At 69.1% G+C, this 111785-nt stretch carries 112 protein-coding genes and 1 pseudogene (2 of these 113 only partly in view); 54 read left to right on the top strand and 59 right to left on the bottom strand.

The window, feature by feature from the left end; translation table 11 throughout:
- From LUX31_RS18010 to LUX31_RS18000, 3 genes are all read left to right on the top strand, one after another.
- Positions 1-1383: the 3' portion of a glycoside hydrolase family 3 N-terminal domain-containing protein gene (locus tag LUX31_RS18010; protein WP_235479966.1), read on the top strand. It extends 834 nt beyond the left edge of the window; only the last 1383 of its 2217 coding nucleotides appear in the window; the start codon falls outside the window, past its left edge; its stop codon occupies positions 1381-1383.
- Between the two features lie 153 nt (positions 1384-1536).
- Positions 1537-2139, top strand: a complete 603-nt coding sequence (locus tag LUX31_RS18005; protein WP_235475800.1) for a hypothetical protein — start codon at positions 1537-1539, stop codon at positions 2137-2139.
- A 140-nt stretch (positions 2140-2279) separates the two neighbouring features.
- On the top strand, positions 2280-2993 hold the full coding sequence (locus LUX31_RS18000) for an SCO4225 family membrane protein (protein WP_235475799.1): 714 nt from the start codon (positions 2280-2282) through the stop codon (positions 2991-2993).
- Here LUX31_RS18000 and cpt read toward each other — a convergent pair.
- Positions 2926-3519, bottom strand: a complete 594-nt coding sequence (gene cpt / locus LUX31_RS17995) for a chloramphenicol phosphotransferase CPT (protein ID WP_235479965.1) — start codon at positions 3517-3519, stop codon at positions 2926-2928. The genes LUX31_RS18000 and cpt overlap by 68 nt on opposite strands.
- Before the next feature lie 51 nt (positions 3520-3570).
- Here cpt and LUX31_RS17990 point away from each other — a divergent pair, with 51 nt between their 5' ends.
- Positions 3571-3720, top strand: a complete 150-nt coding sequence (locus LUX31_RS17990; RefSeq protein WP_235475798.1) for a hypothetical protein — start codon at positions 3571-3573, stop codon at positions 3718-3720.
- A 57-nt stretch (positions 3721-3777) separates the two neighbouring features.
- On the opposite strand, the gene LUX31_RS17985 is transcribed toward LUX31_RS17990, so the two are convergent.
- The 11 genes from LUX31_RS17985 to LUX31_RS17935 all read right to left on the bottom strand — a co-directional run bounded on the left by LUX31_RS17985 (position 3778) and on the right by LUX31_RS17935 (position 15762).
- The gene (locus LUX31_RS17985) at positions 3778-4458 is read right to left on the bottom strand and encodes a class I SAM-dependent methyltransferase (RefSeq protein WP_235475797.1); all 681 of its coding nucleotides are present in this window, start codon (positions 4456-4458) and stop codon (positions 3778-3780) included.
- Positions 4455-4718, bottom strand: a complete 264-nt coding sequence (locus LUX31_RS17980; protein WP_235475796.1) for a hypothetical protein — start codon at positions 4716-4718, stop codon at positions 4455-4457. Before LUX31_RS17980 ends, LUX31_RS17985 begins: the two co-directional genes overlap by 4 nt.
- On the bottom strand, positions 4715-4879 hold the full coding sequence (locus LUX31_RS17975) for a hypothetical protein (RefSeq protein WP_235475795.1): 165 nt from the start codon (positions 4877-4879) through the stop codon (positions 4715-4717). Before LUX31_RS17975 ends, LUX31_RS17980 begins: the two co-directional genes overlap by 4 nt.
- Positions 4880-5041: 162 nt before the next feature.
- Entirely contained in the window at positions 5042-5566 is a 525-nt protein-coding gene (locus tag LUX31_RS17970; protein ID WP_235475794.1) for an AAA family ATPase, read from the bottom strand.
- Between the two features lie 116 nt (positions 5567-5682).
- Positions 5683-6066, bottom strand: a complete 384-nt coding sequence (locus LUX31_RS17965; protein WP_235475793.1) for a DUF6281 family protein — start codon at positions 6064-6066, stop codon at positions 5683-5685.
- A 234-nt stretch (positions 6067-6300) separates the two neighbouring features.
- The gene (locus LUX31_RS17960; RefSeq protein WP_443046059.1) at positions 6301-7146 is read right to left on the bottom strand and encodes a carbohydrate ABC transporter permease; all 846 of its coding nucleotides are present in this window, start codon (positions 7144-7146) and stop codon (positions 6301-6303) included.
- 32 nt (positions 7147-7178) lie between these two features.
- A complete protein-coding gene (locus LUX31_RS17955) occupies positions 7179-8222 on the bottom strand; it encodes a carbohydrate ABC transporter permease (protein ID WP_235475791.1) in 1044 nt (347 codons plus the stop codon).
- Between the two features lie 2 nt (positions 8223-8224).
- On the bottom strand, positions 8225-9598 hold the full coding sequence (locus LUX31_RS17950) for an extracellular solute-binding protein (protein WP_235475790.1): 1374 nt from the start codon (positions 9596-9598) through the stop codon (positions 8225-8227).
- A 151-nt stretch (positions 9599-9749) separates the two neighbouring features.
- On the bottom strand, positions 9750-10442 hold the full coding sequence (locus tag LUX31_RS17945; protein WP_235475789.1) for a peptidyl-prolyl cis-trans isomerase: 693 nt from the start codon (positions 10440-10442) through the stop codon (positions 9750-9752).
- A complete protein-coding gene (locus LUX31_RS17940) occupies positions 10439-14707 on the bottom strand; it encodes an NEW3 domain-containing protein (protein ID WP_235475788.1) in 4269 nt (1422 codons plus the stop codon). The genes LUX31_RS17945 and LUX31_RS17940 overlap by 4 nt, the downstream gene beginning before the upstream one ends.
- A 170-nt stretch (positions 14708-14877) precedes the next feature.
- Positions 14878-15762 (bottom strand): MurR/RpiR family transcriptional regulator, encoded by an 885-nt coding sequence (locus tag LUX31_RS17935; RefSeq protein WP_235479964.1) that lies wholly within the window; start codon positions 15760-15762, stop codon positions 14878-14880.
- A 234-nt stretch (positions 15763-15996) separates the two neighbouring features.
- On the opposite strand from LUX31_RS17935, the gene LUX31_RS17930 reads away from it, so the two are divergent.
- The 3 genes and pseudogenes from LUX31_RS17930 to LUX31_RS17920 all read left to right on the top strand — a co-directional run.
- The gene (locus tag LUX31_RS17930) at positions 15997-16767 is read left to right on the top strand and encodes a sugar isomerase domain-containing protein (protein ID WP_235475787.1); all 771 of its coding nucleotides are present in this window, start codon (positions 15997-15999) and stop codon (positions 16765-16767) included.
- A 129-nt stretch (positions 16768-16896) separates the two neighbouring features.
- A complete protein-coding gene (locus LUX31_RS17925) occupies positions 16897-17688 on the top strand; it encodes an SDR family oxidoreductase (RefSeq protein ID WP_235475786.1) in 792 nt (263 codons plus the stop codon).
- 33 nt (positions 17689-17721) lie between these two features.
- Positions 17722-18012 (top strand): annotated as a pseudogene (locus tag LUX31_RS17920) (nitroreductase family protein); the annotation flags it as partial.
- 35 nt (positions 18013-18047) lie between these two features.
- Here LUX31_RS17920 and LUX31_RS17915 read toward each other — a convergent pair.
- Positions 18048-19364, bottom strand: coding sequence for an MFS transporter (locus LUX31_RS17915; RefSeq protein ID WP_443045975.1), 1317 nt, complete (start codon positions 19362-19364; stop codon positions 18048-18050).
- Positions 19365-19677: 313 nt separating this feature from the next.
- Between LUX31_RS17915 and LUX31_RS17910 the strand changes: the two genes are divergently transcribed.
- Complete coding sequence (locus LUX31_RS17910; RefSeq protein ID WP_235475785.1) at positions 19678-20316, top strand: nucleotidyltransferase domain-containing protein; 639 nt, start codon at positions 19678-19680, stop codon at positions 20314-20316.
- Between the two features lie 24 nt (positions 20317-20340).
- Here LUX31_RS17910 and LUX31_RS17905 read toward each other — a convergent pair whose 3' ends face one another.
- Positions 20341-20736 carry a GNAT family N-acetyltransferase gene (locus LUX31_RS17905; protein ID WP_235475784.1) on the bottom strand — a complete coding sequence of 132 codons (396 nt, stop codon included), beginning with the start codon at positions 20734-20736 and terminating at the stop codon, positions 20341-20343.
- Between the two features lie 99 nt (positions 20737-20835).
- Here LUX31_RS17905 and LUX31_RS17900 point away from each other — a divergent pair, with 99 nt between their 5' ends.
- From LUX31_RS17900 to LUX31_RS17880, 5 genes are all read left to right on the top strand, one after another.
- Positions 20836-22050: a helix-turn-helix domain-containing protein gene (locus LUX31_RS17900; RefSeq protein ID WP_235479962.1), complete on the top strand. Its 1215-nt coding sequence runs from the start codon at positions 20836-20838 to the stop codon at positions 22048-22050.
- Positions 22051-23033: 983 nt separating this feature from the next.
- The gene (locus LUX31_RS17895; RefSeq protein ID WP_328285669.1) at positions 23034-23390 is read left to right on the top strand and encodes a hypothetical protein; all 357 of its coding nucleotides are present in this window, start codon (positions 23034-23036) and stop codon (positions 23388-23390) included.
- Positions 23391-23478: 88 nt separating this feature from the next.
- The gene (locus tag LUX31_RS17890; protein ID WP_235475783.1) at positions 23479-24141 is read left to right on the top strand and encodes a class I SAM-dependent DNA methyltransferase; all 663 of its coding nucleotides are present in this window, start codon (positions 23479-23481) and stop codon (positions 24139-24141) included.
- A 203-nt stretch (positions 24142-24344) separates the two neighbouring features.
- The gene (locus tag LUX31_RS17885) at positions 24345-25442 is read left to right on the top strand and encodes a hypothetical protein (RefSeq protein ID WP_235475782.1); all 1098 of its coding nucleotides are present in this window, start codon (positions 24345-24347) and stop codon (positions 25440-25442) included.
- Positions 25443-25521: 79 nt separating this feature from the next.
- Positions 25522-26112, top strand: a complete 591-nt coding sequence (locus LUX31_RS17880) for a 3'-5' exonuclease (RefSeq protein WP_235475781.1) — start codon at positions 25522-25524, stop codon at positions 26110-26112.
- Between the two features lie 198 nt (positions 26113-26310).
- Here the strand turns inward: LUX31_RS17880 and LUX31_RS17875 are convergent, their stop codons facing one another.
- From LUX31_RS17875 to LUX31_RS17860, 3 genes are all read right to left on the bottom strand, one after another.
- Entirely contained in the window at positions 26311-26541 is a 231-nt protein-coding gene (locus LUX31_RS17875; RefSeq protein ID WP_235475780.1) for a hypothetical protein, read from the bottom strand.
- Between the two features lie 946 nt (positions 26542-27487).
- Positions 27488-27988 carry an NUDIX domain-containing protein gene (locus LUX31_RS17865; protein ID WP_235475779.1) on the bottom strand — a complete coding sequence of 167 codons (501 nt, stop codon included), beginning with the start codon at positions 27986-27988 and terminating at the stop codon, positions 27488-27490.
- Positions 27989-28048: 60 nt separating this feature from the next.
- Positions 28049-29266, bottom strand: a complete 1218-nt coding sequence (locus tag LUX31_RS17860) for an acyltransferase family protein (protein WP_235475778.1) — start codon at positions 29264-29266, stop codon at positions 28049-28051.
- A 242-nt stretch (positions 29267-29508) separates the two neighbouring features.
- On the opposite strand from LUX31_RS17860, the gene LUX31_RS17855 reads away from it, so the two are divergent.
- The 4 genes from LUX31_RS17855 (at position 29509) to LUX31_RS17840 (ending at position 33399) form a co-directional block, all read left to right on the top strand.
- Positions 29509-30741: an AI-2E family transporter gene (locus LUX31_RS17855; protein ID WP_235475777.1), complete on the top strand. Its 1233-nt coding sequence runs from the start codon at positions 29509-29511 to the stop codon at positions 30739-30741.
- A gap of 31 nt (positions 30742-30772) precedes the next feature.
- Entirely contained in the window at positions 30773-31348 is a 576-nt protein-coding gene (locus tag LUX31_RS17850) for a GNAT family N-acetyltransferase (protein WP_235475776.1), read from the top strand.
- A 59-nt stretch (positions 31349-31407) separates the two neighbouring features.
- A complete protein-coding gene (locus LUX31_RS17845; protein WP_235479961.1) occupies positions 31408-32166 on the top strand; it encodes a cobalt-precorrin-6A reductase in 759 nt (252 codons plus the stop codon).
- 114 nt (positions 32167-32280) lie between these two features.
- The gene (locus LUX31_RS17840; protein ID WP_235475775.1) at positions 32281-33399 is read left to right on the top strand and encodes a HoxN/HupN/NixA family nickel/cobalt transporter; all 1119 of its coding nucleotides are present in this window, start codon (positions 32281-32283) and stop codon (positions 33397-33399) included.
- Positions 33400-33412: 13 nt separating this feature from the next.
- Here LUX31_RS17840 and LUX31_RS17835 read toward each other — a convergent pair whose 3' ends face one another.
- The gene (locus LUX31_RS17835; protein ID WP_235475774.1) at positions 33413-34045 is read right to left on the bottom strand and encodes a precorrin-8X methylmutase; all 633 of its coding nucleotides are present in this window, start codon (positions 34043-34045) and stop codon (positions 33413-33415) included.
- A gap of 83 nt (positions 34046-34128) precedes the next feature.
- Positions 34129-34560, bottom strand: coding sequence for an arsenate reductase ArsC (locus LUX31_RS17830; protein ID WP_235475773.1), 432 nt, complete (start codon positions 34558-34560; stop codon positions 34129-34131).
- A gap of 81 nt (positions 34561-34641) precedes the next feature.
- Between LUX31_RS17830 and LUX31_RS17825 the strand changes: the two genes are divergently transcribed.
- From LUX31_RS17825 to LUX31_RS17810, 4 genes are all read left to right on the top strand, one after another.
- Entirely contained in the window at positions 34642-34956 is a 315-nt protein-coding gene (locus tag LUX31_RS17825) for an ArsR/SmtB family transcription factor (protein ID WP_235475772.1), read from the top strand.
- Positions 34953-35693: an aquaporin gene (locus LUX31_RS17820; RefSeq protein WP_235475771.1), complete on the top strand. Its 741-nt coding sequence runs from the start codon at positions 34953-34955 to the stop codon at positions 35691-35693. The genes LUX31_RS17825 and LUX31_RS17820 overlap by 4 nt, the downstream gene beginning before the upstream one ends.
- Before the next feature lie 126 nt (positions 35694-35819).
- Positions 35820-36227 carry an ArsI/CadI family heavy metal resistance metalloenzyme gene (locus tag LUX31_RS17815; protein ID WP_235475770.1) on the top strand — a complete coding sequence of 136 codons (408 nt, stop codon included), beginning with the start codon at positions 35820-35822 and terminating at the stop codon, positions 36225-36227.
- 23 nt (positions 36228-36250) lie between these two features.
- Positions 36251-37117 carry an MOSC N-terminal beta barrel domain-containing protein gene (locus LUX31_RS17810; RefSeq protein ID WP_235475769.1) on the top strand — a complete coding sequence of 289 codons (867 nt, stop codon included), beginning with the start codon at positions 36251-36253 and terminating at the stop codon, positions 37115-37117.
- A gap of 28 nt (positions 37118-37145) precedes the next feature.
- Here LUX31_RS17810 and LUX31_RS17805 read toward each other — a convergent pair whose 3' ends face one another.
- From LUX31_RS17805 to LUX31_RS17795, 3 genes are read right to left on the bottom strand one after another with little or no spacing between them, the layout of a single operon-like run.
- Positions 37146-38453 (bottom strand): hypothetical protein, encoded by a 1308-nt coding sequence (locus LUX31_RS17805; protein ID WP_235475768.1) that lies wholly within the window; start codon positions 38451-38453, stop codon positions 37146-37148.
- A 51-nt stretch (positions 38454-38504) separates the two neighbouring features.
- Entirely contained in the window at positions 38505-39425 is a 921-nt protein-coding gene (locus LUX31_RS17800) for an IS3 family transposase (protein ID WP_235475767.1), read from the bottom strand.
- Complete coding sequence (locus LUX31_RS17795; RefSeq protein WP_235475766.1) at positions 39422-39730, bottom strand: transposase; 309 nt, start codon at positions 39728-39730, stop codon at positions 39422-39424. Before LUX31_RS17795 ends, LUX31_RS17800 begins: the two co-directional genes overlap by 4 nt.
- A 106-nt stretch (positions 39731-39836) precedes the next feature.
- Between LUX31_RS17795 and LUX31_RS17790 the strand changes: the two genes are divergently transcribed.
- Positions 39837-40040, top strand: coding sequence for a hypothetical protein (locus LUX31_RS17790; protein WP_235475765.1), 204 nt, complete (start codon positions 39837-39839; stop codon positions 40038-40040).
- A 526-nt stretch (positions 40041-40566) separates the two neighbouring features.
- On the opposite strand, the gene LUX31_RS17785 is transcribed toward LUX31_RS17790, so the two are convergent.
- Together LUX31_RS17785 and LUX31_RS17780 are read right to left on the bottom strand one after the other, a co-directional pair.
- Positions 40567-41097, bottom strand: coding sequence for a GNAT family N-acetyltransferase (locus LUX31_RS17785; RefSeq protein WP_235475764.1), 531 nt, complete (start codon positions 41095-41097; stop codon positions 40567-40569).
- Positions 41082-42341, bottom strand: a complete 1260-nt coding sequence (locus LUX31_RS17780; RefSeq protein ID WP_235475763.1) for a helix-turn-helix domain-containing protein — start codon at positions 42339-42341, stop codon at positions 41082-41084. The genes LUX31_RS17785 and LUX31_RS17780 overlap by 16 nt, the downstream gene beginning before the upstream one ends.
- Before the next feature lie 179 nt (positions 42342-42520).
- On the opposite strand from LUX31_RS17780, the gene LUX31_RS17775 reads away from it, so the two are divergent.
- The 5 genes from LUX31_RS17775 to LUX31_RS17755 are packed head-to-tail and all read left to right on the top strand — an operon-like array spanning position 42521 to position 45799.
- On the top strand, positions 42521-42958 hold the full coding sequence (locus tag LUX31_RS17775) for an ATP-binding protein (protein ID WP_328285668.1): 438 nt from the start codon (positions 42521-42523) through the stop codon (positions 42956-42958).
- 28 nt (positions 42959-42986) lie between these two features.
- A complete protein-coding gene (gene tgmA / locus LUX31_RS17770) occupies positions 42987-43292 on the top strand; it encodes a putative ATP-grasp-modified RiPP (RefSeq protein ID WP_235475762.1) in 306 nt (101 codons plus the stop codon).
- Entirely contained in the window at positions 43289-44254 is a 966-nt protein-coding gene (tgmB, locus tag LUX31_RS17765) for an ATP-grasp ribosomal peptide maturase (protein WP_235475761.1), read from the top strand. The genes tgmA and tgmB overlap by 4 nt, the downstream gene beginning before the upstream one ends.
- Positions 44244-45431, top strand: a complete 1188-nt coding sequence (gene tgmC / locus LUX31_RS17760; RefSeq protein ID WP_235475760.1) for an ATP-grasp peptide maturase system methyltransferase — start codon at positions 44244-44246, stop codon at positions 45429-45431. The genes tgmB and tgmC overlap by 11 nt, the downstream gene beginning before the upstream one ends.
- A gap of 38 nt (positions 45432-45469) precedes the next feature.
- A complete protein-coding gene (locus LUX31_RS17755) occupies positions 45470-45799 on the top strand; it encodes a DUF6087 family protein (protein WP_235475759.1) in 330 nt (109 codons plus the stop codon).
- A gap of 103 nt (positions 45800-45902) precedes the next feature.
- Here the strand turns inward: LUX31_RS17755 and LUX31_RS17750 are convergent, their stop codons facing one another.
- The 4 genes from LUX31_RS17750 to LUX31_RS17735 all read right to left on the bottom strand — a co-directional run bounded on the left by LUX31_RS17750 (position 45903) and on the right by LUX31_RS17735 (position 50086).
- Complete coding sequence (locus LUX31_RS17750; RefSeq protein ID WP_235475758.1) at positions 45903-46925, bottom strand: LacI family DNA-binding transcriptional regulator; 1023 nt, start codon at positions 46923-46925, stop codon at positions 45903-45905.
- Between the two features lie 73 nt (positions 46926-46998).
- Complete coding sequence (locus LUX31_RS17745; RefSeq protein ID WP_235475757.1) at positions 46999-47835, bottom strand: ATP-binding cassette domain-containing protein; 837 nt, start codon at positions 47833-47835, stop codon at positions 46999-47001.
- Positions 47832-48845 carry an ABC transporter permease gene (locus LUX31_RS17740; protein ID WP_235475756.1) on the bottom strand — a complete coding sequence of 338 codons (1014 nt, stop codon included), beginning with the start codon at positions 48843-48845 and terminating at the stop codon, positions 47832-47834. Before LUX31_RS17740 ends, LUX31_RS17745 begins: the two co-directional genes overlap by 4 nt.
- Before the next feature lie 224 nt (positions 48846-49069).
- Positions 49070-50086: a sugar ABC transporter substrate-binding protein gene (locus tag LUX31_RS17735; RefSeq protein WP_235475755.1), complete on the bottom strand. Its 1017-nt coding sequence runs from the start codon at positions 50084-50086 to the stop codon at positions 49070-49072.
- A gap of 503 nt (positions 50087-50589) precedes the next feature.
- Here LUX31_RS17735 and LUX31_RS17730 point away from each other — a divergent pair.
- From LUX31_RS17730 to LUX31_RS17705, 6 genes are all read left to right on the top strand, one after another.
- Positions 50590-53118, top strand: a complete 2529-nt coding sequence (locus LUX31_RS17730; protein WP_328285667.1) for a GH32 C-terminal domain-containing protein — start codon at positions 50590-50592, stop codon at positions 53116-53118.
- A gap of 41 nt (positions 53119-53159) precedes the next feature.
- Entirely contained in the window at positions 53160-53453 is a 294-nt protein-coding gene (locus LUX31_RS17725) for a putative quinol monooxygenase (RefSeq protein WP_235475754.1), read from the top strand.
- A gap of 71 nt (positions 53454-53524) precedes the next feature.
- Entirely contained in the window at positions 53525-54001 is a 477-nt protein-coding gene (locus LUX31_RS17720; RefSeq protein WP_235475753.1) for a DUF3459 domain-containing protein, read from the top strand.
- A gap of 256 nt (positions 54002-54257) precedes the next feature.
- Positions 54258-54908, top strand: a complete 651-nt coding sequence (locus LUX31_RS17715; RefSeq protein WP_235475752.1) for a LysE family translocator — start codon at positions 54258-54260, stop codon at positions 54906-54908.
- A gap of 533 nt (positions 54909-55441) precedes the next feature.
- Positions 55442-57346: a P-loop ATPase, Sll1717 family gene (locus LUX31_RS17710; protein WP_235475751.1), complete on the top strand. Its 1905-nt coding sequence runs from the start codon at positions 55442-55444 to the stop codon at positions 57344-57346.
- Positions 57347-57434: 88 nt separating this feature from the next.
- Positions 57435-59201: a serine/threonine-protein kinase gene (locus LUX31_RS17705; protein ID WP_235475750.1), complete on the top strand. Its 1767-nt coding sequence runs from the start codon at positions 57435-57437 to the stop codon at positions 59199-59201.
- Between the two features lie 171 nt (positions 59202-59372).
- Here the strand turns inward: LUX31_RS17705 and LUX31_RS17700 are convergent, their stop codons facing one another.
- The 7 genes from LUX31_RS17700 to LUX31_RS17670 form a co-directional block, all read right to left on the bottom strand.
- Positions 59373-60158 carry a phosphotransferase gene (locus LUX31_RS17700; protein WP_235475749.1) on the bottom strand — a complete coding sequence of 262 codons (786 nt, stop codon included), beginning with the start codon at positions 60156-60158 and terminating at the stop codon, positions 59373-59375.
- 19 nt (positions 60159-60177) lie between these two features.
- Positions 60178-61086 (bottom strand): aldo/keto reductase, encoded by a 909-nt coding sequence (locus LUX31_RS17695; RefSeq protein WP_235475748.1) that lies wholly within the window; start codon positions 61084-61086, stop codon positions 60178-60180.
- Positions 61083-62276: a cupin domain-containing protein gene (locus LUX31_RS17690; RefSeq protein WP_235475747.1), complete on the bottom strand. Its 1194-nt coding sequence runs from the start codon at positions 62274-62276 to the stop codon at positions 61083-61085. Before LUX31_RS17690 ends, LUX31_RS17695 begins: the two co-directional genes overlap by 4 nt.
- Positions 62277-62292: 16 nt before the next feature.
- The gene (locus LUX31_RS17685) at positions 62293-62436 is read right to left on the bottom strand and encodes a hypothetical protein (protein WP_235475746.1); all 144 of its coding nucleotides are present in this window, start codon (positions 62434-62436) and stop codon (positions 62293-62295) included.
- A 293-nt stretch (positions 62437-62729) separates the two neighbouring features.
- On the bottom strand, positions 62730-62966 hold the full coding sequence (locus tag LUX31_RS17680) for a DUF7848 domain-containing protein (RefSeq protein ID WP_443045974.1): 237 nt from the start codon (positions 62964-62966) through the stop codon (positions 62730-62732).
- Positions 62963-63418 (bottom strand): hypothetical protein, encoded by a 456-nt coding sequence (locus tag LUX31_RS17675; RefSeq protein ID WP_235475745.1) that lies wholly within the window; start codon positions 63416-63418, stop codon positions 62963-62965. The genes LUX31_RS17680 and LUX31_RS17675 overlap by 4 nt, the downstream gene beginning before the upstream one ends.
- Positions 63418-63834, bottom strand: a complete 417-nt coding sequence (locus tag LUX31_RS17670) for a hypothetical protein (protein ID WP_235475744.1) — start codon at positions 63832-63834, stop codon at positions 63418-63420. The genes LUX31_RS17675 and LUX31_RS17670 overlap by 1 nt, the downstream gene beginning before the upstream one ends.
- A 120-nt stretch (positions 63835-63954) precedes the next feature.
- Between LUX31_RS17670 and LUX31_RS17665 the strand changes: the two genes are divergently transcribed.
- From LUX31_RS17665 to LUX31_RS17655, 3 genes are read left to right on the top strand one after another with little or no spacing between them, the layout of a single operon-like run.
- Complete coding sequence (locus LUX31_RS17665) at positions 63955-64998, top strand: helix-turn-helix domain-containing protein (RefSeq protein ID WP_235475743.1); 1044 nt, start codon at positions 63955-63957, stop codon at positions 64996-64998.
- Complete coding sequence (locus tag LUX31_RS17660; RefSeq protein ID WP_235475742.1) at positions 64995-65684, top strand: YdcF family protein; 690 nt, start codon at positions 64995-64997, stop codon at positions 65682-65684. The genes LUX31_RS17665 and LUX31_RS17660 overlap by 4 nt, the downstream gene beginning before the upstream one ends.
- A gap of 28 nt (positions 65685-65712) precedes the next feature.
- Positions 65713-66438: a WbqC family protein gene (locus tag LUX31_RS17655; protein ID WP_235475741.1), complete on the top strand. Its 726-nt coding sequence runs from the start codon at positions 65713-65715 to the stop codon at positions 66436-66438.
- Between the two features lie 155 nt (positions 66439-66593).
- Here LUX31_RS17655 and LUX31_RS17650 read toward each other — a convergent pair whose 3' ends face one another.
- The 7 genes from LUX31_RS17650 to LUX31_RS17620 form a co-directional block, all read right to left on the bottom strand.
- Entirely contained in the window at positions 66594-67763 is a 1170-nt protein-coding gene (locus LUX31_RS17650; RefSeq protein ID WP_235475740.1) for a helix-turn-helix domain-containing protein, read from the bottom strand.
- Positions 67750-68559, bottom strand: coding sequence for a hypothetical protein (locus tag LUX31_RS17645; protein WP_235475739.1), 810 nt, complete (start codon positions 68557-68559; stop codon positions 67750-67752). The genes LUX31_RS17650 and LUX31_RS17645 overlap by 14 nt, the downstream gene beginning before the upstream one ends.
- A 200-nt stretch (positions 68560-68759) precedes the next feature.
- Positions 68760-70451 (bottom strand): relaxase/mobilization nuclease domain-containing protein, encoded by a 1692-nt coding sequence (locus tag LUX31_RS17640; protein ID WP_235475738.1) that lies wholly within the window; start codon positions 70449-70451, stop codon positions 68760-68762.
- Positions 70448-71092, bottom strand: a complete 645-nt coding sequence (gene mobC, locus LUX31_RS17635; protein WP_235475737.1) for a plasmid mobilization relaxosome protein MobC — start codon at positions 71090-71092, stop codon at positions 70448-70450. The genes LUX31_RS17640 and mobC overlap by 4 nt, the downstream gene beginning before the upstream one ends.
- 174 nt (positions 71093-71266) lie before the next feature.
- Positions 71267-72082 (bottom strand): DUF2637 domain-containing protein, encoded by an 816-nt coding sequence (locus LUX31_RS17630; RefSeq protein ID WP_235475736.1) that lies wholly within the window; start codon positions 72080-72082, stop codon positions 71267-71269.
- A 204-nt stretch (positions 72083-72286) separates the two neighbouring features.
- The gene (locus LUX31_RS17625; RefSeq protein ID WP_235475735.1) at positions 72287-73564 is read right to left on the bottom strand and encodes a DUF3631 domain-containing protein; all 1278 of its coding nucleotides are present in this window, start codon (positions 73562-73564) and stop codon (positions 72287-72289) included.
- 135 nt (positions 73565-73699) lie between these two features.
- Positions 73700-73942, bottom strand: a complete 243-nt coding sequence (locus tag LUX31_RS17620; RefSeq protein ID WP_006381078.1) for a helix-turn-helix transcriptional regulator — start codon at positions 73940-73942, stop codon at positions 73700-73702.
- 465 nt (positions 73943-74407) lie between these two features.
- Between LUX31_RS17620 and LUX31_RS17615 the strand changes: the two genes are divergently transcribed.
- Positions 74408-74722: a helix-turn-helix domain-containing protein gene (locus tag LUX31_RS17615; RefSeq protein ID WP_235475734.1), complete on the top strand. Its 315-nt coding sequence runs from the start codon at positions 74408-74410 to the stop codon at positions 74720-74722.
- 1 nt (position 74723) lies between these two features.
- The gene (locus tag LUX31_RS17610) at positions 74724-76061 is read left to right on the top strand and encodes a tyrosine-type recombinase/integrase (RefSeq protein ID WP_235479958.1); all 1338 of its coding nucleotides are present in this window, start codon (positions 74724-74726) and stop codon (positions 76059-76061) included.
- Positions 76062-76128: 67 nt separating this feature from the next.
- Here LUX31_RS17610 and LUX31_RS17605 read toward each other — a convergent pair whose 3' ends face one another.
- Positions 76129-76566 (bottom strand): hypothetical protein, encoded by a 438-nt coding sequence (locus tag LUX31_RS17605; RefSeq protein ID WP_019061278.1) that lies wholly within the window; start codon positions 76564-76566, stop codon positions 76129-76131.
- A 564-nt stretch (positions 76567-77130) separates the two neighbouring features.
- On the opposite strand from LUX31_RS17605, the gene hemL reads away from it, so the two are divergent.
- The 9 genes from hemL (at position 77131) to LUX31_RS17560 (ending at position 86593) form a co-directional block, all read left to right on the top strand.
- Positions 77131-78477, top strand: coding sequence for a glutamate-1-semialdehyde 2,1-aminomutase (gene hemL, locus LUX31_RS17600; RefSeq protein WP_443045973.1), 1347 nt, complete (start codon positions 77131-77133; stop codon positions 78475-78477).
- Positions 78474-79172 (top strand): histidine phosphatase family protein, encoded by a 699-nt coding sequence (locus LUX31_RS17595; RefSeq protein WP_235475732.1) that lies wholly within the window; start codon positions 78474-78476, stop codon positions 79170-79172. The genes hemL and LUX31_RS17595 overlap by 4 nt, the downstream gene beginning before the upstream one ends.
- 110 nt (positions 79173-79282) lie before the next feature.
- Positions 79283-80599, top strand: coding sequence for a hypothetical protein (locus LUX31_RS17590; protein ID WP_235475731.1), 1317 nt, complete (start codon positions 79283-79285; stop codon positions 80597-80599).
- Positions 80600-80677: 78 nt separating this feature from the next.
- On the top strand, positions 80678-81316 hold the full coding sequence (locus tag LUX31_RS17585; protein ID WP_235475730.1) for a TlpA family protein disulfide reductase: 639 nt from the start codon (positions 80678-80680) through the stop codon (positions 81314-81316).
- A gap of 10 nt (positions 81317-81326) precedes the next feature.
- Positions 81327-82103, top strand: coding sequence for a cytochrome c biogenesis CcdA family protein (locus LUX31_RS17580; protein WP_235479957.1), 777 nt, complete (start codon positions 81327-81329; stop codon positions 82101-82103).
- Between the two features lie 3 nt (positions 82104-82106).
- The gene (gene resB, locus LUX31_RS17575) at positions 82107-83813 is read left to right on the top strand and encodes a cytochrome c biogenesis protein ResB (protein ID WP_235475729.1); all 1707 of its coding nucleotides are present in this window, start codon (positions 82107-82109) and stop codon (positions 83811-83813) included.
- Complete coding sequence (gene ccsB / locus LUX31_RS17570; RefSeq protein ID WP_235475728.1) at positions 83814-84932, top strand: c-type cytochrome biogenesis protein CcsB; 1119 nt, start codon at positions 83814-83816, stop codon at positions 84930-84932. It begins immediately after the preceding gene.
- A gap of 84 nt (positions 84933-85016) precedes the next feature.
- Positions 85017-85631 carry an RNA polymerase sigma factor gene (locus tag LUX31_RS17565; protein WP_235475727.1) on the top strand — a complete coding sequence of 205 codons (615 nt, stop codon included), beginning with the start codon at positions 85017-85019 and terminating at the stop codon, positions 85629-85631.
- A complete protein-coding gene (locus LUX31_RS17560; protein ID WP_328285666.1) occupies positions 85628-86593 on the top strand; it encodes a CU044_5270 family protein in 966 nt (321 codons plus the stop codon). Before LUX31_RS17565 ends, LUX31_RS17560 begins: the two co-directional genes overlap by 4 nt.
- A gap of 3 nt (positions 86594-86596) precedes the next feature.
- Here LUX31_RS17560 and LUX31_RS17555 read toward each other — a convergent pair whose 3' ends face one another.
- The 4 genes from LUX31_RS17555 to LUX31_RS17540 all read right to left on the bottom strand — a co-directional run bounded on the left by LUX31_RS17555 (position 86597) and on the right by LUX31_RS17540 (position 91988).
- Positions 86597-88213: a hypothetical protein gene (locus LUX31_RS17555; protein ID WP_235475725.1), complete on the bottom strand. Its 1617-nt coding sequence runs from the start codon at positions 88211-88213 to the stop codon at positions 86597-86599.
- Positions 88213-90336: a hypothetical protein gene (locus tag LUX31_RS17550; RefSeq protein WP_235475724.1), complete on the bottom strand. Its 2124-nt coding sequence runs from the start codon at positions 90334-90336 to the stop codon at positions 88213-88215. The genes LUX31_RS17555 and LUX31_RS17550 overlap by 1 nt, the downstream gene beginning before the upstream one ends.
- Before the next feature lie 181 nt (positions 90337-90517).
- On the bottom strand, positions 90518-91510 hold the full coding sequence (locus tag LUX31_RS17545) for an isopenicillin N synthase family dioxygenase (protein ID WP_235475723.1): 993 nt from the start codon (positions 91508-91510) through the stop codon (positions 90518-90520).
- Positions 91503-91988 (bottom strand): nucleoside deaminase, encoded by a 486-nt coding sequence (locus LUX31_RS17540; protein WP_235475722.1) that lies wholly within the window; start codon positions 91986-91988, stop codon positions 91503-91505. Before LUX31_RS17540 ends, LUX31_RS17545 begins: the two co-directional genes overlap by 8 nt.
- 100 nt (positions 91989-92088) lie before the next feature.
- On the opposite strand from LUX31_RS17540, the gene LUX31_RS17535 reads away from it, so the two are divergent.
- Positions 92089-93366 (top strand): PucR family transcriptional regulator, encoded by a 1278-nt coding sequence (locus tag LUX31_RS17535; RefSeq protein ID WP_235475721.1) that lies wholly within the window; start codon positions 92089-92091, stop codon positions 93364-93366.
- A 6-nt stretch (positions 93367-93372) separates the two neighbouring features.
- On the opposite strand, the gene LUX31_RS17530 is transcribed toward LUX31_RS17535, so the two are convergent.
- The 3 genes from LUX31_RS17530 to LUX31_RS17520 all read right to left on the bottom strand — a co-directional run bounded on the left by LUX31_RS17530 (position 93373) and on the right by LUX31_RS17520 (position 95609).
- Positions 93373-94326 (bottom strand): transglutaminase-like domain-containing protein, encoded by a 954-nt coding sequence (locus LUX31_RS17530; protein WP_235475720.1) that lies wholly within the window; start codon positions 94324-94326, stop codon positions 93373-93375.
- Positions 94327-94544: 218 nt separating this feature from the next.
- Positions 94545-94868: a hypothetical protein gene (locus LUX31_RS17525; protein WP_235475719.1), complete on the bottom strand. Its 324-nt coding sequence runs from the start codon at positions 94866-94868 to the stop codon at positions 94545-94547.
- 24 nt (positions 94869-94892) lie between these two features.
- Complete coding sequence (locus tag LUX31_RS17520) at positions 94893-95609, bottom strand: TioE family transcriptional regulator (protein ID WP_235475718.1); 717 nt, start codon at positions 95607-95609, stop codon at positions 94893-94895.
- Between the two features lie 117 nt (positions 95610-95726).
- On the opposite strand from LUX31_RS17520, the gene uvrA reads away from it, so the two are divergent.
- A complete protein-coding gene (gene uvrA, locus LUX31_RS17515) occupies positions 95727-98183 on the top strand; it encodes an excinuclease ABC subunit UvrA (protein ID WP_235475717.1) in 2457 nt (818 codons plus the stop codon).
- 20 nt (positions 98184-98203) lie between these two features.
- Positions 98204-98584 carry a hypothetical protein gene (locus LUX31_RS17510; protein WP_235475716.1) on the top strand — a complete coding sequence of 127 codons (381 nt, stop codon included), beginning with the start codon at positions 98204-98206 and terminating at the stop codon, positions 98582-98584.
- 9 nt (positions 98585-98593) lie between these two features.
- Here the strand turns inward: LUX31_RS17510 and LUX31_RS17505 are convergent, their stop codons facing one another.
- Together LUX31_RS17505 and LUX31_RS17500 are read right to left on the bottom strand one after the other, a co-directional pair.
- Positions 98594-99385: a DUF899 domain-containing protein gene (locus LUX31_RS17505; protein WP_235475715.1), complete on the bottom strand. Its 792-nt coding sequence runs from the start codon at positions 99383-99385 to the stop codon at positions 98594-98596.
- Between the two features lie 83 nt (positions 99386-99468).
- Entirely contained in the window at positions 99469-99969 is a 501-nt protein-coding gene (locus LUX31_RS17500; protein ID WP_235475714.1) for a DUF7848 domain-containing protein, read from the bottom strand.
- A 134-nt stretch (positions 99970-100103) separates the two neighbouring features.
- Here LUX31_RS17500 and LUX31_RS17495 point away from each other — a divergent pair, with 134 nt between their 5' ends.
- The 3 genes from LUX31_RS17495 (at position 100104) to LUX31_RS17485 (ending at position 101867) form a co-directional block, all read left to right on the top strand.
- Positions 100104-101057 (top strand): helix-turn-helix domain-containing protein, encoded by a 954-nt coding sequence (locus tag LUX31_RS17495; RefSeq protein WP_235475713.1) that lies wholly within the window; start codon positions 100104-100106, stop codon positions 101055-101057.
- Positions 101020-101139, top strand: a complete 120-nt coding sequence (locus LUX31_RS17490) for a DUF397 domain-containing protein (protein ID WP_235475712.1) — start codon at positions 101020-101022, stop codon at positions 101137-101139. The genes LUX31_RS17495 and LUX31_RS17490 overlap by 38 nt, the downstream gene beginning before the upstream one ends.
- Before the next feature lie 173 nt (positions 101140-101312).
- Positions 101313-101867, top strand: coding sequence for a Uma2 family endonuclease (locus LUX31_RS17485; RefSeq protein WP_235475711.1), 555 nt, complete (start codon positions 101313-101315; stop codon positions 101865-101867).
- Between the two features lie 3 nt (positions 101868-101870).
- On the opposite strand, the gene LUX31_RS17480 is transcribed toward LUX31_RS17485, so the two are convergent.
- The 6 genes from LUX31_RS17480 to LUX31_RS17455 form a co-directional block, all read right to left on the bottom strand.
- Entirely contained in the window at positions 101871-103010 is a 1140-nt protein-coding gene (locus LUX31_RS17480) for an RNA polymerase sigma factor (RefSeq protein ID WP_235475710.1), read from the bottom strand.
- A 35-nt stretch (positions 103011-103045) separates the two neighbouring features.
- Positions 103046-103462, bottom strand: coding sequence for a YciI family protein (locus LUX31_RS17475; RefSeq protein WP_235475709.1), 417 nt, complete (start codon positions 103460-103462; stop codon positions 103046-103048).
- A 158-nt stretch (positions 103463-103620) separates the two neighbouring features.
- Positions 103621-104415: an ABC transporter permease gene (locus LUX31_RS17470; RefSeq protein WP_235475708.1), complete on the bottom strand. Its 795-nt coding sequence runs from the start codon at positions 104413-104415 to the stop codon at positions 103621-103623.
- Positions 104412-105395 (bottom strand): ATP-binding cassette domain-containing protein, encoded by a 984-nt coding sequence (locus tag LUX31_RS17465; RefSeq protein WP_235479956.1) that lies wholly within the window; start codon positions 105393-105395, stop codon positions 104412-104414. Before LUX31_RS17465 ends, LUX31_RS17470 begins: the two co-directional genes overlap by 4 nt.
- Before the next feature lie 89 nt (positions 105396-105484).
- Entirely contained in the window at positions 105485-106333 is an 849-nt protein-coding gene (locus LUX31_RS17460) for a DUF4097 family beta strand repeat-containing protein (protein WP_235475707.1), read from the bottom strand.
- A gap of 127 nt (positions 106334-106460) precedes the next feature.
- Positions 106461-106973, bottom strand: a complete 513-nt coding sequence (locus tag LUX31_RS17455) for a toxin-antitoxin system HicB family antitoxin (protein WP_235475706.1) — start codon at positions 106971-106973, stop codon at positions 106461-106463.
- A 287-nt stretch (positions 106974-107260) separates the two neighbouring features.
- Between LUX31_RS17455 and LUX31_RS17450 the strand changes: the two genes are divergently transcribed.
- Entirely contained in the window at positions 107261-111535 is a 4275-nt protein-coding gene (locus LUX31_RS17450; protein WP_235475705.1) for an nSTAND1 domain-containing NTPase, read from the top strand.
- A gap of 5 nt (positions 111536-111540) precedes the next feature.
- On the opposite strand, the gene LUX31_RS17445 is transcribed toward LUX31_RS17450, so the two are convergent.
- A protein-coding gene (locus LUX31_RS17445; protein ID WP_235475704.1) for a class I SAM-dependent methyltransferase crosses the window boundary here: on the bottom strand, positions 111541-111785 show its 3' portion. The gene runs 406 nt beyond the window's last position; only the last 245 of its 651 coding nucleotides appear in the window; its start codon lies beyond the right edge, outside the window — the gene reads right to left on this strand; the stop codon is at positions 111541-111543.

Here is a 111785-nt window from a genome sequence, read left to right as displayed (position 1 = left end):
ATGGCGGACGGGCTGGCGGTGGACCGGCTCGCACGCATCACCGGGGACCGGGTCTCGGCGGGCGCCCTGGCCCTCAACTCCGGTGTCGATCTGAGTCTTTGGGACGAGGGCTTCACGCATCTGGAGGAGGCCGTGGAACGCGGCCTGGTGAAGGAGCCGGTGGTCGACGCGGCCGTGTCCCGGGTCCTGGCCCTGAAGTTCCGCCTGGGTCTTTTCGAGCGCCCGTATGCGGCAAGGGAGTTGGCTCCCCCTTCACCGGAGGCCGGCCGGTCGCTGAGCACAGCCCTGGCGCGCTCGGCCGTCACCCTCCTCCACAACAAGGCGGGCACGCTGCCCATCGACCCGGCGCGAGTCTCCCGCATCGCCGTCATCGGCCCGCACTCCGCCACCACGGCCCACCAGCTCGGCGACTACACGGCCCCCCAACGCCCCGGCACAGGAACCAGCGTCCTCGCCGCCCTCCGCCAACTGGCCATCCCGGGCACGGAGATACGCCACGCCCAGGGCTGCTCCCTCACCGGCGACGCCCTGTCCCGCATCCCCGAGGCGGTGGCGACGGCAGCCGCCTCCGACCTGGCCGTACTGGTCCTGGGCGGCAGCAGCGCCCGTACGCCGGACACGGAGTTCGACGCCAACGGCGCCGCCCGGACGATCGTCTCGGAGATGACCTGCGGCGAGGGCGTCGACCTGGCCGACCTGCGCCTGGGTCGAGCCCAGCACGCCCTGCTGGACGCGGTGACGGCGACGGGCACACCCACGGTCGTCGTCCTGATCCAGGGCCGCCCGCACGCGGTCCCGGAGGCGGCGGACCACGCGGCCGCCCTGCTGACGGCCTGGTATCCAGGCCCGTGGGGCGGCGAGGCGATCGCGGAAGTCCTCCTGGGCCACACGGCCCCGACCGGCCGCCTCCCCGTCTCGGTCCCGCGCTCGGCGGCCCAACTCCCCGTCTACTACAACCACAAGGACACGGAGTACGGGTCGTACGTGGACGAGGACTCCGAGCCGCTGTACTCCTTCGGCCACGGACTGACGTACACGACCTTCGAGTACGGCGTCCCGAACATCGCGGGGGATGGCGCCAGTTGTGCGGTCGAGGTGACCAACACCGGGGAACGGGCGGGGCGTTCGGTCGTCCAGCTGTACGTCCGGCGGCTGCGGACGAGCGTGTGGCCGCGCACTCTCGAACTCCGCGCCTTCGAGGCCGTGGACCTGGCCCCCGGGGAGAGCCGTACGGTCGTGTTCGCGCTCGGCGAGGACCAACTCGCGCAGGTCGGGGCCGACTTGGAGACGGCGGTGCTGGAGGGGAGCGTGGAGATCCGGGTGGCGGGGTCGGCGCGCGGGGCGCTGGACGCCGTACCAGTCGTCCTGGACAGCGAGGGCTGATCGTCATGTCACAGAGGGACGGTCTCCTGTAACAGAAACCGCCGGTTCATCCTGGCTGTGCAACAGGGTGGACGATCAGTGAACCGGCTTGTCCCGTACGGCATTTGACAGGTTGAGAACGACGGGGAAACAACGCCGAGAGGGCAACCTGACATGTCTTTCAGCCACACCAGCACCAGCACCAGCACTCGCACCAGCATCCGCGTCCGTACGCTCGCCGCTGCCGGTCTTCTGGCCGCCACCGCTCTCTTCCTCACCGCATGCAGCCCCGACAGCCCCAGCAAGACCCCCAGCGCCGCGTCCGGTTCGAGCACCGCGACCGACGCCGGTACCGGCGCCACCGGGGAGGCCACCACCGACCCCAGCGGCGACGCCGGTGCGGCCACTCCCGGCTCTTCCGGCACGTCCACCGAAGACTCCGCCGCCACTCCGGAGGCCAGCACCGGCACCATCGGTACGGACACCGGCACCGGTACGGGCGGCACGAAGGCCACCGTCGACAACCGGGTGGACGGTACGGTCTCCGGCACGCTGACCTACCTGGCGCCGGGCAAACTGGAGGTCGGCGGCCGTCCCTTCTACGTCGCCGTCGACACGGCGATCCAGGGCGGCGACATCTGTGGCGACCCCGAGAACCAGGTGGCGGAGAAGTGCACCGCCGACGAGCTGGACGCGGCGGCGAAGGGCGGCAACCTGACCGTCGAGGTGACGATCAAGAAGGGTGTGGCCGAGCGGGTCGCGCAGGCGTCGGTCTAGGAGCGGTGGGCGGCACGGCAGGGTACGTACACCTGCCCGCAGTTGAGTACTCGTACTCATGTCCGAAGGCGCCCTTCGGTCCACCGTGGAGAACACCGAACACCACCACCCACGGACCGAACGAACCGAAGGGACCCGAGATGGCGAACGCCTCCCGCCCGCGCCGACTGCCACGCCTGCGCCGGATTCTCGCGCTCGCCACGGACAACTGGCCCGCCCGTGGCTATCTGACCGTCTTCGCGGCCTCGGTCGCGGTCATGTTCCTCTTCCCGGACAGCGGAATCGCCTCGAGCCCAATGCTGCTCACGGCACCGCTCTCCCTCCTGAGCATCGCCCTCCCCTTCGGCCCCGGTACGCAGGGCAGCTCGGCGCTCGAGGTACTGGCCGTCGGCTACTGGGTCGTCTGGCTGCTGGTGTGCGCCCTGGTGAACGCCGCGGTGATCGGCGCCCTCGCGACGAGGACGGCGCCCGGTGCGGCGGGGCCCGGCCCGCGTTCGCTGCCGCTGTCGCGTCCGCAGGGGATTCGGGGCCTGCTGACGCCCGCGTTCGACAACTGGCTCGCACGTGGGTACCTCGCGGTGGTCGCGGCGGCGGTGGGGTCCTTCCTGTACGCCTCCTACCTGGGGCCGGACCCTGGGTTCGCCGCGATCTGGCCCGTCATCGTCACGGCACCGCTCGGCATCCTCGCCCTGCTCGGCTCGCTGGCGGTGACACCCGACTGGGACTCCTCGTACGCCTGGGTGAGCCCCCTGGTCTTCTCCATCGGCGCCACCCTGTCCGGCCTGGTCAACGCGGCACTGCTCGGCCACCTCGCCAAGATGCTGAGGACGCCCGAGCCGCGTCCGGCGGCGTGAGGATCCGGGCGGCGATGGCCCGTGCACACTCCAGGGACTCGGTGCGCGTCGTATCGACCTCGAAGTCATAGACCACGCCCTCGTGAACCGAGTCCGCCTGCGCAGCGGCCATTCCCGGAGCCCGGTCGCCCCGGGCGACCTCGCGACCCGCGGCGACCGCGCTCTCGCACCGGACGCCGACCCAAAGAACGTCAGGCTCCCTCAGGTTCCCGAGGGCCTTCCGCCACCGCTGCTGGGAAGCGGCTCCGCCGAGGAAGACATCGTCGATGACGACCCGGGCACCTGCCCGGACCATCGCGACAACCCCTTCCCGCCAAGCGGCCTCCAACGCGAGGAAGTCCGCCCCGACGCTCACCCCACCGTCCGCCGCGAACACGATCCCGCCGTCCGACTCCCGCATCCTCGCGGGCAGCGCATCGACGAACGAGTCACACCCGAACGCCAGCCACGGCTCCGGCAACACGGCTTGCAGACACCGTACGATCCCGGACTTCCCCGAGCTGGAACCACCATTGAGGATGATCATCTGGGTTGTCGCGGCGCCAAGATAGGGCGCTTGACGCATACGCCGGCCATCATGGACGAAAGCGCCGTGAACGCAGGCGAAGCCCACGCTCACCTCGCCGACTTCAACGCACTGGAAGACGCGGCCGACGAACTGCTCGCCGACCTGTTCATCGAGCGGGATGCGGGTCGGGATGCGGGCCGGGACGCGGGCGCGACGTGAAGTGCGCGTTCCGATTCACGGCGGTGGCGGTCGGCGACCGTCGGGACGGCGGTCGCATCATCCGACGAGCGGCTTCCGGGCCAGCAAGGTGGCGAACGTTCTGTTCGCCGTCGCTCCTTCGGTGCGCTCCTGCACCAGCTGTGCCGTGACCGCGAATCCCGCCCGTCGCAGCAGCTCGGCGATCCGCTCGGTCGGGATCAGGTGGGACTCGTAGGACACCGGATGGTCGCCGTACGCCTGCGTGGGGAACAGGTGCACCTGCTCGTCGACTGTCGCGTGACCGGCCAGCATCAGGAGGCCGCCTGGGGTGAGGGTGCGGTGGAACTCGGCGTACAGGGTGGGGAGTTGGGCCGGTGGGGTGTGGTGGGTGGAGTAGTAGGCGAGGACGCCGCCGAGTGCGTTGTCCCGGATCGGGAGGGCTGTCATCGAGCCCACGGTGAAGTCGAGGTCCGGATAGGCGTCGCGGGCCAGCTCGGTCATCTTCGGGGACAGGTCGATGCCGAATATGGGCACTCCCAGGGCTGCCAGGTGCGCGGTGACTCTGCCGGGTCCGCATCCCAGGTCCGCGACCGGGCCGAGGCCGGCCGTCCGTACGGACTCGGCGAACGCCGTCAGCATCGCGCGTGACAGTGGGTCCAACTCCGCCGGGGTCTTGACCAGTTGGACGTAGTCGGCGGCGACCGTGTCGTACGAGGTGCGGATCGCGGTGAGGTAGGTGGGGGAGGGGTTGTCGGTCATGCGGCGACTGTAGAGGGGGCGGGGTAGCTGCGGAGGGGAGTGTTCGCGTCGGTCCGGCTGTGCCACCTTGACCGTATGCCCGTAAAGATCGCGCCGCCGGTGAGCGCCCGAGAGCGGACCCAGCGCATGGTCGCCTTGCGGAGGGCGGCCAGTTCGTGTCCTCGTTCGGCGTCGATCATCTCCGCCTTGATGGCGTCGATGCGTTCGCGCTTCTCGGGGGTGATGTCAGCCGTCAGGTCGGCCATGGTGCCGAGGTTCATCTGGCCTGCCCTTCCTTCTTCTCCTGCTGAAGTGCCTCAAGGTAGGCCGTGTATTTGTCGTCCGCTTCCTTGATCGCCCGGGGACACCAGGCTGCCCACCGTCGCCCGGCCGCTTTGTTGCCCGCCACCAGGAAGATGGCTCGACGCTCGGGGTCGAACACGAACAGCAATGTTGCGGTAGCGGCTTCTTTCGATCGCACCGACTGTCGGGCGGCGCAGTGCTGGACCCACCATTTGGAGCCGGTTCGACCACAGCAGGAAATCAGCGCGTCCTAATTTTCGGGCAAGCGGGATGCGCTTCGAGTCGCCAGTTGGGCCGGCAGTCACGTGAGCGACGGCCACCGATCGGCGGCCCACTCCGGCCAACCCGACCAGCCAGGAGGCGGACCGTCCACCTCGTGCCCATCAACTTCCCTGGCGTCGGGTTCCTCGAACAGCGTCCTCCCGTGCGAGAGGTCCGCCTCGCTCATCTGGAAGGTCTGCTCCGGGGCGGTCGACTGGCGATGGGCGATCCGAGCACTTTGGGTCTCAGGGTCCACCGGCATGTACACGAGGCGACAGGAAGCGCCCGCGGCCTCCACCAACCAGCGGATCGCGGACCTCTCGTCACGAGACCAGCATCCGTAATCCAGGATCACGTCGGTGTCAACTCCCAGCGCCTCCAGGCCGAGCCAGAGCAGCCGTCCTTCCAGCACATCGCGCTTCCCGGCCGGCTGCGGATCGCCGAACAGCGGGAGCATCCACTCATCCGGCGTCAGCCGCAGCGCGTTGTGCTCCTTGGCCAGTTGCCGAGCCCTCGTGGTCTTTCCGGCCCCTGGCAGGCCGACAATCAGGAACAACGTCGTCACACCCGGATCGTTCAAGGAAACGAGACGGAGGGCAACTGCTTTCTTCTCGGAGACCGTCGGGACCTTTTCGCGTCTCGGCGGCATGGCGACGAGCGTGACCTCGCCTCACTTCGCTGTCACTGTCGTGAGCCGTCGATCAGCTTCTGCACGGCGGGCGGAAGCTCGGTGCCGGAGCGGACAGCGACAGCGACGAGTACGGCTTCGTCCGGTGTCTCTCCGACCGCGACGGCCGCCTTCGGGGAGATTCCGTGCACCGCATACACGGTCAGCTTTGTGCCTGACCCGCCGGCTTCGTCCTGGCCACCGGTGTCGTCGCACGGTGGCAGGGTGGCGTCGCCGAGCTGCTGGCCGATGGTGAACTCCGCGTTGGCGACGTCCTGGTAGGTGCGGCCTTCGTACAGGATCTGGTACGCGCAGGAAGCAGACCCCTCGTCGGTACTACTTCCCTGCGATGTACACGCGGTTGACGCCATGGCGGCGATTGCCAGTACAGCGCTCATGGATCGTCCGACCCAGCTCATCGACAGCCTCCGGATGAACGCGGCGAGACGCGAGGACGCGTCTCTTGCCGACTGCCCCCACCGGCCTGGACGCGATCGACGTGAAGATCAAGTGCCGGGTGACCGAGGTGACGCGGTACGCGTCGTAGTCCGCCCGCGTGTTGTTCTCTTTGTTCCCTGTACTGCTTTGGGCGCGAGCGCGTCACGCGCCCGCGCCCCCAAGGGAAACCGTTCTCAGATCTTCACCGCCCCCGAAGCCACCCCCCGATAGAACCACCGCTGCGTGATGACGAACAGCACCAGCACAGGCACCACAGAGATCACCGACCCCGCCATGACCATCCGCTGGTCGTAGCCGAACGACGACGACTGGAGTCGTGAAAGGCCCAGCGTCAGCGTCATGTTGGCCTCGGAGCGCAGCACGATCAGCGGCCACAGGAAGTCGTCCCAGGCGCTGATGAACGTGTTGATGACGACCACCATGATCGCGCCCCACGCGGACGGCAGATACAGGTACTTGAAGCGCTGCCACTCGTTCGCGCCGTCCAGCATCGCCGAGTCCTCGATCTCGCGCGGGACCGCGAGGAACGCGCCGCGCATGAGGAGGACGTTGATCGCGCCTACGAAGCCGGGCAGCCACACGCCGGCCAGGCTGTCGACCAGGCCCAGGTCGCGGATGCTGATGAACAGCGAGACCATGATCGACTCGAAGGGGAACATCATCGAGGCGATCAGCACCACCCAGACCGCCTTGCGGCCCTTCCAGGAGGGCTTGGAGAGCATGTAGCCGGCCGTCGTGGAGAAGACCAGCTGGCTGGTGATCGACAGGGTGACCACGATCAGGCTGTTCTTGATGTACGACCACACCGGCACCTGGTCGAAGACCGTCCGGTACGCGCGCAGGGTCGGGTCGTGCGGCAGCAGGGTGGCGTTCGCGCCGAAGACGTCCTCGCTCGTGCCCTTCAGGGAGGCCAGCAGCTGCCAGAGGAGTGGGCCCACTGTGAGGCCGAGGACCAGGAGCAACAGCAGGTAGCGGACGAGCAGTTCGCGCGGGCGGCCGTAGTCCCGCCAGCGCGGCATCAGTCGTCGGCGCTTGTCGACAGCGGCCGTGCTCACGACTCGTCCTCCTTCGTCAGACGCTGTGCCAGCAGGGTCAGCCCCAGCGTCAGCGCGAACAGGGCCACGCTGACGGCCGAGCCGTATCCCGCGTTGCCGGTGATCGGGTCCAGGCCGACGTCCCGGATGTAGAACGGCAGGGTGCGGTCGGCGCCGCCGGGGCCGCCGGTGGAGCTGCCGAGCATGTAGATCTCGGTGAACACCCGGAGTGATCCGATGCCCGTCAGGGTGCCTACGAGCATCATGGCCGTCCGGACGCCGGGGATCGTGATGTTCCAGAAGCGGCGGATCGCGCCGGCGCCGTCCATCTGCGCGGCCTCGTGCAGTTCCTTGGGCACGTTCCCGAGGGCGGCCAGGTAGAAGACCATGTACCAGCCGAGGCCCTTCCACAGGGTCAGGCCCATCGCGGAGAGCAGGATCAGCCACGAGTCGGAGAGGAAGGGGATCGCCGACCTGATCAAGTGGGCTTTCTCCAGCCAGGTGTTGACCAGGCCGTCGTCCGCGAGCAGCCACTGCCAGCTCAGGCCCACGACCACGCTGGAGGCCAACACCGGTGTGTAGAACGCCGATCGGAAGAAGCCGATGCCGGGCAGGTTCTTCTCCACCAGGACGGCCAGCATCAGCGGCAGCAGCACCATCAGCGGCACGACGATCACCGCGTACAGGATGCTGTTGCGGGTCGCGAGCCAGAAGTCGTCGTCCTGGAACATCCGTGTGTAGTTGTCGAGTCCGACGAAACTCGCGGCACCGCCCAGCGGCTTGGCGTTGGTGAACGACAGCAGGACCGTGTTGAGGAACGGGAACACCCCGAAGACCACCGCGCACACGATCGCGGGGGCGGTCCACAGCCACGGCAGCCACCAACGGCGGTACATGGCCGCCCCGTTGGCCCCGGGAGCGGGACCGGGCAGCGCGGCCCTGGCGAGTCGGCGGAGGCGGGAAGGAGGAGGGGACGGGGCCGGGGCCGGGGCCGGGGCCGGGGCCGGCGTGGAGGCCAGGGCCTCCACGCCGGACGCCGGGTTCGTGATCTGTGCCGTCACCGTCAACTGCCCTGCTTCAGCAGCTCGTTCGACTTCTCCTGGGCGTCCTTCACGGCGTCCGCCGCGCTCTTCTTGCCCTGCATGGCCAGCTGCACCTGGGACACGATGGCGTTCTGCACGGCCGGGGAGAGGCTGGTCTGGTTGGTGGAGGCCGTCTTGAGCTGGTCGGCGACGAGCTTGCGGGCCTGGGAGAACGGGTCGGTGCCGGTGACGTTCTGGAAGAACGGGTCGTTCAGCGACTCGGTGGTGGTCGGGAAGATCACCACGGCCGGGTCCTTGCACCAGGCCGTCTGGTTCTCGGCGTTGGTGAGGAACTCCGCGAACGCGAGCGCCACCGGGGCGTGCTTGCTGGTCGCGGCGACCGAGATGAACTGCGGGGCGCCGGCGGAGGCGACGCCGAGGGCGTCGTAGGGCTGCTGGCCGACGGCCGTCTTGGCGTAGACCGACGGGCTGTTCTGCTTCACGAACCGCACGAAGCTCGGGTTCGTCGAACCGTAGGCCACCTTGCCCTGGCTGTAGAGCGTGGACGGGTCGTTGCTGGAGGACAGCGAGTCCTTCGGCATCGCGCCCTCCTTGTACAGCTTCGCCATCCACTCCACCCACTGGGTGGTGCGCGGGTCGTCGCCGAAGACGGCGGACTTGCCGTCGGTGGAGAGGGTCTTGATGCCCATCTGGTCGAAGTCGGAGGGGATGCGCCAGATCGGGTTGGCCATCGTCGCGAAGTACTTGCCGTCGGCGGCCTTGGCGACCTTCTCGTAGTCGGCGAAGAGCCCGAAGATGCTCGTCGGAGGCTTGGCCGGGTCGATGCCGGCCTTCGCCAGCAGGTCCTTGTTGTACGTCAGCAGGACGCCGCCGGTGTACCAGGGCAGCGTGGTGTGGATCGACTTGCCCGAGGCGTCCGCGAAGGTGGCGGTCTTCCAGAACGACGGGACGAAGGGCTTGGAGGCGGCCGGGTCCTTGGTGCCGATGTCGAGCAGGTAGCCGGCCTTGGTGAGGGCGGTCGCCGTCGGCGCGTTGACGTTGATGACGTCGGCCATCGTGCAGGCCTGGGCGTCGGCGACGGTCCGGCTGGTGAAGGTGTTGTCGCCGGGGTCGTCGATCCACTTGACCTTGGTGCCGGGGTTGGCCTTCTCGAAGTCGGCGATCACGCCGTTGAAGAAGTCGCTGAAGTCTTTCTTCAGGTTGGTGGTCTGGAAGGTGATCGTGCCCTTGACGTCCCCGGTCAGCTTCCCCGACCCGACGTTGCCCTTGTCGACCTTGCAGGCACCGGCGGTGGCGCCGCCGTCGTCGGAGCCTCCGGAGAGGCCGCATCCGGCGGCCGTCAACGTCAGTACGACGAGACAGGACAGGGATCCGGTCAGTCTTCTTGCGCGCATTGCTGCTGCCCTCCTGGAGCATCCTGGATGTCCTGGATGCTGGTTCAATTCACCAACTTTGACTCCGATTGATGAAAAGGTGGACCAGAATTCATCGGAGGTCAATGGGGTGCCGTGTTGCTTTTGTGTTCCGGAACGGGTGCGCGCCGCTTCAGTGGCGGTGTTCGTGGTCCGGGTGGGACGGGTCTCCGGGGTGCTCGTGGCCGGGTGCGTACACCACGTCCGCGCGCGCCAGATCGAGCCACGAGAAGAAGGCACGCCGGCCTGCGGCCTGCCTCAACTCGGCCTCGATGCCTGCCTTTACGTGCTCGTACGGGAGGAAGTCCGCGTCTGTCGCGGCGCCGAAGGGGTCTGTGCCGGCGCGTAGCGCGTCGGCTGTGAGGAAACGGTCCCTGTTGCGGTCGTAGTACTCGCGTACGGCTGCCTCGGGGATGTGCTGGCGGGATTCGAGGTGGGTGAGGAGGGTTCGGGCTGCGGGGGAGTAGGCGAGGGTCACGGCGACGATGCTTCCTAGGCCGGCTACGTCGGCCTGCGGTACGGCGGGCAGCTGACGGGTGAGCGCTTCCGGAGGTTTGAGGCCTCGGTCCTCGCATGCCCGTCTTGCCAGTACGTCCGCCACGACCACCTGTGTTGCCCAGCGGCGGCGTTGTCGCTCCGCGGAGGGGGTTGTGTTTCGGCTGCCGGGTGGTGGGGGCTGGTCGCGCAGTTCCCCGCGCCCCTTCAGGGGCGCGTCACCGCGGCCCCCGCCATCCCGCACCGGCACTGCTGCCAGGACCGCCTCCACCTCCTCCCGGGGTATCGGCTCGCCGCCTACGACGGCGCAGGCGTCCTCGTGTTGGTTCACGGGGTCACCTCCAGGACCACTGCCTCCGTGTACGCGACGCAGCCGTGCCAGCCGACCTTCGCCATCAGCCAGTACGAACCCGGTTGCAGGGCCCCGCCGTTCACCTCGATCCCGTACTCCACCGACTCCCCGGCCGGTACGGCGAACCCCTGGACCCCGGGACCGACCCCCGCCCAGGTCCCCCACGAGGACACGGCCCACAAGGTGCCGTTGATCTCCCCGAGGGTGGTGTTGTGCAGGCTCACCGGGACTCGTACGCGCTCTCCGCGCCGCACGACGACCCGGTCAACCCCCAGCGCTGTCACCAGAGTTGGGCCGACGAGCCCGCCGCCCGGCACATCCAGGGCCACGGCGTCCTCGTAGACCTGGCCGCCGTACGGCAGGCGTGCGGTGAGCCAGTGGCGGCCCGGTCGCGCGTCCGGGGGTGGGGTCACCGTGACCTCGGTGAGGGTGAAGCCGGCGGGGCCGAGGGCGTACGGCAGTTCGGCCGGTTCGGCGGACCAGCCGGGTGGGACGCCGAGGGACAGCGTGCCGGAGACCGGGGAGTCCGTCAGCTCGGAGCTGATCCGGACCGTCGCCGTGACCGGCCCCGAGGCGGTGAGGGTGGTCGGGGAGAGGTACACGGCCACGGGCAGGTTGCCGCGTGGCGCCGGGCCGGAGTTGTGCAGCCAGTAGCGGGTGTGGACGGGCTGCGCGGGCTCGTACGCGTCGACACCGGCACCCGGGTCAACGGCCGCCTCCCCAGCGGGAGTTGCGAGTACCGTCGCTACCTCGAAGCCGGTCAGGTGGGTGCTGAGACCGCCGTCCGGGGCAAGGGGTAGCGGCTCTCCGGGCCGCTCCAGTACGTCCGTACGGGCGCCGTCCGTCCACGGCAGCGGGCCGCGTATCCGCGCCGCCGTCGACCGGCCGTTGACCTCGTGCATCCGTACGACGACACCGCGCCCGGGGTCGGCGGGCGCCACGCTCCCGCGTGCCAGCGGCGAACCGGCCGGCTTGAGCGCGTCGAGCAGCACCTCGCCGGCGGGTTCGAGGCTCAGCAGGGTGGTGGTGCGCGGCAGGCCGCTGCCGTCCTCCGGTGGTTGCTCCCGCAGCCGTGCCCGTAGCGGGTGGTTGTACGCGTGTCCCGCCCGCGGCAGGCGCAGCTCGCGCCAGTCGCCCGTGCCGCCCAGCACCGCGTACTCGAAGGTGTGCGACCAGCGTTGGAGCTGGAAGCCCGAACCGTCGGGGGTCGTACGGCGCGGCGGGTCGACCCAGATGCCCGACGGCCAGCCGGTGCAGGAGCGCATCAGGGACATGTAGAGGTCGCCGGACGGGGTGACCACGCAGCCGGGCGTGCCCCGGTTGAGGACGGCGAAGCCGGTGCCGTCCCAGGTGTCGCCCGGCGGCAGTGCCTCGCCGCCACCCGCCGCCGTGGCCTGCACGACGGCGTCGCCGAGGTCGGCGATCAGCGCGTCCACCGCCTTGGCGTCGTCCTCCGGGCCAGTGCCCGCCACCACGAGCAGCGGCAGCCGTTCCAGGTCGCGGAGGTCGGCCCCCGGTATCCATTCCTCGCGCAGCCCCGCACGCGGTGCGACCCACACCGACGCGATGCCCGACTCGGCCAGCTGGCGCCGGAGTTCGCGTCCGGCGGCCGGGTCCATGGCGAGGGCCTCGGCGACCACGGAGTTGCGTTCGGGAGCGCCGACGGCGATCCGGATGTCGGGGAGGTTGGAGTCGACTTCGAGGTCGCCGTAGCGCTGGCCGCCCGCGATCGTCGAGGTGGCCGTGACGCCCACGCGTACGAGCGCGGCGGCGAGTTCGGCACCGAGTTCGCCCGCCTCGGTCCAGGACGGATAGATCAACTCGGCGACACCGATGGCCCGTTGGCCGAGCAGCGCGCCGGAGTCACTGTGCACCGCCACCCGGGCGGTGCTTCCCAGCCCGAACCAGTTGTTGGCCGGGTTGTCGAGCGTCCAGGGGAACTCCTTGCTGTCCACCTCGACGAACCCGAACCCGCGCCCGATGACCGCGTCGGCCACCTCGTGCACGGGCAGCCCGCCCTGGACGTTCGACGGCCAGCGGATCCGGATGAGGCGGTCGGAGCCGTCGTACCCGTCGATGGTTGTCGTGAGGTCCAGCCGGTCGACCTCCTTCCACAGGGTCAACTGCTGGGTGTAGGTGAGGAGTTCGCCGAGGGGTGCGGTGACCGTGATGCGTGACCCCGCCGCCGAGTGCTCCACCTTCACCGAAGCCGTCACGTCTCCGCTGCGGGCGGCCGTCGTGCCGGTCGGCGTGAGGTGCCAGGGCCCCTCGCCGAAGCGCGGGTGTCTCGAATACTCCTCCTGCACGACCAACTCGTTGCCGATGTCACCGGCGCGGAGCAACTCCCGTCCGCTGTCCGTGAGTTGGCGCAGGCTGCTGACCCCACCGCCGCGCTCGGGATCGACCGTCACCTCGTAGAACTCGTTGCGGATGACCAGACCCTCCCCGGGGGTCCAGTCGGCGACCGTTCCCTCGGCGAGGGGGAGTGCCTTGAGGCCCAGCCCCGGCACCTCCGGTACCACCACCCGCAGTTGACCGTCCGCCTCCCGAACTGCCGGAAGCGGCAGGCCTGTTGTCTCGTCGACCGGTATGAGTCCGTTGGGGAGGTCGGTGGTGAGGGTGTCCCGGCGTTGCCAGGTCGCGGAGTTGAGGACGACGAGGTCGGGGCCGCCGCCGGGCAGCGGGGTGACGCGGTCGGCGAGGGCCTGGGTGGCGTCTGCGTGCACGGACTCGGCGAGGTCGTACAGCTCGCGCCAGCCCGTCAGCAGGTCGATGTAGACCTGGTCGGACTCGGAGCCGGTGATCGCGTCGTGGTGGGCGCCGTAGACGAGCTGCCGCCAGGCCTTGTCCAACGCCGCGTCCGGATAGGGGTGTTGGGCGACGAGGGAGGCGAGTGTCGCCCAGGCCTCGGCGTCGGCGAGGAGTGTCTCGCCGTACCGCTGGGCCTGCTTGGTGTCGATGTACGAGACGTCCTTGCCGGTGTAGATCGGGTTCATGTCCCGGGTCTGCGGCGACGCCTTGCGTCCCTCGGCGTCGAGTTCGGCGCGTACGGCGGCGAAGAAGTCGCGGGGGATCGCGGAGACGAAGCGCGGCCAGACGTACCGCTCGTTCCAGTCGCGGTGGATGCCCATGACCCAGCGGCAGGGCGGCGCGTAGTCGCCGCCGACGGGGAGCAGCACATTGCGCGTGAGGGCGACCTTCTTCAGCCCGGTGAAGAGCTTGAGGGCGGCGGCTTCCGCCTCCGGGAGCGTGGGCGCGTTGTCGATGGCCCAGCCGGCGCCGTAGTGATTGACCATGTACGCGGTCAGCAGCCCGCGTCCGGAGGGGGCGATCCAGTCGAACTCGGCCTGGAACTGCATCCGTTGGGGGTCGCGGGGCGGCTCGCCGAAGACGTTCAGGGTGGGCCCCCACTGGTGGAAGGGCCCACGAGCCCAGGAGCTGGACGACAGCCCCGCGTCGGCCATCAGGCCCGGGAACTGAGGATCGTGGCCGAAGGCGTCGAGCTGCCAGGCGGTGTGCGGGTCGGCGCCGAGGATTCCGCGCTGGAAGCCGTCGCCGTAGAGGGCGTTGCGTACGGTCGCCTCGGCGCCGGTGAGGTTCGTGTTCGGCTCGTTGTACGTGCCGCCCATGATCTCGACGCGCCCGGTGCGCAGCAACTGCCGCAGAAAGGCGCGCTCTTCGGGGAACGCGTCCCAGTAGGGCTTCAGGTAGTCGACCTCGGCGAGCACGAAGGTGTACGCCGGGTCGCGCCGCGCGAGATCGATGTGCGCGCGGACGAGGCTCATCCCGGACTGGCCGCGGGAGTCGAAGGTACGGGCGGGGAGACCGGAGGTGGCCGGGTCGTCGGCGACGTCCCAGGTCTCGGTGTAGGCGGCCTGGGTGTTCCACCAGACCGGGTCGTAGTGGAAGTGGCTGACCATGAACATCGTCCAGCCGGGCTCGGCGACGAGGAGGGCGCCGGTGAGGGATGCCTGCTGCTCGGGGTCCTCGGTGTCCTCGGCGGTGACCGTGACGTGGGTGCGCTCGCCGGGAGGCAGGTCGCAGAGCACGGGTATCTCGACGCGGAGGGTGCCGTCGTCACCGACGGTCGAGCGGATGTCCCCGTCGGAGCGGACGCCGGGGCCGTCGGCGGTGAGGCGGACCGTACGGCCGGCGGTGTGGCCGATCTCGGCGGTCACCACCTGACGCGGGTGCTCGGCGCTGCCGACGAACAGCTCGGTCGACTCGACTGAGGTGACGCGCATGGGTCTCCTACGAGGCCTACGAGGGAAACAGATCGATATGGCGGGGCCCCATCGTGGCACCGTTCGGATGGTTCAAACAACCATCTTCAAGTTTCCTTGGTGGTTCATCCATGCAAAAGCCGCCTCCGGATGAGTCATCCCGAGGCGGCTGCGGTCGGCTGTAGTGGTGCTCAGCGAGTGCGGCGGGACTTCACCGCGTGCTCCCTGGCGATGTGGTCGGTGAGGGCGAGGGAGGCGCTGGCGCGCTGGTAGGAGAGCTGGGCGACCCGGACGTACAGGCAGTCGATGAGGACGAGTACCGAGTGCCGGGCGCCGATGCTCTCGGTGCGGAAGCTGGTCTCGGAGGAGGACGAGATCAGCCGTACGTCGGCGGCGCGGGCCAGCGGGGACTTCGGGTCGGCGGTGATGGCGACGGTGGTGGCGCCGCGCTGCTTGGCCAGTTCGAAGGGCTCGATGGCCTCGCGGGTGGAGCCGGAGTGCGAGATGCCGATGGCGACGTCGGCGGGGGTGAGGAGGGCGGCCGAGGTCAGGGCCGCGTGCACCTCGGTCCAGCCGCGCACCTGGCAGCCGATGCGGAAGAGCCGCGTCTCGGTCTCCTGGGCGACCGCGCCGCTGCCGCCGACGCCGTACACGTCGATGCGCCGGGCGCGGGCGACTGCCTGCCCGGCACGCTCGATGGAGTCGAGGTCCATCCGGTCGATGGTCTGCTGGATGGCCCGCAGATCGGCGCTGCCGACGACCTGGACGACCCGCTCAAGGCTGTCATCAGGGGAGATGTCGGGCCCGATCTCGGCGGTGCCCCAGTCGGAGACCTCGCCGCGCCCGCGCTCCTGGGCCAGCTCGATGAGCAGATGCTGGTAGGAGTCGAGGCCGATGGCACGGCAGAACCGGGTGACCGTGGCCTGGGAGGTGCCGGTACGGCGGCCCAGCTCGGCGGCCGAGCAGTGGGTGACGGCGGCGGGATCCTCGAGGATCAGCTCACCCACCTTCCGGAGGGAGCCGGCGAGGCGAGGCAGTTCCGTACGGATGAGGGTGGTGACGTCGGTCGGGGGCATCCCGTTGCCGGAGCCGGTCCGTTCCATGGGGTACCCGATCTCCTCGGTGCTGTACTGGTAGTGACGACGAATGTATCAGCCACCGTCTATTGGGCAGTTTGAATTCCAGGACCAGGAAGGCTGCCTGTGGCGGTCCTGGGTCTCCGACCGTTGCTCGCGGCCCGTACACTGTGATTTATTGATTCACCGATAGAGCTAGAGCGGGTGGTTTCATCCACCGGTGGGGAGTGTCGAGTGTCCGTCGAGTCCGTCAGTGCCCAGGGCTTCGTGCGTGAGAGCCGGGCCGTGCTCGACCGCATCACCGGGTCGGAACCGGTCCGGGAGTCGGTGGCCCGCGCCGCCGAACTGATCGCGGACTGCATCCGCGCGGACGGCGTGATCCAGGCCTTCGGTACGGGCCACTCCCAGGCCCTGGTCCTGGAACTGGCGGGCAGAGCGGGCGGCCTCGTCCCCACCAACCGTCTGTCGATGGCCGACCTCGTCCTGTACGGAGGCGACGACCCGAGCGCCCTCGACGACCCCCTGCTGGAACGCAAGCCGGGCATCGCCGAGCGACTGTACGACCTGGCCGCCCCGCAGCCGTCCGACCTGTTCGTGATCATCTCCAACTCGGGCGTCAACAACGTCATCGTCGAGATGGCCCTGCGCGCGAAGGAACGCGGCCACAAGATCCTCGCGATCACGTCCCTCACCCACACACGGACGGTCCCGGCGGGCCACAGCAGCGGCAAGAAGCTGGCGGACATCGCGGACGTGGTCCTGGACAACGCGGCCCCGACGGGCGACGCGCTGCTGGAGCTCCCGGGCGGGGGCGCCGTATGCGCACTGTCCACGCTGACCGGCGTGATGCTGGTCCAGATGACGGTCGCGGAGACGGCGGCGGTGCTGATCGGGGCGGGGGTGCGGCCGCCGGTGTACGTGTCGGCGAACGTACCTGGGGGGTTCGAGGGGAACTTGGGGCTGGAGCGGCATTACGGGGGCAGGATTCGGCGGCCGGCTAGCTGAGTTGGACTGAGCTGAGCTGAGGAGACCTGGGGACGGGGCATCTCCCGGTCCCCGTCCGACTTGATCTTCGACTTCGGCTGCAGGAAAAGCAGTTGCTGAGCCGACGCCGGTCATGGACGATCCCGGACCGTGACGACACCTGCAGAAGAAGCCCGCCCTGCCCGTCCGCTGGCCCTGGTCACCGGGGTGGGCCGCACTGTGGGTATCGGTGCCGGGATCACCCGTCGGCTGGCGGAGTCGGGCTGGGACATCGCCTTCACCTACTGGACCCCGTACGACGCACGCATGTCCTGGGGCACCGAGCCGGGCGCGACGGAGGAGATCACCGCGTCGCTGACCGCGCTCGGCGCCGCGAGCACGGCGATAGAGGCGGACCTCGCGGACCCTTCGGCTCCGGCGCAGATCTTCGACGAGGTCGAGCGCGGAATGGGCGGCGGCGGTGCCGGGGTCACGGCACTGGTGATGTGCCACTGCGAGTCGGTCGACTCGGGCCTGCTCGACACGACCGTAGAGAGCTTCGACCGCCACTTCGCCGTCAACGCCCGCGCGACCTGGCTGCTGATCCGGGAGTTCGGCCGCCGCTTCACGGCGCCCCCGGGAACGGGCCGGATCATCGCCCTCACCAGCGACCACACGGTGGGCAACCTGCCGTACGGGGCGAGCAAGGGGGCCCTGGACCGCATCACCTTGGCGGCGGCCCACGAACTCTCCCACCTGGGCGTGACGGCGAACGTCATCAACCCCGGCCCGGTGGACACGGGTTGGATGACGGAGGAGGGCAGGATGAACGCCATCCGCCACACCCCACGGGGCCGCCTGGGCACTCCGAAGGACACGGCACGCCTTGTCGACTTCCTGTGCTCCGGGGAGGGGGAGTGGGTCAATGGGCAGTTGTTGATGAGTAATGGGGGGTTTGGGTAGGCCTGGCCCGGTCGAGTGGGAGGACGCGAGGACGTGGACGTGTATGAGGCCGTGGACAGTCGCCGGGCTGTGCGGGCGTTCAGCGATGAGCCGGTGTCCAAGGAGATACTCGAACGAGTGCTGAGCGCGGCGACGCGGGCTCCGTCGAGTGGGAACCTCCAGCCGTGGCATGTGTACGTCGTGACCGGCGGGCCCCTGGACAGACTGAAAGGGCGCACCACGGCCAGGGCACTGGCGGGAGACCCGGGTGATGACCGGGAGTATCCGATGTACCCGGCCGAACTGGACTCGCCGTATCTGGACCGGTTTTCCGCCGCGCCCGCCTGCTGTGTACCTCACCGCTGAGGCGGCTTCGGGAGTCAGGTGAACTCCGAATCCTTCGAGGCCGGAAGCGCCCGCCCCAGGCGTGCGAGCGGGGACAGGGCCATCACCACCGGGGACAGCATCATGGCCGCGGCCGTCACCAGGAGGCTGGTGCGCAGCCCCCACGCCTCCGAGAGCAGTCCGCCCAGCAGGGAGCCGAGCGGAGTCAGCCCCATGCCGACGCACGTGATCGTCGCCGCAGCGCGGCCCTGCATCCCGTCCGGAGTGACGGCCTGCCGGACGGCCATGACCGTGACGTTCACCAACTGGCCGCCGGTCCCGAACACGAAGCTGACGGCCAGGAGCGCGGAAACCGTCACCGCCGACGAGCCGTGCAACGCGGGCACCCACAGGAACGCGCCGTCGCCCAGTGCCGCCGCGGCCACGAGCACGGCACCGTAACCGAACCGGCTCGGCAGACGCGCGGCCAACACCGAGCCGAGGAACGCGCCGGGCCCCGTTGCCGCGAGCGCCAGTCCGATGGTGGTGCCCGACAGGTGCAGTTCCCGTGGCAGGAAGAGCAGGTAGACGGTCATCATGGCCGCGAAGGAGAACTGGAAGGCGGCCGAGGCGAGACACACGGTCCGCAGCGAGGTGTCGCCGACGACGAAACGGAGGCCCTCATGGATCCGCCGCCAGACCTGCGGGGGACGTTCCGAGTGTTCTGGAATCGATTCGATCCGGCGGATCCGTCGGATCGACAGGGATGACAGCGCGAAGAGCAGCGCGCTGGAGGCGGCGGCGATCGGCGCCGACAGGAGTGACACCAACGCACCGCCGAGGGCGGGACCGCCGATCTGGGCTGCGGAGCGGCTGCCCTCGAGCGCGCTGTTGCCCCGCACCAGCTGATCGCGTTTCACCAGCCTGACGAGAGACGTCTGGTAGGCCACGTCGAAGAACACGGACAGCGCTCCCACGGCGAAGACGACCACGAACAGCGTCGACAGGCTGAGCCGGCCGAAGAGGGCGGCCACGGCGGCGGCGCCCAGTGCCAGGGTCCGGCCGAGGTCCGCGAGCACCATGACCGTACGGACCCGCCACCTGTCCACCCACGCACCGGCGAAGAGCGAGAGCAACAGGATCGGTGCCTGCCCCACCGCGCGGAGAACGCCCAACTGGTCGGCACCGGCGTCGAGTGTCAGGACGGCGAAGAGCGGTAGAACCACCAGGCATGCGTGTTCGCCGAGTTGGGAGGCTGTCTGCCCCACCCAGAGGCTGCGGAAGTCGCCGTCCCGCCACAGGGCCGGCGGGGCGGGCCGCCTGGATCCGGATTCGGCAGGGGAAGCAGAGGAAGCAGAGGAAGGGGACGGCACGGGGGATCCCTTGGTCGCCGACGACAAGGCTCCGCCACCCGGCGCACGTAAGGCGCGCCTACGGTTCAGGCGGGGAGGGCTCGCTGTGCCGCAACATCAAGGGCAGCACGCGATGACGGGCCGATCTCGGCCAACAACGTCAACGCGCGCTCGGACGACCGGGCATGTCTTCACTCCTCGTGGGCCACTCGCTGCACCTGGACACTAGCCCTCGGCGGCCTGGCGCGAAAGGTGATTGAGGACGGTGGCGGGCTGGCTCCGGGTGCCTGCGAAAGGCCGCCCCCGCGTCAGGCCGCGGCACTAGGTTGTGCCGATGACCCGCCCCCTGCCACCTGGCGGCACTGTGCTCGATGCGGACGAACTGGCGGCCCGCTGGGCGGACGCCTGGCGTCCGGAACAAGTCGCGGAGCGGTTGGGTGGGGTCGGTGCGCCCTGGTGTGTCGCGGCGGGGTGGGCGCTGGATCTGTTCCGCGGGCAACAGTCGCGGCCGCACGGCGACCTGGAGATCGCGGTGCCTGCGGCGGGGTTCCCGGAGATCCGGCGCCGCTTCCCCGAGTGCGTGTTTGACGCCGTGGGTTCGGGGCGGGTCTGGCCGGGGGCGGGAGCCGAGGCGCTGGCGGCCACGCACCAGACGTGGCTGCGGGATCCGGCGAACGGGCGGTTCCTGTTCGACGTCTTCCGCGAGCCGCACGAGGGCGGGACATGGATCTGCCGGCGGGACGAGAGGCTGCGGCTGCCGTACGACAGGATCATCGAGCGAACGGCGGACGGAATCCCGTATCTGGTACCGGAGTTGGTGCTGCTGTTCAAGGCCAAGGCGCCACGGCCCAAGGATCAGGCGGACTTCGCCGGGGCGCTCCCGCTGCTGGGCCGGCCGCGGCGGGATGCCCTGAGCGAGTGGCTGGAGCTCGTCCACCCCGGGCATCCATGGCTGGCGGAGCTGGCGGGATGAGGATCTGGGCGGGGGTGGGCCGGGTTACAGGGGGATCAGGCCGGCATCGGTCGGCCGGAAACCGCAGGCATCGAAGTAGAAGGAGCGGAGGTGCTCCTCGAAGTCCACGTGCAACCACTCGCACTTGGCGGTACGGGCGTGCTGCGCGGCGGTGGCGATGAGAGTGGCGCCGATGCCCTGGGACCGGCAGCGCCGGGCCACGACCGTATCGAGAACGAAGGCGTGAACTCCGCCGTCCCAGGCGACGTTGACGAACCCGATGAGGGAGTCGCCGTCCCAGGCGCAGACCCAGCCGAGGCTGTGGCGTTGCAGCCGGGCAAGCCAGTCGATGTTGCCGAGTGGTCCACCGAAGCCTTCAGCGTGAAGGGAGTTGAGGGAGGCGTTGTCGAAGTCGCCGCGCCACTCGTACCTCGTCGTCACGCGGTCTCACCACCTTCATGATTCAGTGCGGCGGGTACGACGACCGACCGTGCTCGTTCACGCACCTGCGGTGGCTTGAATCAGAGCAGTACTCTCGAAATCATGGCAGAGCACTTGGGGGACCGGCTGAAGCGGCTTCGCCGTGTGGCCGGTCTGACGCAAGAGGGCCTGGCGGAGAAGTCGAACCTGTCCGTCGACACGGTGAGGAAACTGGAACAACGGCAACGGCACTCCGCGTCGTTGCCCACGCTTCACGCCCTGTCGGGGGGCCTCGGGGTCGAGCTGACCAGCCTTCTCGGCGATCCGCCCGGAGTGCCCTCGAACGGGGAGGCCGATCCGCCTCAGCTGGTCGCGCTGCGTCGCGCGATCATGCCCCCGATGTTCGCTCCTCCGCCGGAGCCGTCCGGCGTCGAGAAGCTGACACTTCCCCTTCTCCGCAAGGAGATCGCCGCCGCGTGGACTCTCTACCACGATGCCGAGTTCGCGGCCCTGATGGAGGTTCTGCCGGGCATCGTCAACGATGCACGGTTCGCGGCGGCCGTGGGTACCGGCGATCAACGGGCAGAGGGCCAGGCCGCGTTGGGGAAGTCCCTTCAGCTGGCCGGCCATCTCGCCATCCGCCTGGGGAAGACCGATCTCGCCCTCTCCGCCCTCGAACGGGCCATGAACGCGGCCGACGACTCCTCGGATCCCCTCCTGGGGGCCATGGTGACCAACTCCGTGGCGTGGAACTACCAACGCCAGAACCGGCTGGGAGACGCCGAACACGCCGCCGTGTACGCGGCTGATCGCGTGGAGCACGAGAACAGCTCGACGGCCGAGGGCGTACGCGTGTGGGGCGGGCTGGTCATGTCGGCGGCCACCAGCGCGGCCCGCAGCGGCGACTACGACAAGGCCTCGGACATGATGCGGACGGCCGAAGACGCGACCAGGCAACTGGCGAAGCTGCCCCCACCCATCGACGGGAAGATGGTGAGCGTCTTCAGCCGGTCGTCGGTACGCATCGAGCGCGTCCGTCTGGCCGTGCAGCACGGTCGCCCCGACGAGGCCCTGAGCCTGGCCAAGGGGATGCGGCTGAGCGCCGACACTCCGCCCTCGTGGCGTACGTGGCTCCTCCTGGACGTCGCTCGGGCACACACCGACCTCGGGGACGCAGAGGGGGCGGTGAAGGCACTCGAACGGCTTCACCGGATCGCCCCCGCATGGATGCGACACCACACGCTGGCCGTGGCCATCGTGACGGATCTGTGGGCCGGCCCTTACCGTCCACCGGGTCTGCGCAAGCTTGCCGAGTTCCTGGGAGTGGCCGGCTAAGACCGCAAAAGGGGGACACCGCGTCCCTGTCGTCGCACGCACTCCGGCGGAATCATCGCCCCTGCCAGCGAGTCTGAGGGGCGAACGATGATCAGGCAGAGTCGACACAACGCGGCTGAAGCGCGCGCGGCGGTTGCCCGCGCCGAGTTAGTCGGTTCCGAGCACAAGGGCACCTTCTGGCTCCTTTTCTGGCTCCTTGTGCCTGAGTGCGTCCCACGGGAGTTCGCTCCTCCAACTCGCCCCCTCATACACCGAGTCGAAGCCGGTCTTCGCCGTATGGCCGGGTCATGAGCGGACAGAAGACTTCGTTCGGCATCCCGGTCCTGCACACGCCCGGCCTCGAGCCCGTGGGCGTCGAGGGGTGCGATGTGTGCGGTGCCCTGGTGGGCCAACAGGAAGCCGCTCGCGAAAGGGGCGCGCGCGACGCCGTGTCACGCTGCAACGCCGAGCTTCGCGCACACCCGCACCCCGATTCATGACGGACCCACCGAAGCCTCGGGCAGGTCGCCGCCGCAACGATCCGGGGAAGCCGAACCTTGTCGAATTCCTGAACCGGCTACCGGGTTACTGCGCCGCGTGCGCGGGCTGGCGCGAGGTCTGGTGTCCGCACTGCTGCGGCTTCGACGGCTGCGCGGGTTGCGCGTACACGTTTCGCGTTCGGTGTCCGACCTGCGCGGGCGGAGACGCGGAGCCGATCCGATGGTGAGGCTCGCGCACCACCGCGACCGGCAACCTCTGAGCCCCCGCCCCGACAGGTTCGAGAACCCTTGGACAGGTCGCCTGCCGGGGCGGGTTCCACCCCACCCACAAGGAAGGGGCACAACCAGTATGACCGTCGCACTAGAAGCTCTGAGCGGCACGATGTACCGCGACCCTCGGGAGTTGCTGAACGCGGTACGCCCGTACGTCACCGAGAAGACGACGACATCGTCGATGCTCCCGGTGCCGAGGGCATCGACCTGTGGGAGCGTGAGGTACGGCTGTTGCTGCGCGACACCGTCGCCGTACGCAGCCTCGCGGAGCGCGCCCTTGGCCAAGCCGTCGCCTACCTGGTCACGGCGATGGAGAGCCCCGGCGTCGACATTGGACCGGGCTACACCGTCGACCTCGGCATTCACCAGATCATCCTGGACACGCCCGTCTACTTCGCGTTCTGTGAGGTGTACAGCGGCGGCGCGTACAAGCACCACGCTCCGCTCGTCGAGCGGCGCCGCGACGGGACCGTCATGCGCACGGCCGACGTGATCCGCGAACACGGCTTCGAGATCGACGACGAGCTGTGGCAGGTCGACGCGGCAGACTGCGGGCCGTGTGACGACAAGGTGCCCGACAGCCACTGACCAACCCGACAGGGTGCCCGGTTCCTGCTCCCCCGTGGGAGCTGGGCGCTCGTCTCAGTCCGCTCAACTACGCACCGAAGGAAGCCCGTTGGCCGCTCAACACGACTTCGACGACGAACGCGCGGTGTGGGACACCTACGCCGAGTCGACGTGGAAGGACGTCTGCGACTCCGAGCCGGTGTTCCGGTGGACTCAGTACGCGGGGCACGGGCCCGGTCCCGAAGTGCTCGGCGAACCCGAGAGCGCGCCGGAGATCGGCTGCGGTACGGGCCGCGCGCTCGCGTTCCTCGCACGGCAGGGCGTGAAGGCTCGCGGGGTGGACATGTCGCCGGTCATGGTGGCCAACACGACGCAGCGCTGGGGGTCCCTCGGGGTCGAGTTCGTGTGTGCCGAAGTGCTCGACTTCCTGAAGCGCGACACCCAGACCTACGACGCCGTGTACTCGGTCTTCGGCGCCGCCTGGTTCAGCGACCCCCGGAAGCTCTTCCCCCTGGTCCGCCGACGACTGAACCCCGGGGGCGTGTTCGCGTTCTCCCAACCACCGGCCATCCCCGGGGCGTACGGGCCGCAGGGCATGTACAAGGGCGGCTTCGCAGGCCCGGCCAGATACACCTACCGCTACAGCTACACCCCCGCTTCCTGGCGGAGCCTTCTCGTGTCGGCAGGCTTCATGGAAGCGGTGGCGGTCGTTCTCGATGCACTTAAGCCCGACCACATCGGGACGTTGAGCGTGCGGGCCGTTGCCCCGTAGAGGGCCGTCCAGCGTGATGTGTCAGAATTCTGAGGGTTCGTGGGCGGATGTGATGACGGTCTGACCGGTTCTTCCACCGGCTGATCTCTTCACGTAGTCTCCCCCTGCATCACAGCAGCATGTTCACGCCACGGTTGGGGGGCCGTATGCGGCACCGTTCTACTCCACTTGCCACCACTCTGGGTGGGGCGGCGCTGGTGTGCTTGGCCGGTGGGTTCGGTGCGACGGTCGTGCGGTACGACGCGGACACCCCACGGCTGGACATCCTGGTTCCACTGGCTTTGGCGGCCCTGTTTGTCGGCGGTTGGGTGCTGGCTGTCCGAGCGGCGCCGCTGGTGGAGCGGCTCGCTCCGTCTCCGGCCCGGGACGGGATACCCAGCACGCTGCGGGCGATACGCCGCGACTGGGGGCATGTCGCAGCGGCGTACCTCACCATCTGGGCCCCGTACGCCGCAGCTCGCGCCGCATTCGGCACGGGCGGGTCGGTCGTCGGCAGTGCGTTCTGCGCGCTCACCCTGCTCTTCGCCGTCGTGATGTCCCTGTACGCCACCGGTCTGCTCACCACTCAGCTCGGTGCCGCGCAGCGGATGCTCAGGGAGGACGCCGTCTCGGGAAGTGTGCACGCGGTCCGGGTCCGGTTCGGCCCGGCGGTGAGGGAGGACTATCGGCGGCCCACCGGAACCGGGGTCGGCTCCATCACGACCACCAGCTCGTACTACGTAGACCTGTTGTCTGAGGGTGATTCCGACGGGCAGAAGGCCATCCGGCTCCGGTCTATGGACGCCGGCGCCAACTTCCGCATACCGATCGGTGAGAAGCACCTGTCCTACGCAGCCGCCCAGTTGTCCGGTCACTCCGGCTGGCTCTGCTGGCCCAAGCGGTGGAAGGACATCGCGGGCACGGACAAGCAACGCCAGGTTTCCGCCGCCTTCGTCGCCGACACCGGCCATGTGGTCTGGGGCCGGACGGCAGAACGGGACTGGGAACCCTGGCTGCGTGGCGAGGCGGCGCCGGTGCGCGAGACCGACAGCGGGCTCGCCGCCGAACCGCTTCCCCACCCGTCCCGGTTCCGCCCCGAGGCGCACACCGCAACCCTGCTCATCGCGGCGGTCGCGGCCCTCACCACGGTCCCCTACCTGCTCGGTTCCGTATCGTATGTGGTGGGCCTGGTACTTGGCGCGGTCGCGGGAATCCTGGCACTTGCCGCAGGGGTACGTCTGGGTTTCATCGGCGTCCAGAAACAGAACATGGATCCGGAGCTGTGGACGGTGCGCGAAGAGGCGCATCCGTCGCTGCGCTGAGTTCCGTTTGTCGGCTTTTCGGCGAGTGCCCCGGGAAATTGGGGTGCTGGCACCGGGCCCGCATCCCTACCCTCGGTCCATGCGCCCCGAATCCGCCGCCCTCCTCAACGTCATTGACGTAGAAGCGACCTGCTGGGACGGACAGCCGCCGCCCGGTTCCGTGAACGAGATCATCGAGATCGGGCTCACCGTCGTGGACGTGTCCGCACGCCGCCGAGTGTCCCGGCACCGGGTTCTGGTCCGGCCCGTCCGGTCGAGGGTGAGTGAGTTCTGCACCGAGCTGACCGGCCTGACGCAGGCCGAGGTGGAACGGGGCGTCAGCTTCGCCGAGGCGTGCCGGGTTCTCGTCGAGGAGTACGGGGCCGGGGAGCGCCCCTGGGCGAGCTGGGGCGAGTACGACCGCCGTCAGTTCGCCCGGCAGAGCCAGGCCGACGGGGTGGCCTACCCGTTCGGTTATCCGACGGAACGCACCCACACCAACGCCAAGGCCGTGTTCACGGAGGCTTACGGACTGCGCAGAAAACCCGGCATGAGCCAGGCCCTCCAGATCGCTGGCCTGCCGCTGGAGGGACGCCATCACCGGGGTGAGGACGACGCGTGGAACATCGCCGCGCTCGTTCTTGATCTGGTGGGGCGTGGGGCGTGGCCGGTCACGGACGCGGTCGTCTAGGGCGGTGGTCAAGGACTCAGCCTTTTCCAACCTGAAGTTGCAGGTCGCCGGGCTGGTTCTCGACGCACCGAGGCCCGACCACCTAGGGACGTTGAGCGTTCGGGCGGTGGCCCGTAGGGGGCGTGCAGGCTTTGCCGGGGCGCTCCACGCGACCAGCTCGAAACCGGATACTCAGAATCGAGCTGTCCCGGGCCCGGGCTACACCTTCTTGACGGTGACGGTCTCGGGAAGCAGCCTCTCCAGGTCGTCCACGTCTGAGGTGAATACGGTGACCTGCCCTTTCTGCTGACGTGCGATGACGGCGAGCACGGCCTCGGCCAGGAGCCGCCGAGCCTCTTCCTTGCCGACCGTAGCGACGCCAACGCGGGAGAGCACCCAGTCCCAACGCTGCTCGGTGGTCCGTCCGTCGTACGCCTCGACCAGCGTCATCGGCAAGAGGGTAGGGGCGTGGCCGTCCGAATCCCGGCCCGCAAGGTCCCGGCGCGACCTCGGTATCACGATCAGGATCAGTAGCGGTGGTTGGGCCAGTGCGGGTCCTCCAGCGGGCGGGGCCGGTGAGGCCCATCAGCCGTACCCGGTGCAGGAGTTCCTCGGTCTCGGCCGTCGCGTCCTGGGTTCGCAGCCGTGCGGGGGCATGGTGGACCAGCCAGGCCCTCAGCTCGGTGCGCATGGCGTCCGCGTTTTCGTCCTCCCACATCCGCCAGGGAAGTTCGTCTCCCAGCAGGTCGTGCTCCCAGTGGTCAGCCGCCTCCGCCAAGTGCCGGTCGGCCACCGGGTGATCGAGTGCCTCCCAGACCGTGAGCCAGGGGCTGATGGTGCCCGAGGCCTCGGCGCACAGTCCGAGGAGTTCGTGTACGGGGACGACGGGGTCCGGGTCGGTGAGGCTGTACGCCCACCAGGCGTGCAGGAACTCCTCCACAGCCGTGCTCTGGCGCACGGGCCACCGGTGCCAGCCGCCCTGCGAGAACGAACGTCCGACCTCGTCTATGAGGTACGGCTCCACGAGGCCGCCTGTCAGCGCTCTGGCGAACTGGGGCAGGATGCGGCGCAGTACAGCTCCGTGGTCCTTCCAGTCGAAGGCATACCAGGTGCGGTACAGCAGGTCCGGGTCGAGTTCCACGTCCGGGACCTTCAGCAGTGCGAGTTCTGCCTCGCTGCCCCAGTGGCAGTCGCACTGGACCTCGTCGGCGCGTGCGGTCGTACCGCGAAAGGCGACGGCCAAGTCGTCCAGGGCACGATCGAGCCGGAGTCGGGCGGGAGCGGCGTTGTCGAGGTTCGTCGTTGCCGGGTCCGTGGTCGGGTTCATCGTGTCGGCACAGCCTCAGGGGACTCCAGGTGGCTTCCGCCAGCCGAAGATTGCGATTCTAGTCCCTGACTACCGCCACCCGGCCAGCGATATTTCCAGCCCGCCACCGCCCAGATAACTACGAAGCGCCCCCGCACTCGACCGCACGAACTCCCCCGGCAACGCGTCCACTTCCGCCCAGCAGACCTCCGCGTGCTTCTCGGGTTCCCGGTTCTCCGGCTCGCCCGTCCAGGTGTGGGTGGCGAAGACGACCGTGAGGTAGCCGTTCGGGGTCTCGGCGCCCTGGGCGCCGTGGACGAGGTGGGCTACCGACAGGGACTCCGGGGGCACCCGCAGGCCCGTCTCCTCGTACAGCTCGCGTACCGCCGTCTCGGTGATGGGCTCGCCGGGTTCGCTCTTGCCCATGGGGAGGTCCCACATGCCCTGGCCGAACCTTGCGTTCGGGCCGCGCCGGAGGAGGACGACCCGGCCCGCCGCCCGGTCGTGGACGATGACCGCCGCGACGAGCACCGTCATCGAACCGAGGGGCGGCTTCAGGGTGTTGAGGGTTGCGGGGTCGTTGTTCGTCATGGTGCGGCGGAGTCTAGGGCCGCCCACTGACATCGCCCCCGAGAGCCGCCCACCCCGGGCTCACGCCCGCCGCGACATCGGCCGTTCCACCACCACGTACGACACCAGCGCCGCCACCCCCGTCGCCGCCAGGCCCGCCGGGAGCAGGTGGTCGTCGGTTACGCCCAGGTCCGAGAGGAGGCGGATGACGGGGTAGTGCCACAGGTACATCCCGTAGCTGAGGTTGCGGCCCACCCAGGCCAGCGCCGCGAGCGACAGCAGGCGGGAGGGCCAGGAGCCTGGGGCCAGGTCCAATGCCGCCACCACCGTTGCCGAAAGGACCGCGGCGACCATGAAACCGGCCGTGTACCAGACGGGGTTCCACGCGCTCGCCCCCGCGATCGGGATCTGCCAGGCGATCAGGCCCAGCAGGGCCAGCGCCGGCCAGCACAGGCGGTTCGCCCAGCGGCGCAGGAGTGCGAGTCGGGGGTCGTCGGCTCGTAGGCGGGCCAGGAGTACGGCCAGCAGGGCGCCGATCAGGAGCTGGTCCGCGCGGGTGTCCGGGCCGTTGTAGATGCGGTGCGCCGCCGTGGGGTCCCAGAGGGCGAGGCGCCACAGCAGCGGCAGTACGCACAGTGCCGCGACCCAGGCCAGCACCTTCCGTGCCGTGGTGTGCCGTAGGAGGAACAGGAGGAGCAGGGGCCATGCCAAGTAGAACTGCTCCTCCACTCCCAGGGACCAGGTGTGGCTGAGAGCTGAGGTGACGTCCGAGTACGGGCCCGGCTCTCCCGCTCGTACGAGGTTGACGATCGACAGCGCCGCCAGCGCCGCCGCCGTCCACGCCCCGTCGAACAGCGGCAGCGGCAGTGCCAGGGAGAGGAGTGCCGTGACCGCGCACATCAGCAGCAGGGCCGGGCCCAGCCGCAGCCAGCGTCGGCGGTAGAACCTCCGCAGGCCGATACGGCCCGTACGGGCGTACTCGGCGATCAGCAGGCGCGTGATGACGAAGCCGCTGAGCGTGAAGAAGACGTCCACCGCCACCGAGCCGCCGGGCAGCGGGCCCGGCGCCACGTGGTACACGATCACCAGGACGACAGCGACCGTCCGCAGCCCGTCCAGCCCCGCCACCCGCCCACCACCGCGCAACGCCGACGGAAAGCCCCGCCCGCCACCGCCGGATCTGCGCCGCGGCTCGGCCGTACGTACGGTCGCGGTCCGCGGGCTCTGCTTGGCGGCCTCGTCCGCCACTTCTGGCGCTTCTGCCTCTTCTACGGTGCTCGGGTCGGTGGGAGTGCTCATAACGACCGCGCCTGCCCAGCCCCGGCGGCGTCACACAAAGTCTTATGGTCCCCACAGCTTCTGCGCGGCTTTCCGGCCACCGCGCCTCCACCTGTCCTCCACCCTCCCTTTCCTCCACCCTCCCTGTCCTCCACCCTTCCTTCGCCCACGCTTCCCCCGACCGCTCAACCCCACGGGTCCCGCGCAGGTCTACTCTGTCGCCGCGGACAGCGGTCAAACGCGTGAGCGGAGACGAAAACAGGATGAACAGCCCTACGGGAGCACCTCGAGGAGTCGGCGGCGGCCGCACCAGGCAGCCGGGGCGGGCGGGGCAGCAAGGTGCGCGGATACACCGCGTACACCGCACGCGTACGACCGTGCGTACCACCGGTGTGCCCACGAGGACCCCTGCCCCTGCCGACAGCCGTGGCGGCGGCCCCCTCTTCTCGGAGCCCGCCCGGCGCATCGCCGCCGGAAGCGTGCTGTTGCTCCTGGTGAGTGGTGTGATCACCGTGGGTGTGTGGTTCTGCATCACGTTCCAGACGGCCGTCACGCCGGTGCTGCTCGCGCTGCTGCTGTCGGCCCTGCTCGGGCCGTTCTACCGGCGGCTGGTCGCGATGAAGTTCAACAAGTCCCTCGCCGCCGCGCTGACCTGCGCCGCTGTGATCCTGGTCATGGGCGGGGCCGCGTACATCGTGGTGAACGCCCTCGTCGACACCGGTGACCAGATCATCGACTCGGTGCGGGACGCGGCGAAGGACCTCAGCGAGCGCTTCGACGTGGTCGGCAACTCCCTGGACGACCTCGCCGCGAACGCCAAGAACCTGCTGTCCAACTTCGGCGGTACCGCGGTCTCCGGGGTGCTGAGCGGCGTCAGCCTGATCACCGAGGTGATCGCCACCAGCACGCTCGCGATCCTGCTCCTCTTCTTCTTCCTCCGGGACTCCGACCGGGCCGTCGCCTCCATGCACACCCTCGCGCCCCGGGGCACCGGCCCGACGCTGGAGGTCATGGCCCGCCGCGCCTTCCAGGCGATCGAGGGCTTCATGCTGGGCACGACGATCGTCGCGTTCATCGACGCCGTCTGCATCACCGTCGGTCTGCTGATCATCGGGGTGCCGGGCGCCGTCGGGCTCGGGGCGCTGGTGTTCATCGGCGCGTACATCCCCTACCTCGGAGCCCTCCTCTCGGGCGCGGTCGCGGTCCTCGTCGCCTTCGCGGACGGCGGGCTGACCACCGCGCTGTGGGTCCTCGGGGTGGTCGCCCTCGTCCAGGTCCTGGAGGGCAACGTGTTCCAGCCGATGATCCAGAGCCGTACGCTCCAGATGCACCCGGCGGTCATCCTCCTCGCCCTCACCGCCGGCGCCTCCCTCGCCGGCATCCTCGGCATGCTCCTCTCCGTACCGCTGACGGCGGCGGCCTTCGGGGTGCTCTCGGAACTTCGGGGGCGGTACGAGTCCGCCGGCGACCAGGGCGGCTCGCCGCTTCGCTCATGACGGACGGGAAGCGGCGGGCACGGTGACGAGCATGGAGACAGCGAGGCTACGGCTCCGCCGGTTCACCCCGGCGGACGCGCCCGCCCTGGCCGCGTACCGCTCGGACCCCGAGGTGAGCCGGTACCAGTCGTGGGAGTCGCCGGTGCCGTCGGCGGAGGCCGAGCGGCTGGCGGCCACGCTCTCGGCCGGGGATCCGCGTGATCCGGGGTGGTTCCAGTACGCCGTCGAGCGGCTGGACGTACCGGGACTGATCGGCGATGTCGGGGTGTGCCGGAGCGACGACGGGCGCCAGGCGGAGCTGGGTTTCACGTTCGCGCCGGAGTTCCAGGGGCGGGGGTACGCGAGCGAGGCGGTCGCGCGGACGGTGGAGTTCCTGCTGGTGAAGGAGGGGCTGCACCGGGTCTCGGCCGCCTGCGACGGACGTAACGTCCGCTCGGCGAGGCTGCTGGAACGCGTGGGCTTCCGCCGCGAGGGCCACCTCGTGCGGAGCACCTGGATCAAGGGGGAGTGGACCGACGACGTTCTTTTCGGCCTCCTCGCGTCGGAGTACCCGGCGCGGACGCGGACGCGGACGCGGGCACGGAAGGACGGACACGGACCGCCATGACCACCACCCCGCACGCCATGACCACCACCCCGCACGCCATGACCACCACCCCGCACGCCATGACCACCACCCCGCACGTACTGATCCTCGGCGGCACCGCGGAAGCCCGCCGCCTCGCCGAACTGCTGCACCCCACCCCCGACTTGACCCTGACCAGCTCCCTCGCCGGACGCGTGGCCGGCCCCCGGCTGCCCCCCGGCGAGGTCCGGATCGGCGGCTTCGGCGGAGCGGAGGGGCTGGCCGCGTGGCTGCGCGAGCACCGGGTGGATGTGCTGGTCGACGCCACGCACCCCTTCGCCGCCACGATGAGTCTCCACGCGGCGCGTGCCGCGGCCACGGCCCAGGTCCCGCTCCTCGCGCTGCGGCGCCCCGGCTGGACCCCGGTGGAAGGGGACGACTGGCACGAGGCCACCTCCCTGGAAGAGGCCGCGACCCTGCTGCCCGCCCTCGGCCGACGGGTGTTCCTCACCACCGGGCGCCTGGGCCTGGCCTCCTTCGCCGCGCTCGACGACCTGTGGTTCCTCGTACGTTCCGTGGATGCACCGGAGCCCCCGCACCCGGCCCGGATGGAGGTGCTGCTCGACCGCGGCCCGTTCACGCTCGACGGCGAGCGCGAGCTGCTGCTCGGCCACCGCATCGACGTCGTGGTGACCAAGGACAGCGGGGGAGCGGCCACCGCACCGAAACTGACGGCGGCGCGGGAGGCGGGGCTGCCCGTGGTCATGGTCCGCCGGCCACCCGTACCGGAGGGCGTGCCGGTCGCGGCCGACCCGGAGACGGCGGCGGGCTGGATCGGCGAACTGCTGAGACCTGCCTGACGGAAACCTTGCACGGGCTTTGCCGCCCTCTTCTTCTACTTGCAACCTCTATGCAGAAACCTGTGGTGTGCGGCTGAAGGCGGCCGTCCCGTCGACAGGTAAGGCCCGTCCCCCATGACCACCGCTCCCCGGCAGCGCATCCGCACCTCGATGACCCGCAAGGAGTGGACGAGCCTCGGCGGGATGGCCGCGTTCATCCTGGCGCTGCACGTCATCGGCTGGTTCACGCTGGTGGTGATCGTCGCCCCGGAGCACTACAGCCTGGGCACGAGGACCTTCGGCATCGGCATCGGCGTCACGGCCTACACGCTCGGCATGCGGCACGCTTTCGACGCCGACCACATCGCCGCGATCGACAACACCACCCGGAAGCTGATGAGCGAGGGCCAACGCCCGCTGTCGGTCGGCTTCTGGTTCTCGCTGGGCCACTCGAGCATCGTGTTCGCGCTCGCGTTCCTGCTCTCCCTCGGCGTCAAGGCCCTGTCGGGCCCGGTCGCGGACGACAACTCGGACCTCCACAACGTCACCGGCTGGATCGGTACGACGGTCTCCGGGACCTTCCTCTACGTCATCGCGATCATCAACATCGTGATCATGGCGGGCATCTGGAAGGTCTTCCGCCAGATGCGCACCGGCCACTTCGACGAGGAGGCCCTGGAGGAGCAGCTCAACAACCGGGGCTTCATGAACCGCCTCCTGGGCCGCCTGATGAAGTCGATCACCAAGCCGTGGCAGATGTACCCGCTGGGCATGCTCTTCGGCCTCGGCTTCGACACGGCGACCGAGATCGCGCTCCTCGTCCTCGCGGGTTCGGGCGCGGCCTCCGGCCTGCCCTGGTACGCGATCCTGTGCCTGCCGGTCCTCTTCGCGGCCGGCATGTCGCTGCTCGACACGATCGACGGCTCGTTCATGAACTTCGCGTACGGCTGGGCCTTCTCCAAGCCGGTCCGCAAGGTCTACTACAACCTCACGATCACCGGCCTGTCGGTCGCCGTCGCGCTCATCATCGGCACGGTGGAGCTGCTCGGCCTGATCGCCGAACAGGCGGACCTGCACGGCCCGTTCTGGGACTGGGTCTCCGGCCTGGACCTCAACATCATCGGTTACGCCATCGTCGGGCTGTTCTTCGCGACGTGGGCGCTGGCCCTGCTGGTGTGGAAGGTCGGCAGGATCGAGGAGAAGTGGACGGCGGGCCTGGCGACGCAGCCGACCCCGGCGACCGAGAAGAGCTGACAGCCCACTCCGCTCACTCCACCTCACTCGCGATGGCGTTGATCGCGGCGGCGGCGATGGCACTGCCCCCGCGACGCCCCCGTACGACGATGTGCTCCAGCCCCGACGGATGCGCGGCCAAGGCCTCCTTCGACTCGGCGGCACCGACGAACCCGACCGGGACGCCGATGACGGCGGCGGGCCGTGGCGCACCCTCCTCGATCATCTCCAGCAGCCGGAAGAGCGCGGTCGGCGCGTTGCCGACAGCGACAACCGCCCCCTCCAGCCGGTCCCGCCACAGCTCCAGGGCGGCGGCACTGCGCGTGGTCCCGAGCTTCGCGGCCAGCTCGGGGACGGCCGGGTCGGTGAGGGTGCACAGCACGTCGTTCCCGGCGGGCAGCCGCTTGCGGGTCACGCCGCTGGCGACCATCCGTACGTCGGTGAAGATCGGCGCGCCGCCGCGCAGCGCCTCACGGGCGCTGGCCACGACACCGGGCGTGTACGACAGATCCCGTACGAGGTCGACCATCCCGCAGGCGTGGATCATCCGGACGACGACCTGACTGACGTCGGCCGGCAGCCCCGCGAGGTCGGCCTCGGCGCGGATGGTGGCGAAGGACTGACGGTAGATGGCCGCGCCGTCCTTCTCGTAGTCGTACGTGGTCACGGCGCTCTTCTCACTGCGTCAGGGTCGTCGGATGTGCGGTATGGCTGCTGTCACATCTTGCCTCTGGTCGTCGTGGGGCGGGATCACGCCTCCCGCTTCGCGCCGTCGATCTCGGCGATCAGGGCCTCGATACGGTCCCTGATCTCGTCGCGGATGGGGCGCACGGCCTCGACGCCCTGGCCGGCCGGGTCCGCCAGGTCCCAGTCGAGGTACTTCTTGCCGGGGAAGATCGGGCAGGCGTCGCCGCAGCCCATGGTGATGACGTAGTCGGACGCCTGGACGGCCTCGGTGGTGAGGATCTTCGGCGTGGCACCGGCGATGTCGACACCGACCTCCCGCATGGCCTCGACGGCGGCCGGATTGACCTGGTCGCCGGGGAGGGAACCGGCGGAACGGACCTCGATCCGGTCGCCCGCGAGGTGGTCGAGGAAACCGGCGGCCATCTGCGAGCGCCCGGCGTTGTGGACACAGACGAACAGCACGGAGGCGAGCGGGCTGAGCGGGCTGGAGGACATGGGCCCTTCTTTCATATGTGCGTACTTCATGGTGCGCGTCTTCACATGGGCATATTCGGAGTGATGTGAAAGTATCAGTCCATGCTGAAGTCAGTCGACACTGATCTGATGCGGGTTCTCGCGGATCCGCTCCGCCTCCGGATCGTCACCCTGCTCGCGAAGGAGACGCTCTGCAGCACCCACCTGATCGAGGAGACGGGTGCCAGACAGACCAACCTCTCCAACCACCTGAAGGTGCTGCGCGAGGCCGGGGTGGTGGAGACGGAACCCTGCGGCCGGTTCCTCTACTACCGCCTCAAGCCCGACGTCATCGCCTCCCTCGCGGGCCAGTTCGCCGACCTGGCGGAGACCGCGCGGGCCACCGCCGAGAACAACATCAAGAGGTCCTGTCCTTGAAGACGGCAACGACGGCAACGACGGCAACGACAGCCCCGACGGCGCCCGCGACGAGCCCGCTGATATCCAGGGCGGCAGCCGAACTGCTCGGCACCGCACTCCTCGTCGCGATCGTGATCGGCTCGGGCATCCAGGCCACCGAGCTGACGACGGACGTAGGGGTGCAACTGCTGGCGAACTCGATCGCCACCGTCTTCGGCCTAGGCATCCTGATCCTGCTGCTCGGCCCGGTCTCGGGCGCGCACTTCAACCCGGTCGTCACCCTCGCCGAGTGGTGGACGGCCCGACGCGGTGGCGGCGCCGGCGTCACGGCTCGCGAGGTCGCGGTGTACGTCCCCGCGCAGATCGTCGGTGCGATCGCGGGCGCGATCCTCGCCGACGCGATGTTCGGCGAACCGCTGGTGGAGTGGTCCACGCACGACCGCTCGGCCGGTCATCTGCTGCTTGGCGAGGTGGTGGCCACCGCCGGCCTGATCCTCCTGATCTTCGGCCTGGCCCGCACCGACCGCCTCCAGTACGCCCCCGTGGCCGTGGCCTCGTACATCGGCGCCGCCTACTGGTTCACGTCGTCCACATCGTTCGCCAACCCGGCGGTGACGATCGGCCGGACTTTCAGCGACACGTTCGCGGGGATCGCGCCGGGGTCGGTGGCGGGGTTCATCGGTGCGCAGCTCGTGGGCGGGGTGGTGGGGTTGGCGCTGGTGGAGGTCGTCTTCCGGCGCAGGCGAACTGATTAGATAGCTATCTATGTTGACGCTTGTCGAATCAGGTGGGATGCTGGGCCGCAGGGAATTGATAGATATCGAAGTAAGGCGTCTGGGCGTCTGGGCTCCTGGGCTCCCACGCAATCAAGGAGATTCGTCATGTCATCCCGCGTACAGCTCGCTCTCCGCGTCCCCGATCTCGACGCGTCCATCGCCTTCTACAGCAAGCTCTTCGGCACCGAACCCGCCAAACTCCGCGACGGCTACGCCAACTTCGCGATCGCGGAGCCGCCGCTCAAGCTCGTCCTCATCGAAGGCGCGGCGGGCGAGGCGACGCGCATGGATCATCTGGGGGTGGAGGTCGAGACGACCGAGGCGGTCCACGCGGCCACCGCCCGCCTGGGCGAGGCCGGTCTCGCCACCGACGTGGAGGACGACACCACCTGCTGCTACGCCCTCCAGGACAAGGTCTGGGTCCACGGCCCCGGCCAGGAACCCTGGGAGGTGTACGTCGTCAAGGCCGACGCGGACAACCTGGCCAAGCAGCAGGGCAGCACCTGCTGCTGATCCGGGCGGCGAACGGAGCGATCGTGATCGGAACGGTGGGCAGCCGGTGCCGCTACCCGGTCAAATCCCTGCTGGGCGAGGCGATCACGGCCACGGAGGTCACCGGGCACGGCCTGGCCCACGACCGTCGGCTCGCCCTCGTCGACACGGAGACGGGGAAGATCGCCAGCGCCAAACACCCACGCCGATGGGGCCGTCTACTGACCCTTACCGCCCAACTCGGCGCCGGGGCGGTCCGTATCACCGCCCCGGACGGCGAGGTGTGGCACTCCACCGACCCGGACGCGGACCACCACCTGTCCGACTTCATCGGCCGCGACGTAACCCTGACCGACACCCCGCCCGCGCAGCCGACCCTCGACCGAGCCCGCCCGGACGACCTCCTGCGCGGCGCCACGGACATCGGCATCGACATCAGCCACATCGGCAGCGCGGCCCCGGCCGGCACATTCGTCGACTACGCGCCCGTCCACCTGCTCACCACGGCGGCCCTGGCCCGCATCGACACCCGCGCCCCGGGCGCCGCCGACGCCGTGCGCTACCGCCCGAACATCGTCATCGACACACCCGACGACACCGGCTTCCCCGAGAACGACTGGCCCGGCCGCACCCTCCACATAGGCGACGACCTCACCCTCCACGTCATCGCCCGCACCCCACGCTGCGCGGCCCCCACCCTCGCGCACGGCCCCCACCCTCGCGCACGGCCCCGTACCGCCGAACACGGCCGCCCTGCGGGTGCTGGCCGAGCACAACCGGGTCGTCCCGCTGGACTCCATGGCCCCGATGCCCTGCGCCGGAGCGTACGCACAGGTCGTCGCCCCGGGTCGGATCAGGCTCGGCGACACCGTTCGGTGGGCGTGACCAAGAAGCTGCCGTTGCCTTCGTAGAAGGGCTGCCTCCGATCAAGGGCAACCCTTACCGCGGCACGGTCACTGCCAGAAGTTTGCCGTCCCCGAGGTGGAGCCAACCTCGGCCTGGAGTGATTGGGTTGCCGATGACGGAGTTTCCCGTCCTGATGCCGATCCAATCACCGGCATGGCGGTCTTGAGGAGACAGGAGGAGGCCGCGGTGGGCTTTCCGCGCCCCGTCCAGCCAGCGGTAGCTCGTCCGGAGCTTGTCTTCATCGCCTGCCAGGAGCAGCGCCGTACCTTCGTCAAAGCCGTGCTCCAAAAGGTTTCGCAGAACTCGCCAGGCACTGCACTCACCCAAGGATTCCGCGTCGTCCATCACGACGACTATCGGCCGTTCAGCAGACGCCACAGACACTCGGCTTTCAAGCTCGTCCTGCCCGATGTCGCCCTGATCGAAGTAGGCCAGCACGCCCTCCTGGCCAGTCAGCTCTCGTAGAGGCGACGGCCTGGGCGTGGCCAACACGAGCGGAATGCCAGCTTTCAGCAGAGAGCGTGCCATGGTCACCAGCGCCGTGGAGCGACCTGACCTTGCCGGGCCGGCCACGACGAACGCGGGGGCTGTACCAGAGGCCAGATCAGGGCCATGCGCAGCCAGGTTGTCTCCTCCGACACCCGCAAGTGCCCACAGCCTCGGTGCAGCCGGGTCGCGCATGGCCCATGCCTCGTTGAAGCTGATACTCGACGGCAACGCGTCAGAGCGTTTCTGTACCTCCAGGGCATCATGGGCCGCGTCCCACAAGCCGAGCAACAGAACGTGATCTTCTAGCGTCAGCCGCGCCACGTGAGAAAACGCGACGATCGCCTCACGCACGGGCAGCTCATCGTGGGTGTGCCAGCGGATCCACGCATCTGACGAGACGCCCGTCTGCTTCTCCAGGTAGGTGAAGGACCACTTGAGCTTCAGCCTGTGTTCGTCAAGACAGCGATGCAGCGTGACCAGCTCTAATCGCGCCGGAGAGTCGGGCACCTCGAACTCTCTGCTTCTTACACCGTAGAAAGTCGCGTTCGCCGGCCGTCGCTCCTCTGCGGCATCAGCCATCCTGGCGAAGCCCTTACTGCGGCGCACCACACCGAGAAACACTCTCAGCGCATCCTTGTCGTGCCAAAGGGCCTGTGCCGCGTTGAGGATCAGCCCCTTCAAGGATTCCTCCGCGTAGTTGGACTGCGCAGTGCCCCGGCCAGGGCCGGAATGCGTCTCCGTGCCAGCCGATTGCTCTTCCGCTGCCCGTCCGCTTGAATCCTTGGCTTCCTGCTTGGGTGAGTCCTCGGACGAGCCAGTCGTGTCGTCCGCGTCGTCGTTGACGGCAGGCATCGTGCTGTCTGCTGGAGGATTGAGGTTCCCCCGCTGTGCGGGAGTGGCTGACTAGCAGGTCAGGGCGGGTTGACGTGGTTTCAGGTTCACTGGTTCGGCCGTTGCCTGGTCGGCGTAGTGCTTCTCCTCGAACTCGACGGGGCTGAGGTAGCCGAGACGCTTCTGGATGCGGCGGGGGTTGTAGAAGCCGTCGATGTACTCGAAGAGCGCGAGGTTCGCCTCGGCCCTGGTCGCGAAGACGCGGCCGCGGATGCACTCGGTCTTGACCAGCATCCACAGGTTCTCGGCCAGGGCATTGTCGAAGGAGTCGCCGACCGAGCCCATGGACGCCTGGATCCCTGCTCTGACCAGGCGTGTTGTGAGCTTGATGGATGTGTATTGCGTGCCGTGGTCGGCATGGTGGACGAGTTTGCCGGGGGCGACCTCTCGGCTGGCCAGCGCGTACTCGAGCGAGGTGAGGACCAGGTCGGCGTCCGCGTGGGCGGAGGTCTCCCAGGCCACGACTCTGCGGGAGAAGGCATCGCGGATCGCCGACAGCCACAGTGGCCCCTCCAGGGTGGGGATCATGGTCAGGTCGGTGACCCACAGCCGGTTCGGTGCGGGTGCCGTGAAGTCGCGTTGCACCAGGTCAGGGGCGAGATCGGCGTCCGGGTCGCGGCGGGTGAAGCCCTTGCTCCTGCGGGGGCTGATCCCGGCCAGGCCGGCCTGGCGCATGAGCCGCTCGACCCGCTTGCGGCCGACGTGGACGCCCTCGCGCTTCAGGACGGCATGGATCCTGGGCGATCCGTAGATCCCGCCGGAATCCTGGTGGATCTGCCGGATCTGCCCGGTCAGCTCGGTGTCCTGGCGGATTCGCTCGCAGGGGTCCTTCTCGGCCTGGCGCCAGCGGTAGTAGGTGGAGGAGGGGATGTGCAGTTCCCGCAGTACGGGCTCGACCCCCAGGTGCGGGTGCTCGTCGAGGAGCGCTCTCACCTGGGCCGGGTCGGGTCGAGCTGCGCGGCGAAAAAAGCCGAGGCCGTCCGCAGGACCTCATTGGCACGGCGCAGGTCCCGCACCTCGCGCCGCAGCTGGGCGAGCTCGTTCTTCTCTTCGGTGGTGAGCAGGTCATCCCGCTCGCCGGTATCGGCCTCGGCCTGCCGGATCCAGTTCCGCAGGGCTTCGTGATGCACGCCGAGTTCCTCGGCCATGCGGCGGATCACGGGCTTCGGCTCGGCAGTCCGGTACATCCGCACCGCACGCTCACGCAACTCCAGGGGGTACTTCCTCGGGGCAGGCATCGTCTGGGCTCCTCTCATGAGACCCATCTGACCTGCTGTCACCTTTCCTCGCATCTCGGGGGAACCTCAGATGTACCGATGCTTGGGCGACTGTTTCACTGACGACTTGCTTCCACAGGCCCTTGAAACGGTTGACCTCGCCGTCTACGTCGTTGTGCCGACCGACTTCTGCCAGGGCGCGGACGACGGCGTCAAGGCGGCCCCACGGCGGGAGATCCGGCTTCTGGAAGGCATCCAGCACTGCCTGATGATTCACGATCCAGTAATCCTGCGCGTCCTTGCCGATGTGGTCGCGAATGGTCCGCGCTGACGGGAGCCCCGCGTCCAGCCGCAGATCGTGGAGTTCATCGTTCAGCTTCTTCAGATCAGGCCGGGCAGCCAACTCGGGCCGCTTCCATGGCTGGGCAACCACCGTCTCTGCTCCCTTGATGGCTCTGTGTCAGGTCCTGTGGATCAGGCGCGTCGCCGCCCGCGCTCACAGCGTCAGGATCTGTCACGCTCGTCGTTCAGCGGCTGTTCTTGGCCGATGTCGTCAGCGATCGTCTTGGGCCGTCAGGGCCGTTCGTGAGGCACCCACGCTGGATGCACAAGAGTCAGTGCCATCAGTGCCACACGGAAGGTAGATCCTCATGGAACAGATCAGTGTGCGCCTCGTAGTCCTCCTGCTTGTCGGAGTCCTCGTCGCCGCTCTGACCCTGCATTCACCCGAAGTCGGGGCGGCCTTGGCGGTAGCCACTGCGGTGGTGGCACTACTTGCCCAACTCATGCGTCGTGAATGACTCCTGATCGAGCGGAGGTTGAGGCGACACCACCGGCAGACTCGTCACCGTGAGTGGTCAGCTTCGGAGGCTCTTGGTCATGACTGCGTACACCGGCGAGTCGGCGAAGGGTTGTTGTTCGCCCACTTTGGCGTACCCCCACGACTCGTAGAGCGCCTGCACCTTGGGGTGGGTTACGTCGACCAGGAGTACTGCGAGGTCTTCGGTGCGCTCCTTCAACAGGGCTTCGTGAAGGCGTTCGGAGATGCCCTGCTTGCGCCAACTCGGGCGCACCATCACCTCGGACACGGCGTAGGTGGAGGAATGGCCGTTGTTCGGTTCGTACGCGGTGGAGCGCCACCATTCCCGTCCCGGGGCGAGCGGGGCGCCGTACGCGAACCCGACGGGTTCGTCGGCGTCGTAGGCCACGACGCAGGAGAAGCCGTCCATGCCCGACCAGTGGTCGACGAACCAGGCGAAGCGTTGGTGGAAGGGGTCGTCCAGCTGGTCGGCGTAAGCGTCGGCGTGGACGTCGATGAGCAGCTGCCGGAAGCCCTTGGGGAGGTTTCCGTGCTGGAAGTGACGCAGGTCGGTCACGCTCGACTCCAATCGGTTCGCATACGGTCCGCCCAGTCCCGGGCGTAGGAGGCAGAAGGAGCCAGGACGAACAGGCCCCGGTGGAAGTCGCCGATGAGCGTGCGCATACGGCCGGGCAGGGGATCGCCACCCATGATCGTGAAGACGTCGGCGGCGGTCACCACGGCCTGTTCGGCGTCACCCTGGTGCAGTTGTGCGAGGGCGAGCTGGGTTGTGGCGAGTGCCCTGTTGCGCCGGAAGGCGGTCGGGATCTTGGCCAGGGCGCGGTACGCCATGGCCTCGGCGTGGGTGTGGTGTCCGCTGTTGTAGTGGACAACGGCGCCGAGGTGGTCGAGTTCGGCCTGGCCGTAGAAAGCGGTCCAGCGCGGGCGCTCGCGTTCGGGTGTCCTGGTGAATGCGTCCTGGGCGGCGCCGAGGGACCGTACTGCGGTACGGCCGTCGCCGAGCGCCGAGTAGGCGAGGGCGGCACGGGCCCGAGCCAGCGAGTCGAAGAACGGGTCTCGACGGGCTGTCGAGGAGGCTTGCGCGGCCTGTGCCGCCGCGAGCGCTTCGGGCCAGTTCTGCCGCTGGTAGGCGAGCATCGAGAGGTTGACCCACACCCGCATCTCGGTCGGGCCGTCCTGGGAGAGGCCGGCGTATGTCGCGGATTCGTTGAGGTGTCGCTGCGCCTGGTCGAGGTTGCGGGCGTCGATGCAGGACCAGGCCGCGATGGTGGAATACTCGGCGGCCAGTGCGTACAGGGCCCGGCGGACGCGTTCGCCGGCATTGCGCTGCTGCAACTCCAGCACGCTGTTACGGCCCTTGACGGCTGCCTTCTCCAACTCCCCATGCCCGCCCTGGCGATCGTCGGCCTCGACGAGTGCGTTCATCCCGGCAGCCGCTCGGGCCACGTCCGCCATACCGACCGCGCGGCGCTGGGCGATCAACGGAACGGCAGCGGCAGCGGCTGCGGTACCGGTGGCCGAGGCGATGAAGGTGCGACGCCGCACAGGGTCCTCCTGCGGGTGGTGCATGGTGCGTGGTGCGCTGAACCCTAAGTCCTCGACAGGGCACCCGAACACCCGCTCCAGCGCCGCACATGTACGTCCGATGGGACGACGGGAGGTTCCGTTCAGCAGGTTACGGACCGTGCGGGCGGAGACATCGCCGGGTCTGCCAGTGATCTCTGCCAGTGCGGAGTTCATCCGACCTGCCAATTCTTCCTGGGTGAGCCCGAGTTCTTCCATCCGGCTCTTGAGGATGGCGTTCGCTCCCATGCAACCGACCGTAGACGGGCGGTCACCGACCGAACCAGACCTCAGGTCACGGGGACGCAAAGTCTTCCGGTTCGGTGCGGCCGGTGGGAGCCCGACCCTTCCTGTTCCTCCGGGGCCGCAGGTCGTTGACTCGGTATCAGCCCGTCGAGGGGCGGGAGTCCATCCCGGAGGGATGTGCCATGACCACGACCACAGCCAGACCTGTCGAGTCCGGCAGGCCCGGCTACACCGAGACGATGCCGTGCGAGCCGCTCTCCGCTCGTCGGGCCCGTCTGCTCGTCTCCGCTGCCCTGAACGCCTGGGGCATAGGGGAGTTGGCTGAGGTCGGGGTGCAGATCGTGGCCGAACTCGTCAACAACGCCATCGACCACAGCCGGTCCCGCCACGTCCGCGTCCTGGTCACGCGTCCGACCGAGAACGCCGTGCGTATCGGGGTCGCCGACACCTGCAACGAAGGCCCCGAGACGGGCCGCCCTGGTGAGGACGCCGAGGAGGGGCGAGGTCTGCTCCTTGTCGAGGGCATTGAGCCGGCGATGGGGATACGACCGGAAGCGCTGGGGCAAGGTCGTGTGGGCCGAGCTGGAGGTGCCGGGCGAGCAGTAGGGCAGTCGACGTAGCAGCAATTTCCGAAGCGAAGGGAAGACCGTGTTCAACTACATGGATCGCTTTCCCACCGGCAGCCCGCTGCCGCAGGGACACCTGACCGCGGCCCCTTGGGGCCTGCGCCGCATCGCCCCGTATCCGCCCGCTGAGGCCGCCGACCACGCGAGGGTGGAGCTGGATCCGGTGACGCAGAGCGCCCGGTACTTCGATTCCTCCGGGGCGCCGGCCATGTCCCCGGGGCACGGCACGTCATCCGGCACGAACCCCGCGACCGGCACCACGGGTCAGGGGGACCGTGCCGGCGGCGACGCCCCCGACAGCGACACGGGGAACGACACCGACCAGTGACGAACGACGACCGTCCGGTCCTGGTCCTCACGAACCTCGACGACCCGACCGCGGACTTCGTGATCGCCGAGCTGTACGACCGGGGTGTCCCGGTCGTGCGGTTCGACTCCGGTGACTTTCCCGCCTCGCTGTCGTGTTCGGCCGCCATCGGTGGCTGTACGGACAGTTGGAGCGGAAGCGTGCAGACGCCGAGCCGACATGCCGCACTGGGTTCGGTGCGGTCCATGTACTACCGGCGCCCCTCCGGGTTCTGCTTTCCCCACCTAGACAAGCAGGACGAGCGGTTCGCCGTGGCCCAGGCCCGCTACGGGCTCGGCGGCATCCTGACCTCGCTGCCCGGCTGCCTGTACGTCAACCATCCCAACCGGATCGGCGATGCCGAGTACAAGCCCGCCGGGCTCGCCGCCGCCGTGGCGGCCGGTTTCGTCGTGCCGCCCACTCTGATCACCAACGTGCCCGACGACGCACGGGAGTTCATCGAGGAGCACGGCCCGGCCGTCTTCAAGCCGATCTCCGTTCCGCTCCTTGTAGTCGACGGCAAGGCCCAGACGGTACCGGTGGCCGAGGTGGTCGCCGAGGAGATCGACGACTCCGTGACCGGCACCATGCACCTGTTCCAGAAGCGTGTGGACAAGGTCGCGGATGTCCGTGTCACGGTGATCGGCGAGCAGATCTTCGCGGTGCGGATCGACTCCGGGCTCCTCGACTGGCGCACGGACTACGGCACTCACACCTACACGCCTCTGGTCGCACCGCCTGCTGTGGAGCGGGCGATGCGTGCCTATCTGAAGCACTTCCGGCTTGTCTTCGGGGCCTTCGACTTCGCCCTGACCGACGCCGGCGAGTGGGTCTTCATCGAGTGCAACCCTTCGGGACAGTGGGCATGGATGGAGCCACCCACCGGTCTGCCCATGACATCCGCACTCGCCGATCTCCTGGAAGGAGGACTCCGTGACGAGTGAGCCCGATATCGAGGCGGTCGCGGCCGACCTCCGGCGGCAACTCGCCCGGCGACTGGAGAGGGACGGTTGGATCCGGTCGCCGGAGTGGCGGGCCGCCGTGGAAGCCGTGCCCCGCCATGTGTTCCTTCCCCGCTTCTACCGGGAGAGCGACGCTCCCGGTGTCACCGCCTGGGAGCCGGTCACACCGGAGACCGTCGGCCAGGAGGAGTGGCTTCGGCTCGTCTACACCGACGAGACGTGGATGACCCAGTTCGACGGCAGGGACATCGACTGGTCAGACCCGAAGCCGATCAGCAACGCGGCGCCCACCTCCTCGTCGACACTGCCGGGCCTCGTCGTCCGGATGCTCGAAGACCTGGATGTGCACGAGGGCATGAACGTCCTGGAGATCGGGACGGGTACCGGTTACTCGACAGCGCTCATGTGCCACCGACTCGGCGCTGAAGGCGTGACCTCGATCGAGACGGACGAGGGCGTGGCACGGCGAGCCCGCGATGCTCTCGCCACGTCCGGCCGTTCCCCTCACCTGCTGGTGGGCGACGGCCGCGTCGGCCATCCGGACGGTGCCCCCTACGACCGGCTGATCGCCACCTGCGGCTTCCGCAACATCCCTCCCGCCTGGCTGGAACAGGTGGTGCCCGGCGGCGTCATCCTCACCACCCTGCGCGGCTGGATGCGCTCCCTCGGCCTGGTCAAGCTCATCGTCACCGGCGACAGCGCGAGCGGCTGGTTCAGCGAGGACGACCCGAGCTTCATGATCGCCCGCCAGCAGGACGCGCCGGAGAGCCTCGGCATGATCCCTGGGCCTGACGACGGAACGACGAGGCAAGCCACGTACGGGCCGGGGGTCCTCACCCGCTCCGGACCGGGCTTCATGGCGCAGCTGGCGGCGCCGGACGCCCGTTTCTTCTCCATGCCGGTCGACGCCGGACCGGTGAGCACGTACGTGCTGGACGCTGTCACCGGGTCCTTCGCCGTCCTCGCTCCCACGGACGGCGGCTGGCAGGTCCGCCAGGGTGGCCCGCGTCGTCTCTGGGACGCGGTCGAGTCGGCGGTGGCCATCTGGGAGAAGTACGGCTCACCGAGCACCGCCGCGTTCGGCGTCACGGTGTCCCGCGACGCACAGGCCGTCTGGCTCGGGAACCCGAGCGGCCCGCAGTGGCCGCTACCCTCCTGAGTCCTGAGACAGTCACCCCCGACAACGAGGACGCCAGGATGGACGACGAACCGCTGAAGGACTGGGCGGAACGCCGCGACGCGCGGATCGGCCGACTGCGTGCCGTGCCGGTCGTCTCCGGCGACGGTCCCGGCGGATCGCATCTGCACCCGGAGGCGCCCCGAGCCATCGAGCGGTGGAACGGCCACACATGGGAGCCGTACGGGTTCGCCGCGAACCTGGCTGCGGCGAAGGCACTTCTCTACCCGGAGTCCGGCGAGCCCCCGACCTCGACGCCGGGGCGGGAGAGGAAGCCGCTCGGTTCCGGCACCGGCAGGCACCGCAAGCCACAGGCCCCCAGGCCGGAAGGCGATGGCCGGGCGCGATAGCGGCGACGCTCAGGCGCAACCAGCAGGCGCACAACAAGGGCGTGACCTGAAAGCCCCGCCCGCCACCAGTGAAACCCCTAGTCACGGCCAGTTGTGCCCTCGCCTACGGCGTCGGCGCGGGCTGTTCGCCCGAGCCGCGGACGATCAGGCGGGTGGGGACGGTGATCGTGCGGGCGCGGGTGCGGTCGCCGTCGAGTCGGGTCAGGGCGGTGGTCGCCGCTGTCCTGCCGAGTTCTTCCGCGTCCTGGGCGACGACCGTCAGGGCCGGTTCGAGTGCCTCGGCGAGCGCCACGTCGTCGAAGGCGACGACGGCGACGTCCTTGCGTTTGCTGCGGGCGAGTTCGGCGACTGTCCCCAGCGCCATCATGTTGTTGCCGGCGAACAGGGCCGTGGGAGGATCGGACAGGCCGAGGAGTTGGGCGGTCGCGGCCTCGGCGCCCTGCTGGTCGTGGGCGTTGGTGACGAGCGCGCGGTCGTAGGGGATGTCGGCTTCCTGGAGCGCAGAGCGGTAGCCGGCCAGGCGTTCGCGGCGTGTGTACAGCTTCGGGGGCAGGTCGCCGACGAAGCCGATGCGCCGGTGTCCGTGGGCGATCAGGTGGGCGACACCGTCGTGGGCGCCGGCGCGGTTGGAGCTGACGATGCTGTCCGTGGCGAGGCCGACTCCGGGTCGGTCGAGGAAGATCACCGGCAGTCCCGCCGTACGCTGGGACTTGAGGTGGGAGTGGTCCGCGCCGACGGACGGTACGACGATCAGGATGCTGACGCGGCGGGCGAGGAACTTGTCCGTCAGGGCGCGTTCGCGTACGGGGTCGTCCGCGGAGGAGCCCATCAGCAGGGTCAGGTTCCGGTCGCGGACCGTGTCCTCGATGCTCCGGGCCACGGCCCCGAAGAAGGGGTTCCCGAGGTCCGGGATGACCAGTCCGACCGTGGTGTCGGGTCCGCCGACGCGGATGTTGCGGGCCATCAGGTTCGGCTGGAAGCCGAGCTTGGCGACTGCGGCCAGTACCTGTTCCCTGGTCCTGGCGGAAGCGGGCCCGTCCTCGTTGAGGACTCGGGAGACCGTCTTGGCGCTGACACCGACTTCTCGGGCGACATCGGTCAGGGTGGGGCGGCGGTTCGCTGCCATGGAGAAACCGTCCTGTGGGCTCTCGGTTCCGGCCGCGGCCTCGGCCGGACACCAGAAGAGCCGGGTTGTGCTGTCAGGTGGCCTGGACTCCCGCGGCCTTCGCCGCCTCGGAATCCGCTACGACAGTATCTCCGGCCGCGTCCACGGTGAGAGCGCCGGTCATGATGGCGACGACCTCGGCCATGGAGTAGTCGGAGGGCTTGATCACGGCGGCGCGCCGGCCGAGGCGGTGTACGTGGATCCGGTCGGCGATCTCGAAGACGTGCGGCATGTTGTGGCTGATCAGGACGACCGGCATGCCCTTGTCACGGACCCGGCGGATCAGGTCCAGGACCTGGCCGGACTCCTTGACGCCGAGCGCGGCGGTGGGCTCGTCCATGACGACGACGGAGCTGGCCCAGGCGACGGAACGGGCGACCGCGACGGCCTGCCGCTGACCGCCGGAGAGGGTCTCCACCGACTGCGTCAGCGAGCGCAGACCGATCTTCAGGTCGGCCATGTGCTCGGCGGCCTCCTGGCGCATGCGCTTCTTGTCGAGCATGCGGAAGACACTGCCGAGGACGCCGGGGCGGCGGAGTTCGCGCCCGAGGAACACGTTCGAGGCGATGTCCATGGACGCGGCCACGGCGAGGTCCTGATAGACCGTCTCGATGCCGTGGGCGCGAGCGCTCTGCGGCCCCGAGAAGGTGATGGGCTCGCCGCCCAGCCGTATCTCGCCCGCGTCGGGGGTCACGGCACCCGTGAGCGCCTTGATCAGGCTGGTCTTGCCCGCGCCGTTGTCGCCGATGACGGCGAGGACCTCACCGGGCAGCAGGTCGAAGTCGGCGCCGTCGATGGCGGTGACCTGGCCGTACCGCTTGACCAGACCGCGGGCCTGAAGGACAGGGGTGGGGGTGCCGGTGGCGGTCATCGGGCCTTCTTCCGGGAGAGCTGGTCGACGGTCACCGCGAGGATCACCAGGACCCCGGTGATCAGGGTCTGGTAGATGGACGCGACGCCCATCAGCTGGAGCCCGTTGCGGAACACACCGACGATGAGGACGCCGATGAAGGTGCCCAGCACCGACCCGCGTCCACCGAAGAGGCTCGTGCCGCCGAGGACCACCGCGGTGATGCTGTCGAGGTTGTCGGTCTGCCCCGCCTGCGGATCGCCCACTCCGGTACGGGAGATGAGCAGCAGGGCGGCGATGCCGTACAGCAGGCCGGCCACGGTGTAGATGCCGATGGTGAGGCGGGAGGTACGGATGCCGTTCAGCCGGGCGGCCTCGGCGCTGTTGCCCAGCGCGTACACGTGCCGGCCCCAGCCGGTGCTGCTCAGGGCGTAGGCGAAGAGCAGGAACAGGGCGATGGTGACGAGGGAGCCGTAGGTGATGTCGGTGTGGCCGAGGGGGAAGGTCTCGCCGAGGGCGGTCAGCGGGCCCGGCAGATTGCTGACCGTCTGCTCCTCGGAGTAGATGTGGGTCAGCGCGAACGCCACGTTGAGCATGCCGAGGGTCACGATGAACGGCGGCAACGGGATCTTCTGCACCAACAGCCCGTTGAGCAGCCCGAACCCACCACAGACGCCGATCCCGAGGGCGATGGCGACGAGCGGGGGCAGAGACCCCTCGGCGGCCATCTTGGCGATCACGATGCTGCCGAACGCCATCACCGCCCCGCACGACAGGTCGATCCCGGCGGTCAGGATGATCAGGGTCTGCCCGATGGCGAGGGTGCCCACGACCATGACCTGCTGCACGATCAGCGAGAAGTTCCCGCCGGTCAGGAACTGATCGGTCGAGAGCGAGAAGAAGGCACAGGCCAGGAGAAGCGCGACCAGAGGCCCGGTGGTCGGCGCCGTAAGCAGTCTGCGAGCCGTGCTGGGTGCTTTGAGCTCCGAGTAGGGGGAGGAGGCGCCCGGGGGTGTGATCGTGGCTGTCATGCGAATTCCTTGTCGGAAGACAGATGTCCGGGTCGGCGAACGGCGGACGGGGGTGGGGGTGGGGGTGGGGGTGGGGGTGGGGGTGGGGGGGGCGAGGGACGGCGGATTGGGGCGGCTCTGGTAAGTCGGGCGCGCGACAGCGCCCCGACAGGGGCGCGGGGAACTGCGCGACCAGCCCCCACCGGGCCGCAGCAAACTCCGCGCCCCCCAGCGGAGCGCTCTGCTCAGCCCCAGCAGTTCTCCAGGCCATAGACGGTGTCCTTCGACGCCACCCCGCCCTGCGCCTTGTCACTGATCAACGTGACCCCGGTGTCCGTGTACCCGGACGCCTTCGTACCGTCCTTCGCGTACGCCACGACCGCCTTGACACCCTCCGCGGCCATCTTCAACGGATACTGCTGCGAAGTCGCGGCGATCTTGCCGTCCTTGACGGCCTGCGTGCCGGTGCAGCCGCCGTCGACGGAGACGATCAGTACGTCCTTCTCCCGGCCCTTGGCCTTCAGCGCGGTGTACGCGCCCAGCGCGGCCGGCTCGTTGATGGTGTAGACGACGTTGATGTCCGGCTCCTTCTGGAGACAGTTCTCCATCGCCGTCTGGCCCTTGGCCTGGTCGCCGCCCGTGTCCTGGGCGCACACGACGTCCTTGTCGGTGGCGCCGAACCCCTTCAGGAAACCGTCGTGGCGCTGGACGCCGACGGAGACGCCCGGCGCGAGGTCGAGCGCGGCTATCTTCGCCGTCTTGCCCGCCATCGCGGCCTTGGCGTACTCGCCGATCAGCTCACCGGCCTTGAGGTTGTCGGTGGCGAAGAGGGCGTCGACCGCGCTCTCCGGCTCGGTCGGGGTGTCCAGGGCGATGACCAGAACCCCCTTGGCGCGGGCCTTCTCGATCGCGGGCACGATCGCCTTGGAGTCGCTCGGGGTGATCAGGATGCCCTTGACCCCGGCGGCGACCATGTTCTCGACGGCGGTGACCTGCCCGGCGTTGTCCCCGTCGAACTTGCCCGCCGCGGTGGACAGTTGGACGCCGTTCTCCTTGGCGGCCTTCTCCGCGCCCTCCTTCATCTTCACGAAGAACGGGTTGGTGTCGGTCTTGGTGATCAGACCGACCTTGATCTCGCCCGAGCCGGAACTCGACGAGCTCGATCCGGAGCCGGACCCGCAGGCCGTCAGGGTGAGGGCCGCGACGCCCGAGACGGCGGCGACTCTGAGGAGGGAGGAGGACAGGCGAGTGGTACGAGACATCATCGGCTCCTGTGGATAGCGAGCGGCACGGAAGTGGGATCGATCAGAGCACACCGCCCCGGAGTGTCATCGTTGACTTATGTCATCGTTGACACCGCCTGGCGAGGATGATGGACTCCGCCTCCCGGAAACGTCAATGCCCCGCGCTCGTCACAAATTGGCAAACACCCGCGGCGGGCACCCACCGTGACTGTCCGTCAGCCGCCCTCCCGCGTGACCGGGGTGCCCGTACGCCCGTCAGAGAAGCAGCTCGCTGCAGCCGACCGCGCCTGACGGGCGAGCGTGCCGCTCAACAGGCCATCGTGGCCGAACCGTTGACGCGTCGGCCGGATTGCCTCCATCATCGGGCCACTCGATGTCAGCGATGACACAAGTCAACGATGACACTCCTCGCCTGAGCCGGTGCCGTGGGACGACGGCACCAGCGAGGCGCTACTTCAGCGGCCGGATCCGCGCCGGGCGGCAGGCTTCGCTGCCCGGACGGCCGCAGTACAGGAGAGCCCATGAGCGCTGCACATGTATCCCGGCATGCCCGCATACGGATGATCGCGGCGGTGGTGACGGTCTGCGCCCTGTCCGCCGCCCCGCTCGCCCCCCAGGCCGTGGCCGCCGACGCCTCGCCGTACTCCGAGACCTACCGGCCCCAGTTCCACTTCACGCCGGAGAAGAACTGGATGAACGACCCCAACGGCCTTGTGTACTACGAGGGCGAGTACCACCTCTTCTACCAGTACAACCCGAACGGCAACTCCTGGGGCGACATGTCCTGGGGCCACGCGGTCAGCACGGACCTCGTGCACTGGACGGAACTGCCGCTCGCCCTCTCGCACGACGACAACGAGATGGTGTTCTCCGGCAGCGCGGTCGTCGACCGGGACAACACCACCGGCTTCGGCACGACGGAGAACCCGGCCATGGTGGCGATCTACACCAGCCACAACAAAACGACGGGCATCCAGGCCCAGTCGCTCGCCTACAGCACCGACCGCGGCCGTACCTGGACGAAGTACCAGGGCAATCCCGTCCTCGACATCGGCTCCAAGGACTTCCGCGACCCGAAGGTCCAGTGGTACGCGCCGACGAACAGCTGGCTGATGACGGTGTCGATGTCCGCCGATCACAAGGTGCGGTTCTACTCGTCGAAGAACCTCAAGGACTGGAACCTGCAGAGCGAGTTCGGTCCGGCGGGCGCGACGGGCGGGGTGTGGGAGTGCCCGGATCTGTTCCCCCTCGCGGTCGACGGGGACACGAACAACATCAAGTGGGTCCTGGTCGTCAACATCAACCCCGGTGGTATCGCGGGCGGTTCGGCCGCCCAGTACTTCGTCGGCGACTTCGACGGCACGAAGTTCACCGCCGAGGACAAGGGCACGTACGTCCCGCCCACCGGCACGGTGGTGCAGGACTTCGAGGGCACGGACTTCGGCTCGTGGACGACCACGGGCAGCGCGTTCGGCCAGGCGCCGGCCGCCGGGGCGTTGGACGGCCAGCAGGCGGTCTCCGGCTTCGAGGGCAAGGGCCTCGCCAACAGCTTCCACTCGGGCGACGGCACCACCGGCACCCTGACCTCGCCCTCCTTCACCGTCGACAGCAAGTACCTGAACTTCAAGGTCGGCGGCGGCCGGCATCCGCACGCGGACGGCACGGTCCTCGCCGACTTCGAGGGCGGCACCTACGGCAACTGGATGACGACCGGGAACGCCTTCGGCACCGCACCGGCCACCGGCACCCTCCCCAACCAGCAGGAGGTCTCCGGCTTCCTGGGCAAGGGCCTGGTCAACTCCTACCTGAACGGCGACACCACCACCGGCACGCTCACCTCGCCCGAGTTCACCGTCGACAAGGACTACGTCAACTTCCTTGTGGGTGGCGGCTACCACCCCGTCGGCTCCGGCAACCCGACCGCGATCGAACTGCTCGTCGACGGCCAGGTGGTCCGCAGCACCACCGGACAGGACAACGAAGCACTCGACTGGGCCTCCTGGGACGTCAAGGACCTCGCCGGCGAGCAGGCGCAGATCAGGATCGTCGACGACAACACCGGCGGCTGGGGTCACCTCAACGTCGACCACATCACGCTCTCCGACACCCAGGCCCAGCCCGCCACCCAGGAGACGTCCGTCAACCTGATCGTCGACGGCGAGGTCGTCCGGAGCGCCACCGGCTCCAACAGCGAGACCCTGGACTGGGCCTCCTTCGACCTGCGCCCCTACGCGGGCAAGCAGGCGCGGATCCAGCTCGTCGACATGAACAACGCCGACTGGGGCCACGTCCTCGCCGACCGGTTCACCGAAGCCGACACCGCCGCCAAGTCCGTCGTACAGCGCGCCGACTGGGCCGACTACGGCAAGGACTACTACGCGGCGGTGTCCTGGGAGGACGCGCCCGACGGCAAGCGGTACATGATCGGCTGGATGAACAACTGGGACTACGGCGGAGCCGTCCCCACCTCCCCCTGGCGCGGCGCGCAGAGCGTCCCCCGGGAGATGGCCCTGCGTACGGTCGACGGCCGGATCCGGCTGACCAGCGAGCCGGTGAGCAGCCTGGAGTCCCTCCGGGCGGAGCCCCCGGCGACAGCGTCCGGTGTCACCGTCGACAGCACCACGCAGACCCTGATCGGCCCCGAGGCCGAGGGCAAGTCGCTCGACATCGAGGTGACCTTCTCCCTCGACGACGCCGCCCGCTTCGGCCTGAAGGTGCGCACCGGCGCCGACGGCGAGGAGACCGTCATCGGCTACGACACCACGACCCAGGAGCTGTACGTCGACCGCACCCACTCCGGCGCCGTCGACTTCAACAGCACCTTCCCCGGCGTCCAGACCGCACCCCTGAAGGCCGAGAACGGCAAGGTCAAGCTGCGGATCCTCGTCGACTGGTCCTCCGTCGAGGTCTTCGGCGGCAACGGCGAGGCCGTCATCACCGACCAGATCTTCCCCGACCCCGCCAGCCAGGGAGTGCAGGTCTTCGCCGAGAACGGCTCGGTGACGCTGGACGAGGCCGAGGTCTGGCACCTCGACTCCGCGCACAACTGACACCCACGACCGACGCCTGCGACGGACAAGGACACAAGCCCGTGAAGAAAACCCTGCTCGCCGAGTTCACCGCCCGCGAGGGCGCCGAGGACGAGGTCGCCCGCCTGATCGGCGACTACGCCCTGAAGGTCCGCGAGGAGGAAGGCAACCTCGCCTTCGACGTCTACACCAAGGCAGCCGCCCCGCGCGCCTTCTGGATCTTCGAGGTGTACCGCGACGAGGACGCCTTCCAGGCGCACTTGAAGGCACCGTACGGCGGCCCGTTCAACGCCGTCCTCACCCCGCTGATCGAGGAGGACGCCTCGGTGCTGAAGTTCCTCGATCCGGTGACCTGACCCGACCCCGCCCGATCCGGTGACTGACGCCGGCCGGGCCTGCGCCGCGGGCCCGGTACCGGCGCATCGTCATGCCGCTGTCCGGTCCGGCGACCGAGTCGGCCCTCCAGGACCCCACCTGGGAACGCTCCGGCCACACCGTCCGAGGCCGCGACGGCTGCCGAGTCCCTCTCCCCTGGACCGCCGACACCCCCCACTTCGGCTTCAGCACAGTCGGGTCCACGACCCCCTGGCTGCCCCAGCCCCAGGACTGGAAGTCGTACACCGCAGCGGCCAACCAGGCCGACCCCACCTCCATGCTCCACCTCTACCGCTCCGCCCTACGCCTGCGCCGCACCAACCCCAACCTCCGAGGCGAGCAGCTCCGCTGGCTGGACAGCCCACCCGACACCCTCCTCTTCGAACGCGGCACCGGCCTCCTGTGCGCGGTCAACCTCTCCGACCGTCCGATGCCACTGCCCGAGGCCTGGAGCCCTCTCCTCACGTCGGGCCCTCTGACCAATACGGGGATGCTGCCCCCGAACACGACAGCCCTCCTACTGGACTGACCACCACCCGACGCGTCCCGCGCCGCCCCATACGCCAGGGCCTGTCCGGTCCCATCCCCGCTGACCGGACGGGCCCTGGTCCTTGGAATCATGGGCGACCGGTTCGACCGGTTCGACCGGCTGTCTGGCCTCGGCCGAGCGACGCCAGACAACCGAGGGCCGTACACCACGGCTGATATCCGCCCGTAACCAACACATGGCAGCATCCACAACCGCCGGACTCCGAGTCGTCCACAGAGCCCCGAGGCGGTCCCGCATGACAATGAGCACCGCGCTGTGGTCCTTCGCCCTGGTCGTCGGGCTTCTCGTCGTCACCCCCGGCCTGGACACGGCGGTCATCCTGCGCACCGCGGCCGTCGGCCGGCGCACCCGTGCCTGGGGGGTGGTGCTGGGGATCCAGACCGGCACGCTCGTCTGGGGCGCGCTGACCTCGCTCGGTGTGACCGCCCTGGTGACCGCGTCCCACATCCTGTACGAGATCCTGCGCTGGGCCGGCGCGGCCTACCTGCTGTGGATGGCCGTACGCATGATCCACGCCACCTTCCACGGCCACCTCACGGACACCACCCCCGACGAAGCCGTGACCGGCGACGACGACACCCTGGCCGGCGGCTGGCGCCAGGGAACCCTGACCAACCTCCTCAACCCCAAGATGGGCGTCTTCTACGTCGCGGTCCTGCCCCAGTTCATCCCCGCCGGCGCCCCGCACTTCTCGACGGGCCTGCTGCTGACCGCCGTACACATCGTCGTCGCCGTCCTCTGGTGCAGCGTCCTCATCGTCTCCGTGTCCGCCCTGGGCACCTGGCTCCGCAGAGCCCGCGTCCGCCGGACCCTGGACCGGGTGACCGGCACCGTCATCGCGACCTTCGCCGTACGCCTGGCGCTGGATGACCGGGTGACGACGTAGAGGCGGCATGGAAAAGGGCGAGGTCCGAAGACCCCGCCCACTACCTGCTCACGAACCCCCGGCTCACGGCCACACAAGGCAGTACGGCTGATGCCCCGCCTCATGCAACCGATGGCTGAAGTCCTGCCACTCATGCAGCGAATGAGAGGGGGAGGGGGCTGACCTGGGGTTTCGTAGGGAAAGTGCGTTGAACTGGGGAAACTCCTCTCCGTAGTTCTCATGGGTCAACGCCGTTTCCCAGGTTCATGTGCCCTGGATGTGCCCTCGCGGACGGCTGTACCCGGAGGTCCTGCAGTCAGCGCACTTATCTCAGATCAGTATGTCGCTGCGCACGGACGTCGATAGCCCGAGGAAAAGGACGGGCTCCGGGCAGCGGTCGCACGAGAGGCGGTGTTACCGCTTCTGCTCGGTGGTTCTCCACGGCCCAGGGCGCATTCTGGTGCACTGAGTTCTTGACCCCCATCTCGGCCCGTACGGATACGGTGTGAACTGCAGACCCATGCAAGGTCGATGGGATGACAACAGGGGGACGGATGGCCGACGGCTCGGTGCTCGCGGACCTGCACTTCGGGCGCGAGGATGCCGAACGAGACGTAACGGAAGGGTTGCTGTTACGCGGTGGGTTTCTGCCCAACGCCGCGTACCGCGCGGCGGTGAGCGGACGCAAGATGCTGATCATTGGCCGTAAGGGCGCCGGAAAGAGCGCCATCTGCATGCAGTTGATGGCGGACAGCGCGCACACCACCGGCAAGATCCTGGTCACCCCGGACGAGACGGCGGGGGAGGAGATCCGGCGGTTCGAGCTGCAGGGGCTGCCCGGAGATTCGGCAAAGGCGTTGATCTGGCGGTACGTTTTTGCCGTACATGCGGCCCGCCACGTTGTGGCCCACGCCAAGGACGCGCACGGTAGGAGACCTGACTCAGTCAAGGCGCTGGTTCGCTTCCTTAAGCAGAATGACGAACTGCCGGGCGAACGGCTTGGAGACCGGCTGGCACAGGGGGCGAAGGGACTGCAGACCTCCCTCGCCCTGGAGGCGTTCGGCATCAAGGCTGGCGTGGATCTCGCGCAGTCGCCGTCGGAGGGCGCACGGGCCGCCCGCCAGTTGGAGGTGGTGGAGCAGGGCGTGGCCAAGGCCGTCGCCGATCTCGGGTGCGACGCCGCGCACGGGCCGCTGCTGTTGATGGTCGATCAGCTGGAGCAGGTGTGGTCGGCGGAGCCTGACAGCAATTCCATGGTGATCGGCCTGCTACTGGCGGCGAAGCACGCGGCAAGCCTCTACGGGCGGTTCGTGCGGTTCCTGCTATTCCTGCGTTCCGACATCTACGACTCGCTGTCCTTTGGCGAGGGCGATAAGTTCCACGGCGACGAACTACGCATCACCTGGACGGAACAGGCCCTGAGAGACCTCGCTCTGGCCCGCGCGCGGGCCTCTGCCGAAGAGGACTTGAGCATCGAGGAGCTTTGGCGGGAGATCTTCCCGCCGACCATCCGGGATGAGGAGACGGCGACGTACCTGTTCAGCCGCTGTCTGCTTCGGCCCCGGGATGCCATCCAGTTCCTCAACCTCTGCCAGGAGACCGCCTGGCTGATCCATGGCAGGGACCGGATCACGGAGGCGGACGTCCTCCAAGCCAGTCGGCAGTTCTCCGCGTGGAAGCTGAAGGACCTCACGTTGGAGTACCTGGTCGCGCACCCCTTCCTCAAACACCTCTTCCCTCTCTTTCAGAACAGCGGATACGTGGTCACCCGTCCTGTGCTCGCCAGCCGCTTCGAGGCGGCCGTCGAGACGCTCCATCGGCTATTCCCCGCGTACGCCGACGTGCTGACTCTGTCCGGGGTTGTCGACATTTTGTACGGGGTGGGCTTCCTCGGAGTGCGTCGTGGCAACGACGTCGTGTTCGCAGGTGGCGATGAGCTGCCGGTGCAGCCGCACGAGACGGAGTTCCAGGTCCACCCCTGCTTCCGCGAGGCGCTCGGTGCCACCAGCGCGATCGACCTGCGCCGCTATGAGCCGCAGTTGGCGCAGGCCCGTATCGCCTCGGGGTACATCCACGCGGATGCACTGGCGGCGAGTTCCTTCAACCGCGACGACCGGCTGCTGCGCGAGGCCGGCCGGTCCTGCCACTCAATCCTTGCCCAGGTTGGCCGGGCGCTGGGGCTGGCGCAGGACGCCCGGGACGAGATCATGGAGCAGATCACCCGCGTGCTGGACGACGCGAACAGCCTCTCGGCGAGTATTGGCGCCACGGATGTGGAGGACCATCTCCTCGCTACCGCTCACTACTTCAATGCTCTTGCCGCGCAACTCCACGCCAGCGGACTGGACGACATCGCGGGCGCCGGCGGCGTCGCGCATCGCATGGAGGAAGAGGCGCGGCGACTTCGCCGCCTGGCGGGTGGGTCCTTTGGGAGCTCGGGTGACTCGGGGGGAACCTGAACTGTGGGTGGAGGAGTGATACGAGTGAAGGAATTCGGGGCACGACCGTAGCGCCACGATGGCAATCCGCCAACCGGGGAGGGCAGGGATGCAGGGCGTACTGCTCGCTGAGCGCTATCGGATCAAGGACCGCCTTGGCGCGGGTGGCATGGGTGAGGTCTGGTCCGCGCAGGACGAGCGCATGCGGCGTGAGGTGGCGGTCAAACTCGTACATGCGGTGCCCCGCATTGGCGAGGCGGAAACGCAAGCCAGATTCCAGCGCGAAGTGCAGTTGGCGGGGTGCCTTTCCCACCAGAACATCGTCACCGTTCATGACTTTGGTGAGGTTCCGGTTAGGGGGCATCAGACGCTCTACCTCGTGATGGAACTCGTTCCCGGTATCTCCCTTCGCCAGCGGCTGAAGCAGTCGACGCCACCCTGGCCGATGGCTGTCGCGTGGGCTACACAGATTGCTCAGGCGCTACACGCCGCGCATCTTCAGGACATCGTCCATCGGGACATCAAACCGGCCAACGTCCTTCTTACGCCCGAGGGGAGGATCAAAGTTCTTGACTTCGGTGTCGCAAAGTTTATAGGCGACACCGTAAGCGTCCATGCCCTCACCGCTACAGGTGCCGTGCTGGGCTCCCCGCCGTACATGTCTCCGGAACAGGCCGAAGGTGTTCGGGAGATCGATCGCCGCAGCGATCTCTACTCGTTGGGATGCCTCCTCTACGACACAGTGACGGGTCGCCCACCGTTTGACGGCCACCACCCGATGGCCGTGCTCCGCATGCATCTGGATGAAACGCCAACCGAGCCAGGTACTCATGTCGAGGGCCTGCCCGGGCCGCTAAACGACCTCATCATGAGCCTGCTCGCCAAACGACCGGATGATCGCCCGTCGGACGCAGCCGCCGTTCACGACGCCCTGAGCACGGTGTTAATCGATCATGCCACCCGGCTGCCGGGCGGCAATCTGCTGGACGTCGTCGAGCTGGGGCATACCGACTCCCTGGCCGCACGGGTTCTGAAGAAGTCTTGGCAGGTCTGGCTGCGTACCCAGAAGGACAGTGCGTCCAAGTTGGAGGAGGCCGACGCCCTCTTCGCGGAAGCTGACGTTTACTTCAACGAGACCCGTACCAAAGCCGCGGAAGCGGCCTCCGAGTTCGAGGCTCACCTCGCCAAACGCCGCAAGCAGGCTGAACAAACCGATCGCGACCTCGTAGTCCGGCAGGCCAAGGCTGAGCAGCAGTTGGCCGAGACCGAGTACCGCGCTGAGCGACTCCGCCTGGGGATCGAGGAGATGCACACTGATGCCGAGCGCCAGGCTCAGCGGATCATGGAGAACGCCCGTCTGCAGGCCGCAGATATCGTCGCCGCCGCCGATGCAGAGGCTCTCCAGATCCGCATCAAAGTCGAGCGTGAGCGCACAGCTCGTAGCAGCGTCGTCAGCCATGGCACGGATATCTCGTCTTACGGTTTCGAGCTCGTGCGCCGGGGCTACGATCGCGCGCAGGTGGACGAGTGTATTTCCAATCTCACCTCCGACCGCGGCAGTGCACTGGCCCACGTGACCACGCTGGAAGAGCTGATCAGGAATCTGCACGTCGCGTCGATGGGTGCTGAGCGGGACAACGGCCAGGCTGTGGAAGCGCGACGCCGAGCCGCAGACATCATCGCCGACGCCAACGCACGAGCCCGGCGGGCCAGCAGGATCAGATCGCCCTCCGACTTCGAGCTCGTGCGACGGGGCTACGATCGCGCGCAGGTGGACGAACGCATTTCCAAGCTCGTCTCCGACCGAGACAGCGCGATGTCTCGCATCGACACGCTGGCAAAGCGTATCGAGGAGCTGTATTCGCCACAGGTGTGATGAAGGCGTAGGTGCAAGCAACCTGCTGTCAGATTTCCTAATTGATTACGAGTTGGACGTTCGGGGTTTGCTGCCGTTTCGGGGATCAGGGTGGTGAGGCTTTTGTCTACGAGCTTTGTCCGCGTTGGCTTCGGTTTTCGTCCTGTCCCCTGAGAAACGGCCACGGCCCCCTCAGGTCAGTTCTCCGGCCAGGGTACAAAGAGCGGGGACGAGTTCGGGATGGTCCCCGCGCGAAGCCGATTGCAGCAACTCGGTGACAACGATGATCTGTGCGACGCGTCCGGCCTCCGCCTTAAGCACGGGAAAGGCGTCCCGGACACACTGTGCGAAGCCGGGGGTGAGCAGCGAGTAGGCCAGCAGGATGGCTGCGTCGTAGCCGGTCGGCGCCAGGCCGAAACCCTCCCAGTCGAGGAGGTAAGGGGTGGTGCCGGTGAGGTTGGCGGTGTGCAGGTCTCCGTGGGCCGTCGCCCAGTCCGTGATCCGGGGGCTGGGCATGTCGAGGTAGCGCGGGACGCTGCGGTCCACCCACTCTTGCCGTACGGCCACTCGATCCGTAGGAACTGTGCTCACGTACTCCAGGTCGGTGCGGAGCGAGTCCCACCATGCGGTCGGCGGATCCGGGTCCAGGCGCATGACGGGGCTGGGGGAGAAGACAGGTTCGGCGACGTACTGGTGCAGCTCCGCCAGGTAGGCGTAGCCGTCGCTTCTCGCTTCCGTGGTGTCGTAGAGCAGTGGTTTGTGGACGCATCCGTCGAACAGGGCGGCGGCCTGGAGATTGCCGTCCCAGATCTTTCCTGCGGCTTTGTCCTGCGGTGTGGAGAGGAGCCGCAGCCAGCAGGCGCCTCGGTCCGGGTGCTGGACGCGGCTGCTGAGGGTGCGTCCGTGCCAGCCCCAGACTTCTGGACCGGTGGTCGTGGTGCCCAGCGTCTGAGCAGACTGCGTGAATGTCCGACGCATACGGTGCTGGTCGGCGGGGTCAGTCGGCGGCGAGTACATCCAGCACCTTTCGCAGCGTGGGGACTGGGATGGCCGGGCTTCGCAGAGCCGTTTGTGCCTCGGTCCAGTGTGCCGGGGTGGAGGTGGAGAGCAGAATCCGCGTCACTCCCGGGCAGGAGGCCGTGGCGAGGAGGCATGCCTGGGGGACGGTGAATTCCGGGCTGAGGAGTGCGGTGAGTTCGGGTGTGGCCAGGTGGGGAAGTTTCCCGCCGAACAGGGGTGCTGAGGCGTACACCTGCCATCCGAGTTCGGCTGCCTGAGCGATGGGACCATCTCCGTCCAGGGCCTGGGCGAATGCGGTGGCGGTGACGAGGGATACGGGCAGTTGGATGGCTCGCAGGTGGTGCTGCTCCGTGCCGGCGACTTCGATGGCCAGCTGGCGCAGGGCGGGGATGCTCAGGGCGCCGGTGTCGAAGCCGTCCCAGGTAGCGACGCCGTATGACGTGAGGGTTCCGGCTGCTGCTTCCGCTTCGAGGGCAGTGAAGGCGTCGCGCAGGGCTTCGTACGGGTCGCCTGTGGCCCGCTCGGGGTTGTGGGTGAAGACGAGGTCCAAGTGGTCGCGGCCGAGTTCGATGCGGTTGCGGGCGCACTGCCAGTGGACGTACGAGGCGCTGAGGCAGTGTCCACGTTCAGCGTCTTGGACAGTAAGGGCTCCGTCAGAGACGGCATCCTTGGCTGCCTTTTCGGTCAGGAATCCGACCTTGGTGGAGACCTGGATGGGCAGCAGAGCAAGAGCCGGAGCGAGCAGCGGCTGGGCCTGCCCGTTCAGGTAGTTGGGCGCGGTATCGATCCACGCGGTAGCGGGGTCGGCAGCCGCGCGGGCGACGGCCTCGGTCAGCGCGGAGGGGCGGACGCGGTGGGTGCCCAGCCCGAGAGAGGCCGTTGTCATCGCTCATCTCCTTCTACCGTGATCGCTTGGCCGTCCATCAGCTCGAAGACGACGGCTGCCACGTCCGCGACGGAGATTCCAGCGGCTGCTGCCAGCTCGCCGAGGGACACCGCGCCGGGTGCGGCGGACACCAGGCTCTGGAGCAGCGGCATGGCCTCCTCCGCCATCTCCCACTCGTTGTCGCAGGCCCGGAACACCAAGCCGTCCCCGTTGGCTGCGTGCTCCAGGTGGGCACGGGCGGTGGTCAGCCTGACGCGGACGTCCGGGTCCGCAGGGACGCCGGCGATGTGGGGGAGGCCCGGCTGCAGGCGGGTGAGGTCGGTGCCGTCGCGCATCGCTGTGTACCGGCCGATGAGATCCGGGTCTTCCAGCGCGGCGGTGACTTCCTTGCGTAGCCGTTCCAGGTAGGCGGCCTGCTGAGCGGCGGTCGCGTGCACGGGCAGGTCCTCGCGCAGAACATCGTGGCGGCGCAGGTCGTCGGCGAGCCAGGACAGTAGCTGGGCGCCGGTGGTGGCCTGGATGCCGAAGGTGAGGTGCAGGGAGTGCTCGCCTTCGGAGGCGGCCACCGAGTGCCACCAGCCGCGAGGGAGATAGAGCATGTCCCCTGGGCGCAGGACCAGTTCCGCGACCGGTTCCTCCGGCGGCGGTTCGGGTTCGTCGGTGTCCTTGTACATGGGGGCGGTGCGGGTGGGGCCGTACAGCTTCCAGCGTTTGGTGCCGTCGATCTGGATGACGACGACGTCGTGGTCGTCCCAGTGCACGCCGAAGCCCTCGCGCGCGGTGAACGACGCATACAGGTTGGTCTGCACGCCGGTGCGCAGCCACTGCTCCAGTTCCATGGCGGCGCGGCCGATAGGTGGGTGGAGTTCGTCGACGGCGTCGATGACGAGGGAGGCGCCCTCGGCGAGTCGGGCGTGCAGTTCGGCGGGGTGCACGCGCTGCCAGACGGTGTGGCGGCGGGTGGTAACGGGAGCGGTGTAGCGGTGGGCGGGCAGCATCTCCCCGTTCGCAGAGAGGCGGAAGCGGGGCGGCTCCAGGCGGTGGGTCGCCAGGATGGTGTTGACGTCGTCCCAGGTGATCAGCTCACCTGGGTGTGGGATGGCGGCAGGGATGTGGCGGTAGCGGCGGTGGAGCACCTGGGCCAGGAACTCGTCCTGGCCCAGGTGAGCCGCCAGATTCAGCGGCGACAACGCTTCTCCTCCTGGATCAGTCGTTGCCGTCGGTACGGCCGGTGCTGCCGCCGTCGGACGGGGTGACGCCCCGCTCGCGGGCGGCCTGGATGCGGCGACGTGCCTTGATCAGCCCGGCCTGGGCCTGTCCGGTCGCCGGGGTGGTGCTCTCGTTCGGCATTGATCCTCCTGGGGTTCGGGATGAAACGGCATTGCGGACCCGCCCCGGACGGCGCTTGACCTGTCCAGGGCTCGGGCGGTTGATGCGCCCGGGGCGGGGGCTTACGACCCGCCCCTGCCGGGGCTTCTCGGGTGGGGGAACCTCTCGATCGGTCACGTCCGGCAGGGACGGGAATTCAAGGGCCGGCTGGGGCGGTGGAGACCGCAACGCCGATCACGAAGCCGCATGAGGCGGCGATTAGCACGATCGGAAGCGGGCCGTGTAGCGCGCCAGTCGACTCACGGCACGGCCTGTCACGGCTTCCACCAGGCCCGCCATGGCCGGGTGATGATCTCCCGGTAGGTGTGGTGCGACGGGTTGCGGCCGCCGTGCCCGAACACCCAGTCCTGCGGTTCGGCGAAGTCGATGCTGGGTCGGGAGGTTTCGCCGCAGACGGCGCATTGCATCGCGTACGTGGTCGGCTCCGCATCCGGCTCCCGGTCGGGCTGGATGGTCCACTCCATGTGGCAGATGACTGCGCGGGTATTCACCGGCCTGCCTCTTCGAACTCGGTCTGTCTGCGACAGGCGCCGGAGGGCTCCTCCTGGCCGGCGAGGACGTACGGATGGGACAGTGCGGCGCGGAGGGTGTCGACGTCCGTGAGGGTGTTGTCGTCGGGCAGTTCGCACCAGCCGCCGAACCAGTCGTCCATCAGCTCAAGGCCAGGGGCCACCAGCCAAGAGTTGCTGGAGAGATGCCGAACGGGCAGGTCGTCCCAACTGCCGAGGGTGCCGGTCCTGATCGCGTAGTAGAGGCGTTCGTTGGGCTTGTCGTACAGCACGGGGCCGATCATTGCGCCAGTGGCGCGGAGGTGAGCCAGGGCCAGGAGGCCGATGTCCGCGGGGGTCCGTACGAGGTCCCAGCCGACGCCGACTTGGAGCAGGCGCAGTCCGGGCACATCGTTGACCATGAGGGCGCTCCGCAGCGCTTCGCGTAGGAACATCACGTGCCTCCTTGCCGTTGGAGGTTGGAACTCGCGCCGAGCGAAAGCGAGGGACCAGTGGTCGCTCTGGTGGAACGGACCACGATCAGACGGGTGCTGGTCGCGGTTATCCGCCGCTTCCGCTCGTTGGCGGTGCGCTTGGGGCCGAGGTGGCTGAGGACGGGGATCACGGTGCCGTAGGTGTCGGGGAGTTCCAGGGCGTCGAGGAGGCCGACGAAGGCGGGGGAGCGGACGGTCACAGTCGCCTCGCGGTCGGTGAAGACACCGCACAGGGTCAGTTCGTGCCGCCGGCAGTACTCGGTGAGGCAGTCGACCAACGCCGCGTGTCGGGCCCGTCCACCGGTGACGTGGCGTATGTAGCCGAAGACGTGTGGGCCGGTGACTGGGCGGCGTTCCGTGATGAGTTCCTCGTCCATGCCCATAGCGTCGGCCGGCGCGAACGGCCTCGAAATGACCTGCTGTTGTACTTCCGTTGCACTTCTCGCCCTGCGCCGTCACAGAGGGTGCTTACATACCTGACGGAGGGGAGGTAATCCGTGGTCAGCGTGCAGCAATGGACAGGCCGGGAGGCGAGCGCTCTGCGCTCTGCCCTGCGGATGAGCACGCGCGCCTTCGCCGAGCACTTGGGCGTCGCCCTGCGTACGGTGGCCAAGTGGGAGAGCCTGCGCGCCGAAACGCAGCCGAGGCCCGATACCCAGGCGATCCTCGATACCGCGCTCGCTCGTGCCGATGCTGCCGCCCATGCCCGGTTCGAGACGGTGCTGTTCCCGGAGCGAAAGAGCGCGAGGCCGGCGGACTACGAGACCTGGACCGAGGACATCGAGCGGGCCGTGGTCTGCGTCAGTCGCCAGAACTTCTCCTTCGCCTCCACCTTGTTGAACCGCTGGCTGGGGAGTCACGACCCGCACCGCTTGGCGGACAAGGGTCTTTATCTGTACGGCCGTTCGCTCGTCCTCCTCGGTGACCTTCAGCGGGACCAGGGCGCGATCCTCGGCCCGCTCTCCGCCCTTCACTCCTACCGGACCGCCCGAGGCATGTTCACCGAACTCGACATCCCGCGCCGGGTGGCACAGATCGAGCTGTCAATCGCCGTCGTACAGGAGATGTCCGGCCAACTCGAAGCCTCCGCCCGCCAGTACGAACTCCTAGCCACCGACGAGCGCCTGAGCCCTCGCGACCGCGCCAGGGCCCAGCTCTGGGTGGGTACGGCCTTGAGTAAGGAGGGCAACAACGAGTACGCCACCAACGTGATGGTGGACGCTACTCAAGCGTTCGAGGACCTGGGCGAGCCGGAGGACTGGTCGGTCGCCCACCAGAAGCTGGCCCTGGCCCACCGTGGCGCCGGTGATCTGAAGCAGGCCCTGCACTACATCGATATCGCGCGTACCACCGGCACGGTTGACTCTCCGATGCAGCGGGTGCGGTTGGACACCGCCTACGGGCACATCCTTCTGTCGGATGCGGCGACCCGGAATGATGGGCTGTCCGTCCTCGATCAGGCGGCACAAGTGGCTCAGCAGTTCGGGCTGAGCCACCAGCTGCGCAGCATCGAGGGCATCCGTAGAGGCCAGCAAAGATGAGCCAGGGAGTGCACGTGCCGGAGCACCAGCAGCGCCAGATTACCGACGAGCAGTTCCACGACGCGACGTTGATCTGGAACTACCACCAGATGGGCCACGAGCAGCGGCCCTGCTCGGCGGCGATCGGCCTGGGCAGCCACGACCTGGGGGTGGCCACCACGGCCGCCGACCTCTACCGCGCCGGCCTCTTCCCCGTCGTGGTGTTCAGCGGCGGCAACAGCCCCACCACCCGAGCCCGCTTCCCGCGCGGCGAGGCCGTCCACTTCCGCGAGCATGCGCTTGCCCTGGGTGTGCCGGACGAGGCGATCCTGGTGGAACCGAAGGCGGCGAACACAGGCCAGAACATCACCTTCTCCCGCGAGCTGCTCGCCGACGCCGGCATGGAGGTGGAGTCACTTCTGCTGATCTCCAAGCCGTACATGGAGCGCCGCTCGTACGCGACCTGCCGCAATTTGTGGCCGGAGGTTGAGGTGGTCTGTGCCTCCGAGCCACTTGAGTTGGACGACTACATCAAGTCCATCGGCGACGAGAAGCTCGTCGTCGACATGCTCGTCGGAGACCTGCAACGGGTGATCGAATACCCGAAGCTCGGCTTCGCCGTTGAGCAGGCCGTACCGAGGGATGTCCATGACGCCTACAAGCGCCTTCTACAGGCCGGATTCGACAGCCGCCTCATCAGCACCTGAATCACCCCGCGTCGGTCCGTCGGATGGCGTGTGCGCGATTCATCAACCGAACTTGTTTCCACGGCTGTCCACATTGGCGAAGCTCTTCGCCGCCGACCGCTGGATCGTCCTCGACGATGTGCAGTTCGCCCGGCGCGACTACCAGCACCGAGCCCGTCTCGCCGCCTTGGACGATCCTGGTCGGCAGCAGTGGCTCACGCTCCCGACGCACCTTCCCCAGGGGCGCGCGACCAGGATCAGCCAGGCCCGGCTCGTCGATCCCCGCCGCTCGCGACGGACGGTCGAACTGCTCGTGCGCCAGTACTACGGCCACAGCCGCTACTGGGATGCCGCGCGTGAGGTTCTGGACGCGGTCTTGTGCATGCTCGACACCACAGACCGCGTGGCCGACCTCACTAGAGCATCGACAATCGCCCTGCTCACCGCTCTTGGCTGGTCAGGAGAAGTGCTGCTCAGCAGTGAGATTCCGACCCGTCAAGGCCGGTCCGAGCGCCTTGCCGATCTCGCGGCAGCCACCCGCAGTACCCACTATCTGTGCGGCACTGGCGGGCTGCGCTACCTCGACGCTGATCCGTTCGATGCCTGCAGCATCCCGGTGCTGCCTTTCCGTACACCTGTGGATGCGGATGATCTGCTCTGGCAGTGGGCCCGGAGGACCAGCAGCCTCTGGGCCTTGAGCAAGATCGGTCCCGAGGTGTTGGCGAACAGGCTGGCTGCCCAACGAGAAGCTCGCTTCCTTGCAGCCCGGGCGTGACGAGGCTGAATAACTCGGACAAGAAACCCTTCCCGCGTGTCCTGAGCACGGTTACCCACGTCCGCCCGGCGCGTGCACCCGTGGATCCGTTCCTCGGAGCGCGGCAGACTCCAGGTTGAGGTCGTGGCCGGGCGGAACGGCGCACGAGCTGCCTACTACTGCACGAGGCGTAGGACCGGCCGCTGTTCCTGGACGTCGAGCAGTTCACGAACGCGCTGGGGCGTCCAGGCCAGCTCATGGGCCAGTGTCGCCACCGACAGATCCGCTTCCTTGTGCGCCAGTTCGAAGGCTTGGCGCAGCAGTGACGGCTGTTCACCGGTGTAGTTCGATACCGACTCGGGGATGAAGCCGGGCTGGCCATCCAGCGCGCGAAGGCGTTGATATGTGCGGCTGGTCGTGGCGTCGGAGATCAGGCCGAGTTCACGGCATCGGTAGACGAGCGAGTGGATGGAGACGCCCCAGACCTGCCTGAGCTCGGCCAGGCGCGCTAGGTCCATCCGCTTGGGCAGGTGGGGAAGGACGCTGTCCTGAGGGGTGAGGAACTCGGCGGCGAAGGCGTCGGCTTCCTTCTCCTGACGGCTGTCACCGGTGGCGTCGCTATGGAGTACGAGGTGCCCGAGTTCGTGGGCAGCCGTGAAGCGGTGGCGGTAGACGTCATCGGCCCGATTGGCAGTGAGGACTACGAGTGGGCGTGCAGCCCTGGTGGAGAACGCGTCCACGGTCGCCGCCGAAGGATCGGACGCGGGGGGCATCACGACAACGATGCCGTGGGATTCCATGCGTCGGATGAGGTGGGTGACCGGCCCGTCTCCCATACCCCAACGCCGCCGCAGCTCGCGCGCTGCCGCTGCCGGGTCCGTGGGCAGTTCGGCTCCAGGGTGGACCTCACCGCCGGCGAAGCCGGGCAGGTTCACGAGGGGAAGCTGAATCCGCCGTTCGAGGGCGTAGGTGAGTTCCCACACCTGTTCGGCGAAGGCTAGGGCCCGTTCCCTCTGGGACTTCGGCGTGCTGCGAAGGCTGCGGAAGTGGGCCATGGAGGAATCGAGTCGGCTTGCCGGACGGCCGACCAGGAAGAACGTAGCAGGTACGCCGAGTGCTTCGGCGAGGCGGGGGATGAGGTCCGGGCGAGGGCGGGAGACCCCCGTCTCGTACTGGCCCACGGCTGCCGGGGTCACCCCAAGGGAGTTCGCGACGTCCTTCTTCGTCATCTCGGCCAGCCGACGAGCCTGCGTCAGCCGGGCGGGATCGAAGCCGTCGGAAATGGCGCGGGGCGTGGTGCCCCGCTCCTCCAAGCCCGGGATGAGGTCTTGCTTAATCGTTCGCATCGTCTTCGCTGGTCTGGTCCTCGCGTAGCTCTGCTTCGGTCAGGGGCGGAACGTCGCGCTGCTGATCAACGTTCCCACGCGACGACAGCGTAAGGGTCGGCTCTGCTCCACCGTCGAAGCTCGTCAGCTCCCGCTCGGACGACGTCGACTGCTTGGTGATGCTCCTCAGATGCTGCCCGTGGAAGGTGACGGTGTCAGGCAGCGTAAGTGCCTCGGGGAGCGTCGCCCACTCCAGGCGTCGGTCCGCACCCAGCGCGGCCATGCCCCAGTGAGCCTCCAGCAACTCGGAGGCGTTGCAGGCGAAGGGAACCAGGACCAGGCGCGTGCCGGGCGGCACGGTCGCGAGACCACCTCGCGGCTCCATCACCTGACCGCTCTGGTCGAGGTCGTCGAAGTCGAACGCGCCCTGCACCTCGGCCGGGTCGGGCGCGAATGTGAACAGCTCCTTCACCAACCGGGACTCACGCGGGATGCGGGCTGTGCGAACGTCCGACGTGGTCTTCGAGTAGAGGAACGGATAGAGCAGGCCGTTTCCGACGATCATGAGTTCGAAGGGGAACCCGAACGGCTTGACGGGAGTGGAGCCGGGCAGATCCTTCAGTTCCTCCCACACTCGCTCGAACTGGCCCTGCCAACGGGCCGAGCCGTAGGTGTGGTTGGTACGCGAATCGGCCTGTTCCTGAGCCGCCTGGGCGTTGGCCTGCATGTTCCGCAATGCCTGCCCGAGGCCCACGCGGACCGCGGACGCCTGCTTGCCGAACACCTCGGTCGCCCAGGATGAAAGAGGCACACTCATGCGGACGACTCCTCTGGTCGGGCTTCGCATTGGAGCACTTAACTGCCAGGCAGACTTTAGTTGATGTAGGAGTTTTTGCACAAGTGCTTCTCTGTAGCGCGTGATCTGCTCGATTGCTGGTCGCCGCAGGGGCGACAACCGCCAGTCCATCGCGCATGGTTCATTGGCTCGGAGGCTGCGTTCGGGCCGTCAACCGTAGGTCACCGGCGGCGTTGGCCACTGGTAGCGGTCTGCTGCGCGAAAGGCTGCCGTGTCGATGTGGGCGGGGTGCGCCGGGTCGAAGCAGAGTCAAGAGTTGGTGTGCTGGGTTCTGACGGCGCCGTGAGACGTTGGATGCGCCAGATCAGGACGCGTGCGGCAGAGCCTGCGTCGTCCAAGGCCCGCTGGTCGGCTGCCTGCTGGAGGATCCGCTCCGGGTCGTGTCCGGCTGCTTCTGCCTCGGCGAGGGCGGTGGTGAGGGCCGTGAAAGCGGGGTCTGTGATGACCTGCTCGGCGTGGTCGGGAACGACCTGGCGTAGGCGGCGGATCTGCCGCTCCACGGCCTGCTGGGGCGGTTGGCGCTGGGCGAGGGCGGCCAGCGGCGCGGCGGCGGCGTGGTCGTAGGCGGCCTGGAGGTATAGCAGGGTTTGGTGGGCGGCGGTGACTTGCTGGTCGTGGCGGTGGAGTTGGTGCCAGCGGTCGGCGGCGATGACGACGAGGATCGCGGCGTCGAGGAACATCGCCACGACAGCTCCGTCCCTGGGAGCGGGCTCGCGGACCATGGCTCGCACGGCGCCGCGAAGAGCACGGGCGTGGTGGTGTTCGGCCCGGATGCGGGAGCGGGTGGCACGCTCGAACGCGCTGGCTGCCTCTCGGAGTTGAGGCCGAAAGGTCTGGGGTGCGAGGAGGGGGAGGGCGTCGAGGGCTTCGCCGAAGGCGGTGAGGTGGGCCTGGGAGGCTTCGTCGTCAGCCTGGTCGAGGTGGTGGGGGATGCGTTCGGCGGTGGCCGTGGCCTGGTGCCAGGGGTTGGGCCTGCGTCTGCCGGGCTGGTTGGTCGGCTGCGGCTCGATGTTCTCCAGGCGTTCCTGGATCCTGGGGAAGGACAGGTCCGGGGCGAGTTCGGAGCCGGAGAACCAGACGGGCTCCTTGTCGGCAGTGGTGGTGTCCTGGCTGGCGACCTTGTAGCCGCGTACGTCGCCGGAGGGGAAGTGGACGACCTCGACGAGCACGCCGTCGGTGTGGTTGAGCAGATGGATGAATTCCTCGGTGCTGGTGGCGGCGGCCACGGCGGCGCGGATGGTGGCGCGCAGGCGTTCGCGGGCGGGCTTGTCGTGGCCGGCGCGGCGGGCCTTCTCCTGCTCGGCGCGGGTGGGGCGCTTGGCGGCGGTGCGGTCTCCGCGTACGACTTGGAAGAGGCCGTAGTCCTTCTCGATGGCGGCGAGTTCGCGGTCGGCGGTGAGGTAGTCGTTCCAGTGGCGTGCGGTGCTCAGGTCGGCGCGGACCTTGGTGGCGGCGATGTGGATGTGGTCGGGGGCATGGCGGACGGCCACCCAGCGGCAACCGTCCGGATCGCCTTCGGGTGCGATGCCGGTGGTGGCCACGATGCGGCGCGCGATGTCGGCCCACTCCTCGTCGCTGAGGTGGCGGTCGGTTGTGGCGGCGCGGATGGAGCAGTGCCACGTGTGCTTCTCGGGGGCACGGCCGAGCCGCCGGGCCTGCTTGACGTGCAGGTTGAGGTCAGCCACGAGGAGCTTCTTGGTGGCGTCGAAGTCGTCGGTGCGGCCGGGGTCGGGGGCGAAGCCGTCCCAGGAGGCGACGAGGTGGGGGTCGGTGTGGTCCTTGGCCTTCTTCGTGTCGAAGAGGTACCGGACCAGGCCCGCGGTGTCTTGGCCACTGCTGATCTTCGCGATCATCGGGCTGCTTTCTTGCTGACGGCGTGGTTCGCGGCTGCCGCGATGTCCCTCACGGTCGTACCGACCGCGCCCAAGGTACGCCCGGCCTGGTTCAGGACGGCGGTGTCCCCAGAGTGTGAACGGTCACCGGAGTTGAGCTTCTTGGCGATCTGGTTGATGTTGTGGCCGATCTTGGCGACCTCGCTGCGCAGGGCGGTGAGTTCGTCGATGTAGTCGTCGAGCGGGGTGCGCTGGCCTGGCAGGGCGAGGTCGCCGTGGATGTGGGCCATGACGACGGCGCCGACGTAGTGGGCGCCGGCGATGTTCAGCGACCGGGCCTTGCGCAGGATCGCGGTCTTCTCGTCGACGCTGTAGCGCACGTCAACACGCTCTTTGCGCTGCACGGCTTCGCGCTTACGGCGGCGGGCGACACGGTGCAGCGCGGCGGCGTCAGCGGCTCGCGACAGCGGAACGGCAGCGGTGTCGACGGGCTGTTCCCTCTCGGGCACCCCCTGGTGCCCGAGCACCTCCGCCACCCCCGGGGCGGAGGCTTCCCCGTTGGGCCGACCCTTGGACGGTCCAGCGGGATACCTTGCTGCGCTGTTAGGAGTGATGGTCATCTCCTGTTGGGTGGTGGGCAGTTCGTGGTGTGGGTCGCGCATGGGGCGGCTCTCCGTGATGCGTGGGTATCGGGATGGGGAGCGTTTCGGCGCGTCTGGGCCTTGGAGGCGGCTGACCGTGGTGTTCTGGCTGCCGTACTTGAAGGAGCAGGGTGCGGCGGGCTACCGGAAGTCCGGAAGTAGGTCCGGACTTCCGGTAGCCCGACTGCGGGGACGTCAGGCGGAAGGCAGGAGCGAGGATGACGCCGCTTCGTGCTCCTCCGCGAGGAGCGCGGTCACCTTCGTCAGGCGCCCGTTGGAGACCTTGCGTCCGTGCACGTCCCGGATCTCCTCCGCGATTGCGTCACGGTCGACCTCGCCCATGCGCTCGACCACAGGGCGGGCCATGGCCAGCAACTCTTCGAGCGACGCATTTGGCGGCCGACCGGTACGCCGGGGTGTCGGAGCGGTCTGCGCCGGAACCTCATCGCCGGAATCCGGCGAGGGGGCAGCGAACACGCCGGGGTGGTCTTCGGTAGGAGTCGGGGGCTGGACGCTGTCCCTGCCGATGTGGCGGTGGACGGGGGCTTCCTGGCTGTTGCCGGTGTTGGCCTCCTGGGGGTGGGAAGCGGGCTGGCGTCGGATGACGATGTACAAGTGGACGGCGCCGGCCAAGGCGAGCGGGGGGATCGCGGACAGGACGCCCACGGTGACGTCGTCGAGTCGGAGGCCGTCGCCTGCGCGGGTCTGCTGGTTGAGGCGGACGGCGTGCAGGGCGTTGGCCCAGATGCTAGTAGCCGTAGCCAGGCCAACGAGCGCCCACACGTACGCGCGTGAGAGCCGTGGTGCGTTGCCCAGCATGAGCAGGGCGGCGACGCCGATGGCGATGAACCCGTCGATCACGAGTGGGAAGGCGTAGGTGAGCAGCCCGCGGATGTGGATGGCGACGGCCATCTGCCGCAGGGCGTCGTAGGAGAGAGCGAAGGCGAACGCGGCGAGCAGGGCGATGCCGGCGCGGATCGCGGAGTGCGCGGTGACGGTGGGGAAGACCAAACGGAGGTACTCCAGGTGAGGTTGGGCGGTGGCTGTCGGCGCGGGCAGGGAGGCCGCCGTGAGGTGTGGTGTCTCGTACCACTCGTCGCATGCCTGGTCAGAGCAGGTACGAGTGGCGTGGTGATGTCGAGACGACTCGTTGCGGGCTTGTCACTCGTCCCCGCGCTGACCTGGGCGGGGACGAGTGCGACGAGACAAGTCGGGTCAGGCCGCGCTGTCAGGAAGTGGCTCGGCCTCTGGCCGGGTGGGCTCGGCCAGCGGCCCCGGTTCGGGGCAGTAGCGGGCCCAGGTGTCGAGGAATTGGTTGCGGGCGAAGCCCTTGGCCTGGGTGCCGTCGGGGAAGCGGCGGTTGGCCGAGCCGATGCCGTAGGGCTGCAGCAGCAGTTGCAGGCCGCGCGGCGTCAGGCCGTGGGCGCCGTACTCCGCCCACGGTGCTTCCTTGTCCGCGTTGAGGTGCTCCAGCAGGCGCCTGGTGCCCAGCACCGCGGGGTCGTTCTCGGCGGCGAAGGCCCGGCGGATACCAACCAGAAGGCGGGTGCGCAGACCGCCCTCCTCGTCCTGCCCCGCCTCGTAGTCGGTCATGACGCGGCAGGCGGTGCGGGCGAGCGCGGGCCATTCGCCTCCGGCGAGATCGGCGATGACTACCAGGGGTTCCCAGGTGTCGGCCGCGCGGTCCTCGACTGGCATGAGCGGCTCCATCTCCAGCGCCCACTGGTACAGCGGCTGGAGCCAGGCAGAGAGCCGGTCGCGGATCGCGTGCAGGGCGGGGGTGTCGCGGTGGGTGCGGAAGTACGCCACCTTCTCGCCTCCCGCCCGGCGCCGCATCCGGATGACCACCGACCGGTCCATCACCGTGTCGGGCAGATCACCGATCCCGGCAAGCGCCGCCATGGCGAACGTGGGGAACGCGGTGGGCTTGTGCTCGGGCCCGGTCACCCGGAGCGTGGGCCGGTTGCGCTGGTGACCGGCGTTGATCAGGCCGCGCACCTCCTCGTTCTTCTCCGCCGCCTTGACGGTGCCGAAGAGAGTGTCGGCCTCGTCCACTAGGAGGCTCGGCGGGTTCTCGTCGTCGATCGAGCGGAAGATCGCCGCCGGGCTGGCGTTGACCGTGATCAACGGGTTGCACACGGTCTCGGTCAGCACGTCCAGCAACCGTGACTTGCCGCACCGCTTCTCCGGAGCCACGATCGCCAGACGCGGTGCGTGCTGCCACGCGCGCTGCAGGTGCGTCGCCGCGATCCACAACGTGACCGCAGTGAGGGCTTCCTCGCTCGGCATCACCACATACCGCTTGATTTGCGCCCGCAGGTCAGCCAGGATCTGCGCGCCCTCGGGCAGCGGCCCTGCTGAGGACGCGTCGTCCCGGTCCCCGTCTGCGGGAGGTGCAGCGGGGACGGCCAGCTGGCCGGCGATGGCGACGACGGGCGGCAAGCCGGGCGTCGAGGATGAGGTGGGGGCGGTGGAGGACGTAGGTTCGTCCACAGGCGTTCCTCCCTGGTGGGCCGGACGGGCAAGCCCGGCCCACCGGATCGATCATTCATGGGTGATGGGGCAGGGACTCTGCGGCTCTCGGCGGTGGCTCGCCGAGGGCCGTTTCGTTGTCCCGGAAAGGTGGCTTCAGACGGCGAGGCGGTACGCGGACTGGGAGTTCACCCAGGCGTCCACCTCGGACCAGCGGTAGCGCAGGTGACGGCCGACCTTGTGGACGTTGGGGCCGATGCCCCGGTACTTCCACTGGTAGAGGGTCTTCACGGGCACGCCGAGGTAGACGGCGACCTCGGCCGGGCTGGCGAGCGGGCCGCGCCTGGCAGCCTCGGCGATGGCAGGGGCGTTGGTATTGCGGGAGGAGGTATTCGGCACAGGGCTCCTTTTCGGTCTTGGACATCGGGCCTGGACAACACAGCCACACCCCAGGCGGAAAAGTCCAGAGTTGGTTCTTAAACTCTCCAGCACTTCTCTGTGTTACCGGCGATTCCAAAACAGTAAGTGCGGATCCCCGGTTGCCGAAATCGCTCCGGCGGATGCAAAAATTTTCTGCGGCGAACCGACCGCCGGAAGGGTCGGAATCCGGCACCTCCGCAGCTCAGAGGTTATGAATGGCAGTCGTAGGTGACACGGCCAGCCCACCAGGCATCGCGTCCGAAAATAGTTCAAATCGCCCAAATCTGGGATGCGGAGGGAAGGTAGCACGGCCTTCCAAGTGAAAAGGCTCGCGATGTACCGGAATTCAATGAGACGAACACCACTTTGCCCCGGAGTGACTTTTGGAGAGTTTAAGAACCAACTCTTGCCATAACGCCCGGCTGTAAGTTACAGCTATCTGTCATGGTATCCCGACCTGTCGAAATAGGCCCCGCCGGCCTCCACTCCGCCCGCGCTATCGAGTGCATACGCCTCACGCGCGGCCTGACCCAGCACCAGCTCGCCGCCCGCTGCACCGCAATGGGCCGCCCGATGACCAACACCGCCCTCAGCCGTACCGAACGCGCCCGCCGCCGCTGCGACATCGACGACCTCGTCACGATCGCCGCGGCTCTCGGTATCGCGCCGGTGGCCTTGCTGCCGGTGTGGGCCGCTCACGGTCCCGTGTCCCGCTTCGGTGGGTCCCCCGACGACATCCAGGGGGCCCTTCTTGGCTGACGTGTACGACCGCTGGCACAAGTCGCACCCCAAGCCCACCGAAGTCGAGTGCGGCGAGCACAAGAGCCGTACGAAGCGGATGGTCCCCACCGCCGATCACGGGATCGGCAAGCGCTGGCAGGTCCGTTACCGCGACCTGGACGGCCGTCAGCGCAAGGAGAACTTCCACACGAAGGCCGAGGCGGACAACCGTGCCGCCGAGGTCGACGTCGAGATTCGACGCGGCTCCTACGTCGTCCCCGCCGAGACGAAGCAGACGCTCGGGGCCTACGCGCAGAAGTGGCTCGACGCGAACTCCGTCGGCCCGACGACCGCCCTCCGCTACGAGGCGACCGTCCGCAACCACATCGTGGAGCACCTCGGTCGGCGCGAGCTGCGGTCCCTCAATCAGCCCTCGATCATCCAGGGTTGGGTCCGTACGCTCCAGGACAGCGGCCTTGAAGTGTCGACGATCGAGGGCATCTTCGACATCCTCTCCGGCATCCTCGGCGCGGCCGTGGAGGACGGGTTGCTGCCGAAGAACCCCTGCAAGGCGAAGTCGGTCAAGCTGCCGACGGCGACCAAGAAGAAGGTCATCCCTTGGTCGTTGGAGCGCGTACGCGCCGTCACCGCCGGTCTGCCGAAGCGCTTCCAGGCAGGCGGCAAGCTCGCCTTCGGCTGCGGCCTGCGCCAGGGCGAGGTGTTCGGCTTCGCCGTCGAGGACATCGACTTCAAGGGCGGCTGGATCCACGTCAACCGCCAGGTGAGGCTGGTCGGTACCAAGCCTGTTTTCGCCCTGCCCAAGGGCAACAAAATTCGGTCAGTGCCCTTGCCGGCTCAACTTGCCGCCGCCCTCAAGGCCCACATGAAGGAGTTCCCGCCCGTCGCCGTCACCCTGCCCTGGGCCAAGCCGGACGGCGAACCGACGACCTTCCGCCTCCTCTTCGTCGACGAGAAGAGGCGGGCCTACAACCGCAGTGTCTTCAACATGGGCGCCTGGAAGCTCGCCCTGGCTGCCGCCGGCGTGATCCCTCCCCGCGAGCGCGGTGCGAGGTATCTCCAGGCGGCCCCGGAAGACGGCATGCACGCCCTCCGGCACGCCTACGCCTCCGTGCTCCTGGACGCGGGGGAGAGCATCAAGGCGCTCTCCGAGTTTCTGGGCCACTCGGACCCCGGCTTCACGCTGCGCACGTACACGCACCTGCTGCCGTCCAGCGAGACCCGCACCCGCAAGGCGATCGACGACGCCTTCACGGAAACGGAAGCTGAGGCGGAAGACGACGGCGACCCGCCCGTAGCCCAGGGCACATCAATGCCCCCGCCGAAACCCATGTGCCCTCAATGTGCCCTGGCCGCCTGACGGCCCCTCTGGGGACATGAAAAAGGCGGGGTCCGAAAACCCCGCCCGCACATCACGAAGCCCCAGTTCAGGGCCAAACCAAGCAATAAGGCTGATGCCCCGCCTCATGCAACCGATGGCTGAAGTCCTGCCACTCATGCAGCAGTTGATACACATTGAACGCATCCCGAGGCCCACCCCGGTCCGGCACCGTAGACCAGATGAACGCCGCCGCGCCCACCGCCTCCTCGCCGATGCCCCGCAACGGGTCGACGACCGTCATCGGGAGTTTCACCACCGCGTAGTCCGGGTGCAGGACGACCAGTTCCAGTGGCGGCACCTTGTTGAGCGGGACGCCCTCGATGCCCGTGAGGACCATCGCGGCCATCGTTTCGGGCTTGATCTTGGTGAACATGCCGTTCATGCCGAGTTCGTCGCCGCCGAGTTCCTCGGGGCGCATCGAGATCGGGACGCGGGCTGCCGTGGCGCCGTCCGGCGCGCCGAAGTATTTATACGTCACCCCCACCCGACCACCATTCCCACTCGCCGCCCGGAGCCGCTCGACCCTCCGGTCGAGGCCCTCGGGCACACCGTTCGATCCCGGGCCCTGCCCAGGACCCGTTCCCGTTCCCTGTCCCTGCCGTGCCGCTTCTGCCGCTGCCGCTTCCTCCGCGTCGCGTCGGTGCCTTCCCCGCTGCGCACGTCGAGGACCCAGGCCGTCGGTCCCCTCGCCCAGTCCGCCACCGCGATGCATATCTCCACCCGACTGCTTTTCTAGGACGCGCGAACCCCTCCGCGCAACCCGATCATCGTGTCAGTGACCTCCCCCACGTCCGCCCGCCGAAACGTGCGGTGAAACACCTGTCCGCAGGATCTTCGCAGCCTCTGAACACCATCGTCCGCCCATCGTCCGTATGTACGGGCAGATGAGCCGTGTGTCTCTGTGTGTCCCTGTGTGTGTCCGGTCCCAGTTTCGCAGACGGGTGGGGCCGACGGGCCGCTGTCCGGCCGCCTACCCTGAGGGGGTCACTGGCAACCGGAGTCCGAGAAGTCGGAGAAGTCGCAGGTCATGAGCGAAACGTCTAGCGAAATGTCTAGCGGGGCAGCCAGCGGGATGGCTGGTGGGTTGCCCTATTCATATGAAGCGCCCGTCTCGCAGGGCCTCTTCGACCGTGCGACGGCCGTCACACCCGGCGGAGTCAATTCGCCGGTGCGTGCCTTCCGTGCCGTGGGCGGTACGCCCCGGTTCATGGTGTCGGGGCGTGGCCCATATCTCACCGACGCCGACGGGCGTGAATACGTCGACCTCGTCTGCTCCTGGGGGCCGATGATCCTCGGCCACTCCCGCCCCGAGGTCATCGCCGCCGTCCAGGACGCCGTCTCGCGCGGCACCTCCTTCGGTACGCCGGGGGAGGGGGAGGTCGCCCTCGCCGAGGAGATGGTCGACAGGATCGCCCCCCTTGAGCAGGTGCGGCTCGTCTCCAGCGGGACCGAGGCCACCATGTCGGCCATCCGACTCGCTCGTGGGTTCACCCGGCGCGCCAAGGTGATCAAGTTCGCCGGGTGTTACCACGGTCACGTCGACTCGCTGCTCGCCGCCGCCGGCTCCGGTGTCGCCACCTTCGCGCTGCCCGACACCCCCGGCGTCACCGGCGCCCAGGCCGGCGACACCATCGTGCTCCCCTACAACGACCTCGACGCCGTGCACGCCGCCTTCGCCGCGCACCCCGGCGAGATCGCCTGCCTCATCACCGAGGCCTCCCCGGGCAACATGGGCGTCGTACCGCCCCTGCCCGGCTTCAACCAGGGGCTGAAGGACGCCTGCGCCGCCAATGGTGCGCTGTATGTGTCCGACGAGGTCATGACCGGGTTCCGTACCAGTCGTAGCGGGTGGTTCGGGATCGACGGCGTACGGCCCGATCTCATGACCTTCGGGAAGGTCATGGGCGGCGGCTTCCCCGCCGCCGCCTTCGGTGGGCGTGCCGATGTCATGGCCCACCTCGCGCCCGCCGGGCCCGTCTACCAGGCCGGCACCCTCTCCGGTAACCCCGTCGCCACCGCCGCCGGGCTCGCCCAGCTGCGGCTGCTCGACGAGGCCGCGTACGTCACCGTCGACGCCGTCTCCGCGCAGCTCCAGGCGCTGGTCTCCGACGCGCTGAGCAAGGAGGGCGTCGCGCACACCGTGCAGAACGCCTCCAACATGTTCTCCGTGTTCTTCACCGACCAGCCGGTGCGCGACTACGAGGGCGCCAAGGCGCAGGAGTCGTTCCGCTTCACCGCGTTCTTCCACTCCATGCTGGCGAGCGGCGTCTACCTCCCGCCCTCGTCCTTCGAGTCCTGGTTCGTCTCCACCGCGCACGACGAGCGGGCCATCCAGAAAATCGCCGACGCCCTCCCGGCGGCGGCCCGTGCGGCAGCGGAGGCCACGGCAGCATGAGCGACAGCAGCAACCAGAGCAACGAGGACATCACCGTCGTCCACCTCATGCGGCACGGTGAAGTCGCCAACCCCGACGGGGTGTTGTACGGGCGGCTCGCCGGTTACCACCTCTCCGAACTCGGGCGCCGCATGGCCGACCGCGTCGCCGAGCACCTCGCCTCCCGTGACGTCACGCACGTCGGCGCCTCCCCGCTGGAGCGGGCGCAGGAGACCGCCACGCCCATCGCCAAGGCGCACGGGCTCGACCTCGCCTCCGACGAGCGGCTCATCGAGGCCGACAACGTCTTCCAGGGCAAGACCTTCGGCGTCGGCGACGGCGCCCTCAAGCGTCCCGAGAACTGGAAGCACCTGGTCAACCCGTTCAAGCCGTCCTGGGGGGAGCCGTACGTCGATCAGGTCGTACGGATGATGGGGGCGCTGGACGCCGCCAAGGACGCCGCCCGTGGGCACGAGGCCGTGCTCGTCAGTCACCAGCTGCCGATCTGGATCGTGCGCAGCTATGTGGAGCGGCGGCGGCTGTGGCACGACCCCCGCAAGCGGCAGTGCACGCTCGCCTCCCTCACCAGCTTCACCTACCGCGGCGACAAGATCGTGTCCGTCGGTTACAGCGAGCCCGCCCGCGATCTCGTCCCGGCCCACCTCCTCGCCGGCGCCAAGCCGGTGAAGGGGAAGGACAAGGCCTTCGGGGCGTAGTGACACGGTTGTTGCAATTGTTCCGAACCGCGTAACAACGGGAGGAACCTCCCCATCCGTCCCGCCCTCTGACTGGGTGACCACCAGCGGGTACGACGGATGGGGAACACATGCACGTCAAGAAGGGTGCCGCCGGCTTCAGCCGACGAGGTGCGCTCGGCCTCGGTCTCGGGGCCGCCGCCGCGCTCGGTACCGCCGGCTGCGGAACCGTCCTGCAAGAGGGGGCAGGAGGGTCCGGAGGTTCCGGGAACGACCGGTCTTCTGCCAAGCCGTCGCCCACCGCCACCGCCAAGCCCATCGGCGACGGCTCCACCTCCTTCACCGGCAAGCAGCCCCACCAGCCCGGCAAGCCCGTACCGCTGGAGGCAGGCCAGACCCCGCCCCAGTTCGTGATCTTCTCCTGGGACGGCGCCGGTGAAGTCGGCAACGGGCTCTTCCCGCGCTTCCTGGAACTCGCCAAGACCCACGGCGCCCACATGACCTTCTTCCTCTCCGGGCTCTACCTCCTCCCCGAGTCGCAGAAGCGCAAGTACCTCCCGCCGAACAACGCCCCCGGCGCCTCCGACATCGGCTACCTCACCGACGAGCACGTCAAGGCGACCCTCACCAACGTCCGCCAGGCCTGGCTCGACGGCCACGAGATAGGCACCCACTTCAACGGCCACTTCTGCTCCGGCTACGGCACCGTCGCCAACTGGACGCCCCAGCAGTGGCGCAGCGAGATCGACCAGGCCAAGGGGTTCGTCAAGGAGTGGCGCACCAATACCGGGTGGACCGACCTCCCGGCCCTCCCCTTCGACTACGACAAGGAACTCATCGGCGGTCGTACGCCCTGCCTCCTCGGGCAGGACAACCTGCTCCCCACCGCCCGTGAACTCGGCTGGCGCTACGACGCCTCCTCGCCCGGCGGCCGGCAGGTGTGGCCCACGAAGACGAACGGCGTCTGGGACCTGCCCCTCCAGGCGATACCTTTCCCCGGCCGCCAGTTCGAGGTCCTGTCCATGGACTACAACATGCTCGCCAACCAGTCGATCAACTCGACCAACGCGCCCGCCTACAACTACCCGGCCTGGCGCGAGCAGGCGGCCGGCGCCTACATCGCCGGTTTCCAGCGGGCGTACGAGACGAACCGCGCCCCCTTCTTCATCGGCAACCACTTCGAGCACTGGAACGGCGGCATCTACATGGACGCCGTCGAGGCCGCCCTCAAGCACATCGCGCGGGAGAAGGAGAAGGGTGAGGACATCAGGCTCGTCTCCTTCCGGCAGTACGTCGACTGGATGGACGTACAGAAGCCCGAGGTGCTGGAGAAGCTGCGGACCCTCGATGTCGGGACGCAGCCGGTGGGCGGCTGGAAGGAGTTCCTCGCCGATGCCGGGAAGACTGTCGGGAAGACTGCCGGGACGGCCTCCGCGTCGAGTACCTGAAACGCCGCCTGAAATGCGCGTTTACGCCTGCAAGGGGGGTGCGCAAGATCCTCGGAACGGACATGCGAAACTTTTCACATGAGTGCCGCCAGCCGCGCCCCCCTGCGCTCGAACCGTTCCCGAGGCCACGCCCGTAACCGTCGGGCGGTCTCCCTCGCCGCCACGGTCGTCGCCTCCGCGTTCGCCCTGACCGCGTGCGGTTCCGGTGGTACGTCCGGGGGCTCGGGCGACACCAACTTCGTCACCGGGACCGACGGGATCGCCACCGTCGCCAAGGGCGAGCGGGTCGCCGCCCCCGATCTCTCCGGCCCGACCATCGACGGCAAGCAGCTCGACGTCGCCGACTACAAGGGCAAGGTCGTCGTCATCAATGTGTGGGGGTCCTGGTGCGGGCCCTGCCGGCTCGAAGCCAAGAACTTCGTCGCCGTCTCCGCCGATCTGAAGGGCCAAGGGGTCCAGTTCGTCGGCATCAACACCCGTGACACCAGCACCGGTCCGGCGGTCGCCTTCGAGAAGCAGTACGGGGTCACGTACCCGAGTCTGTACGACCCGACCGGCAAGCTGATGCTCCGCTTCGAGAAGGGCACGCTCAACCCGCAGGCCATCCCCTCCACCCTGATCCTCGACCGGGACGGGAAGATCGCCGCCCGTACGCTCCAGGCGCTCAGCGAGGACAACCTCCGCAAGATGCTCAAGCCCGTTCTCGCGGAGAAGTGACGTGTCCGGCATCACCGGTGCGCTCACGCTGGCCGCCTCCGTGCCCGAGGCCAACCAGACCGTGCTGAACGGCGCCCTGATACTGGCCCTCCCCATCGCCCTGCTCGGCGGCCTCGTCTCCTTCTTCTCGCCGTGCGTGCTGCCCCTCGTACCGGGTTATCTGTCGTACGTCACCGGCGTGACCGGTACCGATCTCGGAGAGGCCCGCCGGGGGCGGATGGTCGCCGGGGCCTCGCTCTTCGTGCTCGGGTTCACCGCCGTGTTCGTGTCCACGGGCGCCCTGTTCGGGTACTTCGGGCAGACGCTCCAGGAGCACCAGGACACGCTGTCCAAGGTGCTCGGCGTGCTCATGATCCTCATGGGTGTCTTCTTCATGGGCATGATGCCCTGGCTCACCCAGCGCGAGTTCCGCTTCCACAAGAAGCCGGTCAGCGGCCTGCTCGGCGCTCCCGTCCTCGGCGCACTGTTCGGTATCGGCTGGACGCCCTGCATCGGCCCGACCCTCGCCTCCGTCAACAGCCTCGCCTTCGACCAGGCCAGCGCCGGGCGCGGGGCCATCCTGACGGTCGCCTACTGCGTCGGCCTCGGCGTGCCCTTCGTGCTCGCGGCGGTCGCCTTCCGCAAGGCGCTCGGTGCCTTCGGCTGGGTCAAGCGCCACTATGTCTGGGTCATGCGTATCGGCGGCACGATGATGATCCTGACCGGTGTCCTGCTCCTTACCGGCGCGTGGGACCGTCTTGTGCAGGAGATGCAGACCTGGTCCAACGGCTTCACTGTGGGGATCTGATCCATGAGCAACACCACCGCCGACAGCAACACCACGGCCGACAGCAAGAGCGACGAGCAGGAACTCGGCGCCGCTTCCTCCCAGCTGTCCACCGCCCCCCAGGAGGAGGCGCCCGGCCTGCCCGCCCTCGGCGTCATCGGCTGGTTCCGCTGGTTCTGGCGGCAGCTCACCTCGATGCGGGTCGCGCTGCTGCTGCTGTTCCTGCTGTCGCTCGGGGCGATCCCCGGCTCGCTGATCCCGCAGTCGGGGACCGACGAGACCAAGGTCGCCGACTTCATGCAGCGGCACGACTTCCTCGGGCCGATCTACGACAAGCTCGGGCTGTTCCACGTCTACAGCTCGGTCTGGTTCTCGTCGATCTACATCCTCCTCTTCGTCTCCCTCATCGGCTGCATCGTGCCCCGCACCTGGCAGTTCGTGGGCCAGCTGCGCGGCCGCCCGCCGGGCGCGCCCAGGCGCCTGACCCGGCTGCCCGCCTACACGACGTGGCGTACGGAGACCGAGCCCGAGCAGGTGCGTGAGGCAGCCCTCGTACTGCTGCGGAAGCGGCGTTTCCGTGCCCACCTCGCCGGGGACGCGGTCGCCGCCGAGAAGGGCTATCTGCGCGAGGTCGGCAACCTCGCCTTCCACATCGCGCTGATCGTGATGCTGACCGCGTTCGCCTGGGGCCAGCTGTACAAGTCCGAGGGCAACAAGCTGATCCTCGAAGGCGACGGCTTCTCCAACACCCTCACCCAGTACGACGACTTCAAGTCCGGCACCCTCTTCGACACCGACGACCTCGACCCTTTCTCCTTCACTCTGAAGGACTTCAAGGGCACGTACGAAGAGTCAGGGCCCAACCGCGGCACTCCGCGCACCTACGAGGCCGACGTCAACTACAGCGTGGGCGCGTACGGCAAGGACGAGAAGACGACCATCAAGGTCAACGAGCCGCTGGTGATCGGCGACTCGAAGGTGTACCTCACCGCCCACGGCTACGCGCCCGTCATCACCGTCCGCGACGGCAAGGGCAAGGTCGTCTACAGCCAGCCCGTGGCCCTGCTGCCGCTCGACTCCAACGTCACCTCCTCCGGTGCCATCAAGGTCATGGACGGCTACCGCAACGCCAAGGGCGTCGAGGAACAGCTCGGCTTCCAGGCCTTCTTCCTGCCGACCTACGTGCCCGGCAACGAGATCGCCTCGCAGTTCCCGGCGCTCGACAACCCGGTGCTGAACCTGATCGGCTACCACGGCGACCTCGGGGTCAACGCGGGCATCCCGCAGAGCGTGTACCAGCTCGACAAGAGCCACATGAAGGTGTTCAAGGACGCCAAGGGCAAGGAAGTACGGGAGAACCTGAAGCCCGGCGAGACCATGACCCTCCCGAACGGCGCCGGTTCGATCACCTACGAGGGCACCCAGGAGTGGGCCAACTTCCAGGTCACCCGGCAGCCCGCCAGCGGCTGGGCGCTCGGCGGCGCGATCGTCGCCATCTTCGGCCTCGCCGGTTCCCTGTTCATCCAGCGCCGACGGGTGTGGGTGCGGGCGGTGCGCGGCTCCGACGGCGTGACCGTCGTCGAGCTGGGCGGCCTCGGCCGCAGCGAGTCCGCCAAGGTGCCCGAGGAACTCGGCGACCTCGCCGGAATCCTGTACGACCAGACCAGTCCCGTTTCCGCCTCCGATACCCCCGACCCCACTGCCGTACCTGCCGAAGGGGCTGAGAAGTAAATGTCCGCTCTCGCCACCGCGACGACCCTCGCCGCCGCGACCAACGAGAACCTCGCGAACATCAGCAACACGCTGATCTACTCCGCGATGGCCGTCTACACCCTGGCCTTCTTCACCTACATCGCCGAGTGGACCTTCGGCAGCCGCAGCAAGATCAGCCGTACGGCCGCCGCGCTCACCGCGAAGCCGGCCGGGGCGGCCGGGGCGGCCGGGGCGAAGGCGCCGGAGGTGACCGTCAAGAAGGCCGGCGGGACCGCCGTACTGGAGCGGCCGAAGGTCGTCGTCCGGGCCGCGGCCGGGGCCCGGGACGTGCCGGACGGGCCCGGTGCCCATGGCGGGGACGAGCAGGGCGACCTCTACGGGCGGATCGCCGTGTCCCTCACGGTCGTCGCGTTCCTCGTCGAGTTCGCCGGGGTGCTGGCCCGCGCGCTGTCCGTGCAGCGGGCGCCGTGGGGCAACATGTACGAGTTCAACCTGACCTTCTCCACCACCGCAGTGGGCGTGTACCTCGTCTTCCTCGCGCTGAAGAAGGACATCCGCTGGCTGGGCCTGCCCCTGGTCACGTCCGTCCTGCTCGACCTCGGACTCGCGGTCACCGTCCTGTACACGGCGAGCGACCAGCTGGTCCCGGCGCTCCATTCCTACTGGCTGTACATCCACGTCTCCACGGCGATCCTCTGCGGTGCCGTCTTCTACGTGGGCGCGGTCGCCACGATCCTGTACCTCTTCAAGGACTCGTACGAGAACAAGCTCGCGTCCGGCGGCAAGCCCGGCACCTTCGCGACCTCCGTCATGGAGCGCCTGCCCGCCTCGGCCTCCCTCGACAAGTTCTCGTACCGCGTCAACGCGGCCGTCTTCCCGCTGTGGACGTTCACGATCATCGCGGGCGCGATCTGGGCGGGCGACGCCTGGGGCCGCTACTGGGGCTGGGACCCCAAGGAGACCTGGGCGTTCATCACCTGGGTCGCCTACGCCACCTACCTGCACGCCCGCGCCACGGCCGGCTGGAAGGGCCGCAAGGCCGCGTACATCGCGCTGATCGCCTTCGCGTGCTTCCTCTTCAACTACTACGGCGTCAACATCTTCGTCAGCGGCAAGCACTCGTACGCCGGAGTCTGAGGCGTAACTCGATTGCACCGAAGGCCGGTTGCTGTGACTCAGGTCACGGGAACCGGCCTTCGGCGTACGGACAGGTAAGTGGGCGTGGACACGAATCTGCGGAAACGGATCCGCGCGGGGGACCACGACGCCTTCGGCGAGCTCTTCGACGCGTACGCGCGCTCCGTCTACAACCACGCCTTCCGGCTGACGGGGGACTGGTCGGCGGCCGAGGACGTGGTCTCGCTGACCTTTCTCGACGCCTGGCGGCTGCGCGCCAAGGTCGACGAGGAGGGCGGCTCGCTGCGGCCCTGGCTGCTCGGCGTCGCCACCAACGTCACGCGCAACACCCGCCGCGCCGCCCGAAGACACGCCGCCGCCGTCGCCCGGCTGCCCCGGGACGAGGTCGAGCGGGACTTCGCCGACGAGGTCGCGGGTCGCCTGGACGACATCGACCAACTCGCCCTCGTACAGACCGCGTTGGCGCTGCTGCGGCGGCCCGAGCGGGAGGTGCTGGCGCTGTGCGTGTGGTCGGGGCTCGACTATCCGGCGGCGGCCGAGGCGCTGGGGGTGCCGGTGGGGACCGTACGGTCGCGGCTGTCGAGGGCCCGTACAAAGCTCGCGAAACATGTCAAAAACCTGGAACCGCCGACCGGGCGCGGACAGATGAGAGGTGACCGCATCACCGCGGTCGGGCCCATGAGGGAGGGAAGCCGATGAGCAAGCCGATGAGCACACCCCCCGGACTTTCCGGATTTTCCGAGCGAGACCTTCCGCCGGGCCGTCACCGACTCCTCAAGGAGCATCTGATGACCGAGATCCGGCACGAAAGCCAGCACGAGGACGAGAAGAAGCGCGCTCCGCGGCGCAATCCGTGGCTGCGGCCCGCGCTCACCGCCGGGGCCGTCGCCACCGTCGCCGCGCTCACATTCGTCGTCCTTCCGGGCGGCGGCGCGGACGGTACGAGTGCGACGAACGGCCGGTCCGCCGTGACCCTGCTGGAGAACATCGCGCTCGCCGCCGAGGGCACCGAAGTGCCCAGCGGTATCCGCGACGACCAGTTCGTCTACGTCAAGAGCCGCATCGCCTACATGACCTACACCAACGGCGGGCCCGGGAAGCTGGACCCGGTCCACGACCGGGAGATCTGGCTGTCGGTGGACGGCGTCCGGAACGGACTTCTGGAGGAGGACAAGCAGGGACTCCGGCACCAGGTGCTGAGTCTCGAGGAGGGCCCTCTGGGAAAGCCCAAGACCCCGTTGGCCACCAGCTACCGTTCCCTGTCCAAGCTGCCGACCGACCCGGACAAGATGCTCGACTGGCTGTACGAGACCGTCGCCAAGGAGGTCGACGACGAGCAGCCCGACCAGGACTACCGGGCCTTCGTCCTCTTCGGCGACCTGATCCGGGAGACCCTGATGCCGCCGAAGGTGGGCGCCGCGCTCTACCGGGCTGCCGCGAAGATCCCGGGCGTCGAGGTGGTCCCGGACGTGCGGGACACGACGGGCAGGACGGGGATCGCGGTCACCAGGACCGGCGCCGACGGTGAGGAGGAGCAGCTGATCTTCGACAAGAAGACGTACACCTTCCTCGGCGAGCGGGTGCTCGACGACGGCAAACTGGTCGGCAGCAGTTCGGTCCTGGAGCGGGCGGTGGTCGACCGGGCGGGCCAACGCCCGTAACGGTCACGACGGCGGCAGGCAGTCCTTCTCCGGGGGCTTCCCGGTAGGCCAGGCGATCTCGACGAAGCGGGCGTGCCGGTCGGGGGTCAGTTCCACGATCGGTACGGCCTTGTCGTACGGGTTGCCGTAGTTGTCGAGGCAGATCCAGCCGCTCGCGCCGTTCACCCGCCCCGAGGAGCCCTTGATGAGGGTCCACTCGTCGCCCACGTCGGCGAGTGTCGGCGCGGACCGGCCACGGGGCGTGGCCTCGCGGATGCCCTCGACGGTGAGCCGCATCGCGTCGTACGCCACGATCAACTGGCCGTCCTCCAGGTCGACTTCGCCGATCGGCAGGGGACTGTCGGTCTTGGCGGTCCTGTTGGCCTGGGCGGCGGTCAGCAGGTCGGCCAGGTCCTGGGCGTCGGCTGCCGAACCCCCGGTCTTCGGGGGGTTCTTGATCCAGGCGTCCGGGTGGGCGAGGGCGCTGTAGCGGACCGAGATGCCGTGCTTGAGTGCCTCGGGGTCGAGCTTCGCGTCGCCGGTGAGGTAGGAGGCGTCGTCACCGGTGAGGATGGTGAACTCGCGTTGCTGGCAGCCTCGTTCGCCAAGTGCGTTGATGAACTGGCGCAGTTGGGTGTGGCGGCCGGCGAACAGGATGGTGTCCACGGCGGACGCGGTGTCGCACACCAGCTCCCTGATCTGCCGGAAGTCGTTGGCGGTGGTGCCTTCCTTGCTGCGGTCGGCGAGCGGGGTGAACGGCCACGGCTGGTAGCGCGAGCCCTTCAGCAGCTTCTCGAACGAGGCTTGCAGGGTGAGCGTGTACGGGTCGCCCGGATCGTCGTACACCAGCACCGCCTTGTCGGCCGCCACCTTGGCGAAGGAGCGCAGGGCGAGGGCCTCGTCGGTGTTGGTCGGCGCGACGCGGGCCAGCCCCGGGAAGGGCATCATGCCCTGGGGGTTGCCCTGCTGGCCGTTGGCGAGGCTGTCGGCCGTGATGGAGGTGCCGATGACGGGGATGCCACGGCTCGTCAGCTCCTTGACGGCCCGGGCGTTCTCCTCGGTGCTGAGCCCTATCCCGGTGACCGCGCGCAGCCGGTCCGAGGTGGTCGTCATCTTCTCCAGCTGGTCGACCGTGTGCTCCCAATGGGCGCCGGCGTGGCCCGGGTTGGCGAGCACCAGCCGGATCGGCGGGCCCTCGCCGTTCGCGTCGTGGTTCACCTTCCACTGGGCGAGATACGCGCCCTGCAGTTCGTGCAACACATCCCCGATGTTGTCCGCGTCGGTCGCGGTGAACGGCTCGAACAGGGCGACGGTGACATAGCCCTTGTCGTCCTTGCCGTCGGTGAGGGAGTCGTTCTCGCGGTCGATCGCCGTGATCGTGTCGGCGAGCTGCTTCCGCCCGAAGGAGTAGCCGGTCGTCGAGACGCCCACGCACTCGTCGCTGCCCGCCGGCCTGACCACTCCGGGCGCGCAGGAACGGTCGTCCTCGGTGAGCTTCCGCACGGTGAAGCCGAGCCCGGTCACCAGCGCCGCCGTGACCAGCAGGGCCAGATAGCGGCGCAGCGGGATCGCCCAGACCCCCTCGCGCAGCCACCGGCCGACACCCCTGGACCCCGTACCTCTGGAACTCGTGCGGGTCATCACGCGCCTCCGTCGGTCCGGTTGTCGTCGTCGGCGGAGTCCTCATCGCCCGGGACGCGCAGCGGGCGCCCGGCCAGCGCGTCCTCCGGCCACTCCTGCGAGGCCTGCCACAGCAGCGCGTTGCTGGCCAGCGGGTCGTTGGACAGCTGCTCCAGCTCGTAGCGCAGCCGGTCGCACAGTTTCCGGTCGGGCAGCACCAGCGGATCGGTCAACTGCCAGACGGCGTGCAGGAGTCGGCGTACCCGCAGATGCAGTACGGCGTCCACGTCGTCCGGCGGCAGCTGCTCGGCGTCGGTGTGGCCGAGGGCGATCCGGGCGCGGAGGTGGTCGCCGCCCGCGAAGTCGTGGCCCTCGGTGTCGTGGGCGTGGAAGTAGGGCGCGGACGCGACGAACAGGAGGGTGTCGAGCCAGGTGCGGGTGTCGAGGGTGTGGAAGGTGTCGCGGAGGTACGCGACCGCCGGTCCGGTGTCGCCGAGGGCGAGTTCGTGGTGGAGGCGGTAGCGGGCCGCAGACGGCTCGGGTCCCTCGTAGTGCTGGATGAGGGTCTCGTGGACGTCGCGCCACTTGCCGTGGTCGGCGTGCCGGTGGTGCAGGCGCAGCAGGAGCAGGGTGCGGACGAAGGCGTCCCCGACGAACTGCCCCGGTACGGCGGGCAGTCCCTCCGCCGTGAGCCGGGTCTCCAGGGCGCGGACGCTCGACGGGCCGAAGTCGTCCGGGAGCCCGGCGGCGGCGAGCAGACAGGCCGAGTCGTGGTCGTGGGCGGCGGCCAGCACGGTGAGTTCGTCGAGCCGGTCGGCGGGGACGAGCCGGTCGAGGAGTTCGCGGTAGGCGGGACGGCCGTCGCGGTCCTCGGACAGGACGAGGTCGGCGGTGAGCAGGGCGCCGAAGGGCGCGGTGGGCGGCAGTTGGGGGAGGTTCTGCCGGGCCGACTCGGCGAGCAGGGCGATGCCCAGCGGGTTTCCGCACGTCAACCGGTGGGTGGCGGGCGGGAGTTCGGCCGGTACGGGCACCGCCGTACCCGTGCAGACCGCGTCGACGATGTGCAGCGTGTCGTCGGAGGAGAGCGGCGGCAGCGACACCAGCAGCGCCCGGGAGGCGACCGTGTCGGCCGGGGTCCAGCGGGTGCGCTGGGCGGTCTCGCGCAGGTCCCGGCGTACGGCGTTGCGCAGCGAGGACTGACCGCCGCTGCCGCGCACGGCGGCGATGAAGGCGACCTGGTCGGCGATCCCCTCGGACCGGTCGCGCAGCACCTGCTCGATCAGTTCGCGCCCCGGCGCCCCCTGCGCGTTGTCGACGAGGACGAGCGGACGGCCGAGCCGCTGCAGATGCGCCCGCATCCCGCTGTAGGCGTCGGTGAGGTCGGCGCGCAGGGCGCGGACGAGATAGCGCTCGGCGTGCTCGCGGGAGGTGCCGCCGGCCCTGAAGTGGTCGGAGAGCAGCCGGAGTCCGAGTTCGGCCCGGTCACCGGCGTTGGGGTAGGTCCGGTACCAGGTGGACGCCCGGCGCTGCCGCGCCCCCGAGGAGCGTTCCGTCATGGCCTCCAGCGTCGCCTCGATGACCGCCGACACCAGCGGGTCGTCGCTGATCGCCGCCGCGACCGCCTTCGCGGCCACCCGGCCCGCCCAGCGCGCGGCGAACCCGCTGAACCACGAGCCGCTCTCGTTGAGCAGCAGCATCCGCTGGACCTCCCACCGGATGCGCTCGGTGTCGGCGTTGCCCCAGCCGCCTGCGGCCACCGCGATCAGCCCCGACATCAGCCGGGGGAAGGCGATCCGCCGGGCGCCGGTGACGGGTTCGGCGAGCTGCTCGGCGATCACGAGCAGCGCCTGCGCGAGCGGCGACCAGGCCTGCGCCGGGCGCGACTCGAACGACCCGGTGAACTGCGGGTCCTCGCAGTCGATCAGCGCGATCGGGGTGTGCCCCTGGTAGGCGGCGCGCAGTTCACGTAGGACGGCGCTCTTGCCGAGCCCGCGCCCGGCGGTGAGCACGACGAACGGCAGCTCGCGGGGGTGTTCGAGGGGAGCGGCGATGTGGTGGTGGGGCCGCAGACCGATGAGCCGGGGCGCGAGCCCCGGCGGCTCGGTGTCGAAGAGCGCCCCGCGTCCGTGCAGCCGTCTGAGCACCGCATCCCTCCCCCTGGCGCGGTTCGAAGTGCTGTGCAGCAGCGCTGTTCAGTCTGCTGTGTGTCGCAGCAACACCAGTGTAAGAAGAGGGAGTTGCATCGGACCAGATAGTGAGATGTCCGTTGAGTTACGAAATTGTTGGCCCGATGCTCAGCTTTGTACGGCCCTCAATCGACAGCGGTCAGTCGACGGTGATCGAGTCCAGCTGACCCCGCAGATAGACGTGCGAGTCGAAGGGCTCGTACGCGACCCGGCCCACCGGCGCGGGCACCGACTCCACGATCGTCCCCGGGGTGCACTCACCGAAGTACACGAGGGACATCAGCTCCTCGGCGGGCGCGTCGGCGGGCGGCGGCAGCACCCGGTGCCGCCCCGACCTCCACCGGTCCCCGGTCCAACGGGCCATCAGATCACCGATGTTGATGGTGAACGCCGCCGGATCGAAGGGCGCGTCCTCCCAGCCGCCCTCGTCCGTGTAGACCTGCAACCCGCCCTTCCCGGCCTGCCGGTCGAGGATGGTGACCGTCCCGAAGTCGGTGTGCGGCCCGATCCGGAACTGCCCCGGCTCCGGCTCGCCGACGACCTCGATCCCCGGATACCAGTTGATGTTGAAGCCGTACGTCGGATGGTCCATGTGCCGGGAGAAGAAGTCGGATTCGAGCCCGAGCGCGTCACCGAGCAGGGTGAGCAGCTCCTTCTCCAGCTCGCCCATCCGGTCGAGATACTCCTCGCACAGCGCCCGCAGCTCGGGCGCCTCGGCGGGCCACACGTTGGGCGCGTACCACTCGGCGTTGACGACCGGGTCGTCGAAGGGCTCGTGGGTGGCGAAGGACAGCGACTCTTTCAGATCGGGCGGAGTCTCGGTCCCTTCCGAATACCCGTTGGCCTCGGCCCCGGGCCCCAGCCACCCCCTCCCCCCGACTTTGGCGGCGTACCGCTCCTTCACGTCGGCGGGCAGCGCGAAGAAGGCCCGGGCCGCCTCCCGGACCCCGGCCCGCAGGGCGGGATCGACGCCGTGCCCGGTGACCAGCAGGAAACCGGCGGTCTGGAGGGCCTCGTCGACGGTACGGGCGATGGCGGCGCGGGTTTCGGGGTCCCCGGAGAGCCAGGGGCGCAGGTCGACGGTCGGAATGCGGGGGCCGGCGGGGGCTGCTGCCGACGTGGGGTCACTCACCGATGTCCTCGTTCCACAGTGCGGGGTTGTTGTTGATGAAGTCGCGCATCAGGGCAGTGCACTCGGGATCGTCGAGCAGCACGATCTCGACGCCGTGCTCGGCGAGCCAGTCGTGGCCGCCGTGAAAGGTGACGGCCTCGCCCACGACCACCCGGGAGATGCCGAACTGCCGGACCAGACCCGAGCAGTACCAGCAGGGCGAGAGCGTGGTGACCATGGTCGTCCCACGGTACGAACGCTGCCGTCCCGCGTTCCGGAACGCGGCCGTCTCGCCGTGTGTCGAGGGGTCGCCGTCCTGGACGCGCCGGTTGTGCCCACGCCCGAGGAGCGTGCCGTCGGCACCGAAGAGCGCGGCACCGATCGGGATACCGCCCTCGGCGAGCCCGGCACGGGCTTCGGAGACGGCGACGGCGAGCCACGATCGGGCCTGTGCAAGATCCAGCTGATCCACCTGATCTCCCCGCTCTCCCTGATCCATGGGTCCACTCTCCTTCGACGGAAACACCGGGGCAACGTGCGGAAAGTACTCTCCGGACATCCCGCAGCAGGACGAAGTGTCAGCGCCCCTGGAGGCACCCGTGCCCGCACTCACCCTCCGTGAAGTCCTGACCCTGGACCCGGTCCGCGCAGCCGACCCCGAACTGCTCACCGGCCAGTCGGCACTGGACCGTCCGGTGCGCTGGGTCCACTCCAGTGAGGTGTACGAGGGCGCGAACTTCCTGGACGGCGGCGAGCTGCTGCTGACCAACGGCTTCGGCCTCACCGACACGGACGAGGAGGTACGGCGCCGGTACGTCCGTGAGCTGACCGCCCGGGGTGCGGCGGGCCTCGCGGTGGAGATCGGCCGCTCGCTCCCGGCGATGCCGCCCGAGGTGACGGACGAGGCCCGCCGCCTGGGCCTGCCCCTGCTGGCCCTGCGCCGGGTCGTCCCCTTCGTACGCATCACCGAGGCCGCCAACCGCGCGATCGTCGCCCGGGGACTGTCCGGCCGTACGGTGGTCCGCCCCTGGGGCGACGACCACACCGCCGCCCTGCTCGCCGACCTGGCCGACGCCCAGCCCCTGAACCAGCCCGAGGTCGAGGCGCGGGCAGCGCTCTCCGGGTTCCACCCCGGCCCCGGCGCCCGCCTGATCGGCGTCTCCGTGCACGGGACGCGGGAGGTCGGGGCGGTGGACCGGGCGGTGCGGACCCTGGGCGGGGCGGCGCTGCGGGCGGCGTTCCCGGGGGATGTGCTGGCGCTGGTGGCGGTGCTGCCGGGGGCGGGACCGAAGACGGGACGGGATCCCGTACGGGCGGTGCAGGACGCCTTCCGCACGTCGGCCGCCGCCCCTGGCCTCACCGTCGCCGTGGGCCACGCAGTCGACGCCGGCAGCGGCTGGCTGCGCTGGAGCGAGACGCTGCGCGCGGCCCGTACGACGCTGGAACTGGCCCTGACGGTGCCGCCCCCGGAGCCGAACGCACCCCAGGACCCCCTGGTGACCTCGTCCCGCGCCCTGGCCCTCGAACGGGAACTGACCCGAGGCGGAGTCGACGCCAACCACGACCGCCTGACCCGCCTGGTCCAGCACACCCTGGGCCCCCTGCTGGCCTGGGAGGCGGCCCACCCCAGCGACCTGGTCCGCACCCTGGAGGTCCACCTCCGCAACGGCTGCTCCCCGACCCGCACGGCGTCGTTGTTGCACATCGGACGCCAGTCCCTCTACCAGCGCCTGGAACGCATCGAGTCCCTCCTCGGCCTGGAGATCGACGACCCGGACCTGCTGGGCGAGCTGCTGACGGCGGCCTGTGCGTGGCGGGTGGTACGGGGGACCGGGGCGGCGGGGGCGGGAGTGGGGGGCCTGCGGACGGTGGCGTAGCAGCCGCTAGTCGAACGCCCGGAGGGTGACCTGGCGCGGCGGGTTGTACTCGGACATCGACAGCACGGTCTTTGGCGTCCGCAGCCCGTCCTCCTCGGCGAAGAGCTGCCGAGCGGCCTCGAACGAGACGTCCTCGGGAGCGTCGGGGGCGACGACCAGTGAGACCCGGTCGTACAGCTCACGGAGGGGCTCGGTCATGGTCGTCCGGCCGTCCTCCTCGGCCTCCGTTCCCCAGATGTCCCACAGCAGGGTCTCCACCTTGTTCAGCGCGGCGAGGTCGAGCCGCACGTTGCCGGCCACGAACCACTCGCCGTTCAGCGGACCCTCCTCCGGCGGGTGGAGCCCGAAGGTGGCGGGGTCGGCGTCCCCGGCCCGGATGTCCCGCCAGGCCCGGCCCGCGACCAGGAAACGGTCACGGGGTACGTCCAAGGGGTCGAAGTCGACGTTCCAGGCGGCGGCGATGCCGGGATCGGTGAGCTGCGCGTCGGCGAGCAGCCAGCCGCGCGCCTCGTCCCAGTACTCGGTGACGACGTGGTCGCAGTGGAAACCGTCCGTCCCGAAGTAGTCGGCGAACCCGGACCGCACCCGCGCGGGAACGCCGCTGTGCCGCAGCAACGAACAGTGCAGCAGCGCGAAGTCCCGGCAGACGCCCACGAACCGGTCCCCGGCCGCGCGCCGCCGGTTCAGCGGGGAGCCGTCGCGGGCGATGACGATCCGCAGGATGTCGTCGAGATAGCGGGTCTCGGCGTCGAGCCGCAGCCGCTCGGCGGGGTGCGTGTGCCGGAAGAGGTCGCCCTCAAGTCTGTGAATCATCAAGTCGCGTGCCGTACGGGCGAGTTGGGCGGCGGAGGACGGGAGTTCGGCGTACAGCGGGGCGAGGTCGCCGGGGTCGGAGAAGGTGCTGTGGGTGCGGTAGAAGGCGGCGACTTCGGGGGTGAGACCGGGATGGACGGACGGCACGGCGGGACTCCCTCGGGCGCGGAGCCCGTCGTTGGGGCTCGGGGGCGGGGCTCAGGGTTCCGAGTCCGGGTTCGGTCGTACGTTCGAATGCCGGCGGACTCGCACCACCCTGTCAAAATTCACCGCACATTGTCCAGATGTGACGCTCGGCGGACATGGACAGCCACTCGGGTGCCGTTGTCCTGCGGGGAGCGAAGCGGCGCTCGCGGGTCCGCCGCTCAGTAACCGGGCGGGATCCGGTCCTGCGGCCCGCCGGCCGACTCCACGGCCGGGTCGGCCGAGTCCGAGATCAGCTCCGCGATGCGCAGGGTGCACTCCCACTCCGACAACCTGCCCTTGATCACCACCAGGTACGACTCCTGGTCGGTGAAGCGGTACACACGGCGCCGCTTCTCGATGATGTTCTTGCTCGGTACGTATGTGTGGACGGCAGCACGGAGCTCCTCCAGCGCCTGGTCCTTCGTTTCCCGCCCACGGCAGATGAACTCCGTCCGGTGCGACTCACCGTAGAAGTACTCAGCGATCACGACCCAGTTGCCCATACCCACCCCCTCGTCGAGGGCTACCTACCCCTCGACATACGCGATGTACTCCGCCAGCCGCCCCGCCCCCGCCAGCATCGCCCGAGTACGCCCCGCCAGCGCCTCCCCGCGTGCCGCGACCGCCGCCCGCAGTTCCTCCGTGCTGCCCTGCTGACGCAGTTCCTCCAGTACCGGGCGGATCTGGTCCAGGGGGTAGTGGCTGCGTCGGAGGGTCTGGATCAGGCGGGCGTCGCGGATGTCGTCGGGGCCGAACTGCCGGTAGCGCGTGCCGCGTTCGCGGTCCGGGGTGAGCAGACCGGCCGCCTCCCACACCCGCAGTGCGGACGTCCGTACGCCGAGCAGCGCGGCCACCTCGCCGATCCGCAGGTCGGCCGTACGGGGCGTCGCCGCCGGAGTCCGCCGGGTGGCCAGCGCCTCCAGGGCCTCGCGTGTCGCCCGCAGCGCCGTCCGCTGCTCGTGCAGCCCGGCGTGCGCCGCGTCGACGAGCGCGAGGGCGCCCGGTACGTCACCGTCGTGCAGGGTCCGCATGACGGCGGTCGCCGCCAGGGGCCCGTACCCCGGTTGCAGGGCCCGGTACGTCAGCAGCGCGCGCCGGTGTACGTCCCCGAAGACGCGGTATCCCGACTCCGTCCGCGCGGCCGGGGGCAGGACGCCCGCGTCCTCGTAGTTGCGGATCTGCTGCGTCGACAGTCCCGACAGCCGGGCCAGGTCGACGGGACGGAGTCGCGACTCGTGGTTCATCACGGATTTGAAGCTTAGGGGCAGTGCGGCCCGGTGTTTCTGCCTAAAAGGCTCAACTGGAACTTCAATGAAAAACTTGAAGGTATGGATGAAGACACGGCTGGCCGAAGTTCCGTGATGCACATCAAAGGCGCCCGTCTCCACAATCTCAAGAACGTCTCGCTCGCGATCCCGAAGCGGAAACTGGTCGTCATGACCGGTCTCTCCGGCTCCGGCAAGTCCACGCTCGCCCTCGACACCCTCCACCGGGAGAGCCACCGGCAGTACATGGAGTCGTGGGGCGTGGCGACCGCCGGTGTCAGCCGGCCCTCCGTCGACTCGATCACCGGCCTGTCCCCGTCGGTCAGCGTCGACCAGCGCCCGGCCGGGCGCGGCCCGCGCTCGACGGTCGGCACGGCGACCGAGGTCTTCACCTACCTGCGGCTGCTGTGGTCCCGGATCGGCGTACGGCCCTGCCCGAGCTGCGGGGAGCCCGTCCCTGGCGTGGACTGTCCGCGCTGCTCCGCCTCCGTACCCGAACTCGTCATGGGTTCCTTCTCCTTCAACAAGCCCGCCGGCGCCTGCCCGTCCTGCACGGGGCTCGGCGAGATGATCCGGGTGGACGTACGGACCCTGGTGGACGAGGAGTTGACCGTCGCCGCCGGTGCGGTGCGCGGCTGGCCCCGGCAGCTCGTCGAGCGGAACCTGCCCCTGCTGCGAGCCGCCGCCCGCCACTACGGCCTCACCTTCGACACCGACACACCCGTGGCCGAACTGACCGCCCCCTCAAGGGACTTGCTGCTGTACGGGGTCGAGTCGCCGGAGTTCCGGAGTCACTTCCCCGATGCCGTGATCGAGGCCCCGGCCACCGTCTCCGCAGGCCGTTTCGAGGGGGTCGTCACCGCGTTCATGCGGCGCTACGCCGATCGCGTCGACGACACCGACTACCGGCAGAAGGCCGAGCGTTCGATGGTGAAGGAGGTCTGCGGGGCGTGCGCGGGCACCCGGCTGCGGAGCGAGAGCCGGGCCGTGACCGTGCACGGGCTCGGGATCACGGATGCGGCCCGTATGCCGTTGACCGAACTCGCCGACTGGGTCGGTGAGTTGAAGTCGCAAGCCGTCGGCGACGAGTGGCGGTTCGCCGAGCCCGTCGTGGCCGACCTGGAGGAGCGGGTACGGCGGCTCGTCGACACCGGGGTCGGCTATCTGACCCTCGACCAGTCGAGCACCAGCCTCTCCGCCGGGGAGTCCCAGCGGCTGCGCCTGGCCGCGCTGCTCGGCTCCGGCCTCACCGGCATGCTGTACGTCCTCGACGAGCCGACCATCGGACTGCACCCCGCCGACACCGCCCGCCTCGTCGACGTACTGCGCCGCCTGCGCGACCTGGGCAACACGGTCCTCGTCATCGAGCACGACCTGGATGTGCTGTGGGCCGCCGATCACGTCGTCGACATCGGTCCGGGCGCGGGCCGGGACGGCGGCCGGGTTGTCGCGGAGGGTACGCCGGAGGAGGTGGCGGCGACGGAGGGATCGGTCACCGGGGCGTATCTGTCGGGGCGGCTCCAGCACCCCGTACGAAAGGAACGTCCTTCGACGGATACGGATGCGGAGTTGGTGATCCGAGGGGCTCGTGCCCACAACCTCCGGGACGTCACCGTACGGATTCCGCTCGGGCGGCTGGTGACGGTCACCGGGCCTTCGGGGTCGGGCAAGTCGACGCTGATATTGGATGTGTTGGGGCGGGCGGCACATCAACGCCTCGACTCAGCACGGGTGTTGTCGCCGGGGGAACATGACGGTATCGACGGCTGGGAGCATCTCGACAAGGTCGTCACGATCGACCAGGAGCCGATCAGCCGCCTGCCGCGGTCGAACGCGGCGACGTACGCGGATGTCTTCACGCCGGTGAGAGAGCTCTTCGCCGCGCAGGACACGGCAAGGTCCAGGGGGCTGACTCCCGCCTCCTTCTCCTTCAACGTGCCGGGCGGGCGCTGCGAGCGGTGCGAGGGCGCCGGTGTGCTCGCCGTGCACATGCACTTCCTGCCCGCGGTGGAGGTGCGGTGTCCGGGCTGCCGGGGCCGCCGCTTCCGGAGTGAAGTACTGGCGATCCGCTACGACGGGTACGACATCGCCGAGGTGCTGGCCGCCACGGTGGACGAGGCGCTGACCGTCTTCCGGGGCGTACGGCAGGTCGCCGCCCGGCTGCAACGGCTCTCGGACGTGGGCCTCGGCTACCTCCCCCTCGGCCAGCCGGCCACCACCCTCTCCGGTGGCGAGGCCCAACGCCTCAAGCTGGCCAAGGAGTTGGGGCGCCGCGCGACCGGCCGTACCCTCTACCTCCTCGACGAGCCGACCACAGGCCTGCACGCCGCCGACACCGCCCGCCTGCTCGACGTACTCCAACGACTCGTCGACGCGGGCCACTCGGTCGTGACGATCGAGCACAACCTCGACGTCATGCGCGCCTCCGACTGGCTCGTCGACCTCGGCCCGGAGGGCGGCGCCGGGGGCGGGCTCGTGGTGGCGGAGGGGACGCCGGAGCAGGTCGCGGAGGCGGGTGGCTCTTTGACGGGTGGGTTTCTTCGGGGCACTTGATTCCCTGGTGGCGGCGCCCGGTGATCACGGAGGATGGCCTCGAACGCTTACTGGGGGAGGGGCAGTTGATGCGTCGGGTGGGCTCGTTGCGGCCGTTGGCGTGGCTGGCTCTGGCCTTTGTCTCCTTGTTTCTGCTGGGGGTGACGTACTTCGTCGGGATGTTCTCCGGCGGTCATGAGCTCGACGAGACCTGTGCTTCTGTCGGTCAGTGGGTGGACGAGGAGTACCGCGCCGAGCACTGGCGGGAGCCGGGGCAGGGGTTTCCGCTGCACAACAAGTGCAACGCCGACTACGACCTCGTGCCGGTGTGGGTCAATCCGGGGATCGTCGTTCTGGGGGTGCGGGTCGCCGTATGCGTGGGGGCCGGGGTGTGGTCGGCGGCGACCACGGCTCGTCGCTGATGGCGTTCGTCAGTGGTGGGGGCCGTGGCGGCCGAGGGTCTGGACGGGGGTCGCGTCCGGGCGGGTCCACTGGGGGACCGGGCGGCTGGTCGGGCCCCAGGTGGGGTTGCCGTCGGCGTCCGAGCGCCAGGACCAGCAAGGGACGTTCCCCTCGGGCCAGCCGTCGGGCTTGTCCTCCCAGGCCTCGCCGCGGCCGTACGGGGTCATGTCGAGCAGGCCCAGGGAGCCGTTCGCCCGCTCGGTGCCACGGCCCGTCGTGGAGTAGGTGAGGAACACGCGGTCGCCGTCGCGCAGGTAGGAGGTGAGGTAGCCCATGTCGCCGCCGGCCGGGCCGGCCACGTCGCGTACCGAGTACCAGGGCTGGGTGTAGCCCATGAACTCGACGAAGGAGGCGACCTCGTCCCACGGGCCCGTCGTCACGACGGCGAAGGAGACGCCACGGGCGTTGAGGTAGACGGCGTCCTTCAGGTGCCAGGCCGTGGTGGTGCAGCCCTCGCACTGGCCCTGGTGCGGCGCGCCGTCGTACCACATGTGTTTGTACACCACAAGTTCGTCGCGGCCCTCGAACAGGTCCAGGAACGGGACCGGGCCGTCGGGGCCGACGACCTCGACCGTCCCGTCGAACTCCACCATCGGCAGTCGGCGGCGGGCCGCGGCGATGGCGTCGCCCTCGTGGGTGTGGGCCTTCTCGCGGACCAGCAGCTCGTCGCGGGCGGCCTGCCAGGTCGCCAGGTCTACGACGGGCGGGCGCCCCGGCAGAGCCGCTGCGGTGGCGGTCGGGTCACTCGGCGTGTTCGTCATGTTGTCCTCCGTACGTACCTTCTCCTACGACGGTCACCACAACAGACTCCCGACCCGGTCGAAACTCATCGCGGCCCGACCCCTTACGTCTGCGGTTCCAGTACGGAGTAGTCGGCGAAGCAGCGGCGGTAGCGGGTGTGGCGGGTCTCCTGGGTGTGCAGCCGCTGCCACTCCTCGACCTCGGCCGGGTCCGCGTGCCGTCCCGACACGGCCCCGCAGTCGTGCTCGTCGCCCGAGACGCAGCGCGCCTCGTACTCGGGCTCGGCGGAGCCGTCCTGGACGATGGAGTACGGGACGTACCGGAAGATCCGGCGCCGGGGCTTCTCCGTACCTTCCCCGCCCGCTGGATGCGCCTGCCGCTGGTGGCGGCGGAGCAGCACGTTCGCGTCGGCCTCGCGGCTGCGGTCGGCCTCGGTCCGGGCGGTGCGCCGCATCTCGGCCAGCTCGTCGCAGGTGGCGCAGCCCGGGACGGGGGCGGGAGGTGACGGATAGATCGTGGCGGGGAGCAGGTTGAGCCCCGAGTGGTGGATGGCCGTCCGCCGGCTCGTCGTTGTCCCCGGCTCGATGTGCTGTTCGTCGGTCATGCGCCAACTCCGTACGTAGGTCATTGTTCGTCATTACTCTGGGTGTAGCGAGGGTGGCTGAGGGGAACGGTCCGGTTCAATGCCTGAGGCGTGCGAACGGGGCACTGGCACATGAGGGCACACGAGGAGGACGCGTGGCGCGACGTAACGCGGAGGACGGTTCCGGGACGGGAGTCAGCAACGCCGCCCTGTTCGGCGAGGTGTTGCGCCACTTCCGCGAGGCCGCGTTCCTGACACAGGCGGCGCTGGCCCAGCAGATCCCGTGCGACCGGTCCCATGTGGCGAAGGTGGAGGCGGGGATCAGCGTCCCGCAGGACACGTTCGCGAAGACGTGCGACGAACTGCTCGGTACGGGTGGGGTGTTGCTTCGGTTGTGGAAGAAGGTGGACTGGTATCCGGAGGTCGAGCATCCCGACTGGTTCGAGCGCAGGGCGCAGATGGATGCCGAGGCCGTCGCCTTGTACGCGTACCAAGGGCACGTCGTGCCAGGTCTGTTGCAGACGTCGGACTACGCGCAGGCGCTGTTCGGTCGACGCCTCACGAAGGCCGACGAGGTGGAAGAGCGGGTCCGGGCTCGACTGAGCCGCCAGCAACGCTTCTTCGTGGAGAACGGTCCGATGTATCTCACCGTCCTGGACGAGAGCTGCCTGCGGAACATGGTGGGGGACGCGGACGTCATGCGGCGGCAGTGCAAGCACCTGCTGACCGTGGGGCGCCTTCCGAACGTCCGTATCCAGGTCGCTCCGTTGGACCGCCCGGACATCGACCTTCCAGACACCGCCCTGTCGTTGATCACGCTGCCGGACGGGCACCGATGGGTGTACTCGGAGTCCCTGGACCGTGGCCATTTCAACGATGATCCGGCCGTCTACCAGCGCCATCTCCAGGCCTATGATGTGCTCAGGGCGGACGTTCTGTCAGCCCGCGAATCCGCCGCTCTGATCAGCGACGTGATGGAAGGGTACGAGCATCATGGGCAGGCACCAGCTGACCGCGGCGACCTGGATCAAGAGCAGCTACAGCGGAGCAAACGGCGGCGACTGCATCGAAGTGGCCCCCGGATTCCCCGGCGTCGTCCCCGTCCGTGACAGCAAGGTGGCTCCCGGCGGTCCGGTGGTTGTCGTAACCCGCACCGCATGGTCGGCGTTCGTGGGGTTCGCGGCCCGCTGACGATCGGATCAGGGCGGTGGAGGGGGCAGCATGTGAGTCAACCCCGCTGCCGTCGTCCTGGCGGTATTGGTCGTCGTGTGCGTGGGGCTGCGGTGTGGTCGGCCGCGGGCTGCCGGAGTCGGCGGCCCGGCGCTGTCCGCCGTATCCTGACCGCACACGGGAAGGAGCAGGCCATGAGTGTCGACGCGATCGTGCACACCGAGTTCCCCAAGGGGTACACGGTCCTGTTCGGGGCCGACGGAAAGGTGATCATGACCCCGCAGAGCGAAGAGCACTCCAGCACCATCAAGTCGATGCAGATCGACACCGCTCACGCCCTCGGCCGTCATGCGAAGGTCACCTCCGACGTCTACATCGACTTCCCCGCCGACGAGAACTCCGCCCCTGACCTGGCCATCCTGCGTGAAGACGCCCGCAAGGAAGGCAAGCGCTACAGCTTCGAGGACGTCCTGCTGATCTCCGAGGTCGTCTCGACCTCCTCCGCGCGCAAGGACTACGACGACTGCACCGCGAAGTACGGCCGCTACGGCATCCCGATCTACCTGGTCGTGGACCCCTACGCCCACGAGGTCGTACTCCACACGCAGCCGACCGGCACCGGTTACATCGCAGCGCACACCCACAGCTACGGCACGGGCAAACTTCCCATCCCTCTGGCCGACGGCCGTACCTTCACCCTCGACCTCGACGAACTCCCGCGCCCCGAGCCCGAGGGCGACGCCCACTGACGCTCACCGGTCGGCGTTGAGGCGGGCCGCCTGGCGGGTCAGGTGGTTGCGTTCGGCGAGGTTGGGGGCCTTTTGGGCGGCCTCGGCGTACAGGCGGGCTGCCGTTTTCGTGTCGCCGTCGCGTTCGTGGAGGTACGCCGCTGCTGCGGTGTGGCGGGGGAGTGAGGCGTCCAGTTTCGCCAGTGCTGCCAGGCCCGCGCGTGGGCCGTCCGCCTCGCCTACCGCCACCGCGCGGTTCAGGAGGACCACCGGGTTGTCCGTCAGGCGGGCCAACTCGTCGTACCACTCCACGATTTGGACCCAGTCCGTCTCCTCGGCGGTCTGTGCGTCCGCGTGGAGGGCCGCGATGGCCGCCTGGGCCTGGAACTCGCCCAGGCGGTCTCGGGAGAGGGCGGTCTGGAGGATCTCCACGCCCTCGGCGATCGTCTTCGTGTCCCAGCGGGATCTGTCCTGTTCCGCCAGTGGTACCAGGTCCCCGTCGGGGGTTGTCCGGGCCGCGCGCCTCGCGTTGTGGAGCAGCATCAGGGCCAGCAGGCCCGCAACCTCGGGGTGGTCGATCGCGGTGGCGAGCTGGCGGGTGAGGCGGATGGCCTCGGCGGCCAGGTCTATGTCGCCGGAGTAGCCCTCGTTGAAGACCAGGTAGAGGACGCGCAGCACGGTGGCGACGTCGCCGGGCTGGTCCAGCCGTACGCCGGACACCGTGCGCTTGGCCCGGCTGATGCGCTGCGCCATCGTCGCCTCGGGGACCAGGTAGGCCTGGGCGATCTGGCGCGTGGTGAGCCCGCCGACCGCGCGGAGCGTGAGGGCTACCGCGGAGGAGGGGGTGAGGGACGGGTGGGCGCAGAGGAAGTAGAGGTGGAGTGTGTCGTCCTGGGCCGGGGCGGGGCCCGGTGTCGGCTCCTCGTCCAGGCGGTCCTCGCGTCTGCGGCGGGCCGTGTCCGCCCGGGTCGCGTCCAGGAACCGGCGCCACGCCACCGTGACCAGCCAGCCCTTCGGGTCCCGGGGCGGGTCGGCCGGCCAGACGCGGATCGCCTCCACCAGCGCGTCCTGTACGGCGTCCTCGGCCGCCGCGAAGTCGGCTCCGCGGCGGACGAGGACGGCGAGGACGTTCGGGGTGAGGCTCCGGAGCAGGGCCTCGTTCATCGACGGGTTCGATTTCGATGAGGTGGACGGGGTCATTAGTGCGGGCACTCCGGGATGGTGGGAGGCGCGGCCAGGAACGGGCGTACCTCCAGCCACTCGTGGATCGGCTTGCCGCCCGCTCCGGGGGCGGCCGACAGTTCCCCGGCCAGTTCGACGGCACGGTCGTAGGTGTCGACGTCGATGATCATCCAGCCGGCGATCAGGTCCTTGGTCTCCGCGAACGGGCCGTCGGTGACCGGCGGGCGCCCCTCACCGTCGTACCGGACCCACGCCCCCTCGGGGGCCAGCGCCTCACCGTCGACGAACTCGCCCGTCTTCTCGAGCCGGTCCGCGAAGTCCCGCATGTACTGGATGTGCGCCGTGATCTCGTCCTGCGTCCACCGGTCCATGGGCACGTCGTTGACGGCGGCCGGGGCGCCTCGGTAGTGCTTGAGCAGCAGGTACTTGGCCATGGTGTGTCTCCTGGGATGTGCTGGTGCGGCCCATTCTGGTCGCGTTCACACCTGGGACGGAGCGGGGCGCGGGTTCTCGACATCGTCGGCCGAAGTTTTTTTGCGGCCGTTTCATCCGACCGCGTCCGCTGCTTCTGCTTCTGCTTCTGCTTCTGCTTCTACTTCGCGTCACGGTCGAACAGTGACTTCGACCAGTAGTAGCCGAGCGCGGCCAGCGCCAGGCACCAGGCGACGGCGATCCAGCCGTTGTCGCCGATCTCCGTGCCGAGCAGCAGGCCGCGCAGGGTCTCGATGGCCGGCGTGAACGGCTGGTACTCCGCGACCGGCTGGAACCAGCCCGGCATCGCGTCGATCGGCACGAACGTACTGGAGATCAGCGGCAGGAAGATCAACGGCATCGCCGTGTTGCTGGCCGCCTCGGGGTTCGGGCTGGACAGACCCATCCCGACCGCGATCCAGGTCAGCGCCAGGGCGAACAGTACGAGCAGTCCGAACGCGGCCAGCCATTCCAGGGCCGTCGCGTCGGTGGAGCGGAAGCCTATGGCCACACCGACCGCGCCGACCAGGACCAGGCTGGCGAGCACCTGCAACACGCTGCCGACGACGTGCCCGATGAGCACGGATCCGCGGTGGATCGCCATCGTACGGAAGCGGGCGATGATCCCCTCGTTCATGTCCATGGAGACGGACACGGCCGTGCCGATCGTGGTGGAGCCGATGGTCATCAGCAGGATGCCCGGCACGAGATACGCGATGTAGGCGGAGCGGTCCGACCCGCCACTGCCCATACCCGCGCTCATCGCGCCGCCGAAGATGTAGACGAAGAGCAGGAGCAGCATGACCGGTGTCAGCAGCAGGTTCAGGGTGAGCGACGGGTAGCGGCGGACGTGGAGCAGGTTGCGGCGCAGCATCGTGTTCGAGTCGCGTACGGCGAGGGTGAGGGCACTACTCATCGGACGTTCTCCTTGGTGGAGTGGGCGGCGGGGCCCGTCAGGGCGAAGAACACGTCGTCCAAGTCCGGTGTGTGCACGGTCAGTTCGTCCGCCTCGACGCCGGTCGAGTCCAACCAGTCGAGCAGGGACCGCAGTTCGCGCTGGCTGCCGTCGCTGGGGATCTGGAGGGCGAGTGCCTCGTCGTCGCGGGTGACTTCGCGCAGGGCGGTGGCGGCGGAGCGGTAGGCGTCGGGGTCGGTGAACCGGAGGCGGACGTGCCCGCCGGGGATGAGCCGCTTCAGCTCCTCCGCGGTGCCCTCGGCGGCGATCTTGCCGTCGTTCAACACCGCGATGCGGTCGGCGAGTTCGTCGGCTTCTTCGAGGTACTGGGTGGTGAGGAAGACCGTCACCCCGTCCGCGACCAGCCCGCGGATGATCTGCCACATGGTGTGCCGGGAACGCGGGTCGAGGCCGGTGGTCGGCTCGTCGAGGAAGATGATCCGCGGGTTGCCGACGAGGGTCATGGCGAGGTCGAGGCGGCGCTTCATGCCGCCGGAGTAGGTGGAGGCGGGCTTGGTCGCGGCTTCCGTCAGATCGAACCGCTCCAGCAGCTCGGCGGCGGCCTTCCGCCCTTCCTGCTTGGGCAGGTGGTGGAGGTCGGCCATGAGGAGCATGTTCTCCTCGCCGGTGATCAGGCCGTCCACGGCGGAGAACTGGCCGGTGACGCCGATCGCGGCCCGGACCCCGTCCGGTGACGTGGCGATGTCGTGGCCCGCGACCTGGGCCTGTCCGCCGTCGGGGGTTATGAGGGTGGAGAGGATCTTTACGGCGGTGGTCTTGCCGGCGCCGTTCGGGCCGAGGAGCGCGAAGACGGACCCGGTGGGGATGCGCAGGTCGATGCCGTCGAGGACGGTCTTGTCGCCGTACGACTTGCGCAGACCGAGGGTGGAGATGGCGGCGGCGGTAGCACTGGACGTATCGGATGCATTGGACGTGGGCATGACAGATGAAGGCATGTGGCCCTCCTGGGAGAAGGCTGAAGTGGTGGGAGTGAAGCGGGAGTTGGGGGTGTTGGGGGTGTTGAAGGTGCTCAGGCCTTGGCGCGGCGGACGTCGATGTTGCCGTACCGGGTGCGGGCGCGGATCCTGACGGTGTCCTCGGTCTGCCCCGGGCTGTCGGACGCGGTGAGCGTGTTGCGTACCTGGCCGGAGGTCGAGCTGACGTCGAGCCAGGCGGCCGTGCCCTCGCGTACGCCGATGTCGATCGCGCCGAAGGCGGTCTCCAACTGGACCTCGCCACGGGCCACTTCGTCCACGCGCAGGGTGCCGTGGGCGGTGGTGGCGGTGACGGAGTCCTCGGCGCGCCGGATCTCGATGTCGCCGTTGGAGCCGTTCACCCGCAGTTCGCCGGTCGCGGCGCCGACGGTCGTGGTGCCGTGCGAGTTCCTCAGGACGGCGGAGCCGTCGACGAGGCCGACGCGCAGACTGCCGGAGCTGGTGGTGATCTCGGCCGTGCCCTCGATCCGGTCGACGGTGATCGAGCCGTGCGCCGCGGTCAGGTGCAGTGGGCCGGTCGTGTCGAGGCGGACGTCGCCGGCCGAGGTCTTCACGCGGACCTCGCCGAGCCGGCCCTCGCCGAACACCTGGGCCCAGGAGCCGGTCATGTCGACGCGTGAGCCCGTGGGCAGGTCGACCGTCACGTCGACCGTGCCGGTACGGCCGAGGCCGAGCAGATTGCCCTTGGGCGTACGGACGGTCAGTGTGCCGCCCGCGTACGTGACCTCGGTCTGGTCGGCCGCCTTTACGTCCAGGTCCTTCTTCGGGTCGCGGGGCCGCACCTCGACGACCGTGTCGAGGCGGTCGCCCGCGGTGAACTGGATGGAACCGGCCTCCACGCGCGCCGTGACCGAGATCGCTTCGGGAGTGTCGAAAGAAGGCATGGCTGTCCCGTCCTCTTGGGTCCTGGAGACGTCCCCGCTGGTGGGACGTGGTGTGGGTGAGGTGATGTAGGTGAGGTGAGGTGAGGTGATGTGGGTGCGGTGGTGTGGGGTGCGCGTGGGAACGCGGTTAGCGCACCCAGCCGGTGAAGCTCTGTCCGACGGTCTGGGCCTTCTCCGGTGTACGTGGCCGGGTGCCTCCGTCGACCGCGGCCGACACAGCGCGCACCAGCCACGCGTTGACCGACAGGCCCTCGCGGGTCGCGGCCTCCTCCGCGCGGGCCTTGAGGTGGGCCGGCAGTCGCAGGTTGACGCGGGCGATGCCGCCCTCGTCGCCGTCGGCCGGGGCCCTGAGGGGTTCGGCGGGTGCGGCCGGTTCCTCGGGGGCGCGGTCGTAGGCGGGCGGCAGCGTCACCACGAAGTCGGGGTCGAGGCCGCGCAGCCGTACGTCGACCGAGCCGGGGGCGAGTTCACGGGTGATCTCGTCCATCGCGGCGGAGAGCACGTTGAGCATGGTCAGCCGGGTCGCCGACTGCAGGGGCGCGGTCAGCCTCTCGGCCAGCTCGCGGGCTTCGTCGCCACCGGCTTCGGCGGCCACCGCGAGTTCGCGGCGGAGGGAGTCGACGTACGGTGTGAGGTCCATGACGCCATTGTGGCACCGATGTGGCACCTAGGCAAGTGTTGGTGGTGTCGAGTGGCACCACTTGGCGTCACATGGCACCACGCGGCGCCACGATTGCGCTGGAAGAACTGGAAGAACTGGAAGAAGGTGTACTCCACACCTCCACATGTGGCGGCTCGCGCGTTGTTCGTGTTCGAAGCCTGGTGTCGAACAAACAAGTCCTGAAAAATGCGACGCGCCGCGCGAGCCGTGACACGGGGGAACGGGGAGTCACGAGGAGCTGCGGGGACCATCGGGGAGGTGCGGCGATGCCGCGCAGGGAGCGACCGCTGGACGCGGGGGACGGTCCGTTAGTCGAATTCGCCGCAGGACTGCGGCAGTTGAGACGGAAGGCGGGGAATCCGCCGTACCGGAGACTGGCGGAGCAGGCGCACTATTCGATCTCGACGCTGTCCTCAGCCGCCTCCGGGCAGCGGCTGCCGACACTGGCGGTGACGCTGGCGTACGTGCGGGCCTGCGACGGGGACGTCGAGGAATGGGAGCAGCTCTGGCGCGAGGCGGCGGTGCTTCTCGGCGAGGAGTATCCGGCTTCCGGCCCGGCGGAGGAGGACGACCAGCCTCCTCCGTACGCCGGACTGCGGTCGTTCCGGGAGGAGGACTCGGAGTGGTTCTTCGGGCGGGAGCGGCTGCTGGAGGAGTTGGTCGGGCGGCTGGAGCGGCAGCGGTTCGTGGTGGTGATCGGGGCCTCGGGCTCGGGCAAGTCGTCGTTGCTGCGGGCCGGGCTGGTCCCGCGTCTTGAGGCCGCCGCCGCGACGACGGTGGTCGTACTGACGCCGGGGGCACGGCCGTTGGAGGAGTGCGCCGTACGGCTCGGGGCGATGGCGGGTCTCATGCCGGGTGCGCTGTACGGGGAGTTGAGGGAGAACCCGGAGAACCTGGGGCGCCTGGTACGGCAGATCACCGCGCTGCGGCCCGGTGCGGCCGACGGCGAACTCGTGCTGGTGGTAGACCAGTTCGAGGAGACGTTCACCCTCTGCCAGGACACCGCCGAGCGCGACCGTTTCATCGAGGCGCTCGTCTCCGCCACCTCGGATGCCAGTGGCCGATGCCGCGTCGCCCTGGGAGCCCGCGCCGACTTCTACGCCCACTGCACCCACCACGCGCCCCTGGTCGAGGCGATGCGCGACGCGCAGGTACCGGTCGGGCCGATGAGCCTGGACGAGCTGCGCCGTGCCGTGGTGCAGCCCGCGCAACGGGCCGGACTGACCATCGAGGGCGCCCTCCTGACGACCCTCATCGCACAGGCCCACGGCCAGGCGGGCGTACTGCCCCTCCTGTCCCACGCCCTGCTCCAGACCTGGCGGCGCCGACGCGGCAACGCGCTGACCCGGGACGCGTTCGAGGCGGCGGGCGGCCTGGAGGGCGCCCTGGCGCGCACGGCCGAGGAGTTCTACCAGGAACTGGCCCCGGGGCGGCAGCAGTTGGCCCGCCAGGTGTTCGTACGGCTGACGGCGCTGGGGGACGGCACGGAGGACACCCGGCGCCCGGCGCGGTTGGAGGAGCTGGACGGGTTGGCTGGGCCGACCGGGGCGGCGGGGGCGGCGGGAGCGGGTGAGGGCGGCGGGGTCGGTGACGGCAATCGGGCCGGTGGCGAGGGTGAAGGCGGGGGCGGGGGCGGGGGCGGAGATGGGGCTGGTGCGAGTGGCGGCGGAGGCAGGGCTGGCGCTGGTGGTGCCGGTCGTGGCGGCGGAGGCAGGGTTGGCGCTGGTGGTGCCGGTCGTGGCGGCGGTACCAGCGCCGGTCGCGGCGGTGACACCGGTGCTGGTGGTGGCGCCAGTGCAGGTCGTGATGTTGGCACTGGCACTGGCACCGGTGCCGACCCCTGCGTCGGCGAGATCCGTGCCGTACTCGACCTGGCAGCGCGCGCACGCCTCCTCACCCTGGACCGCGACCGCGTGGAGCTGGCCCACGAAGCGCTGATCCGATGCTGGCCCCGGCTGCACGGCTGGCTGACCGAGGACCGTGAGGCCACCCGGACCGCGCGTCGTCTCACCGACGCGGCCCAGACCTGGGAGGCGCTCGGACGCGAACCCGGAGCGCTGTACCGAGGTACCCGTCTCGCCCTGGCCGCCGGACTCGACCGTACGACGATGTCCGTACCGGAGCGGGAGTTCCTCGACGCAGGTCTGGCCGCCCGGGCGGCGGAGCACGCGGCGGTACGGCGCCGGGCCCGGTTCCGGCGCCTGGGCGTGGGGCTGCTGAGCGTCCTGCTCGTGCTGACCACGACGACAGCGGCACTGGCGGTACGGGCACAGCGGGCGGCGGACCAGCAGCGCGACGTCGTCGGTTCGCAGCGGGCCGCCGAACGGGCGGCCGCACTGCGCGGAGTCAACCCGGCCCTGGCCGCCCAACTCAGCCTGGCCGCCTACCGTTTGTCGCCCACCCCCGAGGCGCGCGGCAGCGTACTCAGCACCTTCGCGACCCCGTACGCAACTCAGTTGACGGGCCGTCAGGGTGCCGTCACCGCACTGGCGTTCAGACCCGACGGCCGCGTCCTGGTCACCGGCGACGCCGACGGGACCGTGCGATTACAGGGCGTGCCCGACCCGCACAGACCGGCCGAGCCGGTCACCCTGGGCCGCGTCGGCGGCACCGTACGCACGGTCGCCGTCAGCCCCGACGGGCGGCTGCTGGCAGCCGGGGGCGAGGAGGGCACGGTAGGGCTGTGGGACATCGGCGACGTACGACACCCCCGGCTCGCGACCCGCCTGCCGGGCGGCGCCGGTCCGGTGGTGGGGCTGGGATTCGCCCCCGAAGGCCGCAGCCACACGCTCACCCTCACCACCGCCGCCCGCGACGGAATCCGGGTCTGGCAACTGTCGAACCCCCGCAGCCCGCACACCCTTGCGACCTTGGACGCGGGCCCCGACATCACCGCCGCCGCGTTCCACCGGGACGGCCGCACCCTGGCCACGGGGCACGAAGACGGCGCGGTACGTCTGTGGGAGCTGGCGGAGTCGAGCGGACAACCACGCCTACGCCGACTGTCGACGACACCGGGACGGACGGGCCTGCCCGGCGAGGCAGGCGGAGCCGACTGGGCCGACCAGACCGCCCCCACACCCCAACCTGCCCCCACACCCCAACCTTCCCCCGCCTCCCAAGCCACCCCCACCGCCCACACCGGCCCCGTGAACGCGATGGCGTTCGCCCCCGACGGACGTCAACTCGCCACCGGCGGCGCCGACTTCACCGCGCGGCTCTGGGACGTGGGGCAGGCCACTCGACCCCGGCAGACGCAGGTGCTCGCCACGCACACCGATGCCGTCAACGCCGTCGCCTTCAGTCCCGACGGGCGGCAGCTGGCCACCGGCGGCACCGACGGCACCGTACGAAGATGGGACATCAACGGTGACGATGACGGGTCCGTTCGGGAAGCGGCCGTGCTCACCGGGCACACCGGGAGCGTCCGGGCGCTGGCCTTCGGGCCCGGCGGGCGCACGTTGGCCAGCGGCAGCGAGGACCAGAGCACCCGGCTCTGGGATCTGCCCGGCCCTGCCCTGACCGGCGCCACCAGCTCGCTCTACTCCGTCGCCTTCAGCCCCGACGGCCGGCTCCTCGCCACCGCCAGCTACGACCGCGTCGTACGCCTCTGGAACCTCGCCGACCGGAGCCGCCCACGCGAACTCCCCCCGCTCACCGGCCATACCGGCCCCGTCAACTCGGTCGCCTTCCGCCCCGACGGCCGCACTCTCGCCAGCGCCAGCGCCGACGGCACCCTCAGGATGTGGGCCCCGGGAGCGGACGCCCCGTCCCGGCTCCTCAGCGCGGTCCCCGCCCGGATCGATCACGTCAACACGCTCGCCTTCAGCCCCGACGGGCGCACCCTCGCCACCGGCGGCGAGCAGGGCACCGTACGCATCTGGAACACCACCGACGTACGCAGCCCACGCCCGCTGTCCGCCCTGCGGCTGACCGGCGCCGTCGACTCCGTGGCGTTCGCGCCCGACGGCCGCACCCTGGCAGTGGCCGGCCGGAACCGTACGGCCACCCTCTGGAACGTCACCCGCCGACGCCACCCCGCCCGGCTGTCGGTCCTCACCGGCCACACCGGCGCCGTGAAGTCGGTCGCCTTCACGCCCGACGGCCGCACGTTGGCCACCGGCAGCGAGGACCGCACCGTACGACTGTGGAGCATCGACGACCCCCGCCACCCCCTCTCCTACGACCGTCTCACCGGCTACACCGACGGCGTCATGTCCGTCGCCTTCGCGCCGAACGGCCGGACGCTGGCCGCCGCGAGCGCCGACAAGAGGGTGCGGCTGTACGGGCTTTCAGCCGGCGGCGAGGTCCGCGAACCGGTGCTGCTGGCCGCCCACACCAAGCCGGTGGACACCCTCGCCTTCAGCCCCGACGGCCGCACCCTCGCCACCGGCAGCGAGGACTGGACCGCCCTCCTCTGGGACCCCGACATCGACCGCGTCGCCGAACGGATCTGCGCCACGGCCTATCCGACGATCACCCGCACCGAATGGCGCCAGTACTTCCCACAGTGGAAGTACCGGCCACCGTGCGGGAGTTGAGGCCCCTACGGCACCGTCGTAGGCATCGGCGTCGGGCGGGCGACTCCGACGACGAAGTCTCCCCGGGGGCGGACGTCCGCCGACCAGCCGAGGGCGGCGAGCCGGTCGGTGAGCGTGTCCGGGGAGTGGAGGACCTTCTCGATACGGAACCGGCGTCCGTCGTCGAGCCGACGGACCTTCGAGGCGACCTCCTCCGGTGTGACCTCGGCGGGACCCTCGTCGACGAAGACCGCCCTGCCGTGCGGTGCGA

Source organism: Streptomyces sp. GQFP (assembly GCF_021545335.1).
Classification (GTDB): domain Bacteria; phylum Actinomycetota; class Actinomycetes; order Streptomycetales; family Streptomycetaceae; genus Streptomyces.
The sequence above is the reverse complement of the archived record's forward strand: the minus strand, read 5'-3'. Positions and strand labels throughout refer to the sequence as shown.

What these genes read in the sequence shown, in the direction of transcription:
- LUX31_RS18005 (WP_235475800.1), top strand. Translation starts at nt 1,537, where the DNA reads ATGTCTTTCAGCCACACCAGCACCAGCACCAGCACTCGCACCAGCATC.
- LUX31_RS18000 (WP_235475799.1), top strand. Translation starts at nt 2,280, where the DNA reads ATGGCGAACGCCTCCCGCCCGCGCCGACTGCCACGCCTGCGCCGGATT.
- cpt (WP_235479965.1), bottom strand. Translation starts at nt 3,519, where the DNA reads ATGATCATCCTCAATGGTGGTTCCAGCTCGGGGAAGTCCGGGATCGTA.
- LUX31_RS17990 (WP_235475798.1), top strand. Translation starts at nt 3,571, where the DNA reads ATGGACGAAAGCGCCGTGAACGCAGGCGAAGCCCACGCTCACCTCGCC.
- LUX31_RS17985 (WP_235475797.1), bottom strand. Translation starts at nt 4,458, where the DNA reads ATGACCGACAACCCCTCCCCCACCTACCTCACCGCGATCCGCACCTCG.
- LUX31_RS17980 (WP_235475796.1), bottom strand. Translation starts at nt 4,718, where the DNA reads ATGAACCTCGGCACCATGGCCGACCTGACGGCTGACATCACCCCCGAG.
- LUX31_RS17965 (WP_235475793.1), bottom strand. Translation starts at nt 6,066, where the DNA reads ATGAGCGCTGTACTGGCAATCGCCGCCATGGCGTCAACCGCGTGTACA.
- LUX31_RS17960 (WP_443046059.1), bottom strand. Translation starts at nt 7,146, where the DNA reads ATGCCGCGCTGGCGGGACTACGGCCGCCCGCGCGAACTGCTCGTCCGC.
- LUX31_RS17950 (WP_235475790.1), bottom strand. Translation starts at nt 9,598, where the DNA reads ATGCGCGCAAGAAGACTGACCGGATCCCTGTCCTGTCTCGTCGTACTG.
- LUX31_RS17940 (WP_235475788.1), bottom strand. Translation starts at nt 14,707, where the DNA reads ATGCGCGTCACCTCAGTCGAGTCGACCGAGCTGTTCGTCGGCAGCGCC.
- LUX31_RS17935 (WP_235479964.1), bottom strand. Translation starts at nt 15,762, where the DNA reads ATGCCCCCGACCGACGTCACCACCCTCATCCGTACGGAACTGCCTCGC.
- LUX31_RS17910 (WP_235475785.1), top strand. Translation starts at nt 19,678, where the DNA reads ATGACCCGCCCCCTGCCACCTGGCGGCACTGTGCTCGATGCGGACGAA.
- LUX31_RS17880 (WP_235475781.1), top strand. Translation starts at nt 25,522, where the DNA reads ATGCGCCCCGAATCCGCCGCCCTCCTCAACGTCATTGACGTAGAAGCG.
- LUX31_RS17875 (WP_235475780.1), bottom strand. Translation starts at nt 26,541, where the DNA reads ATGACGCTGGTCGAGGCGTACGACGGACGGACCACCGAGCAGCGTTGG.
- LUX31_RS17865 (WP_235475779.1), bottom strand. Translation starts at nt 27,988, where the DNA reads ATGACGAACAACGACCCCGCAACCCTCAACACCCTGAAGCCGCCCCTC.
- LUX31_RS17860 (WP_235475778.1), bottom strand. Translation starts at nt 29,266, where the DNA reads ATGAGCACTCCCACCGACCCGAGCACCGTAGAAGAGGCAGAAGCGCCA.
- LUX31_RS17855 (WP_235475777.1), top strand. Translation starts at nt 29,509, where the DNA reads ATGAACAGCCCTACGGGAGCACCTCGAGGAGTCGGCGGCGGCCGCACC.
- LUX31_RS17850 (WP_235475776.1), top strand. Translation starts at nt 30,773, where the DNA reads ATGGAGACAGCGAGGCTACGGCTCCGCCGGTTCACCCCGGCGGACGCG.
- LUX31_RS17845 (WP_235479961.1), top strand. Translation starts at nt 31,408, where the DNA reads ATGACCACCACCCCGCACGTACTGATCCTCGGCGGCACCGCGGAAGCC.
- LUX31_RS17840 (WP_235475775.1), top strand. Translation starts at nt 32,281, where the DNA reads ATGACCACCGCTCCCCGGCAGCGCATCCGCACCTCGATGACCCGCAAG.
- LUX31_RS17830 (WP_235475773.1), bottom strand. Translation starts at nt 34,560, where the DNA reads ATGTCCTCCAGCCCGCTCAGCCCGCTCGCCTCCGTGCTGTTCGTCTGT.
- LUX31_RS17825 (WP_235475772.1), top strand. Translation starts at nt 34,642, where the DNA reads ATGCTGAAGTCAGTCGACACTGATCTGATGCGGGTTCTCGCGGATCCG.
- LUX31_RS17815 (WP_235475770.1), top strand. Translation starts at nt 35,820, where the DNA reads ATGTCATCCCGCGTACAGCTCGCTCTCCGCGTCCCCGATCTCGACGCG.
- LUX31_RS17805 (WP_235475768.1), bottom strand. Translation starts at nt 38,453, where the DNA reads ATGCCTGCCGTCAACGACGACGCGGACGACACGACTGGCTCGTCCGAG.
- LUX31_RS17795 (WP_235475766.1), bottom strand. Translation starts at nt 39,730, where the DNA reads ATGCCTGCCCCGAGGAAGTACCCCCTGGAGTTGCGTGAGCGTGCGGTG.
- LUX31_RS17780 (WP_235475763.1), bottom strand. Translation starts at nt 42,341, where the DNA reads ATGGGAGCGAACGCCATCCTCAAGAGCCGGATGGAAGAACTCGGGCTC.
- LUX31_RS17775 (WP_328285668.1), top strand. Translation starts at nt 42,521, where the DNA reads ATGACCACGACCACAGCCAGACCTGTCGAGTCCGGCAGGCCCGGCTAC.
- LUX31_RS17755 (WP_235475759.1), top strand. Translation starts at nt 45,470, where the DNA reads ATGGACGACGAACCGCTGAAGGACTGGGCGGAACGCCGCGACGCGCGG.
- LUX31_RS17750 (WP_235475758.1), bottom strand. Translation starts at nt 46,925, where the DNA reads ATGGCAGCGAACCGCCGCCCCACCCTGACCGATGTCGCCCGAGAAGTC.
- LUX31_RS17745 (WP_235475757.1), bottom strand. Translation starts at nt 47,835, where the DNA reads ATGACCGCCACCGGCACCCCCACCCCTGTCCTTCAGGCCCGCGGTCTG.
- LUX31_RS17740 (WP_235475756.1), bottom strand. Translation starts at nt 48,845, where the DNA reads ATGACAGCCACGATCACACCCCCGGGCGCCTCCTCCCCCTACTCGGAG.
- LUX31_RS17735 (WP_235475755.1), bottom strand. Translation starts at nt 50,086, where the DNA reads ATGTCTCGTACCACTCGCCTGTCCTCCTCCCTCCTCAGAGTCGCCGCC.
- LUX31_RS17730 (WP_328285667.1), top strand. Translation starts at nt 50,590, where the DNA reads ATGAGCGCTGCACATGTATCCCGGCATGCCCGCATACGGATGATCGCG.
- LUX31_RS17720 (WP_235475753.1), top strand. Translation starts at nt 53,525, where the DNA reads ATGCCGCTGTCCGGTCCGGCGACCGAGTCGGCCCTCCAGGACCCCACC.
- LUX31_RS17715 (WP_235475752.1), top strand. Translation starts at nt 54,258, where the DNA reads ATGACAATGAGCACCGCGCTGTGGTCCTTCGCCCTGGTCGTCGGGCTT.
- LUX31_RS17710 (WP_235475751.1), top strand. Translation starts at nt 55,442, where the DNA reads ATGGCCGACGGCTCGGTGCTCGCGGACCTGCACTTCGGGCGCGAGGAT.
- LUX31_RS17705 (WP_235475750.1), top strand. Translation starts at nt 57,435, where the DNA reads ATGCAGGGCGTACTGCTCGCTGAGCGCTATCGGATCAAGGACCGCCTT.
- LUX31_RS17700 (WP_235475749.1), bottom strand. Translation starts at nt 60,158, where the DNA reads ATGCGTCGGACATTCACGCAGTCTGCTCAGACGCTGGGCACCACGACC.
- LUX31_RS17695 (WP_235475748.1), bottom strand. Translation starts at nt 61,086, where the DNA reads ATGACAACGGCCTCTCTCGGGCTGGGCACCCACCGCGTCCGCCCCTCC.
- LUX31_RS17685 (WP_235475746.1), bottom strand. Translation starts at nt 62,436, where the DNA reads ATGCCGAACGAGAGCACCACCCCGGCGACCGGACAGGCCCAGGCCGGG.
- LUX31_RS17675 (WP_235475745.1), bottom strand. Translation starts at nt 63,418, where the DNA reads ATGTTCCTACGCGAAGCGCTGCGGAGCGCCCTCATGGTCAACGATGTG.
- LUX31_RS17670 (WP_235475744.1), bottom strand. Translation starts at nt 63,834, where the DNA reads ATGGACGAGGAACTCATCACGGAACGCCGCCCAGTCACCGGCCCACAC.
- LUX31_RS17660 (WP_235475742.1), top strand. Translation starts at nt 64,995, where the DNA reads ATGAGCCAGGGAGTGCACGTGCCGGAGCACCAGCAGCGCCAGATTACC.
- LUX31_RS17650 (WP_235475740.1), bottom strand. Translation starts at nt 67,763, where the DNA reads ATGCGAACGATTAAGCAAGACCTCATCCCGGGCTTGGAGGAGCGGGGC.
- LUX31_RS17645 (WP_235475739.1), bottom strand. Translation starts at nt 68,559, where the DNA reads ATGAGTGTGCCTCTTTCATCCTGGGCGACCGAGGTGTTCGGCAAGCAG.
- LUX31_RS17640 (WP_235475738.1), bottom strand. Translation starts at nt 70,451, where the DNA reads ATGATCGCGAAGATCAGCAGTGGCCAAGACACCGCGGGCCTGGTCCGG.
- mobC (WP_235475737.1), bottom strand. Translation starts at nt 71,092, where the DNA reads ATGCGCGACCCACACCACGAACTGCCCACCACCCAACAGGAGATGACC.
- LUX31_RS17615 (WP_235475734.1), top strand. Translation starts at nt 74,408, where the DNA reads ATGGTATCCCGACCTGTCGAAATAGGCCCCGCCGGCCTCCACTCCGCC.
- hemL (WP_443045973.1), top strand. Translation starts at nt 77,131, where the DNA reads ATGTCTAGCGGGGCAGCCAGCGGGATGGCTGGTGGGTTGCCCTATTCA.
- LUX31_RS17595 (WP_235475732.1), top strand. Translation starts at nt 78,474, where the DNA reads ATGAGCGACAGCAGCAACCAGAGCAACGAGGACATCACCGTCGTCCAC.
- LUX31_RS17590 (WP_235475731.1), top strand. Translation starts at nt 79,283, where the DNA reads ATGCACGTCAAGAAGGGTGCCGCCGGCTTCAGCCGACGAGGTGCGCTC.
- LUX31_RS17585 (WP_235475730.1), top strand. Translation starts at nt 80,678, where the DNA reads ATGAGTGCCGCCAGCCGCGCCCCCCTGCGCTCGAACCGTTCCCGAGGC.
- resB (WP_235475729.1), top strand. Translation starts at nt 82,107, where the DNA reads ATGAGCAACACCACCGCCGACAGCAACACCACGGCCGACAGCAAGAGC.
- ccsB (WP_235475728.1), top strand. Translation starts at nt 83,814, where the DNA reads ATGTCCGCTCTCGCCACCGCGACGACCCTCGCCGCCGCGACCAACGAG.
- LUX31_RS17560 (WP_328285666.1), top strand. Translation starts at nt 85,628, where the DNA reads ATGAGCAAGCCGATGAGCACACCCCCCGGACTTTCCGGATTTTCCGAG.
- LUX31_RS17555 (WP_235475725.1), bottom strand. Translation starts at nt 88,213, where the DNA reads ATGACCCGCACGAGTTCCAGAGGTACGGGGTCCAGGGGTGTCGGCCGG.
- LUX31_RS17540 (WP_235475722.1), bottom strand. Translation starts at nt 91,988, where the DNA reads ATGGATCAGGGAGAGCGGGGAGATCAGGTGGATCAGCTGGATCTTGCA.
- LUX31_RS17525 (WP_235475719.1), bottom strand. Translation starts at nt 94,868, where the DNA reads ATGGGCAACTGGGTCGTGATCGCTGAGTACTTCTACGGTGAGTCGCAC.
- LUX31_RS17520 (WP_235475718.1), bottom strand. Translation starts at nt 95,609, where the DNA reads ATGAACCACGAGTCGCGACTCCGTCCCGTCGACCTGGCCCGGCTGTCG.
- uvrA (WP_235475717.1), top strand. Translation starts at nt 95,727, where the DNA reads ATGCACATCAAAGGCGCCCGTCTCCACAATCTCAAGAACGTCTCGCTC.
- LUX31_RS17505 (WP_235475715.1), bottom strand. Translation starts at nt 99,385, where the DNA reads ATGACGAACACGCCGAGTGACCCGACCGCCACCGCAGCGGCTCTGCCG.
- LUX31_RS17500 (WP_235475714.1), bottom strand. Translation starts at nt 99,969, where the DNA reads ATGACCGACGAACAGCACATCGAGCCGGGGACAACGACGAGCCGGCGG.
- LUX31_RS17485 (WP_235475711.1), top strand. Translation starts at nt 101,313, where the DNA reads ATGAGTGTCGACGCGATCGTGCACACCGAGTTCCCCAAGGGGTACACG.
- LUX31_RS17480 (WP_235475710.1), bottom strand. Translation starts at nt 103,010, where the DNA reads ATGAACGAGGCCCTGCTCCGGAGCCTCACCCCGAACGTCCTCGCCGTC.
- LUX31_RS17475 (WP_235475709.1), bottom strand. Translation starts at nt 103,462, where the DNA reads ATGGCCAAGTACCTGCTGCTCAAGCACTACCGAGGCGCCCCGGCCGCC.
- LUX31_RS17470 (WP_235475708.1), bottom strand. Translation starts at nt 104,415, where the DNA reads ATGAGTAGTGCCCTCACCCTCGCCGTACGCGACTCGAACACGATGCTG.
- LUX31_RS17465 (WP_235479956.1), bottom strand. Translation starts at nt 105,395, where the DNA reads ATGCCCACGTCCAATGCATCCGATACGTCCAGTGCTACCGCCGCCGCC.
- LUX31_RS17460 (WP_235475707.1), bottom strand. Translation starts at nt 106,333, where the DNA reads ATGCCTTCTTTCGACACTCCCGAAGCGATCTCGGTCACGGCGCGCGTG.
- LUX31_RS17455 (WP_235475706.1), bottom strand. Translation starts at nt 106,973, where the DNA reads ATGGACCTCACACCGTACGTCGACTCCCTCCGCCGCGAACTCGCGGTG.
- LUX31_RS17450 (WP_235475705.1), top strand. Translation starts at nt 107,261, where the DNA reads ATGCCGCGCAGGGAGCGACCGCTGGACGCGGGGGACGGTCCGTTAGTC.